Annotated in this window: 116 protein-coding genes and 1 other RNA gene; 50 read left to right on the forward strand and 67 right to left on the reverse strand. The window is 63.9% G+C overall.

The window, feature by feature from the left end; genetic code table 11:
• Positions 1-42 precede the first annotated feature (42 nt).
• The 7 genes from ubiG to AC1RMD_RS17685 all read left to right on the forward strand — a co-directional run bounded on the left by ubiG (position 43) and on the right by AC1RMD_RS17685 (position 6,346).
• Positions 43-738 (forward strand): bifunctional 2-polyprenyl-6-hydroxyphenol methylase/3-demethylubiquinol 3-O-methyltransferase UbiG, encoded by a 696-nt coding sequence (ubiG, locus tag AC1RMD_RS17655; protein ID WP_492927992.1) that lies wholly within the window; start codon positions 43-45, stop codon positions 736-738.
• A gap of 10 nt (positions 739-748) precedes the next feature.
• On the forward strand, positions 749-1,441 hold the full coding sequence (locus tag AC1RMD_RS17660) for an HAD-IA family hydrolase (RefSeq protein ID WP_492927993.1): 693 nt from the start codon (positions 749-751) through the stop codon (positions 1,439-1,441).
• A gap of 277 nt (positions 1,442-1,718) precedes the next feature.
• On the forward strand, positions 1,719-2,696 hold the full coding sequence (locus tag AC1RMD_RS17665) for a hypothetical protein (RefSeq protein WP_492927994.1): 978 nt from the start codon (positions 1,719-1,721) through the stop codon (positions 2,694-2,696).
• 148 nt (positions 2,697-2,844) lie between these two features.
• A complete protein-coding gene (locus tag AC1RMD_RS17670) occupies positions 2,845-3,954 on the forward strand; it encodes a hypothetical protein (protein ID WP_492927995.1) in 1,110 nt (369 codons plus the stop codon).
• A gap of 185 nt (positions 3,955-4,139) precedes the next feature.
• On the forward strand, positions 4,140-4,757 hold the full coding sequence (locus AC1RMD_RS17675) for a PEPxxWA-CTERM sorting domain-containing protein (protein ID WP_492927996.1): 618 nt from the start codon (positions 4,140-4,142) through the stop codon (positions 4,755-4,757).
• A gap of 138 nt (positions 4,758-4,895) precedes the next feature.
• Positions 4,896-5,783, forward strand: coding sequence for an RNA polymerase sigma-70 factor (locus AC1RMD_RS17680; RefSeq protein WP_492927997.1), 888 nt, complete (start codon positions 4,896-4,898; stop codon positions 5,781-5,783).
• Between the two features lie 98 nt (positions 5,784-5,881).
• Positions 5,882-6,346 (forward strand): carboxymuconolactone decarboxylase family protein, encoded by a 465-nt coding sequence (locus AC1RMD_RS17685; RefSeq protein ID WP_492927998.1) that lies wholly within the window; start codon positions 5,882-5,884, stop codon positions 6,344-6,346.
• A 2-nt stretch (positions 6,347-6,348) separates the two neighbouring features.
• On the opposite strand, the gene AC1RMD_RS17690 is transcribed toward AC1RMD_RS17685, so the two are convergent.
• Positions 6,349-7,458: a DegT/DnrJ/EryC1/StrS family aminotransferase gene (locus tag AC1RMD_RS17690; protein WP_492927999.1), complete on the reverse strand. Its 1,110-nt coding sequence runs from the start codon at positions 7,456-7,458 to the stop codon at positions 6,349-6,351.
• A gap of 9 nt (positions 7,459-7,467) precedes the next feature.
• Between AC1RMD_RS17690 and AC1RMD_RS17695 the strand changes: the two genes are divergently transcribed.
• The 3 genes from AC1RMD_RS17695 to arsA all read left to right on the forward strand — a co-directional run bounded on the left by AC1RMD_RS17695 (position 7,468) and on the right by arsA (position 12,084).
• Positions 7,468-8,601, forward strand: coding sequence for a sensor domain-containing diguanylate cyclase (locus AC1RMD_RS17695; protein WP_492928000.1), 1,134 nt, complete (start codon positions 7,468-7,470; stop codon positions 8,599-8,601).
• Between the two features lie 66 nt (positions 8,602-8,667).
• Positions 8,668-9,465: a substrate-binding periplasmic protein gene (locus AC1RMD_RS17700; RefSeq protein WP_492928001.1), complete on the forward strand. Its 798-nt coding sequence runs from the start codon at positions 8,668-8,670 to the stop codon at positions 9,463-9,465.
• A 603-nt stretch (positions 9,466-10,068) separates the two neighbouring features.
• Positions 10,069-12,084, forward strand: coding sequence for an arsenical pump-driving ATPase (gene arsA, locus AC1RMD_RS17705; RefSeq protein WP_492928002.1), 2,016 nt, complete (start codon positions 10,069-10,071; stop codon positions 12,082-12,084).
• 768 nt (positions 12,085-12,852) lie between these two features.
• Here arsA and AC1RMD_RS17710 read toward each other — a convergent pair.
• From AC1RMD_RS17710 to AC1RMD_RS17755, 10 genes are all read right to left on the reverse strand, one after another.
• Entirely contained in the window at positions 12,853-13,590 is a 738-nt protein-coding gene (locus tag AC1RMD_RS17710) for a hypothetical protein (RefSeq protein ID WP_492928003.1), read from the reverse strand.
• An 88-nt stretch (positions 13,591-13,678) separates the two neighbouring features.
• Complete coding sequence (locus tag AC1RMD_RS17715; protein ID WP_492928004.1) at positions 13,679-14,158, reverse strand: hypothetical protein; 480 nt, start codon at positions 14,156-14,158, stop codon at positions 13,679-13,681.
• A 93-nt stretch (positions 14,159-14,251) separates the two neighbouring features.
• The gene (locus AC1RMD_RS17720) at positions 14,252-14,617 is read right to left on the reverse strand and encodes a hypothetical protein (protein ID WP_492928005.1); all 366 of its coding nucleotides are present in this window, start codon (positions 14,615-14,617) and stop codon (positions 14,252-14,254) included.
• A 136-nt stretch (positions 14,618-14,753) separates the two neighbouring features.
• Positions 14,754-15,035 carry a hypothetical protein gene (locus AC1RMD_RS17725; protein WP_492928006.1) on the reverse strand — a complete coding sequence of 94 codons (282 nt, stop codon included), beginning with the start codon at positions 15,033-15,035 and terminating at the stop codon, positions 14,754-14,756.
• 51 nt (positions 15,036-15,086) lie between these two features.
• The gene (locus AC1RMD_RS17730) at positions 15,087-15,398 is read right to left on the reverse strand and encodes a hypothetical protein (RefSeq protein WP_492928007.1); all 312 of its coding nucleotides are present in this window, start codon (positions 15,396-15,398) and stop codon (positions 15,087-15,089) included.
• Between the two features lie 124 nt (positions 15,399-15,522).
• Positions 15,523-16,161 carry a HEAT repeat domain-containing protein gene (locus AC1RMD_RS17735; protein WP_492928008.1) on the reverse strand — a complete coding sequence of 213 codons (639 nt, stop codon included), beginning with the start codon at positions 16,159-16,161 and terminating at the stop codon, positions 15,523-15,525.
• Positions 16,162-16,234: 73 nt separating this feature from the next.
• The gene (locus tag AC1RMD_RS17740; protein WP_492928009.1) at positions 16,235-16,543 is read right to left on the reverse strand and encodes a hypothetical protein; all 309 of its coding nucleotides are present in this window, start codon (positions 16,541-16,543) and stop codon (positions 16,235-16,237) included.
• Between the two features lie 58 nt (positions 16,544-16,601).
• A complete protein-coding gene (locus tag AC1RMD_RS17745; protein WP_492928010.1) occupies positions 16,602-16,988 on the reverse strand; it encodes a hypothetical protein in 387 nt (128 codons plus the stop codon).
• Positions 16,989-17,032: 44 nt separating this feature from the next.
• Entirely contained in the window at positions 17,033-17,476 is a 444-nt protein-coding gene (locus AC1RMD_RS17750) for a hypothetical protein (RefSeq protein WP_492928011.1), read from the reverse strand.
• Positions 17,477-17,684: 208 nt separating this feature from the next.
• Entirely contained in the window at positions 17,685-18,551 is an 867-nt protein-coding gene (locus tag AC1RMD_RS17755; RefSeq protein WP_492928012.1) for a phage integrase N-terminal domain-containing protein, read from the reverse strand.
• Between the two features lie 862 nt (positions 18,552-19,413).
• Between AC1RMD_RS17755 and AC1RMD_RS17760 the strand changes: the two genes are divergently transcribed.
• A complete protein-coding gene (locus AC1RMD_RS17760; RefSeq protein WP_229212120.1) occupies positions 19,414-19,599 on the forward strand; it encodes a helix-turn-helix transcriptional regulator in 186 nt (61 codons plus the stop codon).
• On the opposite strand, the gene AC1RMD_RS17765 is transcribed toward AC1RMD_RS17760, so the two are convergent.
• From AC1RMD_RS17765 to AC1RMD_RS17775, 3 genes are all read right to left on the reverse strand, one after another.
• Positions 19,596-20,858 carry a tyrosine-type recombinase/integrase gene (locus tag AC1RMD_RS17765; RefSeq protein WP_492928013.1) on the reverse strand — a complete coding sequence of 421 codons (1,263 nt, stop codon included), beginning with the start codon at positions 20,856-20,858 and terminating at the stop codon, positions 19,596-19,598. The genes AC1RMD_RS17760 and AC1RMD_RS17765 overlap by 4 nt on opposite strands.
• Before the next feature lie 161 nt (positions 20,859-21,019).
• Positions 21,020-21,380: a transfer-messenger RNA gene (gene ssrA / locus AC1RMD_RS17770) on the reverse strand.
• 190 nt (positions 21,381-21,570) lie between these two features.
• Positions 21,571-22,164, reverse strand: a complete 594-nt coding sequence (locus tag AC1RMD_RS17775) for a hypothetical protein (RefSeq protein ID WP_492928014.1) — start codon at positions 22,162-22,164, stop codon at positions 21,571-21,573.
• A 188-nt stretch (positions 22,165-22,352) separates the two neighbouring features.
• On the opposite strand from AC1RMD_RS17775, the gene AC1RMD_RS17780 reads away from it, so the two are divergent.
• Genes AC1RMD_RS17780 through AC1RMD_RS17790 form a run of 3 tightly spaced genes read left to right on the forward strand, consistent with a single transcriptional unit; the run spans position 22,353 to position 23,664 of the window.
• Positions 22,353-22,997 carry a TetR/AcrR family transcriptional regulator gene (locus AC1RMD_RS17780; RefSeq protein ID WP_492928194.1) on the forward strand — a complete coding sequence of 215 codons (645 nt, stop codon included), beginning with the start codon at positions 22,353-22,355 and terminating at the stop codon, positions 22,995-22,997.
• Positions 22,998-23,022: 25 nt separating this feature from the next.
• On the forward strand, positions 23,023-23,322 hold the full coding sequence (locus AC1RMD_RS17785) for an antibiotic biosynthesis monooxygenase family protein (protein WP_217940797.1): 300 nt from the start codon (positions 23,023-23,025) through the stop codon (positions 23,320-23,322).
• Between the two features lie 39 nt (positions 23,323-23,361).
• A complete protein-coding gene (locus AC1RMD_RS17790; protein ID WP_492928015.1) occupies positions 23,362-23,664 on the forward strand; it encodes a hypothetical protein in 303 nt (100 codons plus the stop codon).
• Between the two features lie 16 nt (positions 23,665-23,680).
• Here the strand turns inward: AC1RMD_RS17790 and AC1RMD_RS17795 are convergent, their stop codons facing one another.
• From AC1RMD_RS17795 to AC1RMD_RS17810, 4 genes are all read right to left on the reverse strand, one after another.
• Positions 23,681-25,966 carry a putative bifunctional diguanylate cyclase/phosphodiesterase gene (locus AC1RMD_RS17795; RefSeq protein ID WP_492928016.1) on the reverse strand — a complete coding sequence of 762 codons (2,286 nt, stop codon included), beginning with the start codon at positions 25,964-25,966 and terminating at the stop codon, positions 23,681-23,683.
• 1 nt (position 25,967) lies between these two features.
• Positions 25,968-27,161 (reverse strand): nicotinate phosphoribosyltransferase, encoded by a 1,194-nt coding sequence (pncB, locus tag AC1RMD_RS17800; RefSeq protein ID WP_492928017.1) that lies wholly within the window; start codon positions 27,159-27,161, stop codon positions 25,968-25,970.
• Positions 27,158-28,045 carry a cysteine hydrolase family protein gene (locus tag AC1RMD_RS17805; protein ID WP_492928018.1) on the reverse strand — a complete coding sequence of 296 codons (888 nt, stop codon included), beginning with the start codon at positions 28,043-28,045 and terminating at the stop codon, positions 27,158-27,160. The genes pncB and AC1RMD_RS17805 overlap by 4 nt, the downstream gene beginning before the upstream one ends.
• Before the next feature lie 191 nt (positions 28,046-28,236).
• Entirely contained in the window at positions 28,237-28,848 is a 612-nt protein-coding gene (locus AC1RMD_RS17810; protein WP_492928019.1) for an FMN-dependent NADH-azoreductase, read from the reverse strand.
• 140 nt (positions 28,849-28,988) lie between these two features.
• Between AC1RMD_RS17810 and AC1RMD_RS17815 the strand changes: the two genes are divergently transcribed.
• Positions 28,989-29,957: a LysR family transcriptional regulator gene (locus tag AC1RMD_RS17815; protein WP_492928020.1), complete on the forward strand. Its 969-nt coding sequence runs from the start codon at positions 28,989-28,991 to the stop codon at positions 29,955-29,957.
• Here the strand turns inward: AC1RMD_RS17815 and AC1RMD_RS17820 are convergent.
• From AC1RMD_RS17820 to AC1RMD_RS17830, 3 genes are all read right to left on the reverse strand, one after another.
• Entirely contained in the window at positions 29,935-30,243 is a 309-nt protein-coding gene (locus AC1RMD_RS17820) for a chaperone modulator CbpM (protein WP_492928021.1), read from the reverse strand. The genes AC1RMD_RS17815 and AC1RMD_RS17820 overlap by 23 nt on opposite strands.
• 3 nt (positions 30,244-30,246) lie before the next feature.
• Positions 30,247-31,191: a DnaJ C-terminal domain-containing protein gene (locus AC1RMD_RS17825; protein WP_492928195.1), complete on the reverse strand. Its 945-nt coding sequence runs from the start codon at positions 31,189-31,191 to the stop codon at positions 30,247-30,249.
• A gap of 235 nt (positions 31,192-31,426) precedes the next feature.
• Complete coding sequence (locus AC1RMD_RS17830; RefSeq protein WP_492928022.1) at positions 31,427-32,113, reverse strand: beta/gamma crystallin family protein; 687 nt, start codon at positions 32,111-32,113, stop codon at positions 31,427-31,429.
• A 184-nt stretch (positions 32,114-32,297) separates the two neighbouring features.
• On the opposite strand from AC1RMD_RS17830, the gene AC1RMD_RS17835 reads away from it, so the two are divergent.
• Together AC1RMD_RS17835 and AC1RMD_RS17840 are read left to right on the forward strand one after the other, a co-directional pair.
• Positions 32,298-33,692, forward strand: coding sequence for an MATE family efflux transporter (locus AC1RMD_RS17835; RefSeq protein WP_492928023.1), 1,395 nt, complete (start codon positions 32,298-32,300; stop codon positions 33,690-33,692).
• A 146-nt stretch (positions 33,693-33,838) separates the two neighbouring features.
• Entirely contained in the window at positions 33,839-36,052 is a 2,214-nt protein-coding gene (locus AC1RMD_RS17840; RefSeq protein WP_492928024.1) for a S9 family peptidase, read from the forward strand.
• Between the two features lie 74 nt (positions 36,053-36,126).
• On the opposite strand, the gene AC1RMD_RS17845 is transcribed toward AC1RMD_RS17840, so the two are convergent.
• The 3 genes from AC1RMD_RS17845 to AC1RMD_RS17855 form a co-directional block, all read right to left on the reverse strand.
• A complete protein-coding gene (locus AC1RMD_RS17845) occupies positions 36,127-36,318 on the reverse strand; it encodes a CsbD family protein (RefSeq protein ID WP_492928025.1) in 192 nt (63 codons plus the stop codon).
• Positions 36,319-36,437: 119 nt separating this feature from the next.
• The gene (locus AC1RMD_RS17850; protein WP_492928026.1) at positions 36,438-37,058 is read right to left on the reverse strand and encodes a class I SAM-dependent methyltransferase; all 621 of its coding nucleotides are present in this window, start codon (positions 37,056-37,058) and stop codon (positions 36,438-36,440) included.
• A 50-nt stretch (positions 37,059-37,108) separates the two neighbouring features.
• Entirely contained in the window at positions 37,109-37,516 is a 408-nt protein-coding gene (locus AC1RMD_RS17855) for a hypothetical protein (protein ID WP_492928027.1), read from the reverse strand.
• Positions 37,517-37,574: 58 nt separating this feature from the next.
• On the opposite strand from AC1RMD_RS17855, the gene AC1RMD_RS17860 reads away from it, so the two are divergent.
• Together AC1RMD_RS17860 and AC1RMD_RS17865 are read left to right on the forward strand one after the other, a co-directional pair.
• The gene (locus AC1RMD_RS17860) at positions 37,575-38,402 is read left to right on the forward strand and encodes an HDOD domain-containing protein (RefSeq protein ID WP_492928028.1); all 828 of its coding nucleotides are present in this window, start codon (positions 37,575-37,577) and stop codon (positions 38,400-38,402) included.
• A 150-nt stretch (positions 38,403-38,552) separates the two neighbouring features.
• Positions 38,553-38,831 (forward strand): flagellar protein FliT, encoded by a 279-nt coding sequence (locus AC1RMD_RS17865; protein ID WP_492928029.1) that lies wholly within the window; start codon positions 38,553-38,555, stop codon positions 38,829-38,831.
• 54 nt (positions 38,832-38,885) lie between these two features.
• On the opposite strand, the gene AC1RMD_RS17870 is transcribed toward AC1RMD_RS17865, so the two are convergent.
• Both AC1RMD_RS17870 and AC1RMD_RS17875 read right to left on the reverse strand, forming a co-directional pair.
• Complete coding sequence (locus AC1RMD_RS17870) at positions 38,886-40,091, reverse strand: aspartate aminotransferase type Ic (protein ID WP_492928030.1); 1,206 nt, start codon at positions 40,089-40,091, stop codon at positions 38,886-38,888.
• A 91-nt stretch (positions 40,092-40,182) separates the two neighbouring features.
• Complete coding sequence (locus AC1RMD_RS17875; RefSeq protein ID WP_492928031.1) at positions 40,183-41,481, reverse strand: type IV pilus assembly protein FimV; 1,299 nt, start codon at positions 41,479-41,481, stop codon at positions 40,183-40,185.
• Positions 41,482-41,635: 154 nt separating this feature from the next.
• On the opposite strand from AC1RMD_RS17875, the gene fumC reads away from it, so the two are divergent.
• A complete protein-coding gene (fumC, locus tag AC1RMD_RS17880; RefSeq protein WP_492928032.1) occupies positions 41,636-43,033 on the forward strand; it encodes a class II fumarate hydratase in 1,398 nt (465 codons plus the stop codon).
• 18 nt (positions 43,034-43,051) lie between these two features.
• Here fumC and AC1RMD_RS17885 read toward each other — a convergent pair whose 3' ends face one another.
• Complete coding sequence (locus tag AC1RMD_RS17885; RefSeq protein ID WP_492928033.1) at positions 43,052-43,972, reverse strand: hypothetical protein; 921 nt, start codon at positions 43,970-43,972, stop codon at positions 43,052-43,054.
• Positions 43,973-44,164: 192 nt separating this feature from the next.
• Here AC1RMD_RS17885 and AC1RMD_RS17890 point away from each other — a divergent pair, with 192 nt between their 5' ends.
• Positions 44,165-44,383 carry an RNA-binding S4 domain-containing protein gene (locus AC1RMD_RS17890; RefSeq protein ID WP_492928034.1) on the forward strand — a complete coding sequence of 73 codons (219 nt, stop codon included), beginning with the start codon at positions 44,165-44,167 and terminating at the stop codon, positions 44,381-44,383.
• Positions 44,384-44,539: 156 nt separating this feature from the next.
• Positions 44,540-44,830 carry a hypothetical protein gene (locus AC1RMD_RS17895; protein WP_492928035.1) on the forward strand — a complete coding sequence of 97 codons (291 nt, stop codon included), beginning with the start codon at positions 44,540-44,542 and terminating at the stop codon, positions 44,828-44,830.
• Here AC1RMD_RS17895 and AC1RMD_RS17900 read toward each other — a convergent pair.
• From AC1RMD_RS17900 to AC1RMD_RS17945, 10 genes are all read right to left on the reverse strand, one after another.
• Complete coding sequence (locus AC1RMD_RS17900; protein ID WP_492928036.1) at positions 44,827-45,291, reverse strand: DoxX family protein; 465 nt, start codon at positions 45,289-45,291, stop codon at positions 44,827-44,829. The two genes, AC1RMD_RS17895 and AC1RMD_RS17900, sit on opposite strands and share 4 nt — an antisense overlap.
• 30 nt (positions 45,292-45,321) lie before the next feature.
• The gene (gene bufB / locus AC1RMD_RS17905) at positions 45,322-46,980 is read right to left on the reverse strand and encodes an MNIO family bufferin maturase (RefSeq protein WP_492928037.1); all 1,659 of its coding nucleotides are present in this window, start codon (positions 46,978-46,980) and stop codon (positions 45,322-45,324) included.
• Positions 46,981-47,003: 23 nt separating this feature from the next.
• Entirely contained in the window at positions 47,004-47,276 is a 273-nt protein-coding gene (locus AC1RMD_RS17910) for a BufA1 family periplasmic bufferin-type metallophore (RefSeq protein WP_492928038.1), read from the reverse strand.
• Between the two features lie 285 nt (positions 47,277-47,561).
• Positions 47,562-47,762 (reverse strand): YjfB family protein, encoded by a 201-nt coding sequence (locus tag AC1RMD_RS17915; RefSeq protein ID WP_008446074.1) that lies wholly within the window; start codon positions 47,760-47,762, stop codon positions 47,562-47,564.
• 53 nt (positions 47,763-47,815) lie between these two features.
• Positions 47,816-48,352, reverse strand: coding sequence for a molybdopterin-guanine dinucleotide biosynthesis protein B (mobB, locus tag AC1RMD_RS17920; RefSeq protein WP_492928039.1), 537 nt, complete (start codon positions 48,350-48,352; stop codon positions 47,816-47,818).
• Positions 48,353-48,419: 67 nt separating this feature from the next.
• Positions 48,420-48,614 carry a hypothetical protein gene (locus AC1RMD_RS17925; protein ID WP_492928040.1) on the reverse strand — a complete coding sequence of 65 codons (195 nt, stop codon included), beginning with the start codon at positions 48,612-48,614 and terminating at the stop codon, positions 48,420-48,422.
• A 69-nt stretch (positions 48,615-48,683) separates the two neighbouring features.
• The gene (locus AC1RMD_RS17930) at positions 48,684-49,376 is read right to left on the reverse strand and encodes a general secretion pathway protein GspB (protein WP_492928041.1); all 693 of its coding nucleotides are present in this window, start codon (positions 49,374-49,376) and stop codon (positions 48,684-48,686) included.
• Between the two features lies 1 nt (position 49,377).
• Positions 49,378-51,066 (reverse strand): AAA family ATPase, encoded by a 1,689-nt coding sequence (locus AC1RMD_RS17935; RefSeq protein WP_492928042.1) that lies wholly within the window; start codon positions 51,064-51,066, stop codon positions 49,378-49,380.
• Between the two features lie 18 nt (positions 51,067-51,084).
• Entirely contained in the window at positions 51,085-51,600 is a 516-nt protein-coding gene (locus AC1RMD_RS17940; protein ID WP_492928043.1) for a hypothetical protein, read from the reverse strand.
• A complete protein-coding gene (locus AC1RMD_RS17945; RefSeq protein ID WP_492928044.1) occupies positions 51,600-51,785 on the reverse strand; it encodes a hypothetical protein in 186 nt (61 codons plus the stop codon). Before AC1RMD_RS17945 ends, AC1RMD_RS17940 begins: the two co-directional genes overlap by 1 nt.
• Before the next feature lie 215 nt (positions 51,786-52,000).
• On the opposite strand from AC1RMD_RS17945, the gene AC1RMD_RS17950 reads away from it, so the two are divergent.
• A complete protein-coding gene (locus tag AC1RMD_RS17950) occupies positions 52,001-53,326 on the forward strand; it encodes a GIN domain-containing protein (protein ID WP_492928045.1) in 1,326 nt (441 codons plus the stop codon).
• 97 nt (positions 53,327-53,423) lie between these two features.
• Here AC1RMD_RS17950 and AC1RMD_RS17955 read toward each other — a convergent pair whose 3' ends face one another.
• On the reverse strand, positions 53,424-53,693 hold the full coding sequence (locus tag AC1RMD_RS17955) for a hypothetical protein (protein WP_492928046.1): 270 nt from the start codon (positions 53,691-53,693) through the stop codon (positions 53,424-53,426).
• Positions 53,694-53,968: 275 nt separating this feature from the next.
• On the opposite strand from AC1RMD_RS17955, the gene AC1RMD_RS17960 reads away from it, so the two are divergent.
• The 11 genes from AC1RMD_RS17960 to AC1RMD_RS18010 all read left to right on the forward strand — a co-directional run bounded on the left by AC1RMD_RS17960 (position 53,969) and on the right by AC1RMD_RS18010 (position 65,996).
• Positions 53,969-54,838: a glucosamine kinase nucleotide-binding domain-containing protein gene (locus AC1RMD_RS17960; protein ID WP_492928047.1), complete on the forward strand. Its 870-nt coding sequence runs from the start codon at positions 53,969-53,971 to the stop codon at positions 54,836-54,838.
• A 4-nt stretch (positions 54,839-54,842) separates the two neighbouring features.
• Positions 54,843-55,577, forward strand: a complete 735-nt coding sequence (locus tag AC1RMD_RS17965) for a GntR family transcriptional regulator (RefSeq protein WP_492928048.1) — start codon at positions 54,843-54,845, stop codon at positions 55,575-55,577.
• A complete protein-coding gene (nagA, locus tag AC1RMD_RS17970) occupies positions 55,574-56,671 on the forward strand; it encodes an N-acetylglucosamine-6-phosphate deacetylase (protein WP_492928049.1) in 1,098 nt (365 codons plus the stop codon). The genes AC1RMD_RS17965 and nagA overlap by 4 nt, the downstream gene beginning before the upstream one ends.
• Positions 56,672-56,676: 5 nt before the next feature.
• Positions 56,677-57,690 carry an SIS domain-containing protein gene (locus tag AC1RMD_RS17975; RefSeq protein ID WP_492928196.1) on the forward strand — a complete coding sequence of 338 codons (1,014 nt, stop codon included), beginning with the start codon at positions 56,677-56,679 and terminating at the stop codon, positions 57,688-57,690.
• 15 nt (positions 57,691-57,705) lie between these two features.
• On the forward strand, positions 57,706-58,980 hold the full coding sequence (locus AC1RMD_RS17980) for an ABC transporter substrate-binding protein (RefSeq protein WP_492928050.1): 1,275 nt from the start codon (positions 57,706-57,708) through the stop codon (positions 58,978-58,980).
• A gap of 1 nt (position 58,981) precedes the next feature.
• Positions 58,982-59,842: a carbohydrate ABC transporter permease gene (locus tag AC1RMD_RS17985; RefSeq protein WP_492928051.1), complete on the forward strand. Its 861-nt coding sequence runs from the start codon at positions 58,982-58,984 to the stop codon at positions 59,840-59,842.
• Positions 59,839-60,645 carry a carbohydrate ABC transporter permease gene (locus tag AC1RMD_RS17990; protein WP_492928052.1) on the forward strand — a complete coding sequence of 269 codons (807 nt, stop codon included), beginning with the start codon at positions 59,839-59,841 and terminating at the stop codon, positions 60,643-60,645. The genes AC1RMD_RS17985 and AC1RMD_RS17990 overlap by 4 nt, the downstream gene beginning before the upstream one ends.
• Positions 60,642-62,135 carry a beta-N-acetylhexosaminidase gene (gene nagZ / locus AC1RMD_RS17995; protein WP_492928053.1) on the forward strand — a complete coding sequence of 498 codons (1,494 nt, stop codon included), beginning with the start codon at positions 60,642-60,644 and terminating at the stop codon, positions 62,133-62,135. The genes AC1RMD_RS17990 and nagZ overlap by 4 nt, the downstream gene beginning before the upstream one ends.
• Before the next feature lie 25 nt (positions 62,136-62,160).
• The gene (locus AC1RMD_RS18000) at positions 62,161-63,462 is read left to right on the forward strand and encodes an MFS transporter (RefSeq protein WP_492928054.1); all 1,302 of its coding nucleotides are present in this window, start codon (positions 62,161-62,163) and stop codon (positions 63,460-63,462) included.
• Positions 63,463-63,466: 4 nt separating this feature from the next.
• Positions 63,467-64,582: an ABC transporter ATP-binding protein gene (locus AC1RMD_RS18005; RefSeq protein ID WP_492928055.1), complete on the forward strand. Its 1,116-nt coding sequence runs from the start codon at positions 63,467-63,469 to the stop codon at positions 64,580-64,582.
• A 109-nt stretch (positions 64,583-64,691) separates the two neighbouring features.
• On the forward strand, positions 64,692-65,996 hold the full coding sequence (locus AC1RMD_RS18010; protein ID WP_492928056.1) for a hypothetical protein: 1,305 nt from the start codon (positions 64,692-64,694) through the stop codon (positions 65,994-65,996).
• 31 nt (positions 65,997-66,027) lie between these two features.
• Here AC1RMD_RS18010 and AC1RMD_RS18015 read toward each other — a convergent pair whose 3' ends face one another.
• Both AC1RMD_RS18015 and AC1RMD_RS18020 read right to left on the reverse strand, forming a co-directional pair.
• Positions 66,028-67,344, reverse strand: a complete 1,317-nt coding sequence (locus AC1RMD_RS18015; RefSeq protein WP_492928057.1) for a glycoside hydrolase family 18 protein — start codon at positions 67,342-67,344, stop codon at positions 66,028-66,030.
• A gap of 14 nt (positions 67,345-67,358) precedes the next feature.
• Positions 67,359-68,099 (reverse strand): GntR family transcriptional regulator, encoded by a 741-nt coding sequence (locus AC1RMD_RS18020; protein ID WP_492928058.1) that lies wholly within the window; start codon positions 68,097-68,099, stop codon positions 67,359-67,361.
• 420 nt (positions 68,100-68,519) lie between these two features.
• On the opposite strand from AC1RMD_RS18020, the gene AC1RMD_RS18025 reads away from it, so the two are divergent.
• Both AC1RMD_RS18025 and AC1RMD_RS18030 read left to right on the forward strand, forming a co-directional pair.
• Positions 68,520-71,261: a TonB-dependent receptor gene (locus AC1RMD_RS18025; RefSeq protein WP_492928059.1), complete on the forward strand. Its 2,742-nt coding sequence runs from the start codon at positions 68,520-68,522 to the stop codon at positions 71,259-71,261.
• 83 nt (positions 71,262-71,344) lie between these two features.
• Positions 71,345-72,319 carry a cupin-like domain-containing protein gene (locus AC1RMD_RS18030; protein ID WP_492928060.1) on the forward strand — a complete coding sequence of 325 codons (975 nt, stop codon included), beginning with the start codon at positions 71,345-71,347 and terminating at the stop codon, positions 72,317-72,319.
• An 11-nt stretch (positions 72,320-72,330) separates the two neighbouring features.
• Here AC1RMD_RS18030 and AC1RMD_RS18035 read toward each other — a convergent pair whose 3' ends face one another.
• Genes AC1RMD_RS18035 through AC1RMD_RS18045 form a run of 3 tightly spaced genes read right to left on the reverse strand, consistent with a single transcriptional unit; the run spans position 72,331 to position 74,016 of the window.
• Entirely contained in the window at positions 72,331-73,251 is a 921-nt protein-coding gene (locus AC1RMD_RS18035) for an NAD(P)/FAD-dependent oxidoreductase (RefSeq protein WP_492928061.1), read from the reverse strand.
• Positions 73,220-73,690: an Rrf2 family transcriptional regulator gene (locus tag AC1RMD_RS18040; protein ID WP_492928062.1), complete on the reverse strand. Its 471-nt coding sequence runs from the start codon at positions 73,688-73,690 to the stop codon at positions 73,220-73,222. The genes AC1RMD_RS18035 and AC1RMD_RS18040 overlap by 32 nt, the downstream gene beginning before the upstream one ends.
• Before the next feature lie 50 nt (positions 73,691-73,740).
• Entirely contained in the window at positions 73,741-74,016 is a 276-nt protein-coding gene (locus AC1RMD_RS18045; RefSeq protein WP_492928063.1) for an acylphosphatase, read from the reverse strand.
• Positions 74,017-74,199: 183 nt separating this feature from the next.
• Here AC1RMD_RS18045 and AC1RMD_RS18050 point away from each other — a divergent pair, with 183 nt between their 5' ends.
• Positions 74,200-74,799 carry a hypothetical protein gene (locus AC1RMD_RS18050; protein ID WP_492928064.1) on the forward strand — a complete coding sequence of 200 codons (600 nt, stop codon included), beginning with the start codon at positions 74,200-74,202 and terminating at the stop codon, positions 74,797-74,799.
• Positions 74,800-74,938: 139 nt separating this feature from the next.
• Entirely contained in the window at positions 74,939-75,289 is a 351-nt protein-coding gene (locus AC1RMD_RS18055) for an addiction module antidote protein (RefSeq protein WP_492928065.1), read from the forward strand.
• A 76-nt stretch (positions 75,290-75,365) separates the two neighbouring features.
• On the opposite strand, the gene AC1RMD_RS18060 is transcribed toward AC1RMD_RS18055, so the two are convergent.
• From AC1RMD_RS18060 to rpsP, 8 genes are all read right to left on the reverse strand, one after another.
• Positions 75,366-78,116 carry a M16 family metallopeptidase gene (locus tag AC1RMD_RS18060; RefSeq protein WP_492928066.1) on the reverse strand — a complete coding sequence of 917 codons (2,751 nt, stop codon included), beginning with the start codon at positions 78,114-78,116 and terminating at the stop codon, positions 75,366-75,368.
• A gap of 94 nt (positions 78,117-78,210) precedes the next feature.
• Positions 78,211-78,546: a DUF3579 domain-containing protein gene (locus AC1RMD_RS18065; RefSeq protein WP_026335135.1), complete on the reverse strand. Its 336-nt coding sequence runs from the start codon at positions 78,544-78,546 to the stop codon at positions 78,211-78,213.
• 224 nt (positions 78,547-78,770) lie between these two features.
• Positions 78,771-79,739: a CobD/CbiB family protein gene (locus tag AC1RMD_RS18070; protein ID WP_492928067.1), complete on the reverse strand. Its 969-nt coding sequence runs from the start codon at positions 79,737-79,739 to the stop codon at positions 78,771-78,773.
• A 55-nt stretch (positions 79,740-79,794) separates the two neighbouring features.
• Positions 79,795-80,463, reverse strand: coding sequence for a CoA pyrophosphatase (locus AC1RMD_RS18075; protein WP_492928068.1), 669 nt, complete (start codon positions 80,461-80,463; stop codon positions 79,795-79,797).
• A 69-nt stretch (positions 80,464-80,532) separates the two neighbouring features.
• Positions 80,533-80,919, reverse strand: coding sequence for a 50S ribosomal protein L19 (gene rplS / locus AC1RMD_RS18080; protein WP_008446022.1), 387 nt, complete (start codon positions 80,917-80,919; stop codon positions 80,533-80,535).
• A 118-nt stretch (positions 80,920-81,037) separates the two neighbouring features.
• Entirely contained in the window at positions 81,038-81,784 is a 747-nt protein-coding gene (trmD, locus tag AC1RMD_RS18085; RefSeq protein ID WP_492928069.1) for a tRNA (guanosine(37)-N1)-methyltransferase TrmD, read from the reverse strand.
• 21 nt (positions 81,785-81,805) lie between these two features.
• A complete protein-coding gene (rimM, locus tag AC1RMD_RS18090; protein ID WP_492928070.1) occupies positions 81,806-82,366 on the reverse strand; it encodes a ribosome maturation factor RimM in 561 nt (186 codons plus the stop codon).
• Positions 82,367-82,380: 14 nt separating this feature from the next.
• Positions 82,381-82,626, reverse strand: coding sequence for a 30S ribosomal protein S16 (gene rpsP, locus AC1RMD_RS18095; RefSeq protein ID WP_008446017.1), 246 nt, complete (start codon positions 82,624-82,626; stop codon positions 82,381-82,383).
• 218 nt (positions 82,627-82,844) lie between these two features.
• Here rpsP and AC1RMD_RS18100 point away from each other — a divergent pair, with 218 nt between their 5' ends.
• From AC1RMD_RS18100 to AC1RMD_RS18110, 3 genes are read left to right on the forward strand one after another with little or no spacing between them, the layout of a single operon-like run.
• Positions 82,845-83,273, forward strand: a complete 429-nt coding sequence (locus AC1RMD_RS18100; RefSeq protein WP_492928071.1) for a TM2 domain-containing protein — start codon at positions 82,845-82,847, stop codon at positions 83,271-83,273.
• Positions 83,274-83,288: 15 nt separating this feature from the next.
• Positions 83,289-83,876, forward strand: coding sequence for an outer membrane lipoprotein (locus AC1RMD_RS18105; protein WP_492928072.1), 588 nt, complete (start codon positions 83,289-83,291; stop codon positions 83,874-83,876).
• Between the two features lie 58 nt (positions 83,877-83,934).
• Positions 83,935-84,933 (forward strand): proline dehydrogenase family protein, encoded by a 999-nt coding sequence (locus AC1RMD_RS18110; RefSeq protein WP_492928073.1) that lies wholly within the window; start codon positions 83,935-83,937, stop codon positions 84,931-84,933.
• Here the strand turns inward: AC1RMD_RS18110 and AC1RMD_RS18115 are convergent.
• The 8 genes from AC1RMD_RS18115 to ugpQ form a co-directional block, all read right to left on the reverse strand.
• Positions 84,912-85,133: a type II toxin-antitoxin system HicB family antitoxin gene (locus AC1RMD_RS18115; protein ID WP_492928074.1), complete on the reverse strand. Its 222-nt coding sequence runs from the start codon at positions 85,131-85,133 to the stop codon at positions 84,912-84,914. The two genes, AC1RMD_RS18110 and AC1RMD_RS18115, sit on opposite strands and share 22 nt — an antisense overlap.
• Positions 85,134-85,252: 119 nt before the next feature.
• Positions 85,253-85,468 carry a type II toxin-antitoxin system HicB family antitoxin gene (locus tag AC1RMD_RS18120; RefSeq protein WP_492928075.1) on the reverse strand — a complete coding sequence of 72 codons (216 nt, stop codon included), beginning with the start codon at positions 85,466-85,468 and terminating at the stop codon, positions 85,253-85,255.
• Between the two features lie 124 nt (positions 85,469-85,592).
• On the reverse strand, positions 85,593-87,383 hold the full coding sequence (locus AC1RMD_RS18125) for an acyl-CoA dehydrogenase (RefSeq protein ID WP_492928076.1): 1,791 nt from the start codon (positions 87,381-87,383) through the stop codon (positions 85,593-85,595).
• Positions 87,384-87,458: 75 nt separating this feature from the next.
• Positions 87,459-88,391 (reverse strand): electron transfer flavoprotein subunit alpha/FixB family protein, encoded by a 933-nt coding sequence (locus AC1RMD_RS18130; RefSeq protein ID WP_492928077.1) that lies wholly within the window; start codon positions 88,389-88,391, stop codon positions 87,459-87,461.
• A 57-nt stretch (positions 88,392-88,448) separates the two neighbouring features.
• On the reverse strand, positions 88,449-89,198 hold the full coding sequence (locus AC1RMD_RS18135; RefSeq protein WP_020705405.1) for an electron transfer flavoprotein subunit beta/FixA family protein: 750 nt from the start codon (positions 89,196-89,198) through the stop codon (positions 88,449-88,451).
• Positions 89,199-89,373: 175 nt separating this feature from the next.
• Positions 89,374-89,631: a sulfurtransferase TusA family protein gene (locus AC1RMD_RS18140; RefSeq protein WP_008445984.1), complete on the reverse strand. Its 258-nt coding sequence runs from the start codon at positions 89,629-89,631 to the stop codon at positions 89,374-89,376.
• Between the two features lie 201 nt (positions 89,632-89,832).
• Positions 89,833-92,442 carry an alanine--tRNA ligase gene (alaS, locus tag AC1RMD_RS18145; RefSeq protein ID WP_492928078.1) on the reverse strand — a complete coding sequence of 870 codons (2,610 nt, stop codon included), beginning with the start codon at positions 92,440-92,442 and terminating at the stop codon, positions 89,833-89,835.
• A 67-nt stretch (positions 92,443-92,509) separates the two neighbouring features.
• The gene (gene ugpQ / locus AC1RMD_RS18150; RefSeq protein ID WP_492928079.1) at positions 92,510-93,262 is read right to left on the reverse strand and encodes a glycerophosphodiester phosphodiesterase; all 753 of its coding nucleotides are present in this window, start codon (positions 93,260-93,262) and stop codon (positions 92,510-92,512) included.
• 49 nt (positions 93,263-93,311) lie between these two features.
• Here ugpQ and AC1RMD_RS18155 point away from each other — a divergent pair, with 49 nt between their 5' ends.
• Genes AC1RMD_RS18155 through AC1RMD_RS18165 form a run of 3 tightly spaced genes read left to right on the forward strand, consistent with a single transcriptional unit; the run spans position 93,312 to position 96,139 of the window.
• Complete coding sequence (locus tag AC1RMD_RS18155) at positions 93,312-94,097, forward strand: M48 family metalloprotease (RefSeq protein WP_492928080.1); 786 nt, start codon at positions 93,312-93,314, stop codon at positions 94,095-94,097.
• Between the two features lie 36 nt (positions 94,098-94,133).
• Positions 94,134-95,363: a CaiB/BaiF CoA transferase family protein gene (locus AC1RMD_RS18160; RefSeq protein ID WP_492928081.1), complete on the forward strand. Its 1,230-nt coding sequence runs from the start codon at positions 94,134-94,136 to the stop codon at positions 95,361-95,363.
• Complete coding sequence (locus tag AC1RMD_RS18165) at positions 95,363-96,139, forward strand: hypothetical protein (protein ID WP_492928082.1); 777 nt, start codon at positions 95,363-95,365, stop codon at positions 96,137-96,139. The genes AC1RMD_RS18160 and AC1RMD_RS18165 overlap by 1 nt, the downstream gene beginning before the upstream one ends.
• 34 nt (positions 96,140-96,173) lie before the next feature.
• Here the strand turns inward: AC1RMD_RS18165 and AC1RMD_RS18170 are convergent, their stop codons facing one another.
• The gene (locus tag AC1RMD_RS18170; RefSeq protein WP_492928083.1) at positions 96,174-96,509 is read right to left on the reverse strand and encodes a hypothetical protein; all 336 of its coding nucleotides are present in this window, start codon (positions 96,507-96,509) and stop codon (positions 96,174-96,176) included.
• A gap of 129 nt (positions 96,510-96,638) precedes the next feature.
• Positions 96,639-97,397, reverse strand: a complete 759-nt coding sequence (locus AC1RMD_RS18175) for a DUF1223 domain-containing protein (protein ID WP_492928084.1) — start codon at positions 97,395-97,397, stop codon at positions 96,639-96,641.
• A 118-nt stretch (positions 97,398-97,515) separates the two neighbouring features.
• Here AC1RMD_RS18175 and AC1RMD_RS18180 point away from each other — a divergent pair, with 118 nt between their 5' ends.
• The gene (locus AC1RMD_RS18180; RefSeq protein WP_492928085.1) at positions 97,516-98,169 is read left to right on the forward strand and encodes a hypothetical protein; all 654 of its coding nucleotides are present in this window, start codon (positions 97,516-97,518) and stop codon (positions 98,167-98,169) included.
• Here the strand turns inward: AC1RMD_RS18180 and AC1RMD_RS18185 are convergent, their stop codons facing one another.
• Positions 98,170-99,420, reverse strand: a complete 1,251-nt coding sequence (locus AC1RMD_RS18185; RefSeq protein WP_492928086.1) for an MFS transporter — start codon at positions 99,418-99,420, stop codon at positions 98,170-98,172.
• A 105-nt stretch (positions 99,421-99,525) separates the two neighbouring features.
• Here AC1RMD_RS18185 and AC1RMD_RS18190 point away from each other — a divergent pair, with 105 nt between their 5' ends.
• Entirely contained in the window at positions 99,526-100,419 is an 894-nt protein-coding gene (locus AC1RMD_RS18190) for a LysR family transcriptional regulator (RefSeq protein WP_492928087.1), read from the forward strand.
• Between the two features lie 8 nt (positions 100,420-100,427).
• Here the strand turns inward: AC1RMD_RS18190 and AC1RMD_RS18195 are convergent, their stop codons facing one another.
• The 4 genes from AC1RMD_RS18195 to AC1RMD_RS18210 are packed head-to-tail and all read right to left on the reverse strand — an operon-like array spanning position 100,428 to position 102,919.
• Entirely contained in the window at positions 100,428-101,300 is an 873-nt protein-coding gene (locus AC1RMD_RS18195) for a hypothetical protein (RefSeq protein ID WP_492928088.1), read from the reverse strand.
• Positions 101,301-101,314: 14 nt separating this feature from the next.
• Positions 101,315-102,091: a hypothetical protein gene (locus AC1RMD_RS18200; protein WP_492928089.1), complete on the reverse strand. Its 777-nt coding sequence runs from the start codon at positions 102,089-102,091 to the stop codon at positions 101,315-101,317.
• 2 nt (positions 102,092-102,093) lie between these two features.
• Positions 102,094-102,597 carry a hypothetical protein gene (locus tag AC1RMD_RS18205; protein WP_492928090.1) on the reverse strand — a complete coding sequence of 168 codons (504 nt, stop codon included), beginning with the start codon at positions 102,595-102,597 and terminating at the stop codon, positions 102,094-102,096.
• A 28-nt stretch (positions 102,598-102,625) separates the two neighbouring features.
• A complete protein-coding gene (locus AC1RMD_RS18210) occupies positions 102,626-102,919 on the reverse strand; it encodes a DnaJ domain-containing protein (RefSeq protein WP_492928091.1) in 294 nt (97 codons plus the stop codon).
• A 265-nt stretch (positions 102,920-103,184) separates the two neighbouring features.
• Between AC1RMD_RS18210 and AC1RMD_RS18215 the strand changes: the two genes are divergently transcribed.
• The 4 genes from AC1RMD_RS18215 to AC1RMD_RS18230 all read left to right on the forward strand — a co-directional run bounded on the left by AC1RMD_RS18215 (position 103,185) and on the right by AC1RMD_RS18230 (position 108,240).
• On the forward strand, positions 103,185-104,951 hold the full coding sequence (locus AC1RMD_RS18215; protein ID WP_492928092.1) for a glutamine--tRNA ligase/YqeY domain fusion protein: 1,767 nt from the start codon (positions 103,185-103,187) through the stop codon (positions 104,949-104,951).
• Between the two features lie 192 nt (positions 104,952-105,143).
• A complete protein-coding gene (locus tag AC1RMD_RS18220; RefSeq protein WP_492928093.1) occupies positions 105,144-106,982 on the forward strand; it encodes a CHASE domain-containing protein in 1,839 nt (612 codons plus the stop codon).
• 148 nt (positions 106,983-107,130) lie between these two features.
• On the forward strand, positions 107,131-107,943 hold the full coding sequence (locus AC1RMD_RS18225; protein WP_492928094.1) for a glycine-rich domain-containing protein: 813 nt from the start codon (positions 107,131-107,133) through the stop codon (positions 107,941-107,943).
• 96 nt (positions 107,944-108,039) lie between these two features.
• The gene (locus tag AC1RMD_RS18230) at positions 108,040-108,240 is read left to right on the forward strand and encodes a hypothetical protein (RefSeq protein ID WP_492928095.1); all 201 of its coding nucleotides are present in this window, start codon (positions 108,040-108,042) and stop codon (positions 108,238-108,240) included.
• Positions 108,241-108,332: 92 nt separating this feature from the next.
• Here the strand turns inward: AC1RMD_RS18230 and AC1RMD_RS18235 are convergent, their stop codons facing one another.
• Positions 108,333-108,572, reverse strand: a complete 240-nt coding sequence (locus AC1RMD_RS18235) for a hypothetical protein (RefSeq protein WP_008445950.1) — start codon at positions 108,570-108,572, stop codon at positions 108,333-108,335.
• Between the last annotated feature and the right edge of the window lie 12 nt (positions 108,573-108,584).

Consider the following 108,584-nt stretch of genomic DNA (forward strand, 5'->3'; position numbering starts at 1 on the left):
GCTGCTTTAGAATAGCGGGATTAGTCCCTATGAGCTGAACCGATGAACGCCGATCCCTTAGAACTGCAGAAATTCTCCGACCTCGCCCATCGCTGGTGGGACCCGACCTCCGAGTTCCGTCCGCTGCACGAAATCAACCCGCTGCGCCTGGAATGGATCAACGCGCGCGCGCCGCTGGCCGGCAAGAACGTGATCGACATCGGTTGCGGCGGCGGCATCCTGAGCGAATCGATGGCGCGCAAGGGCGCCAAGGTGACCGGCATCGACCTGTCGGAAAAAGCGCTCAAGGTGGCCGACCTGCACAGCCTGGAATCGGGCGTGGCGGTGCGCTACAGGCTGATCGCCGCCGAAGAGATGGCGGCCCAGGAGGCGGGCCAGTACGACGTCGTCACCTGCATGGAAATGCTGGAGCACGTGCCGGACCCGAGCGCCATCGTGCGCGCCGCCGCCACCCTGGTCAAGCCGGGCGGCCAGGTGTTCTTCTCTACGCTCAACCGCAACCCCAAGGCCTATCTGTTCGCCATCCTGGGCGCCGAATACCTGTTGCGCATGCTGCCCAAGGGCACCCACGACTACGACAAGTTCATCACGCCGTCCGAGCTGTCGCAATACATCCGCAGCGCCGGTCTCGACGTGCAGGGGTTCAAGGGCATGGGCTACAACCCGCTGACCAAGATCTATTCCCTGAACGAGGACACCAGCGTCAACTATCTGGTCGCCACCACCCGTCCGCTGTAAAGTACCGTTTATGAACCAGATCAATCCTCCGCGCGCCATCCTGTTCGACCTCGACGGCACGCTGGCCGACACCGCACCCGACCTGGCGGCCGCCGTCAACCTGCTGCGCACCGAGCGCGGCCTGGAACCGACCGCCTACGAATTGCTGCGCCCGACCGCCTCGGCCGGCGCGCGCGGCATGATAGGCGCGGCCTTCGGCCTGAAGCCGGAGGACGACGGCTTCGTCCCGCTGCGCGACGGCTTCTTCGCCAACTACCAGGCGGCGATGGCGGTGCACAGCGCGCTGTTCCCCGGCATCGTCGAACTGCTGGCCGGCATCGAGCAGGCCGGACTGCGATGGGGCATCGTCACCAACAAGCCGGCCCGCTTCACCGATCCGCTGCTGCCGCAGATCGGCCTGGCGCACGCGGCCTGCGTGGTCTCGGGCGACACCACGGCGCACGCCAAGCCGCACCCGGCGCCGCTGTTCGAAGCGGCCGCCCGCCTCGGCCTGGCGCCGGAGCAATGCTGGTACGTGGGCGACGACCTGCGCGACATCCAGGCCGGCAAGGCCGCCGCCATGCCGACCATCGCCTGCGGCTGGGGCTACTGCGGCCCGCTCGAACCGCAGGGCTGGCAGGCCGACTACCTGTTGGATAGTCCTTCACAACTATTGGTACTCCTGCAAGAATCGTTGTCCGGAAGATCCGAACTGGCGGCATAAGATTGGCGCTTTTGCATTTGATAACGCTAACCGTTGTATAGACGAGTCAGTGGTATCGCTGCCATTTGAACAAGCACACTAATCAGTTGTTCAAGCAGTTTAACTACGCAATAATCGGCACCGACTGCGTAGTATTACTTATTTCCTGCAAGCCACTACCTCGCTGAACGGGAAGGGAGACAGTCACCACTATCTCAACTTTCCAATCAGGAGTTTTATGACTTTTCCTGAGCTGGCTGCCACGACCTCGCAGCCTCACTCTGAGCAATTCGCTGTCTTGGCCTCTCCCTCGTCCGCGGCGGGCGCGCCGCAAAGCTGGATGGTCAGCGTGGCCAACGCCAAATTCCACTGGTACGACCTGGTGGCCGGCTTCCAGCAAGCCCCGGACATCCGCGACCCGATCGGCCGCTACCAGCGCCGCATGCAGTTCGAGCTGGAGGCGGCCGCGGCCCAGCCCCACCTGTTCTTCGCCGTCGTCCGCCCGCGCGTGCGCTTCGACATCAAGGGCACGATCCAGTGGGGCTTCTTCTCGCTCAAGCTGACCTTGCCGCTGCTGCTGGGCGCGGACGAGGCCAGGGAAAGCATCACCATCGAGCTCAAGGTGCCGTTCGCGGCCACCATGAAGAAGCCGACCGTGACGCTGACGCCGAACTTCGTCACCCTGAACTGGGGCGGCCTGATCGAAGCGCTGTCGATCCACGACATCCTGCAAACCTACGCCCATACGCTGAAGATCCCGAGCAAGGTGGTGTATGTAGGCCAGACCCGCGACGACGAGGCCCGCCTCAGCAAGGGCCGCCTGCCGGCGCTGCAAAAGCTGCACGCCCAGCACAGCGAGCATTTCGACACGCTGCTGCTGGTGCAGCAGCTCGACGTGCAGGTCAGCTGCGCCGACGGCGATCCGGCCGCCGCGCCGCACAACGCCCATCCGCTGGCGGCCGACACCTTGCTGGGCGAACGCATGGACGTCATCGAAGCGGCGCTGTCGGGCTACTTCGAGGGCGCCAACCCGCGCACCCGCAACCAGGAGCAGCGCCTGCTGCGCAGCGCCCGCCTGACCGAAATCCAGGCCGAGCACAACCTTGTCCAGTTCACCATCGACCTGCAGTGCGAGGACACCGGCCGCTACAAATACCTGTGCTCCGAGCATGCGGCCAGCGCCAAGCGCCACCTGCTGAGCTGCCACATCGCCAACGGCCAGGCCGTGGCCACGCCCATGCCGCTGCCGCCGGCGGCGAAAAGCGCCAGGGCCTGAGTTCCGCATGCCGGCACGCGTGCGTGCCGGCCTCCGCAGTGTTACATTGTGGTGAGAATTCACATCGTGCCAACTTGCAATATAGAAATATCCGCAGGGACGTACTATACTGTGGGCAACCAATACTTGAGACCCTGGAGCGCACGCCATGACGAGCGATTACAAAGCCATAATCGCTGATGACGACTATCCCGATCCGTCGCCGGAGGAATTGGGCGTGGGGGCATTGTTCGCCGAAGCGCCGGAGCCGTTCCATGACTTGACGGCCGCGCCGGCCGAGCAGATCGACGAGCTGCTGCCGTTGATGCCACAGCGCACCAACGCGCCGCAAACCTGGGCGGTGACCGTGGCCGACGCCAAGTTCCACTGGTACGACCTGGTGGCCGGCTTCCCCGAGATACCCGACATCCGCGACCCGGTCGGCCGCCACCTGCGCCGCATGCAGTTCGACCTGGAAGCGACGATGGAAAAACGGCTGATCTTCTTCGCCATCAACCGTCCGCGCGTGCGCTTCGACACCAGCCGCAGCACCAGCTGGGGCTTCTTCTCGCTCAAGCTGACGGTACCGATCCTGATCGGCGCCGAGGAAAAGCGCGACAGCATCACGCTGGAGCTGGAAGTGCCGTTCGCCGCCACGCTGAAGAAGCCGAGCGTGGTGCTCACCGACCGCTTCATCACCCTGAACTGGGGCGGCCTGATCGAGGCGCTGTCGATCCACGATGTGCTGCAAAAATACGAGAATACGCTGACCTTCCAGAGCAAGGTGCAATACGTCGGCCAGACCAAGGACCCGCTCGGCCGCCTGGCGCGCGCGCGCCTGCCGGCGGTGCAGCGCATCCACCAGCAGAACAACGAGGACAACGACATGCTGCTGCTGATCCAGCGCATGAACGTGGAAGTGATCTCCGACGACGGCGACCCGGCCGAGCTGCCCGCCAACGACAACCCGGTGGCGGCCGACATGCTGCTGAAGGACCGCATCGACGTCATCGAATGCGCGCTGATACGCTATTTCGAAGGCCCGGAGATGCACGGCCGCAGCGACAAGGAAGCCGAGATCCGCAAGCAGCGCGTGCGCCAGGTCAAGGAAACCAATAAGCTGGATATCTTCCGCATCGACCTGCGGCTGGACGATCCGGGCAAGTACCACGACCTGTTTTCCAAGCACGCAGCGGTGTCGCGCAATCACATCATCGACTGCACCATCGTCGACGGCGAGGTGCTGGTCACGCGGGTGCAGGAACAGCTCAAGCCCTAGCCCCCGGCGGCGCGGAAAACGTTTCGGTCACACCACAGCACCTTGATTTCCGGCGCGTTCGATAGGCTTTCCGGTTGACATAGACCGCGCCAGCTCTACACTGAAGATGCAGTCAAAAGAACAATTCTGCTGCGCCGAGCCTTCGGAAATCCTGCCATGCCGGCGCCCTTACTACGGAGAAAAACATGAAATTCGTGCGTCTGTGCGCCGCGCTTGCGGTTTGCTGTGCCTCCACCGTGGCCGCCGCGGCCACTCCCGTGGCGAACTCCTACGATATGCTCAACGGCAATTCCGGCAGCTACCATTACTGGGATGACACTTATTCGGGTGCCGGCTGCGTTACCTGCGACAACGCCAGCCTGAGCGGCGGCCTGGGCCAGCTGACCGACGGCATCGTCGCCAGCGACAACTGGTATGTCACCGAAGCGCCGGGCAATGGTCCGTATGTCGGCTGGGTGCTCGACCCCACCATCAAGTTCCACTTCAACGCGTCCACCAGTGTCGATACCGTCAAGATCCATTTTGACGACGCCGATGGCGCTGGCGGTGTCAGCGCACCGTCCGCCGTCATCATCAACGGCAACACCTATACCGTCGCCGACCCTGCCGGCGGTGCGCCCTTCTGGTTCACCGCCAGCGGCGTCGGCTTCACCGGCAACGACCTGAACGTCACCTTCGTGCGTCAGAACGCCTGGGTGTTCGCCAGCGAAGTGCAGTTCGCCAACGCCGTGCCAGAACCGGAAACCTATGCCCTGATGCTGGCCGGCCTGGCCCTGATCGGCGTCGCTGCCCGCCGCCGTTAAGCAAGAACAGGTCGCCCTGCGCAGGCGCGGCGCCATCGCCGCCGCGCCTGCGCTTGCGCATTGACGATGTTTGCCAACATCTGTCACAAAACCGGAGGCCGGCGCGTCTAAGCTCGACGACCACTACTTTTACTTGCGATGACCGAGACCACCTCCCCCGCCGAACTGGCCACCTTCGCCGCGCTGCGCCCACGACTGTTCTCCATCGCCTACCGCATGCTTGGCACCCGCGCCGACGCCGAAGACGTGGTGCAGGATGCCTGGCTGCGCTGGCACGGCAGCGAACAACAGTCGCTGCAATCGGCCGAGGCCTGGCTGGTGACCATCACCACCCGCCTCGCCATCGACCGCCTGCGTTCGCGCATGGCGGAGCGCGAGTCCTATGTCGGCTGGTGGCTGCCGGAGCCCATCGTCGAACTGGACGAGCGCACGCCGGAGAGCAGCGCGGAGCTGGCGAGCGAGGTGTCGATGGCCTTCCTGTGGGTGCTGGAGCGGCTGTCGCCGGAGGAGCGTGCGGCGTTCCTGATGCGGCAGGTGTTCGACCACGATTACGCCGATATCGCGGGCATGCTGGGCAAGAGCGAATCGGCCTGCCGGCAGATGGTGCATCGGGCGCAGGAGCGGGTGCAGCAGCAGAAGCCGCGCTTCGACGTGCCGAAGGAGCAGCATCGCGATTTGCTGCTCAAGTTCATGGAGGCGGCCAGGGTCGGCGACCGCGCGGCCATGAAGGCGATGATGGCCGGCGACGTGCAGCTGGTGGCCGATGGCGGCGGCAAGGTCAACTCCTTCCTGCACATCCTGCACGGCGCCGGACGCGTGGCCGGCGTGTACTGGTCGCTGGAACACCAGAATCCGAACCGGGTCGCCTACCGGCAGGCGCGCGTCAACGGTGTGCCGGGACTGGTGCGCTATGTGGACGGCAAGCTGGAATCGGCGCAGTCCTTCCAGGTGGAGGATGGGCGCATCGCGGCGATCTTCATCGTGCGCAATCCGGACAAGCTGACCGGGGTGGCGCAATTTATTTGAGATTTTTTTTGAAGAAACTGTCACAGAGCGCGAAGCCGGGGCGTCTTACAGGTATGCAGGGCGCAATGGTGTGCCCTCACTGACTGAAAGGCGTCATCATGAACCACTCCGCACGCATCCCATTCTTCCAACTGGCACAACCCCAGCTGCACGCGATGATCGCGCTGTCCGGCACCGTCAAGAAAAGTTCGCTGGGCGCGCGCCTGGTGGAGCTGATCAATCTGCGCGTGTCGCAGATCAACGGCTGCGGCGTGTGCATCGACATGCACTGGCGTGACCTGATCAAGCAGGACGCCAATCCGCGCCACCTGAACGCCATCGCCGGCTGGCGCGAGGCGCCGTTCTTCAGCGAGCGCGAACGGGCGGCGCTGAACTGGGCCGAGGCGGTCAACGCGATCCCGCAGCAGCATCCGAGCGACGGCGATTTCGCCCTTCTCCAGCAGCATTTCACCGATAGCGAAATCGCCGAGATCAGCTACACCATCGCCGTCATCAAGGGTTGGAACACCATCAACGCCAGCCTGCGCAACCAGATCCCGGAAGTGCCGGCGCCCGGCATGTAAGGTCAGCGCTGGAGGACTTGCGCGACCACGGCGCAGACGTGGTCGACATCCTCGAACGACATCGCCGCGTGCAGCGGCAGGGTGACGGTTTCGCGCGCGATGCGTTCGGCGTTGGGGAACCGGCCGTCGGTGTAGCCGTAGCCGCGGCCGACGGTGGTCAGGTGGCAGGCCTCATACGACATGCCGGTGCCGACGCCCTGCTGCTGCAAGGCGGCGCGGAAGCTCTGGCGCGTGTGGCCGAACTGCTGGTACGGGATCAGCACATTGAACATGTTCCAGCTCTGGCGCGGCACGCCTTGCGGCGGCAGCACCACCCCCGGCACCGGCGGGAATTTTTCGAAGTAGCGTTCGACCAGCGCGGCGCGCTGCGCCAGGAAGCGCGGCAGCTGCCGCAGTTGATGGACGCCGATCACCGCCGACACATCGGACATATTGAATTTGCCGGCGGCGACGGCGACGTCGCGCGTGTCGTCCGGCAGGCGCTTGATGCCGTGGAAGCGCAGCAGGTCCACCAGCTTGGCTTCGTCCTCGCTGGCGACGACGATGGCGCCGCCTTCGATGGTGGTCATGTTTTTATTCGGGTGGAAGCTGAACACGGCGATGTCGCCGAAACCGCCCACCGCTTGGTCTTTCCAGTACGAGCCTTGCACCAGCGCGGCGTCTTCGATCACGCGCAGCTGGTGGCGTTTGGCCAGCGCGTACAAGGCGTCGAGGTCGCCCAGCGCGCCGGGGAAGTGGGTCGGCATGATGGCCTTGGTGCGCGGCGTGATGGCCGCCTCCACTTGCGCCAGGTCGATGGCGCGGGTGTGCAGCTCGCAATCGACAAACACCGGCGTGGCGCCGACCTTGACGATCATGTTCATGGCGGAGAAGAAGGTTTGCGCGGAGGTGATCACCTCGTCGCCGGGACCGATGCCGCACACTTGCAGCGCGATCTCCATCGCCCCCGTCGCCGAGGTCAGTACCCGCGTCGGACGCGCGCCGAAACTCGCCGATAGCGCGCGCTCCAGTTCCGCGACATTGGGGCCGGTGGCTATCCAATTGGAACGCAGCACGGCGGCGACGGCCTGTATGGTGTCTTCATCGAGTTGGGGTTGGGCGAATTTGAGCATGGATGTGGTATGGATGGCGAAACCGGGGAGGATGATTCTACCAGCGCGGCGGCGCCCGGTGATACCATAAAACTGCGACAAATTTCAAACGTCAGTTCTCAACTTGTAGCGGCTCAAAATATGACACAGCAACCGGCGTACGACAACATCTCGCAACTCAGCACGGTCGAGTTGGTCGAAGCGATGCAGTGCATGCCCGTGGGCGTGACGATTATCGATCGCAGTTTGAAGATGCGATTCTGGAACGAGGCGTTCTGCCGCCTGCTGGATTTCCCGCACGAGATTATGCGTGCGGGCGTGACCTTGCACGAATTATTCCTCTTCAACGCCAGGCGCGGCGACTATGGTCCCGGGGACCCGGACGACCAGGCCAGGGAGCGTATCCGGCTGAGCATGATGTTTCAACCGCATCAGTTCACCCGCACCCGCGCCGACGGCACCGTCCTCGACATCACCGGCCGGGTGATCCATGACGCCGATGGACAGGCAATCGGTTTCGTCACCATCTATCAGGATGTCACGCGCGAGCATCAGCATGCGCAGCATCTGCTCGCCGCCAACAAGGAACTTCAGGTTGCCTATGACGACCTGCGGCTGGCCCAGATCAGCTACGCCGCGATGGAAGAGGATAGGCGCCGCTACTATCAACTGGCGGTGCGCGATCCACTGACCGGCTTGTTCAGCCGCTACTACATGGAAGACGCCGCGGCGCGCCTGATTGAACTGCATGAGCGCGATGAATCCTCGCGCCTGGCCCTGCTGGTGTTCGATATCGATCGCTTCAAGGACATAAACGATGCTCACGGGCATCTCGGCGGCGATACGGTGCTGCGCCACATCGCGCTCTTGCTCAAGCAGCACTCGCGCCGGGCCGACGTCGCCGTGCGTTTCGGCGGCGACGAGTTTGCCGTTTTCCAGTCGGGTGTGGGCGACAAGGAATGCATGGCGTTCGCCGAGCGCTTTCGCGAGGCGGTGTGCGCCACGCGGCTGGACGGCGAGCTGGCCGGGCTGACGCTGTCGATCAGCGTCGGCGTGGCCGAGCATCGGATCGGCGAATCGATGACCGATCTGCTGTCGCGCGCCGATGCGGCGCTGTATGCCGCCAAGCGGGCCGGCCGCAATCGCGTGCAAAAGGCGGCTTGAGGTCGCCAGCCGGGATTGACCCAGACTTGCCGTTGGGCTACTGTGGCATGAACTTCGGGAGGTTCCATGTTCATGCGGATGCTGGCTTGCGGGCTACTGTTGTGCCTGGGTGGAGCGACGTGGGCCGGCCCCGGCGAATGCCGGGACATCAAGCTGGCCTTCCATCACGTCGGCGCTTTGTACTATCGCGCCCCGGACGGCGGCTGGACCGGCATCGACAAGGACGTCATCGAGGAGCTGGGCAAGCGCACCGGTTGCCATTTCCACACCTCGCTGGAATCGCGGGTGCGCATCTGGACCATGCTGGCGGGCGGCAAGCTGGACATGTCGGTATCCGGCATCACGACCCCGGAGCGGGAAAAATTCGCCCGCTTCATCCCCTACTTCGCCACCCGTAACTTTGCGCTGCTGGACCCGAGCGTGCCGGCGTCCGCCAGTACGGCGGAGGGTTTCCTGGCCGCTCAGGAGTACAAGGTCGCGGTGGTCAAGAGTTACAAACATGGCGCCGCGTACGACCTCTGGCTCGACAAGTTGCGGGCGCAGGGACGGGTTTATGAAGCCGCCGATTTCCCCGCAGTGGTGCGGCTGTTGAAGATAGGCCGGGTGCAGGCGATCCTGGCCTTGCCCGTCAGCTGGGTGCCCATCCTGAAGCAGGAGGGATTGAGCGAGTCGGTCCGCGTGCTGGACTGGGCTCCCAAGGACAATGTGGTCCACGGGCTGATCGTGTCGCGCGCACGTATTCCGGCCGCAACCGCCGAACGCCTGTCCAAGGCGATCGAATCCATGCGCAACGACGGCACGCTGTTGATGATCTTCAGACGCCACCTAGGCGATGGAATGGCGAGCGGCTTGCTCAATTACTGAGGCATCCGCGTTGAATGGAAAAACCGCCCCGTATCCAGCGCTCGGGCAGCTCATTTCGGGCGCCACCTAACGAGGCGATTGACGCCGTTCGTATGGCACGTTCGGCGGCAAAGTCGAGCGACGCAAACGAACGCCCTTCGTTTCGATGCCGGCCAAAAGCCCCCAGGCGGCGGCCCAACGCGACGCCCGAACTTTCTGAGGTATCGATTGCGTGGCAATAGCGCGGCCAAGCGCGATGATCATTCTATTCATCGCGTAAGACTTTTTTTTCGGACATAAAGTGGCAATGCTCGGCATAGAAGTCCCATTCGTTCTGGATCGACTTCATGCATCATCCCCCGCTCAGGAGGAACGCACCGTGCGCCAATTCACTTATATTCGTCTAGGCCAGCCCGAACGGACGCTGAATTTGAGCGGACGACCGACCTCAACGACCGTAACTGTGCCAGCGCCAAAAAATGTAATGGCGCATATTCGTCCCCCTGGTTTTGATCCACGTCATTTTTTTTATTGCCGCCCCCCGTTAGAATTGACTTCGCGCAAGTTGCTTTGGCACACATGAGTTGTTCATCCCGTCCGAAATCTCACAACAAGATAGCGCATATGGAAATCAAAGTATTAGGACCAGGCTGCAACAAGTGCGCCTACACTGTCGCCTTGATTGAAAAGATCGCTCAAGGCGCGGGGGTGGCGGTCAGCATCACCAAGATCACCAACCCCGATGAAATCGAGCGCCTTGGCGCGACTGCCACGCCGACCGTCAGCATCGACGGCACCATCGTGCATAGCGGCGGCATCCCGTCACACGATCAGGTGGCTGGATGGATAAAAGCCAAGGCGCCAAGCTTCCTGACGCGCCCCACGCGTCACCTTTTCTTCACCGGCAAAGGCGGAGTGGGCAAGACATCACTGTCGACCGCCACGGCGCTGAGCCTCGCCGATGCGGGCAAGAACGTGCTTCTGGTCAGTACCGACGCCGCATCGAACCTCGACGAGATGTTGGGAATAGTGCTGCAGAATATCGCCACCCCCGTTCCCGGCGCACCAGGTTTGTCGGTCTTGAACATTGACCCCGACACGGCGGCAGAGTCCTATCGGCAGCGCGTGCTGGCGCAGATGGGCGCCGACACCAGCGAGACCGCGCGCGCGACTGTACGCGAACAATTGTCCGGCGCCTGCACCACGGAGATCGCCTCATTCGACGAATTTGCATCGCTACTGTCCGACGATACCGATCGTTATGATCATATCGTCTTTGACACGGCGCCGACCGGGCATACTTTACGCCTACTCAGCTTGCCGCAAGCGTGGAGCGGATTTCTTGCTCACAATGACCGCGGCGCGTCCTGCCTCGGACCTCACTCCGGATTGCAGATGCAGGAAGTGCGCTTCAAAGCTGCGCTGGCCGCCTTGAGTGATCTCGGCCAGACCACCATCATCCTGGTGACACGCGCGGACAAGGGTGGGATTTCCGAGGCGGCGCGCACCTCTGACGAACTGCGCACGCTAGGCTTGAATAACCAGCGTCTCGTTATCAACGGGGTGTTTCACGCCAGCGATCCCAGCGATGCAGTCGCTTGCGCCATTGAGTCCCTCGAGCGGCAGGCACTGGATGCGATGCCAAGATCACTGCTGGCTTTACCGCAGGATCAAGTGCCATTGCGGCCGTTCGACACAGTGGGTCTGCCCGCCTTGCGCTCCTTGCTCGCAGCCCACGTCGCGCCGATCGCCCCCGGCGCGGCGCCAGCTGCAAGGCCCCAGGGCCAGGACCAGCCGAGCCTGGATGCATTGGCCGATGCCTTGGCGTCGGCCGACCACGGCTTAATCATGGTCATGGGCAAAGGCGGTGTCGGCAAGACCACCATCGCTGCCGCCTTGGCCCTCGGCTTGATTCAACGGGGGAAAACCGTTCACCTGAGCACCACGGATCCGGCCGCCCACCTTGTCGCAACGTTAGCCGGCGAGGTGCCGGGGCTGCGGGTCGATCGCATCGACCCCAAGGTGGAAACGCAGCGCTACATCGACAAGATGATGGCGGCCAAGTCCCCTGGTCGCACGCCCCAGGAACTAGCCCTGTTGCTGGAGGACTTGCGCTCGCCGTGCACGGAGGAAGTTGCGGTCTTCCATGCCTTCTCGAAGATTGTAGGCGAAGGACGTAGCGCCTTTGTGGTGCTGGACACTGCGCCGACCGGGCACTCCCTGCTGCTGATGGACGCAACCGGCGCCTATCATCGGCAAACGCTGCGCGAGTTTGAAGGCCAAGGCCGTGGTCGAGTGACGACGCCATTGATGCGGCTGCAGGATGCCGCATACTGCAGAATCGTTTTGGTGACGCTGCCCGAAGTGACCCCGGTTTCGCAAGCGACGGCGCTGCAAGACGACTTGCGCCGCGCCGGCATCGAGCCTTTCGCGTGGGTGATCAACAAGAGCATATTGGCGGCCGGCACGCATGATCCGTTGCTGGCGGCGCGTGTGGCGTGCGAACGCAAGCAAATGACGCGCATCGCAAGCGGACTGGCGACGCGCGCATTTGTCGTGCCTTGGCGTACCAATCCGCCGATAGGATTTGTCGAACTGTCCAAGCTGGTAAGACAACAGGCGGACCAGGAAATCGCCTAGCCAGAGGCGCCGCCCTGGGCGTTGGAGTCGCCCTTCCAAGCAACAGTTCCTGTGCAAGGTTGATGCAGATCACATCGGCAGAGATCGCCTTGGCAGGGACGCGGCCCTGCCGCTGGATGCCGGCGGTCGTCCACGCACGTCGGCGGACGGCCGCGCATAGTAAAAAACCCGCTCGGAGGCGGGTTTTTGGTGCTTCATGAGGCTGTTTAAAACGTATTAGTGGTGGTCGGCGTCAATCGAACTCAGTAAATAAATCTATTTAAAATCAGCGCGTTAGAGAAAAAATGTAAGGTTCGCGAATATAAATATCCCCATCAATACCCCTTTAGCAATAGGAAGGGATGGCGTCGGCTTGGTTTCAGATAAAAAACTGCGGATCGGCTCTCGTCGCAGAACCTAAAACAACATGCCTATCGCTGCCAAAACAATACTCAACCGACGATCAGCAGGCGTATCGCAGCTAAGTGGATGGAAATAGTTCGATTCCGCAATTTATTAAAATACTCCCGACGGAGCGTCACTTGAGTTCGGATGCAGCGGTTTCAATAATATCTCCCTATGAAAAATACATGAATTTTTCATTTACCCAGCTTTGCACCAACCTGCCTCAAGAAAATATAATTTAATTAAAAAGCTAAATAAGTTTAATTTGCAACTAATGGAAACCCGGCTTCCGCTTACGCCCCATTGCAGACCTTCGCATTAGTTACGAAACGCAACTCGTTGCGGAAAATCGTTGCTAAGAAATTGAGCCAACCACTGTTTAAGTCAGATTTCTTTTCCAACGTTACTTTCCTTATAGGTTTTTATGATTGCGTCAACCATCTTCCGACCAATCCCAGCGAGGTTTCCTGTGGTTTTTGTGAAGTAACTTCCTTCTTTAGGTATTAGGGAATCACCGATTTTGTGGGTCGAGGTGAGACCGACATCAGCTATTTTACGCAAATAAGTTTCGTTGCATTTCCAATTATTATGAATACCAACATCTCTTCGTGCTTTTGCCTCTACAAAAGTTGGCCAAAGTGGTCTTATACATTCGGATTCGATGGATAAAGTTTTGCAAATTTCGTCAAGATACTCAGAAGGCTTTTTATACATCAGTTTATTCAAAAACATGTCAGTTGCTTGTTCTATCAAAACGTCTTTCGAATCGGCATCGAGAATTTGCGACAGCGAAAACTGAACTGAACTAAGCTTTTTGGGATAGGCACGCAATACGGCGGACAGGCATGACTGAAAGAAAAACTCGAGACCGGAAATTTGAGTAAAGAATAAGTGACATTCGATGTACTCCGTCGCGGTCATCTCCATCGCGGAAGCAAAACACCCAAGCTGGTCATAAGTGGCACGAAATCCTCCGTGAATTGGTGAATCGAGTTCAACGTCCATTTGTGCTGCTCTGGCCGCACGGAGGATGAAAATCGTTGCTTGCAAAAATGTATCTTGGTTATTTATAAGAGTGGCAAGTGCTTCTTCCACTTCTTCGCAAACGTTTTTGTTGCTCACTGTCTATCCTTATTATGGGTCTTCGCAAGGCGGAAGGCGACCGGCAGCTTGTGGCCGGACGCGGTCGCTCCTGCAAGCATACCGCCTCTTATGCGCCCTTTTCAAAGATGCGCGTGTAGTTTTCAAACTCAGTGCCGGTCAAGTCTCGTTCAATAACTGCCTTCGCAACTTCAAAATCTACAACAATTGAGCAAACCTCCATTGAGCCACTGCCGATACTGCCTCCGTCGCAGGCGCCCAGACCAGTCCAACCTAGCGCTTCATTCATCCGCTCCTCGAGACGATGGCGCTTCTCAACATCTCTCGCATCCCCCATACCATCGACCGCGTACTCGATGAGCAATGTGCGGTGTTCATCATTATCGATTGGACGGAAACCTTGCTCGTATAAGTTCTTAACTTCGCTCTGCAGAATCTTCTCGGCCTTAGAGAACAAGCTTGACTTCACTCTTTTGGATTCGCCCCGTGTACCGAGTTCGCCCCAGTGGACGGTATGACTCCCATCACCATTTTCCCAGGTCTCCCAATACTCTTTTTTCTCATCTACGAAGCGATAAAGCTTTAACAAAAGAACTCCTTTACAGTTGAAGATAGATGAGAAAAACACTTCCTATTTGCCTGACTTATTGAGCGACGGCTCTTGGCCGAATTCGGCGTACCGCTAATTCCACTTTATCCATGCGGGAACTGCTCCCCGGTTCACATAAAAATAAGCGATAGCCTTGTAGCATTGCTCGACCTCGATGCACCAAGAAAGCGGATACTCATCCACCTGCCCATTCGCCAATCTAAAACTACAAACACCGTCTCCGGCGTACTCGCCGATTGAGTGAACCGAATCGTCTTCACTCTGCATATGCATAAGCCAAGCATGCTCTCCATTTCGGAGCATGCACATTGAGGGGAACGACTCCGTTGCTACCCACAGCTCAAATTCTGGTACACGGTCACACTCGTTTAACAGCTCTCCGAGCTGTTCAAGTGAAGTAATTGAAACAGTAGAGCTATTGAACTGCACTTTCATCATCGTCAATCATCTAAAGTCGCGAACGGCGGCTTGTGGCCGTTTGCAGAAGTGCGCAGCAGACTATCTTTCAGGCGCCGACTCTGCAGGAACCGGCTTACTTTTATTCGCTGCTGGCCGGTGCCGGACTTTGTCGTTTTCATCTTACGCGCTGTTTGGCGCTGAAAAATGCTTCCGCGAGTTGTCCGTCGAAATACTCAGAGTCGTCTCGCTCCATACTCTTCAACCGGCTTTCGGCTTCCTCGCACATTTCGGCTGTGGCGATTCCCTGATTAAGGTATGTCGCCACCATCAAATCCGTCAACTCATTTAGCGGTATATTCCAGCTATCGCGGCATCGCTCCATCAATCCCGTCGTCGCATTGCTTTGCCATGGTCCTCGGAGTGCAGCTACTGAAAATTTTTTTCCCATAATATTCATGTTATCCCGAAGGGCAGCTCCTGGCCGACTTCAGCCAGCGTTCATCCTTTGTTAGCTAAGGACCTCAGTGCCATCGATGGACATGATTATGTGGCGAGGCATCCAGCAGTCATATTTTGCAGTGGCGACTTCAGATTTACATGTCTCGCAAACTAAATTTGGACCATCGCATCCATCTAAGTCACAGCAACCATTTAATCTTTTAGGGTTGTCAATAATCCCCATGGACAAGGCATCCTTAGAATTAATAATCCATTGACAGCTTGACCAATCATCGTCCTGAGTCGTAAATCCTTCAGGAATCAGGTCTTTTCCGTCTTCTTCGCATAGCTTGACAGGAATATTTTCCAGCTCTTTCGTCAATACGGTTCCGCATTTGCGGCACTTAAATTTCATTGTTTACCTACCATAGGTGCGCAACGGTACATGAAGCTGCGTATATACGAATGTCTGGAAGTGGCCGCTTGCGGCACTCACCGAGGTGACGTCATACGTTATGCGTGACCGCGCCTTGTTCAATTTCTAATGCGTTACTTATTACAAAATTTCTGCCGTCAGCCTTGGCCATGGACAAATATTCATTCAGTTTCAGCGACTTGATATCGTTGAGCACCCACAGTGCCATAATTCGCTGATATTCATGACTTGTCTTCCAGGCGCGCTCGCATAGAGTTTCTACATGAGTGGAGCCTATACGGCCTAACGCCTGCAACGCCATGCGACTGACATATTCATGCTCGTCCTGAACGAGCTTCAGCAACGCCGACTCCGCCGCAACAAATGGGAATGCACCAAGACCCAGTTGTACCGCGAACTGCCAACGAACGTCTGCGTCATCCACCAGAAGTGCATATGGAAGCAGGAACAAGAACCAGTCGCTCCTACCTGCTAACGTAGCGACTAGGTCTTCCATCTCGTTGTCGCGTCCAACTGCATACAGAAGGTCCGAGATTTCCGACGCAGTCGCATCTTTTGGTGAGTGAGACTCCAAATTGTCCAAAAATGACTGGTTCAGTGGTGCCCACTGTTCATAGTCACACTCCCATTCTCCTGTTCGGCGTTCGATAGGATACTCTGATGCCCAAGCCCTAAATCGGGCGACCTCAGTGCTCAATAACCCGTCCATCACTTCCTTCGCACAATGTATTAGCCGCGTGTTCCTCAGGTGGTCTGCTTTTGGCCGATATGCAACCAACGCGTCACCCTTGAAGAACACCGCCCCGAATAGCCCGATTCTTCAATTCGAGAACCCAAGGATTGCCGGTATCAGTAAGGCAGGCTTCTATCGGCCAGCCAGGTGCTGTTTCAATAAGATGCATGAGCGATGAAGCGAACCCGAAGCATCCATCTTCCCCAAAAAGTCCGAGAAGCGCAATGGCCTCTTCGTCGGTGATTGGCCGCATGATTCCTCGATACTCGATTTCATATTTTCGAAGCGTCTCGACATCGCCGTCGTCTTCGCTTGGCAGCTCACCTAGCTCGACGAGCCTCCGAATTTCTGCTCGCATATGTATTCCTCGCTAAATGCCATGGTCTGCTGTTGGCCGAATTCAGTCTGTGCCAGAGCTACGCTGCCACAATCAGTGGGTTAGCCAGCTCATATGAAGACTCAGCAATCACCTGACCAGAAAATACGCCAAGCACAGCGTGCTCTAATCGTTCCGAAAAAACAAGAAGCTCATCAGGTGACAGATTATTTATCTGAAAAACGTCGTTCACGTTGTAGTGTGCCGAAATCAAATTCGTAATTTTTGCGAAAAGCGTTGTGACAGCCAGTGCCAGTTCTCTGCTCACCCCTACAGATAAATCTTCAGACCGTGCCACCCCGACTAATTCAAAGTGCAGTTTCCAGAACTCGACAATGCTCCAGTCGCCATGTTCGGTCAGCCGTTCATAGAAGGAGCCTTCCCAGCCAGGATTACCGGGTAGGTTTTTAAATATTTGCATATGCATAGTCGAGTTGCCGCTCCTTGGAATTCAATGACGGTTTGTGGCCGTTAGTGTCGGCTACCAAATTTCCACCATTTTTTTGGTGGCTCCGTCGCAACAGCCTCGATAGTTGGCAAATCCTTTCGGGTGCCAGGCCAAATGCTGATGATGGGGCCGGGCTCAATCCCCTCCGGCATAGGTTCTATATTGCACGCACCGTAGGTTACGTCTATCCAACTCAAGCAGCCACGGTCATCAGTAAACAATAGCAGGTCAATTTCTTCCGAAAAATTAGAACTTACTACCACTTCATAAAATACCCCAGCACCCGTCTGCAGTGGCAAGAAGTTGGCATCAGCAGGCACTTCAAATGCGAATCCTTGGCATCCACAAGCGCAAAGCTCACCAATCATGCCAATTGCGACTTGGCTACTCAAAGCCTTAGAAAACGGTAAGTCTTGCGCGAGCAAAAATTTCAACCAATCCGTTGCGTGCTGTTTAGAGTTCGCCATGACGCTTTCTTAAAACAGGTCTGGAATTCCGAAATGAGATCATCACTTATTACTTCCTATGGCAGTAGCTATGTCTGCTGCTGGCCGAACTCGGCCCATCGAATCAATATCGCTTCTGCAGCCAGCATAACATTCTTGCCACCAAGGAAAATTCACAATTTGTCACAATGATCTGACTAACGCAAACCTGAGAACACCGCGCCGTGTTCTAACGGCCCAAGTACACCGCCGTGATTTGCTCTCTGCCGTGCCCCATTTCGTCCGATAGTAGCAAACGCGCCGAGAGATCACGCTGCCTTTGCTCCGGCCCTAACTGAGATGATCGGGGGCCGCCTCGCGCCGGGCATTGCCAGCCGGTGAGCTGGCGGTAGCGTTCTTGCGCGTAGTTGTGGCGCAGCCCATGAACACCGTGGATTCCCGCCTTATCACACTGAGCTCGAAAGCGCTGAAGCTGATCGCGATAACTGAGGTTAGACGGAATGAGACTACCTCCAGCGGCAAGCCGCTTGGTCTCATTGAGCACGGTGCGTTGTTCCGGCGTGCGGATGGCGATTTCTCGATACTTGCCGCCCTTGGTCCACGTATCCTTGAGCTTCAGTCGATCGCCGCCGTCGGCCCACGCCGGCACGATCTTGATGCTCTCCTCGCGCCTCAAGCCAAACGCGGATTGCAACCGCAGAGACATGGCCGTATAGGCATCCGTGATCTTCGCTAGGCGCGCATCGTCAAGCACCTTGGCCTTGGAGATATTGGTGACGAAGGTGCGCTTGTCGATGTCATAGCTGCCGTTGTCGCGCGCGATGATGTTGTCCTTGCCGATCTTCTGCGCCCACCATCGCATCGCGCTCATTCGGTTCTTCATCGTGCCGACGCTGACGCCATCGGCCTTCCACTGCTGCACCAGCGCGTCCACATGCTTGGGACGTAGACTGTCAGCATTCATATGGCGATATCCGAGATCGTGCAACTGGTTCGCCACGTGCGAAAGTATCCGCGCGCGGTCGGACTGCGTGGCATAGCTGCCATCGCGATTGCGGTCGCACAGCTGCTTGAGTTGATAGTTCAAGTCGCGCATCGCATGCTCCTAAAATCAAATTTGGTGTGATCGAGTCAGGTAAGTGTTTCTGGCCACCGTGCTTGCCGCAGCAAGGACGGTTTGTAAAGGCCCCGGGACACCACTCCCGTGTATGCGGTATGTTCACTGCTTGCCCGCGCCGCATGCGCGTATGGCGCCGCGATCCGCTCCTTGTAGAAGCCTGATCGCGGTGGGACCAGTTACCCAGGGTCCATGGGGTGTGCCTCGCACACGTTGTCGGCCCACGAGGGGCAAGGTTGGCAAGCAGCGTTCTGCTGCGCTGATGGCGGTAGATCCGCTGTCACTGGCCGCAGTCACTGAGAAATCCGTGGCGGAGCCCATATAGCGCTTGATTGCTAGCGCGTCGTCACTGGCAGCAGGCCGCCAGTAACGACGCGCGGTTTGCGCCGCGGACTAGGGCGGCGCATAGGACATGCACGCGGCGGCAGATCGCCGCGTGAGGTGGGGACGGTGCGTGAATGCGCACGATGTGACGCGCAGCTCCCTCGAGGGAAGGATGCGCAATATGGATGCAGCCTATCCAGGCTGATCGCGGGCTAGCTCAAAGGCGAAGCCAATCTAAAAACGAATGTGGAGACTAAGGGCGCGTGACGAGCGCTACGCCTGGCGTGATGCCAAGTTGCGCGAAGGGCGATCCCTTCGCGTCGAAAAGCATATTGTCCTCCACCTGGCACCGTGCCGGCATCACCGGCATAAAATTTTCGCCGATTGATTTGTCGAACGCTGATGGGAAAAGGCCCACGATAAACCCGCTCATTTCGACTGGCACTTGCACGGACAACGGCGCATCGTATCGTATCCAAACAAACAAACGAAGGAGGTAATCATGGGACCTACGAATATGCACCTGATACGCTTACCCGAAGTGCTAGCGATCTGCGGACTTTCGCGCAGCACGGTCTACGCTTACGCGAAGCGCGGACAATTCCCGAGCCAGATCAAGATCACACCCAATGCAGCGGGATGGGTGAAAGAGGAAGTGCAGGCATGGGTCGAGAGCCGTGTTCGCGCAAATCGTGGGCCCTAGTGGCGTGCGGCGTCGAGCGGGATAATCCGAGCACCACTTTGCGCGGCGTGCAGCATATCGCCCCACCAACGATAGAGCAGAACCCGCTGCGCGAAACGTTCGCCCCGGTCGTAGGCGCGTACAACTTCGTTGTCGTGGGCGTGATCCAGCGCCAGCTCCACTACATCGCGTTCAAAACCGTTGTCGCGCGCCAGTGTAGAGAAGGCGCTGCGCCAGCCATGCGGTGAATGCTTGCCAGCCAGGCCAAGTGTCACACGGTAGACCTTCTCGACGGATTCACGGCCTATGTGACTTGCTCCCGTTGGTGACGGGAACACGTAGAGGTTTTTCCGCAAGTGCGTCATGGTCTGCCACTGGCGCATCTCTTCAGCGATCTGCGTGCACAGCGGGATGCGATGATCGATCGCCCTGCTGACTACCTTCATTTTAGAACGCGGGATTATCCAGGTCGGCTGTTCATCGTCGAGATGAAATTCGCTCCACTCTGCCTCAACGATATTCCCGATGCGCGCGGCAGTGAAGGCGCATAGCCTATGGGCCAGCCGCACGGCGTTCGACAGCCGGGCCAGTTCTGCACGACGCAGGACATCCCCAAGCGATGGCCAATCAAGCAAGGCAGCCATATGGCTGCCGTTCTTCTTGCGCGGCAGGATCTCTTTGACCGGTGCGGCCGGGTTGTCGCGGCATAGCCCTTTTGCCTGCGCGTAGCGAAATACGCCGTTGAGATGCTGCAGGATACGAGAGGCTGTTTCCAACACGTCCCGATTCTGGATCGTCTGAATGGTCGTCGCAACCATGGCCGGGGTGACGGCGCTAATCGGCAGTTTGCCCAGCAAGGGAAAAACGTCGCGCTCGAACGCCCGAGCGGACTTGACGTGGTGCGTCTCGCTCCACTCCGTCCGTTTCATGTTCAGCCAATCTCCGGCCACCACTTCGACGGTATGGCCGGCGGCAGTGGCGCGGGATACGCGCGCCAGGCGACGGCTATCAACAGGATCTTTTCCTGCCAAAATTTTTGCCTTGACCTCGCCCCATTCCAACCGGGCAGCGGCAAGCGATATCAGCGGGTACGGGCCTATGGAATAAACCTTCTCCTTGCCGTCCAGCCGATACTTGATGCGCCAGGTTGGGTTGCCGGCTTGCGTGATGAACAGGTACAGGCCGCCGCCGTCGGCTAGCTTCCTGCCAATTTCAGCTTTGGCAACAAAAGCTTTTATCGCCTTGTCAGTCAATTTACCTGTCGCAATACCCCCGCGCATGGTATTACCCTCCATCTGTTTTTGGAGAATACCCCCACAAAGCCCCCCGCAGTATTGAGCTGGCACAGGAAAACTATGGCTGCCTGGAGACGCCTCCCAGAGGGAGACCCAAAGAAAAACGCCGTCACGAGGACGGCGTTGGAAGGTCTTGCATTGTTCAGTGGTGGAGTCGGCGGGAATCGAACCCGCGTCCGCAAGCACTCTACAGACAGTTCTACATACTTAGCACTATCATTTAATTTAACCTGTACAGCACGGATGTGCACGTTCTGGACAAGCGATTCACCTTAGATTTAGCGCGGATTGAAGTGACCCCTCACAGCGCGAGTCCCTGTAAATGACTCCACAGCTTTTAACGGCCCACCCCAGGGACGAGGTGTTGTGGAGCTAACAGCAATTAAGCTGCCAGTGCGTACGAGTTATCGTTTGCAGTTAAGTTTTTTCAGGTTGTATTTACGAGGTAGCCCGCCCTCGGTATGCCCTGCGCTGCTTTGCAACCCACGTCGAAACCAGGTCGACCCCACAGAACTCCATTCTACCGCACTTTACCCACCTTCGCACCCTCCCCTGAAGAGCACGTCAAACGCCCGTCATATTTGCCCGTTATGATGGGCGCAGTTCTCACACAGAACGACCTTTTAGCGCCTCCCGGAGGCGGCTACTACCGGCGCCGGCGGTCGGGAAATATACCGGCACCAACACTCTCGGCTCCTTACAGCAGCTGTCCAGCCTTGGCCAGCAAGCCCATGATCCCGAGAAAGCCCGAGGCCATCAACGCGACCAACCAGCGAAACTGGGCGTCGCCGCGATCCATACGTTTCTGGCTTTCATGTATCACTGTGTCGATGCGGACGGTGGTTTCACGGTGCATATTGTCGATACGACTACTGATTTCCCTGTGCATGCCGTCCAGGCGACCTGACGTGTCTCTTTGCAATTGGTAATTTTGAGTATTCATCGCCAAGAAATGGGCAGCAGTCTCCTGCCGAACTTGCTCTATCTTGGTAACGACCGCCTTGGAGTTGTCCGCAGTCTCCCGCCGAACCTGCTCTATCTTGGCATCGACCGCTTTGGAGTTGTCTGCGGTTTCCTTACGCAAATCATCTCTCCGCGCGGTGACTTCGCGACGCGTCTCATCTATCCGCGCCGTGGCCTCTTGGCGCAGTGCATCGATCCGGGCGTTGACTTCCTTGAAGCCGGCACCCATCTCCTGCCTTAGTGTTTCCATCTCCTGGCTCATATCCTCATCCTCGGCACCATCGGGGCCGTTGTCAAGCTGAGCTAACGCGTTATTTTTCGCATGCATGGAACGACCCCTCCCCCAGGGATCCAGCTTAATCCCGGCGCCACGCCACACCTCCGATCTGCCTCAAGCCCATCCTTGCGCAGCGTTGTTGCGACGCAGCAAAAAAATAGGATTTCCGCATGCTTTTTCGGGCGCAAGCGGCGCTCTGCATTAAAATGAAAGCCACACTTCCCGCGCCTGCCCACGCCATGCCCGATGCCGCCGTCCTCGCCGCTCCCAGCCCCAAGAAACGCGGGCGACCCCACAAGGGGGAAGGCGGCGGCCTGCGCGCCGAATTGCTGGAGAAGTCGGCCCAGCTGTTCCGCACCAAGGGCTACGACAACACCACCGTGCGCGAAATCGCCGCCGCCGCCGGCATCCAGGCCGGCAGCTGGTTCTACCATTTCAAAAGCAAGCAGGACATCCTGGCCGCCATCATGGAGCAAGGCCTGGCCCGCTCGCTGGCCGAGATCGAAGCCATCGCCCGCCGGCCGCTGCCGCCCCGCGACCTGCTGCGCCAGCTGGTCGAGGCCCATCTGCAGACGCTGCTGGCGCCCGACCACCATTTCATCGCCGTACTGCTGTACGAATGGCGCTCGCTGGACGAGTCGTCGCGCGCCCGCATCGTCGCCCTCAAGGACCGCTACGAGGCGGTGTGGGACCAGGCCATCGCCGCGCTGCACCGCTCCGGCGACTGGGCCATGCCCTCGCAATTCGACCGCCTGCTGATCTTCGGCGCGCTGAACTGGACGGTGCAATGGTACAAACCCGGCAGCGGCGTCGACGTCCAGCAACTGGCCCAGCAGGCAATGCTGTTCATCTTGCGCACGCCGGCCGCGCTTGAGGCACAATAGAGGCGTATCTTAAAAGGAATGCCCTATGATCTATGAAATCGCCGAGTTGTACATCAAACCCGAGTCCCACGCCGCCTTCCAGGCCGCGGTGGCCGAGGCGGTGCCGGTGTTCCGCGCCGCCATCGGCTGCCTGTCGATGCGCCTGGACCGCGACATCGAGGTGCCGGACACGTATCATCTGGTGGTGGGCTGGGAAACGCTGGACAACCATCTGGTCGATTTTCGCGCCAGCCAGGGTTTCCTGGTCTGGCGTGGGCTGGTGGGCAGCCATTTCGCCCTGCCGCCGAAAGTGGAACATTTCGAAACCGTGGTCCCCGGCTTTTAAGCCGCCCATCGCTGTCCAGTCTCAAGACGGAGGCTCATCATGACACGTACCATCCATCGCAATTTCGACCAGGTGACGGACGCCGAAAGCGCCCGCAGCGCGCTGCTGTCGAGCGGCTTCCCGCCGTCCTGCGTCAAGCTGACCAAGCATACGACGCTGCCGCCCAGCGTCTCGACCAGCATGGTCGGCAACCTGCTCGATTCGCTGACGCCGGGCGGTCCGGCCGCCGCCGCGCACGCGCGCCAGCGCAGCGGCGCCATGCTGACCATCGATATCTACGACGAGGACGAGGGCGCCAAGGCGGACGCCATCATGGGCGGCTTCGGCCCCACCCCGGCCTAGCGGTCCGCTCCGGCCATCAGGTGGCCAGCAGGCCGGCCGCTTCGGCTTGCTGGCGCCGCATCCATTCGCCGGCGTCGGCCACGGTCAGCGCCCGCGCGTAGAAGAAGCCCTGCAAGGCGTGGCAGCCGGCGTCGCGCGCGGCCACCGCTTGCTCCAGCGTTTCGATGCCTTCGGCCACCACTTGCAGGTCGAGCGCGGCGGCCAGCTGGCAGATCGCCTTGACCACCGCCACCGCGTCCGGCGCCGGCAACGGGTCGATCAGGCCGCGGTCGATCTTCACCGTGCTCAACGGTAGCTGGCGCAGCATGCTCAGCGACGAGAAGCCGGTGCCGAAATCGTCCATCGCGACGTCGATCCCCAGGGTGCTCAGATGTTGCAGTTGCAGCCGGGTGTCGTCGAGGTTGTCGACCGCGGCGCTTTCGGTGATCTCCAGGGTCAGGCAGCGCGGCGGAATCGCGGTGTCGATCAGCGTCTGCTCGACGATCTGCAGGAAGCCGCGGTTGAGCAGCTGCATCGGCGAGACGTTGACCGCCACCGGCACGCAGTCGCCCAGCTCGGCGCACCAGACGGCGATCTGGCGGCACGCCTGTCCCAGCAGCATGGCGCCCAGTTCCGGGATCAGCCCGGTGCGCTCGGCGATGGCGATGAACTCCACCGGACTGACCCAGCCGATGCCCGGCCGCACCCAGCGCGCCAGCGCCTCGAACCCCAGCAGCTTGCCGCTCACGGCGTCGATCTTGGGCTGGTAGTCCAGGTAGATCTCGTTGTTCTTGATGCCTTTGCGCAGCGCCTGCTCGTTGTCCAGGGTCTGGCTCGACATCTGCTCGAAGCGCTGCTCGGCCATGGCCAGCGCGGTGCCGGGCGTGCGCTTGGCCTGGTACATGGCGGCGTTGGCGGCGCGCAGCAGCGCTTCGGCGTTGCCGGCGTTGTCGGGGAACACCGCCATGCCCATCGAGGCGTCGATGAAGTACTCGCCGCCCGGCACCTTGAGCGCCTGCACGCAGGCGTTTTTCAGACGCTCGGCGATATCGCGCGCGTTGCCTTCGTCGGGGTCGACGATGGCGAATTCGTCGCCGCCCAGCCGTATCAGTTCGGCGCGCGCGCCGAGCGCGTCCTTGAGCTTGGCGGCGAAGGCCTTCAGCACGTGATCGCCCGTCACATGGCCCTGGCTCTGGTTGAACAATTTAAAACGGTCGATATTCAGCACCACCAGGGTACAGTGCAGCGAGCCGTCGGCCAGGTAGCAGTACTCCCGCAGGCGCTGCATCAGCACGGCGCGGTTGGGCAGGCCGGTCAGCTTGTCGTGCGTGGCCTGGTGCACCAGCGCGCGGGCGCTGGCGTTGCGTTCGGTGTCGTCGGTGATCAGGATCTGGGTGGCGCCGACGCCGTCCCATTCGACCCGCCACGCTTCGAAGCGCAGCTCGAGCTCGCGGCCGCCGGCCACTTCGCGCCGGCCTTCCCAGCTGGCGATGTCGAGCTTGCCTTGCTGCAGCAGGCGGTGCTGGCGCTGCAATTGCTCGTCGCTGAAGCTCTCCGGCGGCAGGTCGGCGAACACCGTGTAGTTGCCCTGCCCCAGCGGCATGCCGTAGATGGCGCGCACCGCCGGATTGGCGTACAGGATGCGCAGGCCGTCGGTCACCACCACGCCCTGCACCGAGTGCTCGGTCAGCAACTGGAAGCGGGCCGCCAGCTTGCCGGCGTCGCGCAGCGCGCCGTCCAGCGCGCTGAGCACGAAGACGGTGCCGATCGCGGCCCGCAGCACGGTGGCGATGACGATGTGGGCGGCGATGCCCTGCTCGCCGTACAGCACCAGCAGCAGCTGGTCCAGGCCCAGCAGGATCAGCAGGGGGCCGACCAGGCGCTCCAGCGCATGGGTGGCCCACAGCCAGCGGCTGGCCAGCGCGCCCAGTCCGCACAGCACCAGCATATTGCATAGCGGCCAGTAGAACAGCTTGTCGGCCACGGTCGGCGCCGCCAGCGCGGCGGCGGCGGCCAGGCCGATGGCGATGGCGACACCGCGCGGCAGGCGGCGCCCGGCCAGCCGCAGCACGCCGGAGCCGAGAAACAGCAGGTTGGGGATGGCGCCGACCAGCACCAGCGGCACGCCCAGGCCGCTGAACGGCGCCGGCGCCGTGGTGTGGATCAGGTAGGCCAGCGGGATCAGCGCGGCGAACAGCGTCGAGCAGCCCATGTGGTGGGCGAAGGTCTGGTTGCGATGGCGTCGCCATACCAGCAACAGCGCCGTACCGATGACGGCGTACATGGCGGCGTTGATCAGGTACAGGTAGCTCATGCTGTCCATGTCAGGCCGCCGGGTGGTTGAACACTTGCCGCAGATAGGCCAGGAAGGTTTCGTCCTTGCACAGCGTCTTGCCGGGCGAGTCGGACAGCTTGGCCACCGACTGGCCGTTGCAGCACACCAGCTTCATGACGATGTTCAGCGGCGTCAGGCCGACGTCGTTGGTCAGGTGGGTGCCGATGCCGAAGCCGGTCATGATGCGGTCGGCGAAGTGGCGGTACAGCGCGAACGCGCTGTCGAGGTTCAGGCCGTCCGAGAACACCAGCCGCTTGGTGTTGGCGTCGACCCGCAGCGCGGCGTAGTGGGCCAGCGCTTTTTCGCCCCACGCCAGCGGGTCGCCGGAGTCGTGGCGCAGGCCGTCGAACAGCTTGGCGAAGTACAGGTCGAAGTCGTCGAGGAAGGCGTCCATGCCGACCACGTCGGTCAGGGCGACGCCGAGGTCGCCCCGGTATTCCTGCACCCACGCTTCCAGCGAGGCTTTCTGGAAATCGCGCAGGCGCACGCCGAAGGCCTGGAACGATTGCATGTATTCGTGCGCCATGGTGCCGATCGGCACCAGGCCGAACTTCATCGCCTGGTAGACGTTGGAGGTGCCCTTGAAGAATTGCGGCACTTCGCGCGCCAGCCGCTGCACCACTTCGTCGTGCCAGGCGCTGGAGTAGCGGCGGCGGGTGCCGAAGTCGGAGAATTCGAAGGGGTGGCGCCTGGCCGGCTCGGCGCCGAAGGCCTTCAGCGCGGCGATCTTGGCGGCCAGGCGCGCGCGGCCCTGCTCGAGCGCGGCGGCGCCGTCGAAGCGGCGGAAGTACAGCTCGTTGACGATGTACAGCACGTAGATCTCGAAGCCCATCACGTGCACCTGCGGGCCGCTGGCGTGGATCACCAGCGTGGCGCCGTCGGCGCGCACGTCGATGAACTTGCGCTGGAAACGGAACACGGTGAGGAAGTCGACGAAGTCGCTCTTGATGTAGCGCAGCGAGCGCAGGTAGTTCAGCTCCTGGTCGCGAAAGCTCATCGAGCACAGGTGGTCGAGCTCGCGTTCGATGTCGGGCAGCAGCTCGGTCAGCGGATAGGCGGTGGCGTTGCGGCAGACGAATTCGTACTCGGTGTGCGAGTTCGGATGGCCGTGCAACAGCGCCTGCCACATGGTGAACTTGTATAAATCGGTCTCCAGCAGACTGCGGACGATGGGCTCGCTCATGCGGGGTCCGCTCCCAGTGCGCGGCTGGCGTTGGCCAGCAGTTCGGGCAGCACGTCGGCGCTCTGCAGCAGTTGCACGCCGCGCGCCTGCATCGCCTGCAGGAAGGCCTGGTAGTTCGGCTCGAAGCCCGCGACCGGGCTGATGCAGTCGGTCAGCAGCACCAGCTTGGACAGCGGCTGGCCCAGGTGCTCGGCGATGTGCTCGACGGTGGCCTTGACGCAGTGGCTGCCGGCCTCGCCGGCGATGTAGACCTGGTCGGCCTCGGCCAGGGTGGCGATGAATTTGCTGTTGAGCTGGGTGTCCGAGTCGTCGGCGTCCGGCACTTCGGCCATGACGGCGGAATAGTGCTCGGTCCACGGGTTGGAGCCCTTGGCCAGCTTGGCGACGATGCCCAGCGCGGCTTCCTCCCAGGCGCCGTAGGCGGCGCGCACGTCTTCGTGGACGTTGTTGCCCCAGGTGCCGATCTCGCAGTGCACCGGCCACACCATCAGCCGGTAGCGGCCGGCCGCTTCCAGTTTGTCGAGGTAGTTCAGCGCCAGCGGCAGGGCGGCCGGATGGCGCGGCTGGAATTTCCCGGCGCGCACCTCGGCCGCGCCGATCTGCGTGAACGGCGCCACCGGCGCGCCGTCGCGGGCGATCCAGAAGGTGGGGTGGGCGATGTCGAAGCGGTGGTGCGAGTCGAGCGTGATGCTGATGGCGGTCAGGCCGGCGCGGCCGCGGTTGATCAGGCCGGCCAGGCGCAGCATGTCCTGGTGGGCGCCGGGCACCGGCAGCGCCGGCGCGTGCGGCGCGCGGGTGGCCGGGTTGAGCGGCAGGTAGCTGGCCGGCAGATCGCAAAAATCGTTTTGCGGATCGATGACCAGCAAATGCAGGTTCCGTTTCATGGGGGCTCCGATGCTTGCTTAACTGTATATGATTTTGCCCGATCGCGCGGGCCGACAGTGATGATTATCTGCCAAGCCACACAAATTGGCATACAAGCGCCCCACAGAAAGCGGCCGGCAGCCGCGGCCGACGCAAAAAAACTCCCTGCCGGCGGCCGCCGTCAGGGAGTTTTTGATGGCCGGAGCAGGAATTAAGCGGCGATCGCGTCGATCTTCGAGCGGCCCTTGGCGACGGCGGCGGCCACCGCTTCCTCGCCCATGGCCACGCCTTCGGCCACCACGAAGGTGACGTCGGTCATGCCGAGGAAGCCCAGCACCGAACGCAGGTAGGTGGTGACGTGGTCGTAGGCGGCGGCCGGGCCTTCGCTGTAGACGCCGCCGCTGGCGACGAACACGATGACTTTCTTGCCGTGCACCAGGCCCTCAGGGCCGTTGGCGCCGTACTTGAAGGTGCGGCCGGCGCGCGCCACGTGGTCGATCCAGGCCTTCAGGCCGGAGGTCACCGAGAAGTTGTACATCGGCGCGCCGATGACGATGGTGTCGGCGGCCAGCAGTTCGTCGACCAGCGTGTCCGAGGTCTTGATGGTGTGGGCCTGGTCGGCGTTGCGCTGCTCGGCCGGGGTGAAGTAGGCGCCCATCATCTGTTCGGTCAGGTGCGGCACCGGGCTGCTGGCCAGGTCGCGCGTGACCACGGTGCCGTCCGGGTTGGCCGCCTGCCATTTGGCGACGAATTCGCCGCCCAGCTGGCGCGACAGGGAGCCGGTTTGACGAACACTGCTATTGATGTGGAGTACGGTTGCCATGATGCTGTTTCCTTTCGGGTGGGAGGGATTGCATTCATCATAGAACGAGTTTAATATCGATGAAACTGGGTAAATTTAAATCTTACCTATCGATATATTAGATCAACGCGGTCGATATCAATCTCTCAACAAGGTACTGCATGCGCGATCCCGGCCTCCCCTCCCTCGACCAGCTGCGGGTGTTCATCGCCGTCATCGACCATGGCGGTTTCGCCCACGCGGCGCGGGCGCTGCACCGCACGCAGTCGGTGATCAGCTACACCATCGCCAACCTGGAGGAGCAGCTCAACATCGAGCTGCTGGACCGCAGCAAGCGCAAGCCGGTGCTGACCGAGGCCGGCAAGGCGCTGCTGGCCGACGCCCGCGCGGTGTCGCTCAAGGTAGACGGCATGCGGGCCCGCGCCAAGGCGCTGTCGGCCGGGCTGGAGGCCGAGGTGTCGGTGGTGGTCGACGTGATGTTCTCGACCTGCAAGCTGGTGCGCATCCTGCACGCCTTCCAGAAGGAGTTCCCGACCGTGGCGATGCGGCTGCGCACCGAGGCGCTGGGCGCCGTCACCCAGCTGGTACTGGAGCAGCAGTGCCACATCGGCATCAGCGGCTGGATGCCGGGCACGCCGAACATCATCGAGCGCCAGAGCTGCGGCTTCGTGACCATGGTGCCGGTGGCCGCGCCCGAGCATCCGCTGGCGCAGATCGCAGGCATCATTCCCAGCACGGTGCTGCGCGAGCACACCCAGCTGGTGCTGACCGACCGCAGCACCTTGACCAAGGGCCAGGACTTCGGCGTGCTGGCGCTGCGCGACTGGCGCCTGGGCGACCTCAGCTCCAAGCACGCGCTGCTGCGCAGCGGCATCGGCTGGGGCAATATGCCGGTCGAGTTCGTGCAGTGGGATCTGGATGCGGGACGGCTGGTGCAGCTGCACATCAGCGAAGGCAGCGCGTTCAGCTTCCCGTTGTATGTGATACGGCGCGGCGACGAGGAGCCGGGGCCGGCCACGCGCTGGCTGATGCAGCAATTCCTCGAGCTGGAGCAGGCCGGCGCGCCGCCGATGGGCGATGCGCCGCCCGGCTTGACGGCGCCCTCGCCTATTTCACTCCGGCGGCGCTGAGCTTGCCGCGCAGGCGGCGGATTTCCTCCGACAGATCGACCACCAGCGCGGCGACGTCGTCGTTGGCGTCGAAGTCGCGCTCGACCTGGCACAGCCGGCGCGCGCGCACCAGGTCGGCGCTGGTGAAGCGCCAGGCGACGTAGTCGCCGTCGGCGCAGTCGAGCAGGATGCCGGTGCGCACCCGCTGCACCACCCAGTCCGGCTCCACGGCGCAGGCTTGCGCCAGTTCTTCCACGGTCAGCGCGGCCTCATCGACCAGCACCGGGTTCAAGATTGCCTGTCCCATCGTTCATCCTCCCGCGCGCGGGTTGAAAGCCAGTTCGCGCGCCATGGTTTGATACAGTTCGCGGGCCTTGTCGCTGGTGGCCGGCGGCAGCACCACCTCCAGCAGCAGGTACAGGTCGCCGGTTTCCTTGCCGGGGATGCCGCGCCCGCGCAGGCGCAGCTTGCGGCCGGTCTGCGAGGCGGCCGGCACCGTCACGGTGACCTTGCCGGACGGCGTGGCGACGTCGATCTCGCCGCCCAGCGCCAACTCCCACGGCGCCACCGGCACCGTTTCGTAGACGTCGCGGCCGTCGATGCGGTAGCGGGCGTTGGGGCGGAACTGGATTTCCAGGTACAGGTCGCCCGGCCCGGCCGCGCCCGGCTGGCCCTGGCCCGACAGCCGCAGTTGCTGGCCGGCCGTCACGCCCTTCGGTATGTTGACGCTGAGGTTGCGCTCGCGCGTGACGATGCGGTCCTGGGCGTCGCGCTCGGCCACGGTCAGGCCGATGGCGCGGGTGGCGCCGTGGTAGCTGTCGGCCAGGTCGATGGTAATGCTGGCGTGGCTGTCCTCGCCGCGCCGCGGCGGCGCCTGACGGCGGCGGCCGCCGCCGCCCAGGTTGGCGAACAGGTCGGCGAAGAAGTCGCTGCCCATGGCGTCGCCGCCGAAGCCGCCGGCGCCGGGGCCGGCGCCGCCGTTGCCGAAGCCGCGGCCCCAGTCCGGCGGCGGACGGAATTCCTGGCCGGCGCGGTATTGGTGGCCGCGTCCCAGTTCGTCGTAGGCGGCGCGCTTTTCGGCGTCGCCCAGCACGCCGTAGGCCTCGTTCAACTCCTGGGTCTTGTGCTGGGCGTCGGCCTCCTTGCTGACGTCCGGATGGTATTTCCGGACCAGCTTGCGGTAGGCTTTCTTGATTTCATCCTCGCTGGCCGTCTTGGCCACGCCCAGGGTCTGATAGTAATCCTTGTATTCCACGTTGCGCGCTCCCGTCATGCATGTGCCACAGTCTAGCGCCTATCGGGCGCCAGTGCCGTCCGTCTTGTCATTTTTGCGCGCGCTTGTCGCCGGCGGCCGGCCTGGCGTCGATTTCGCGCAGCGACGACATCCTGTTGAAACGTTTCAGTTCGGCGCCGTGCGGTCGCCCGCCTGCGCCGCGGCGGCGCCTGGCAGGGTGGCGCACGCCGGCAGCTTGATGGCCGGGCCTTGCATGTCAGCGCACCCGGCGCAGCGAAGAGACCTGGTTGTTCATCTCGTCCAGGCGCTCGTAGCGGCCCGGCTCCAGCACGATGCAACGGCCGCCGAAGTCGGCGTGCTCGCACAGTTCCCAGCGGCCGTCGTTGACGATGACGGACCCGGCCTGGTCGTTGAAGTCGTAGCGGTCCAGCGTGCGCACCTCGTGGTTGCGCAGCTCCAGCCGGGCGCCGTTGAAGCGCGACTTGGAGAACAGCACGATGGGGTCGCGCCGGTGGCCGTAGCCGCGGTCGTCGTCGCGGTCGCGGTCGCCACGGTGGTCGCCGCGGTCGTCGCGCTCGTCACGGCCGCGGCCGCCACCGCCACCGCCACCGCCGCCGCCGTTGACTTCGCGCACCGAGGAGACGGCGTCGTTGAAGCCGTCCAGCGCCCGGTACTCGCCGCGCTCGACCGTCATGCAGCGGCCCTGGAAGTTGGCGTGCTCGCACAGCTGCCAGGTGCCGGAGCGCACGATCAGCGACGAGGTGCGGTCGTTGAAGCCGAGCGGCGCCAGGTCGGGCGTGGTGCCGCGCAAGGTCAGCGGCGGGCCGGCGAAGTTGGAGTCGGTGTACAGCGTCAGTTCGCCCGCGTGGGCGGCGCTGGCGGCCAGCAGGGGCGCGGCCAGCAGGATGGCGGCGCGGGTCAGACGGTGCAGGAATGGTTTCATGATGAAGCTCGCTCAGGTTCAGGTAAAAAGTTAAACAGCCAGTGCCATGCACCAACAACGCCTATGCTAGCGCCACGGCCGACAAGTCAATATGGCTAAATTGCAAGAAAATGTAATGATACAGCGCGGCGGGCCCGGCCGGACCGGGGTAGAATTGTCGCCCGCCCTATTTCGACCGCCGCGCATGCCCCACGCCTTCACCCTGCCCAATCTCCGCCGTGAAACCGCCGCCCTGTGGCGCCTGGCCTGGCCGATGCTGATCGGCCAGCTGGCCACGGTCGGCATGGGCGTGGCCGACGTGGCGATGACCGGCCACGCCAGCGCCGACGAGCTGGCCGCGGTGTCGCTGGGGGCGTCGATCTGGTCGATCATCCTGGTCACCGTCAGCGGCACCATGATGGCGATCAACAGCGTGGTGGCGCACGACGTCGGCGCCGGCGAGCTGGGGCGCATTCCGCACGCGGTGCGGCAAGCGCTGTGGAAGGCGCTGGGGGTGGGGGTGGCGGCGATGCTGCTGGCCAACCTGGCGACGCTGCTGTTCGAGCATCTGTACCTGAGCCCGCATGTACAGCGGCAGGCCGAGTTGTTCGTGCACGTGATCAGCATCGGCCTGCCGCCGTTCGCCGCCTACCGCGCGCTGTACGGCTACAGCACCAGCATCAATGAGACCAAGCCGGTGATGCTGATCGCGCTGCTGGGCCTGGGCTTCAATGTGCTGGTCAACTGGCTGCTGATCTTCGGCCACTGGGGCTTGCCCAAGCTGGGCGGGGTCGGCTGCGCGGTGGCCACCGGCCTGTGCATGTGGCTGATGCTGGCCGCCATGCTGGGCTGGATGCGGGTCGCGCCGGCCTACCGCGCCACCTATCCGTTCACCCACTGGGAGTGGCCGCACTGGCCGGAGATCCGTTCGATGCTGCGTCTGGGGCTGCCGATCGGCGTCACCTATTTCGCCGAGGTCAGCGCGTTCGGCGCGGTCAGCCTGCTGATCGCGCGCTACGGTGTGGTGCAGATATCCGCGCACCAGATCGCACTGAACTTTTCCTCGCTGGTGTTCATGGTGCCGCTCAGCTTCGGCATCGCGCTGATCACCCGCGTCGGCCACGCGGTGGGCGAAGGCAATCCGGTGCGGGCGCGCTTCGTGGCCTGGACCGGGGTGTGGCTGTCGCTGGCGTTCGCGGTGCTGTCGGCGCTGTTCATCGTGCTGTTGCGCCGGCAGATCGCCGAAGCCTACACCTCCGACCCGGCGGTGCAGGCGCTGTGCGTGCAGCTGCTGCTGTTCGCCGCGCTGTTCCAGTTGTCGGACGCCACCCAGGTGGCGACCTCGTGCGCGATCCGCGGCTACAAGGTCACGCGCCAGCCGATGCAGATCCAGCTGCTGGCGTTCTGGGGCTTCGCGCTGCCGCTGGGCTGCTGGCTGGGGCTGGCGCCGCAATGGCTGCCGTGGGCGCCGGCGCAGCCGATGGCGGCGGCCGGCTTCTGGATCGGTCTGGTGCTGGGGCTGACGGTGGCGGCGGTGTTGCTGAGCTGGTCGTTGCAGCGGCTGTCGCTGGCACGGGTGGCGGCGGCGCGGGCCGGCTGAGGGGCGGACCGGCCGGCCGTTACAAGGCGATACATGCGCCGAAGGAAAAACGGTTTTCCCGCGCGGATTCAGAACATTGCCGTCTCGCCACAACCCGGCCGGTCTGGTATCGTCTTGGGTTCTGATAAACAAGAGACACTCACCCCATGCGCTTCATCCTCTGCTTCCTCGCCCTGCTGGCCGGCGCCAACGCCGCCGCCGAAAAACTGACACTGGACCGTCTGCATTCCGACCCGTCGCTGAGCGGCCCCGGCGTGCGCAGCCTGAAGGTGTCGCCGGACGGCGCCCGCGTGACCTTCCTGCGCGGCCGCGACGACAACCAGTTCCAGCTCGACCTGTGGGAATACAATCTGAAGGACAAGACCACGCACCGCCTGGTCGACTCCAAGATCCTGGTGCCGGAAGAGAACCTGTCGGACGCCGAGAAGGCCCGCCGCGAGCGCGAGCGCACCGCCAGCTTGAAGGGCATCCTCAGCTACAGCTGGTCGCCGGACGGCAAGCAGCTGCTGGTGCCGATCGCCGGCAATCTGTACCTGATCGACGCCAGCAAGCCGGACGCCGCGCGCATGGTGGCCTCGGGCAATGTGCTCGATCCCAAGATTTCGCCCAAGGGCCGCTACGTGTCCTTCGTGCGCGACCAGAACCTGTACGTGATCGAGCTCTCCACCGGCAAGGAACAGCAGCTGACCAGCGACGGCAAGGGCAGCATCCACAACGCCGAGGCCGAGTTCGTGGCGCAGGAAGAAATGGGCCAGACCAGCGGCTACTACTGGGCGCCGGACGACTCCGCCATCGCCTACAAGCGCTACGACGAGGCGCCGGTGCCGGTGGTGCGCCGTTTTGAAATCTTCGCCGACCGCACCGACGTGGTCGAGCAGCGCTACCCGGCCGCCGGCGATCCGAACGTGCTGGTGCAGCTGAAGATCGTCTCGATCGGCAGCGGCGAGATCCGCAACGTCGAGCTGGGCGCCAACCCGGACATCTACCTGGTGCGCGCCGACTGGAGCGGCAACGCCAAGGCCTTGCTGTTCCAGCGCCAGAGCCGCGACCAGAAGACGCTGGAACTGGTGTCGGTCGATGCCGCCACCTTGGCGCAGAAGGTGCTGATCACCGAAAGCTCGCCGACCTGGGTCAGCATCTTCGACGACCTGCGCTTCCTCGGCAACGACAAGGGCTTCATCTGGTCGTCCGAGCGCAGCGGCCGCAAGCACCTGTACCAGTACGACATGCAGGGCAAGCTGCAACACGCCATTTCCAGCGGCGAATGGGGCATCGACCGCGTGCTGGCGCTGGATGAAAAAGGCGGCCGCGTGTTCGTGCAATCGAACCGCGACGCGGTGGTCGACAGCCAGACCTACGCATTGAAGCTGGACGGCAGCAGCGCCGCCAAGCCGGTGCGCATCACCCAGGGCGACGGCTGGCACGATTCCTCGTTCGCCCGCAACGGCGAAGTGTTCGTCGACACCTACTCCGATCCGGACACCCCGCCGCAGGTCAGCATCCGCCGTCCGGACGGCGCGATGATCAGCTGGCTGGAGCGCAACGAGCTGAACGCGTCCCACCCGTACGGCAAGTACCTGGACGCCCACCTGCGCACCGAGTACGGCAGCCTGAAGGCCAAGGACGGCCAGACCCTGTACTACTCGATGATCAAGCCGAGCGGCTTCGACGCCGCCAAGAAATACCCGGTCTACCTGTCGACCTACGGCGGCCCGCACTCGCAGCACGTGGCTCGCCGCTGGGGCAATTTCTTCGACCAGTACATGGCGCAGCAAGGCTTCGTGGTGTGGCGCCTGGATAACCGCGGTTCGTCGCGGCGCGAGCGCGTGTTCACCGACGCCAACTACCACAACCTGGGCAAGGTCGAGGTCGAAGACCAGCTGACCGGCATCGAGTGGCTGGGCAAGCAGAGCTTCGTCGACGCCAAGCGGGTGGGCGTGTTCGGCTGGAGCTACGGCGGCTTCATGACCTTGCGCCTGCTGGCGCAGGCGTCGGACCAGATCGCGATGGGCGTGTCGGTGGCGCCGGTGACCGACTGGTCGCTGTACGACACCCACTACACCGAGCAGTTCATGGGCACGCCGAAAGAGAACGCGGCCGGCTATGCATCGGGCGGCGTGTACTCGCACCTGGACGGGCTGAAGTCGCCGCTGCTGCTGATGCACGGCATGGCCGATGACAACGTGCTGTTCACCAACACCACGCGCATGATCGACGCGCTGGTCAAACGCAATGTGCACTTCGAACTGATGACCTATCCGGGCGCCAAGCACGGCATCTCGGGGCGCGGTCCGCAGCGCCATGTGTACGGCAACATCGAGGCCTTCTTCAAGAAGAATTTGATGCCGGAAACGAAGTAAGCAAAAAAAAGCCGCGTGGCTTGGGACGGCCTTGGCCGTCTTAAGCGCACGTGGCTTTTTTTTTGCGGCAACGATTAGTTGCGGTTGCCTTTGGCGATATCTTTGACCGCTTCCTTGGCGTCGCCCAGGCCTTTTTGCAGCTTGCCTTCGGCTTGCTTGTTCAGGCCCTTGGCTTGCTGCTCCGAGCTGCCGACCAGCTTGCCGGCCTCTTCCTGGATTTTGCCGCCGATGTCTTTCGCCGTACCTTTAACTTGATCCTTGTTCATGGTGAACTCCTTGGTGGGTGATGAAGTTACAGGACACACAGCGCTGTGCTGCGTGCAAGGCCCCCACTATAGGCAGACGCTGGTTGGCCTTCTGTGCGATTGCGCACCCATTCCGGCAATCAGATTGTGCGCCAGACGCTGGCCAGCCACGGTTGCTGATCGCGCGGCAAGCCTGCGGGACGATAGTAATGTTGGACTGCGATAAATCCTGCTGCCAGCAGGTAACGCTCCCAGGTGTCGTAGTCGTAGTAGCTGCCGTAGCGCGGGCCGTTCCAGCCTTCGCGGTTGTCGCCGCGCGGATTGGAGCTGAACAGCACGCCGCCGGTTTTCAGCGCGGCGTGCAGGTCCAGCAGCACCTGCGGCAGCGCGGCGCTGGGCAGGTGGAACAGCGAGGCGTTGGCGTAGACGCCGTCGAAAAAACCGGCGGGCAGATCGAGTTTGACGAAGTCCTGCTGCCACGCCGCGCAGCCGCTGTAGGCGCGCGCCATCTCGACGAATCGCGCCGAGCCGTCGATGCCGATCGCTTCGTGGCCCAGGCTCTTGAAGGTCTTCAGGTCGCGGCCGGGGCCGCAGCCCAGGTCCAGCAGGTGGTATGGCGCGGGGCCGTGTATCGCCGCCAGCAAGGCGGCGATGTTTTGGCTGACATCGTGGTCGATGGTGCCGGCGAAAAACTGCTCGGCATTGCGCTCGTAATGCTGCAGCGTGGTTTGAGTGATCTGCTCGATAGGGTCGGGTTCCATGCCGCCAGTATATACGGCGGGCGCGAAATTCAACCCTTCGACAGACTGCCCTATTTCGGCCTTCTGAAACTCTCTATTTTGTATGGATCCATACTTTGTGCAGCGCACAAGCCGTGTCGAGAGAAGATAAAACAAAAATAGAGAGTTTCCGAGGGCCGAAATAGGATCGTCCGGCGAAGGATGTGCGAACGGGTCCCCCATCGCACATCCTTCCTGCCCAGCTTGCCAGATCGGCCAGGTTCGCGCTCGGGCATGGCCGCATTGACGGCGGCCAGGCTGCGCTTCCAGCGCACCGATTGCTCAGGCGTGCCGTTCAGCGTGCGGCCGGAATAATCGAAGTGCCGGTCGGCCAGCGCGCTTGTCGCCGATGGCGGCGACGGTCGATGGGTCGGCGACGCAATAGATCGTAGCGACACGGCAGAAAAGAGACGCCAGACCAGCAAAATTGTTTCATTCATTGGGCGAATCGCTATATAGTTAGCCTATAGCAACGCGCTAACAACCCAGGAGATAAATATGAAACTTGATGCCCTGTTCCAGAATCCAACTGCGTTGCCCACCGCGCCTAAAGTCGTGGAAGAGCTGATCAGCAGTTTCGACAAGGCCAGCGTTTCGACCGAAGAGATCGCGAAGAAACTGTCGACAGATCCGGTGCTGAGCGCCAAGCTGCTGCGCCTGGCCAACTCGGCCTACTACCATGTGTCGCGCAGCATCGGCACGGTGGAAGACGCGGTGCTGATGCTCGGCTTCGTGACGGTGCGCACGCTGGTCATCAGTTCCGGCCTGGTCAGCGGCTTCAAGACCGTGCCCGGTCTCGACCTCAAGCAATTCTGGCGCTACAGCCTGCACACCGCGGTGTCGGCCAAGTGGATCGCCAAGAAGACCAAGGAAAACACCGACCTCGCCTTCACCATCGGCATGATGCACGCCATCGGCCAGCTGGTGATCCATTCGGCGATGGCCGAGCAGGCGATGGCGCTCGACAAGGTGGCCGGCCCGCTGGACTCGCGCCGCCTGGACGCCGAGCAAACCTCGTTCGGCTTCACCTTCGCCGACGTCGGCGCCGAACTGGCCAAGCGCTGGAAGTTCCCGCTGACCTTCTCGGAAACCATCCTGGCCTTCCCCGAGCCGCACCACAACGGCGAACTGAACCGCCTGGCCGCCGTGGTCTCGCTGGCCGCCTGGCGCGCCCGCGTCGAGCAGGCCGGCCTGAACGAAGAGGAAATCGCCGCCTGCTATCCGGCCGACCTGGCCGAGGAACTGGGCCTGGACGACAACGCGCTGATCGACGACATGCCGTCGCCGGACGAGCTGAGCGCCGGCCTGGAGGAGCTGGTCAAATAAACCAGCTTGTTTTTTGCGCCACGAAAAGCCCCGCATGGGGCTTTTTTTCGATCTTTTTCAAATATTTTTTCAAAACACCCTAAAGTTCCCATTTATGGCGACGTTAATCAGGACATGTGGTAATCCGTTATAACTAGCCAGGGTGAGAACATGACCTCCACCGAAGTCCTCTCGATGTACGAAAACATTGCCGGTTTGACCAATCAAATGGCCGCCGCCGCACGCCTGGGTGATTTCGACGGCCTGAGCCGCCTGGAAGCGCAATGCGCCAATGTAGCCCGCGCAGTAAGTAGCGGCGCGCCGGCCCTGAGCGGCGCCCCGCGCCTGCGCAAGATCGACCTGCTGAAACAGATCCTGGCCAACGACCGCGCCATCCGCGACGTCACCGAGCCTTGGGCCGACAACGTGCCCGGCATGTCGCGTCAATAAAACGCCCTGCCCAATAAAAAAAGCGCCCACGGGCGCTTTTTGCATTCAGGGCGATCAGCCCGCCAGCGCCACCTTCAGCGACAACGCGATGCCCTGCGCCGCCTGGGTGATTTCGTCCAGCGACGGGAAGCTCGGCGCGATGCGGATATGGCTATCCTTCGGATCGTTACCGTAAGGGAAAGCCGCACCGGCCGGCGTCAGCGTGATGCCCGCCTCCTTGGCCAGCGCCACGGTGCGCTTGGCCGAACCGTCCGGCGTCACCAGATCGATGAAGTAGCCGCCCTGCGGACGCGTCCACGACACGCCCGGCACGTCGGCCAGATGGTGCTCGAACTGCGCCAGCACCGCGTCGAACTTCGGCTTCAACAGCAAACGATGCTGTTCCATCAACGCTTCCACCGTCGGCAGGTCCTTCAGCAGACGCACATGGCGCAGCTGGTTGATCTTGTCCGGGCCGATGCTGCGGATGCCCGCGTGCTTGGTCCACCAGGCGATATTGGCCGGCGAAGCGGCCAGCGCGGCGATGCCCGAACCGGCCCAGCTCACCTTCGACGACGACGCGAACACGATCGCGCGGTCGGGGTTGCCGGCCTTGGCGCAGGCGTCCAGGATATTGGCCACTTCCAGCTTCCGCTCGCCCAGATGATGGAAGCGGTAAGCGTCGTCCCACATCAGGCGGAAGTCCGGCGCCGCCGTCTTCATCGCCGCCAGGCGGGCCACCACGGCGTCCGAAAACACCACGCCGCCCGGATTGCTGTACTTCGGCACGCACCACATGCCCTTGATGCTGGCGTCCTCGGCCACCAGTTTCTCCACCAGGTCCATGTCCGGACCGGCTTCGGTCATCGGAATGTTGATCATCTTGATGCCGCGCGCTTCGCAGATGGCGAAATGGCGGTCATAGCCCGGCACCGGGCACAGGAAGGTCACCGGCTCGCGCACCCACGGCGCATTGCCGGGCGTGCCGTTGAGCAGGCTGTAGATGATGACGTCATGCATCAGCGACAGGCTGGCGCTGCTGTCGACCACCACCTGCGCGGCCGGCACATCCAGCAGCTTGCCGAACAGTTCGCGCGCTTCCGGCAGGCCGATGGTGCCGCCGTAGTTGCGGCCATCGGTGCCGTCGGCGGCCTGGTAGCCGTCCAGCGGGGCCATCAGGCCATTCGACAGATCCAGTTGCTCGGGCGCAGGCTTGCCGCGGGACATGTCCAGCTTCAGGCCGAGTTGTTTGAAAGCTTGATATTGCTCTACTGCGGTCATAGCGCTCTTTCAGGTATGGGGAAGACGGAGGGGGTCGAATACTATACCCCAGATTGTCCGACCCCGATCAGAGCGTGCAGTTATATACTTATTACTGCTGCATCATTGATTCCGGCGTGACTTCGTGCAGCGGCGGCGCCTCCACCGGTTGGCCGCCCTCGCCGGCCGCCGTTTTCTTGCGGAATCCCTGCCAGATCTTCAGCGGCCCGCCGCCGCGTTTCTTGCGCAGGTAGAGATAGCCGCCGGCGCCCAGCAACAAGACCAGCACGCCGGCGCCGGCGGCGATCAGCGGCGTATTGCTGCTGGCCGGTTCCGGCGGTTTTTCCTTTTTATACTTCAGCTTGGGCAACACGCGCACCGTCTTGACCGGCGCCGACGCCGCCTCGGATGCCGACGCCGATGCCGACGCCGACGCTGCATGCGCAGCGGCTGGCGCCGCCGCCGTTGCCTTAACCGACGCCGCATGCGCCGACGAAGTGGCCGCGGCACTCGCGCCGTGCGCAGCGGCCGCCCCGCCCTTGGCCGCCAAAGCCCCCTGCAGCAGCTTCAGCTTGCCCTCCAGCTCGACCAGCTTGCTGGACAACTCGACGCTGTGGGTATCGAGCGCCGCGCATTCCTTGGCGCTCATGCCGGACGGGGTGCAGGCGGCCGCAGCCGCAGGCCGCGTCACGCCCCTGGGCAGCGGCAACGGCGCCAACGGCAACAAAGCCTGCGCCACGCCCAACGGCACGCCGCCGTCGGCCGGCGCCGGCCGCCGCGACGGCGCCGTTCGCAAACCACCCGGCCCGCCCACCTCGGATTCATGCGCCGACGGCATCGGCGCTGGCCGCGTCCGGTCCCGTAGCGGCGCCACGGCCGGCGTCACGGCCGGCGCCACGGCCACCGCGACCGGCGCCGGCGCCGCAGCCGCCTCCCTGGCCGCCCGCTCCGCCCTTGCCAACGCGGCCGCCTGCGCCGCCGTCATGGCCGGCGGCGGCGGCGGCGCCGGATTCGGATCCGCCTGCAGCCACACGGTCGCCGCGCGCACATCCTGGCGCCCGGCCGCGCTCAGCTCCAGGAACAGATGCACATAGTCGGCATCGATAGCCCGGATGGTAGTGATATGCAGGAACTGCCGGCCATCGCGCCGCACCACCGACAGGTGCAGCGAGGCCAGCGCCGGATGCATGCTGATGTTCGCGCCGCGAAACACATCCTGCTGCGCCAGCCGGACCTGCAGGCCCGCCACCTCGTCCGGCGCCAGCTGCACCAGCTCGATATCGGCCGCCAGCGGCTGGCCGACGTAGGAACGCACGGCGATATCGCCCAGTTCCGCCGCCGGCGCGGCGGCCGCCAGCAGCAACGCGCCGGCGCAAGCAAAGATCGTGGTCAGGAATGGTGTGCGCTGCATGTCGGGGTCGCTTGGACGCGAATTCTGAAAGTGTATCAGCTATAACGGCTGATTTTCCCGGTTTTGTAGCCCTAGGTTAATTTTTCAGGACTGCGCTACACTGGACGCCACTTGGCAAACACACATGATTGCCTCCCCGTCCAAAGGAAAACCCATGAACACCAGAAGTGAACGTGACAGTTTTGGCCCGATCGACGTCCCCGCCCACCAGTTGTGGGGCGCGCAAACCCAGCGCTCGCTGGAGCACTTCCACATCTCCACCGAGCGCATGCCGCTGGAGCTGATCCACGCGCTGGCCAGCGTCAAGCGCGCCGCCGCCCGCGTCAACCTGGACCTGGGCCTGCTCGAAGGCGCCAAGGCCATCGCCATCACCCAGGCCGCCGACGAAGTGCTGGCCGACCGGCACCCGACCGAGTTCCCGCTGGCCGTGTGGCAGACCGGCTCCGGCACCCAGTCCAATATGAACATGAACGAAGTGCTGGCCAACCGCGGCTCCGAGCTGATGGGCGGCGAGCGCGGCGAAGACCGCAAGCTGCACCCCAACGACGACGTCAACCAGGGACAATCGTCGAACGACATCTTCCCCACCGCCATCCACGTGGCCGCCGCCCAGGCGCTGGCCGGCAAGCTGCTGCCGGCGCTGCGCGCGCTGCGCGACAGCCTGCACGCCAAGGCCGAGGCGTTCGCCGACATCGTCAAGATCGGCCGCACCCATTTGCAGGACGCCACGCCGCTGACGCTGGGCCAGGAATTTTCCGGCTACGTGGCCCACCTCGACTTCGCCGAGCGCGCCATCAGCACCGCCCTGCCCGGCGTGCTGCAGCTGGCGGCCGGCGGCACCGCGGTCGGCACCGGCCTCAACGCGCACCCCGAATACGCGCACCGCATCGCCGCCGAGCTGGAGCACACGCTGGCCCTGCCCTTCCGCAGCGCCGACAACAAATTCGCCGCGCTGGCCGGCCACGACGCCCTGCTGTCGGCGCACGGCGCGCTGAAAACCCTGGCCGCCGCGCTGATGAAGATCGCCAACGACGTGCGCTGGATGGCGTCCGGCCCGCGCTCCGGCCTGGGCGAAATCAGCATCCCGGAAAACGAGCCGGGCAGCTCCATCATGCCGGGCAAGGTCAACCCCACCCAGTGCGAAGCGCTCACCATGCTGTGCTGCCAGGTGTTCGGCAACGACGTCGCCATCACCATCGGCGGCGCCTCCGGCAACTTCGAGTTGAATGTCTACAAGCCGCTGATCGCCCACAACTTCCTGCAGAGCGCGCGCCTGCTGGCCGACGGCATGCGCAGCTTCGAAGAACATTGCGTGCACGGGATAGAACCCAACCGCGGCCGCATCGCCGAGCTGATGGAACGTTCGCTGATGCTGGTCACCGCGCTGGCGCCGCACATCGGCTACGACAGGGCCGCCGCCATCGCCAAGCAGGCCCAGCACGAGGGAACGACGTTGAAAGAAGCCGCGCTGGCGCTGGGCTACGTCAGCGCCGAACAGTTCGAGCAATGGATCGTGCCGCTGGACATGACCCGTCCCGGCGCCAAGGGCTAGCTTGAAGAAGGCGCCATATCAAAAGCCGTAGGAGTAGCGCACCCCGGTCAGCCAATCCGGCCGGGCGCTGGCGTCGTGGCCGGGATTGACCCGCAACATCACCGCGCCGGTCAGCTTGCCCCCGCGGCCATCGCGGCCGAACGAGGTGGTGTAGCCGAACTCCAGGTCGCGCTCGGTGGCGGTCGGCCGCAGGTTCAGCGTCGGCGCGCCGAAGGCCGGCGCGCCCGGATCGCCGGACAGCGGCGCCGAGCCGCTGTATTGCAGTGTGCCGGACCGCACCTTGGCCGGAATCGACAACGTCACCGCAAGGCGGTCATGGCTGTTGAACACCTGGCGGGTCGACAAGCCCACGCTGAACGCCATGGTGCGCACCGACGACACTTGCGAGATCAGGCTGTCGGGGTTGCCGATGCCCTCGGTCTTGCCGTAGGACGCCATCAACATCAGCGCGCTGCGCGAACTGAGCGCATAGCCCAGCGACAGCGAGGTGAAGGTGGTGGTCGGCCGGGTGTTCATCGCCAGCGCCGGCGTCTGCTGCGAGCCCAGCGCCGAACCGGTCTCGCGCAAAATACCGATGGTCAGGATGCCGACCGCGCGGCCCATTTTCTTTTCAAAATCCGCGCTGGTGAGGAAACGCTTGCTGTGCTCGTTGAGCATGGGGCCCAGCGGATCGAGCAGCGCCAGGTTGTCCGGCAACGCGCCGACATGCAGGCGCGGCCCGCCGTGGTAGGCGGCGCCATAGCGCGGCGCGGCGTCGTTCTGCACCTGCTCGCTGAGCGCAAACTGCCGGTCCGCCGCCTCGAACAGCAAGGACGAATTCGACCGTTTTTCAAACGCGGGGGGCGGTTTCTGCAGGGTGAAGGGATCAGATGCGGCGGCGCCCGCCAAGCCGGAAAGCGGACAAATCAGGACTGCGACTGGCCAGAAGAACTTATTCATGATGCAACTCGCTGAGAGCAAAACCATGCTGCACAAATATTCAGCAGTTAACTCAGGATAGCAACTTTTTTTCCAGACGGCAACCTCAACCGTGCGGTATTCGTGAGGTAAACTGCGGCCCTGTCGGAATGCCGCTACACTACTGAAAGTAAGCGGCGACGCCGATTTCACATCATAGCAACAGAGGATAAAATGCAGAAAGTAAGTTTTGAATTGAGCGGGGAGTTTGTTGAGCTGAATCAGCTGCTCAAGCTGGTAGGCCTGTGCGACAGCGGCGGCGCCGGCAAGATGATGGTCGCCGACGGCGGCGTCAAGGTCGACGGCAAGCAGGAATTGCGCAAGACCGCCAAGATCCGCGCCGGCCAGCAGGTGACCGTGGGCGACATCCGCATCAGCGTCGATGGCGCGTGAATTGGTCTTGCATTCGGGCAATAACGACCTAAGCTGAAGGTCAGGACGGGTGGGCGCGTTTGACCCAGCGCAAACCGGCGGAGCGCTCCGCCGATATATTGGGATGGCCTGCTACCCGGCTTGTTCAACCAGTTTTCTTATCATCAGGGGAACGTCATGGACGATCCTGCACACAATCTGCAAACGCAGGAACGCCTGCTCGACGACCTGCGGCAAGTGATCGAAAACGCCGAGGAGTTGCTCAAGAACACAGACCAGTACAACGGCAGCTTGTACCAGGCGGCCCGCGCCAAACTGGCGCAGGCGCTGCTGACCGCCACCGAAGAACTGGCGCGCTTCGAAGACAGCCAGCTCAACCGCATGATCGAGCTGACCGCCGCCGCCAACCGCCTGCACCGGGACTTGACCGGCGAAGCCAAAGTCCTGCGCGCCTTCCGCCCGACCTAGGCCGCCCGGCGGCCGGCCAGCCACGCATCGAGCGAAAATTTGCCCGGGCCAAAGGCCACCAGCGCCAGCAGCAGCACGCCCCAGTAGAAATGGTCGTTGATCGCGGCCGGGCATTCAAAGCTCAACAGCTGCGGGTAGGAAATCACCGCCATCGCATTCACCAGCAACAGCGCCAGCGCCGCCGGCCGCGACACCAGGCCCACGCACAGCAGCAGCGGCAGCGCCAGCTCGCCGGCCGCGCCGAACCAGGCCGCCAGCTCGGACGGCAGCAGCGGCACCATGTACTCGTCACGGAACAGCGCCAGCGTGGCGCTCCAGTCGCCCACCTTGACCAGGCCGGCCTTGAAGAATTGCCAGCCCACGTACCAGCGCAGCGCCAGACTCATCAGTGAACCGCCCCACGCGGTCAGCGCCGCGTCGTAGCGGGATAATTGTTGGTGCAGGCCGAGGATAGTTTTCATGTTTGCGCTTTCAAAATTGGTTAGTCGCCGCTAGACGTCTATCCTGACAATCAAGGCGAAATCTATCCACTGCCGCAAATTGGCGGCGAAGTCGTAGTCGCCGTCGCGCTCGAACGCCGCATCCAGCGCCGCGCCCAGCTCGCCGCCGGCGGCCAGCACCGACAGCGCCGCGTGGCTGGCCGCGCCCAGCGGCAGGACCCGGGTTTTCCAGTGCGGCCGCGTGACCAGTCCATAGGACGGCGCCGCCAGCTCGGCCGGGAACGGCACGCCGCTGTCGGGCTGGTGCGCCTGCCACAGCGCCACCGTCGCCCAGTCCGACGCCAGCAGCGTGCAGGCCGGATGCAGTCGCAGCCGCGCCGTCTCGATCTGCTGCGGCGTCAGCGCCGCCATTTCCGGCGCCGTCACGCCGTCGGCCGAGGGCGCGTAGTGGGCGCGGTGCAAGGTCCACTCCAGCGTCGCCATGTCCGGCAGGTACGGGTAGTCGGCCACATGGGGGAAACTGCGCAGGAAGGCGCCGAAGTGCGCACCGAAGCGGTTCAGGTCGCCGCTGTCGGACGGATGCGCATGGCCATAAGCCTGCGCCAGGCCGCCGAAGAATTCTTCGCCCACCAGCATCTGGATCACCGGATAGGCCGCGCCCAGGGTCTTGCTCCAGGTGGCGCCGAGGTTGCCGCGATACAGCGCGTAGCGGTGCTCGTTATGTTCGCCCTTGAACAGCGCCAGCGCCGCCGGCGTCAGGCGCGCGTCGAACAGCGCGCCGGCGAACACTTGCTGGCTGGCGGCCAGCGCCGGCGCCTGCGGGTCCGCTTGCCGGTCGGCCGGCACCGCCGCGCGCGGCGCAGCGGCCACGGCGGGCGCGGCATGGCGGCGATGCAGCGCCTCGGCCTTGTCCGCCTCGCCCAGCAGCACGCCCAGTTCGGGAATATCGGTGTCCCACTCGATCAGGGTCGGCACCGCGCCGAAGCGCTGCAAGGCCGCCTCGTACAGACGCCAGACCGGCTCGGCCACCGTGTCGCCGTGATGGTCGATCACCGCCTGCGGCGTCACCAGATGGCCGGCCAGATGCATCTCGCCCACCATGCCGGGCCGGATCGCGGCCAGCGCGGCCAGCGCGTCCTCGCCGTGGTTGCATTGATTGACGTACAGGTTGTTAATGTCCAGCAGCAGCCCGCAGCCGGTGCGCGCCGCCAGGGCCGCCATGAATTCCGCCTCGCTCATGGCGTCCCGGTGGAAGCGCACATAGGTCGACACATTTTCCAGCAGCAGTTGGCGCTTGAGCGTGTCCTGCACGCGGCTCACGCGCGCGCACAGCAGGTCGAGCGCGGCCTGGTCCAGCGTCAGCGGCAGCAGATCGTTGAGTTGCCGGTCGCCGACGGCGCCCCAGCACAGATGTTCGGACACCAGCATCGGCTGCACCCGCTCCGCCAGGCTGCGCACGCGTTCCAGATGCTGCTCGGAGTAGCCGCGCGCCGAGCCCAGCGCCAGCCCGACGCCATGCAGGCTGATCGGATAATCGCGTCGCAGTTGCTGCAACACGTGCCAGTCCCAGCCGGCTTGATCGAGATAATTTTCGGTATGGACTTCGAGCCAGGCGGCACGCGGCCGCTGCTCGATAAACTGGCGGTAATGCGGAGCCCTCAGCCCCACGCCCACGCCCGGCAATGACTGGACTGGACCGGGCAGGGACATGGCTCCGCGACCGCTGATGGCGATTACTTGGCGGGCGCTGCGGTTTTGCCGCCGGCTTTTTCGCACGTGCCCTTGGCCACGTATTTCCACTCGGCGGCGCCGTTGTCGGCCTTCGACTGGCCGGCGCACGAGTGCGTGCCGTTGGCCGAGGCGCAATCGTTCTGGCCGGCCTTGGCGATGCCATAGCACTTCTCTTTTTCAGCGGAAGCCGACGCGGTGGCGGCGGCAGCGGTGCCGGCCGAAGCGGCGCATACGGTGGCCAGGGCGGCGGCGATCAGGGCTTGACGTTTATTCATGGTAAGTCTCCTCAATGATGGAAGTTAAGTTCAACGTGCAACGAAAATCGTCTGCAACTGTACGGTAGTCGGCAAACAGCGCTCCTGCCTTACACTTTTTTTAGATTTTTTTCGCAGGCTATTCAAGCAGAAGCAGCGTACCAGCAATAACGCCGCGACGCATCATTCTGTTGACAGGATTCAATGGGGAGGGAAACCGCCGGGCGCAAGCACACGCCGGCACGCCGCGCACCGGGCGGCGCGCAGGGCGGTCACGCGGCGCCGGGCGGGCCGCGCCGTTGCCGTTCAGGCAGTCGTGTTGATGGTGTTGCCGAGATGCGAAGGCAGATTCGGCGCCGACGGCACCGGAGGAATCGCCTCGATCAGGGCAGCCGCGCTCGACGCCTGGATATCCTGGGCTTTTTTCAATACCGCGATGCCGACCGCCTGCTTGGTGCCGGTGTCTGCAATCGTGGTTGCTACTTGAGCAATTCCTGAAACGTCCATGTGATTCTCCAGTAAGGCGTATCACTTCTTTTACGGACGTTTCGGGCGTAACTTTAGCCGTTTGCCGAAACTTTTTTCAGATGGCCGCCCAACCAGGCCAGCACGGCCTGCGGCTGGTTCAGATCCAGCCAGGCCACGCCCGGCCGCAAGTCGGCCGGCGCCGGCTGGTCGGAGGCGACCGCGATCACGCGCGCATCGTTGGGATACAGCGGCGGCTTGCCGGTCGCGGCGCGATACACCTCCAGCTTGTCCACCGGATAGGACTTGAAGCCTTCGAGCAGGGTCAGGTCGGCCGGGGCGAGACGGCCCAGCTGCTCGTCCAGCGACGGCTCGGGGGCGCCGCGCAATTCGCGCACGATCGCCACCCGGAACGGCGACGCCACCATCACCTCGGCCGCGCCGGCCCGGCGCAGGCGCGCACTGTCCTTGTGCGGCGGCTCCAGCTCCAGGTCGTGGTGGCTGTGCTTGACGACATTGACTGTCAAGCCCTGCCCGGCCAGTCCGGCGATCAGCAACTCCAGCAGCGTGGTCTTGCCGCTGCCCGACGTCCCGGTGACCGCCAGCACGGTGCGCTCGATTTCTCTCTGCATTACCTACATCTCCGCTGCATCATGTTGCCGCCATTATACGCAGCAACATCGGCGCGGGGATGGCGGCTTACTCTTCGTTCAAGGACTTGAAGCGTTCGCTGCGGGCGCCGCCCGCACCCAGCAGCAGCAATCCGATGCTGATGATGGCGGCGACAGGGGAGCCGGTAGCCTGTTGCGCTTGCGGGGTCTGGTCGGCGGCGTGGGCGCGCGGAACGGCGAAGGCCGCGGCTATCAACAGCGGCAACAATTTCAGGTGTTTCATCGAGTTTCCCGTGCATGAATGTCAATGATGAGAAAATATCACTCCCACATGACGGGCGGATGACAGCTTTCAATACGGAACGCGGTAGCGATAGCCTTTGAAATTGAATACCGCCTCGCGCGGTTGCAGTTTGTCCAGGATCAGGCCGGGGGCGACCTCCTCGCCCTCGTGGCGCAGTATCTTGTCGATCAACAGCAGGCGGTCGGCAGGATTCTTGGAATAAATGTAGCCGCCGACGGCGATGTGCGGGATCGAGCGCTGTATCGGTTCCGGCAAATCACGCAGGTTCTGGACCGGCTCCTCCTGCGCGACAGCCGGCCTGGCGGTTTTTTCCGCCGCCGGCGCCGCCGCGACCGGTTCCGGCGCCGGATGCGGGCGCGGCGCCGGCGTCACCGTCGCCACCGGCGGCGGCAAGGCGGCCGCCAGCGGCGGGTTGTCCGCTGACGCGACAGTTGGCACAGCCGCAGGCGCGGCTGCGGCGGGCGTGGGTGCGGCGGGCGTGGCTGCGGCCGGCATGGGTGCGGCCGCAGCTGCGGCCGGCGCGGCTGGCGCCACTGCCTGCTGCGCGGGGCGCAGCACCAGCGCCAGCAACACAGCGATCGCCACGCCCATCGCCAGCAGCGCCAGCACCACCGGCCGCTTCAAGGCGCTACCTGGCGACTTGCCGTCCGCCGCATGCAGCGTCGGTGCATGCAGCGTCGGCGCACTGCCCAGTTGACGTTCCGCCTGCGCCTTCTTCAACGCTTCCAAAATATAAGACATATTATTTCCCTGCCCCGCTGCCGGCGCCGGCGACCGCGCTGGCCAGCAAGCGCGGCTCCTGCACGCCGCCCAGCTGATACAGCCGGATGAAAGTTTTCGGACCGGCCACGCCGTCCGCCTTGAGATGTTGCTCAGTCTGGAACTCGGTCAGGCGCGCGCGCAGGCCGGAGCTCAGCGGCTGATCGTCCTGCGGCTTCTTCAGGCCGTAGATCTGCGCTAGCCGCCGCGCCAGCCAATCCACATCGGGACCGTGATCGCCGCCGTGGACCTCGTCGCGCCAGCTGCGCGGGGCGCGCCAGAAGGTCGTGAACTCGCCGTCGAAGCGGGCCTCCAGCGCGTCCAGGCCGATGGTTTGCGACTTGCCGCCGGGCGCGACGATGGTCGCGCCGTGCTCGTCCATCGCCGTCAGCAGCACGTAGTTGGGCGCGGTCGGGTCGTCGTGCAGGGTCAGCATCGCCGGGCGGTCCAGCAAGCGCAGTTCCGCGACGCCGCCCTTGACCTGCAAGCAACGCAGGTTCAAGCGCGCCGCCGTCGGACACGGTTCGCCGTCCGGCAGCGCCAGCCCCCAGATCGCCGCAAGCTGGCGCAAGGCCGCCGCGCTGCCGCTTGCCGCCGCTGATGCAGGCCCAGGCACAGACGTCGGCCCTGCCGCTGCCGCCGGCACGGGCGCAGGCAGCGCCGCCGTCGCGGCCTTGCCAGGCGTCAGCCGCGCCGCCGCCGAAGCCGCCTGCGCGCCCTGCAAGACCGGTTTCGCCTCATGCGCAGCCAGCTGCCACGCCGCCACGCTCAACACCACGCCACCCAGCACCCCGGCCGCCACCAAAGGCCAGCGCGCCGCGCCAGCGCGCGCGGCGCCGATCGCCGCGTCGGGCCGGGCAAACACCTCGGCCGCCGCCTTGCGCAAAATGGTGCGGGTCACCTGCGGCTGATTCTCGACATACGCCCCCAGCAACGCCCGGTCGCACAGCAGATTGATACGGCGTGGCACGCCCTTGGCCAGCTTGTGCACCAGCCCCATCAACCCGCGCGGAAACGGCGCGATCGCCGCCGCGCCCGCCACCGTCAGACGGTGTTCGATATACGCCCCGGTCTCCGCCTCGCTCAACGAGCCCAGGTGGTAGCGCGCGATCACCCGCTGCGCCAACTGCTCCAGCTCCGGCCGCGCCACCATCGCGCGCAGCTCCGGCTGGCCGATCAGGATGATCTGCAACAGCTTGCGCTCGCTGGTCTCCAGATTGGTCAGCAGGCGCAGCTGTTCCAGCACCTCGGCCGACAGGTTCTGCGCCTCATCGATGATCAGCACATTGTTGCGCCCCTGCGCATGGCTGGCCAGCAGATAGGCATTGATCGCATCCACATAGCCCTTGACGCTGACCGCGCCCGCGCCCGGCGGCGCCAGCGCGATGCCGAACTCGTCGCAGATCGACAACAGCAGCTCCTCCACCGACAGCTTGGGGTTGAAGATATAGGCCAGCTTGCAGTTGTCGGGAATCTGCTCCATGAAGCAGCGGCACACGGTGGTCTTGCCGGCGCCGATCTCGCCGGTCAGCAGCACGAAGCCGCCGCCGCTGCCGACGCCATACAGCAGATGCGCCAGCGCCTCGCGATGGCGTTCGCTCATGAACAGGTAGCGGGGATCGGGCGCGATGGAAAACGGCGATTGCTTCAGATTGAAAAAATGCGTGTACATGAAGACCCTGGCGATGCGCTACTTCAAGCGCTGGCGCACCGGCGGCGGCTGCACCGGCGGCAAGGGCTTGAACTTGGCGCAGTAAATCTTGGATTTGGTATCGAAATAGACGATGCGGCTGGCCGGCTTGGCCTCGCGCACCGGATAGGCCGAGCTGTCGATTCTCGCATAATGCAGGCCGACCTGGCTGATGATGGCCTGTTCCAGCTCCTCCGGCGTGGCCTCGGCCACGGCGCCGACGAAGATATAGGTGCTGGTATCGTCGCTGACCATGACCTCGGAAATCGGCTTGCCCCACAGATTGGCGCCGTCGGTCTTGAACCAGTAGGCGCCGCCGTCGTGCTTGTACGCCGGGCCGAACGCCTTGCGCAGATAGTCGTAGAAATACAGGTTGTCGGTCTGGTCGCGACACAGCAGGCCGTTGCCGACGATGGTGCCGAAGGTGGTCGGCACCGCTTGCGCGCCGGCGGCGCAGCAAAACGCCACCGGCACGGCGGACAGGGCGCCGCGCAGCACGCGCATGAAGGGCGGCATTATAATTTTTGCAACCAGGACCGGTTGGCGCTGATGCGCGCCTTGGCGGTGGCAGGCAGGGCTTCGTAACAGCCAGGATATTGTTTCAAGGCGCTTTCCCGAACTTCCTTCTGCAAGCCGTTAATCAAAAAAATATACAGCACCGAGCCGTCATCCGTATTTTTGGTCCCCATGTACCTGATCATGTGCACTCCTTTGACCTGCGCAGGTGTTCCCCGGCAATACACTCTTACGTCCATTATGACATTAACGGTCGTGCCGCACTGAAGTTGAATGACGGTTCATCACCGTTTTTTTGCAGCTGATCCCCCCATTCCGCGCGTCCGTCCCATTCCGCGCGCCGGCCGGCGGCGTTTGCCTTATCGTTCAATCCTCGCCACTTCCCATAATCGAGATAAAAATGAAGCAGACGATCAAACACACCGCGCTGGTTAGCGCCCTGATGCTGGCAAGCTTCGCCGCCCAGGCCGACACCAAACAGGACGACAGCATCGGCAGCGAAACCCGCACCGTGGCGGCCTTCAGCAACATCGCCATCAGCGGCCCGTTCCGGGTGATCGTCACCGCGCAGCCGGGCAACGCGATCGAGCTGTCCGGCCTGCGCCGCCAGTTCGCCGACATCGAAACCTCGGTCAGCGGCGACACCCTCACCGTGCGCCAGCCGCGCCGGAACAAGGACAAGGGCTGGGTCTTCAACTTCGGCTGGGGCAAGAAGGACGGCAAGCCGCCGATGACCATCCGCATCAGCGCGGCCGGCCTGAAGAGCCTACGCAACTCCGGCGGCGGTGATGTTGATCTACAACAATTCCAGGGCCAGCAACTGAGCCTGACCTCGGAAGGCCCGGGCGACGTGCACGCCAGCGGCGCCGTGCGCGAGCTCACCGTCACCGCCTCCGGCAGCGGCGACATCAACCTGCGCACGCTGAAGGCGGCCAGCCTGAACCTGATGATGAGCGGCCCCGGCGACGTCACCGCCGGCGGCATGACGCAGGATGTCAACCTGACCGTCAACGGCTCGGGCGACCTCGACCTCAGCGACCTGCACGCGAACAAGATCAACGCCTCGATGCACGGGCCGGGCTCGGTGTCGCTGCAGGGCACGACCAAGGAAATCCGCGCCGAGATCGCCGGTTCGGGCGACCTGGACGCCTGCTCGCTGAACACCGAAGCGGCCAGCGCCATGCTGCACGGTCCGGGCGAAGCCTGCCTGGCCGGCGTGATCAAGAAATTCGAAGCGGAAGTGCACGGCTCGGGCGACCTGACGGTGCGCGGCCTGCAAGCGCCGAGCGTGCGCGCCCTGCTCAGCGGACCGGGCGGCATGCACCTGTCGGGCAGCGTTGGCGTGCTCAGCGCGGAAGTCAGCGGTTCGGGCGATCTGGAGGGGCAAGCCTTGCAGGTGGCGCGCGCGGTCACGCGCAGCCGCGGCCCGGGCAACATCATCTTGAGCAAGGTCAGCGACGCGCTCGACGCCGAACTGAGCGGCTCGGGCGACCTGAGCGCCACGGCCGCCTGCAAGAACGTCAAGCTGAGCATGCACGGCCCGGGCGAAGTCAAGCTCGAAGGCAAGACCGACAGCCTGGTCGCGCAGCTGAGCGGTTCCGGCAGCCTGCACGCCCGCCAGCTGTGGACCAGCCAGGCCGACGTCAAGGTGAGCGGCCCCGGCAACGCAGTGGTGAACGTCGCCGACAAAGCCGTCACCTACGACCGCAAAGGCATGAACCGCTAAAAACCCGGGGGTCAAGTCTGACATTCGGACACGAGCTCTGCCGTAAGCGTTGCTACGGCAGAGCTCGTGTCCGAATGTCAGACTTGACCCCGGTGTATTAATCGAAACAGAGACGCTTCTTGGTGGCGGCGATCAGTTTGTCGTCGTAGGGATAGAGGTTCTCCACAAACAACAGCTCGGTCTCGTCCGGCTCTTCCAGACACATCGCCAGCATCATCGGACCATCTTCCATGCGCCCCAGGAAATGCTTGGGCCAGCGATTCTTGCGGTTCGCCTTCATCACTTCCATCCCCAGCTTGGCCAGCGGCGCCTTCACGCCGGCCGCCAACGCCTCCTTCTGCCAGTCATCCCAGTAATCGTTCATCATCTTGCTTTCAAAGTGCACTAAAGCCGTAGTGTACTCCCTCCACCCGCCCCCTACCAAAAGCAGACCAAAGTGGCATGCAAATACGACACCCGACCACTTGCCGAAAAATCCAGCAATAACCAGTAAAAACAAGCACTTACAAATACATTCAAAGTCGACAACGCAAGTCCACTTCAATATTTTCTAATACCAGTTAAATACCTGTTGACAAGCTGGTTTGCCAAACATATAGTGCCCTCACACGGGGGATCCCGGCACAGCATTCTCGGATAATCATGATCGAATTTCTCATCGGCGTAGACGGCGGCGGCACCGGCACCAGGGTGCGACTGGCGCGCGTCGACGGCATTGAACTGGCCGAAGGCGTCAGCGGCCCGTCCGGCCTGATGCACGGCATCGCCAACGCCTGGGCCGCCGTCGACGACGCGGCCGCCATGGCCTTCGGCGCCGCCGAACTGCCCATCCCCGCCAAGGCACAGGTCGCCATCGGCCTCGGCCTGGCCGGCGTGCACAACCGCGCCTGGGCGGCCGAATTCGTCGCCGCCAATCCCGGCTACGCCCGCGTGGCGCTGGAAACCGACGGCCACACCACCGTGCTGGGCGCCCACCGCGGCCAGCCGGGCTCGATCATCGCGCTGGGCACCGGCAGCGTCGGCGAGATCAAGCGCGCCGACGGCGTCCACGTCGAAGTCGGCGGCTGGGGCTTCCCGGCCGGCGACGAAGCCAGCGGCGCCTGGATCGGCCTGCGCGCCGTCAACCACGCGCAGCAGGTGCTGGACGGCCGCATGCCGGCCGACGCCTTCAGCACCGACCTGGCGCAAGCCTGCGGCGGCGGCCGCGACGCGCTGCAGAACTGGCTCGCCAAGGCCAACCAGACCAGCTACGCGCAACTGGCGCGCATCGTGCTGCAGCACGGCGAATCGAACGCCATCGCGCGCGCCATCCTGCTCGAGGCGGGACGCCAGGTGGAATTGATGGGCAACGCGCTCGACGCCGGCGGCAAGCTGCCGATCGCGCTGTGCGGCGGACTGGCGGCGCCGCTGCGCCCCTACCTGCCGGTCTCGCTGTTGAAACGGATCGTCGCGCCGCAAGGCGATTCCGCTGCAGGCGCCTTGCGGCTGATCCAACAACGTCTGAAGGAGTAAGCCCGTGCTAGCCCAGTTGAGCGATTTCAAGCCCGATGCCGAGAGCGACACCCCCCTCTACATGCAGCTTGCGAACAAGCTGTCCGACGGGATCGCGGCCGGCGAATGGCGCGCCAACGAGGCCCTGCCGTCCGAGCGCGTGCTGTCGGACATGCTCAACATCTCGCGCGTGACGGCGCGCAAGGCGATCGACATGCTGTGCGAGCGCGGCATGCTGACCCGCAAGCGCGGCTCCGGCACCTACATCACGCCGAAACTGGAGCAGCCCTTGTCCCGCCTGACCAGCTTTTCCGAAGAGCTGCGCGAGCGCGGCTTCACCGCCGGCTCGCGCTGGCTGCAGCGCGACATCGGCATCGCCTCGCCGGTGGAACTGCTGTCGCTCGGCCTGTCGCCCAATATGCCGGTGGCGCGCCTGAAACGGCTGCGCACCGCCGACGACGTGGTGATGGCGATCGAGACCACCACCATCCCGGCCCAGTACATGCCCAACCCGCACAGCGTGACCGATTCGCTGTACGGCTACCTGGAAGCCAACGGCACCATTCCGATGCGCGCGCTGCAGCATATCCGCGCCGTCAACGCCAGCGCCGAGCAAGCGCGCCTGGCCAATATACCTGCGGGTGCCGCGATGCTGCACATCACCCGCGTCAGCTATCTCGACAACGGCGCAGCGGTGGAACTGACCCACTCGTATTGCCGCAGTGATTACTATGAATTCGTAGCGGAGTCGCGCAGATGAGCAGTGCAATCCAAGGCAATATCCTGACCTCGGCGGGCTGGGTCCGCGGTGAGATCAGCTTCAGCGACCGTATCGCCGCCATCCACGGCAGCAGCACCGACCCGTCGAACAACCAAGACGCCTATATCCTGCCTGGCTTTATCGACCTGCACGTGCACGGCGGCGGCGGCAAGGACGTGATGGAGGGCGGCGACGCCGTCCACACCATCGCCGCCATCCACGCGAAGCACGGCACCACCAGCCTGCTGGCCACCACGATGACGGCGCCGCCGGAAGACATCGAGCTGGCGCTCAAAGCCATTGGCGCCGCCGCCGCCCGGCGCGGCCAAGGCGAGGCGCGCGTGCTCGGCGTCCACCTGGAAGGCCCGTACATCAACTCCGGCAAACTGGGAGCGCAGCCGCCGTACGCGCGCTCCGCCAAGCTGGCCGACGTCGAACGCCTGGAGACCATGGCGCCGATCAAGCTGATCACCGTGGCGCCGGAAATCGCCGGCCACCTGGAGCTGGTACGCGAGCTGTCCGACGCCGGCATGCGGGTGCAGATCGGCCATACCCTCGGCACCTACGAGGACGGCGTGGCCGCGCTGGAACACGGCGCGCACGGCTTCACCCACCTGTTCAACGCCATGACCGGCCTGCACCACCGCGAACCGGGCATGGTCGGCGCCGCGCTGGCCCATGCGCAGTACGCCGAATTCATCCCCGACCTGCTGCACGTGCACCCCGGCGCCATCCGCACCGCGCTGCGCTGCATCCCGCGGCTGTACTGCGTGACCGATTCGACCGCCGCCACCGGCATGCCGGACGGCGAGTACATGCTGGGCCGCCACACCGTCATGAAATGCATGGGCGGCGTGCGCCTGCCCGACGGCACGCTGGCCGGCAGCACCCTCACCATGGACCAGGCGCTGCGCAACCTGGTCGGACTCGGCCTCGATCTGGCGGACGCCTCGGCACGGGTCTCAACCTATGCGGCCGATTATCTCGGCCTGCAAGAGCGGGGCCGCCTGGCCCCCGGCGCCTACGCCGACTTTGTAGTGCTCGACCGTGACCTGAATCTCAAAGCCGTCTATATCGAAGGAGAATTGTTGTGACCTCAATGATGTTGAAAGAAGCCCTGTCCGCAGCCGATTGCGTAGCGCTCCAGCTGGCCAGCGATGGTGACCGTTACGCGGAGCTGGGCCGCAAATTGAGGAGCACGTCCTTCTCGACCGCGCTGACCATCGCGCGCGGCAGCTCCGACCACGCCTGCGCCTACGCCGCCTACCTGATCATGGCCCGCCTGGGCCGCGTGGTGGCCTCGCTGCCGATGTCGCTGGTGACCCTGAACAAATCGCCGCTGATCACCCGCGACACGCTGGCGATCTCGATCTCGCAATCGGGCCAGAGCCCGGACGTGGTCGAGCCGATCCGCTACTTCCGCGACGGCGGCGCCACCACCATCGCGCTGGTCAACGACATCGATTCGCCGCTGGCGCACGCCGCCGAATGGGCGATCCCGCTGCGCGCCGGCAAAGAGCAGAGCGTGGCCGCCACCAAGAGCTTCATCACCAGCCTGGTGGCCGGCGCCCGCCTGGTCGCCGCCTGGCAGAACGATCCCGAGCTGCTGGCCGGCCTGGAAGCCCTGCCCGAATCGCTGCGTGCAGCCGCCAAGGAAGACTGGAGCTCGGCCATCGAAGTGCTGGCGCCGGCCCGCAACATCATGGTGGTCGGCCGCGGCATCAGCTTCCCGGTGGCGCTGGAAGCGTCGTTGAAGTTCAAGGAAACCTCGGCCCTGCAAGCGGAAGCCTTCAGCGGCGCGGAAATCAAGCACGGCCCGATGGCGCTGATCGAAGAAGGCTACCCGCTGGTGATCTTCGCCACCCGTGGCCCGACGCAGGCGGGCCTGCTGCAACTGGCGACCGAGATGCGCGGCCGTGGCGCGCGCGTGCTGCTGGCCGCACCGGCCGACGTGGCCGAACGCGACCTGACCCTGCCGGTGGCGGCGACGCCGGATCTGGATCCTATCGTGGCGATCCAGGCCTTCTACGTGATGGCGGCCCAGCTGTCGGCCGCACGCGGCATGGATCCGGACGCCCCGCGCCACCTGAGCAAAGTCACCAAGACCAACTAAGCAGCGGCACCATCAATGAAGAAACGCATATTGCTGACGGCATTGATGGTGCAGGCCTTGCTGAGCGGCGCCGCCCTGGCGGCGCCCGACAAAATCGAATTCTGGACCTTCAGCATGAAGCCCAAGTTCACTCCCTATTTCGAGACGCTGGTGAAGAACTACGAAGCCGGCAATCCGGGAGTGAAAGTGGAATGGGTCGACTTCCCGTGGGACGTGATCCAGACCAAGCTGGTGACGCGCATCGTCGCCGGCACCCCGCCCGCACTGGTCAACCTGAACGTGCCCTGGGCCGACGAATTCGCCCGCGACGGCTTGCTGACGCCGGTCGACGCCCTGCTCGGCGACGCCCGCCAGCGCTACCTGCCCAGCACACTGGAAGACCTGACCTTCGGCGGCAAGCTCAGTCGCCACATCTACGGCTTCCCGATGTACAGCAACGTCGCCGTCATCGCCTACAACACCCGGATTTTCAAGGCCGCCGGCATCGCACGCGCGCCGCGCGATCTCGACGAGCAGCTGCTGTTCGCGCGCCAGATCGCCGCCCGCACCGGCAAGGCCGGCCTGTGCCCGGCGCTGTCCAAGATCGACGGCCTGATGATGCAGCAAGGCCTGGCCGTGATCCAGGACGGCAAGGCGGTGTTCAACTCGCCCGCCCACGTCGCGCTGATCAAGAAGCTGGCCGAGACCTACCAGGCCGGCGGCCTGCTGAAGGACGCGCTGTTCGCCGAGGATAACTTCCCCGCCGCGATCGACGCCTACAAGGGCGGCCGCCTCGGCATGCTGCTGGCGCCGCCGACGGCCGTCAAACGCATCCAGAGCGACGCCAGGGACATCTACGCCATCACCGACGTCGCCCCCGCGCCGCTGGGCCCCACCGGCATCGCCGACGGCGGTTGGCTGATCCATTTCGCCGTGCCGAAAAACGTCGACGCCAGGCTGCTGCCGGCGGTCGGCAAGTTCGCCCGCTACCTGACCAACGACGCCAACCAGCTGGCCTTCGCCAAGCAGGCCAGCGTCTATCCGGCGATGGCGCAGGCGGCCAACGATCCCTTCTTCATGACCGTGCCGCCGGGCGCCGGCGCGGCCGAAAAGGCCGTATCGGCGGGCGCCGTGTCGATGCCGCATTCGCACACGCTGTACGTGGCCGGCATCACCGACTACGATGAACTGCGCCGCTACCTGGTCAAGGCCGTCGAAGCCGGCGTCACCGGCAAGCAGGACGTGAAGCAGGCGCTGGACCAGGCGGTGGCGATCTGGAACAAAAAACTCACTGCGCAGCGGAGCCGTTGAGATGAGCCGCACAACCCTGACCGCCTGGCTGTTCCTCGCCCCCGCGCTGGCGCTGCTGGCCGTGTTCTCGTTCTGGCCGGTGGCCTTCGGCTCCCTGCTGGCCTTCACCGACTACAGCCTGATACGCGACACCCACTGGGTCGGCCTGGACAACTTCCGCTACATCTTCGACAACGAGATGTTCGTCACCGGCCTGAAAAACTCGCTGGTCTTCCTGCTGATGGTGCCCTTCGTGCAGATCGGCGCGCTCACGCTCGCGGTACTGGTCAACAACCAGCTGCCCGGCATCCGCTACTTCCGCGCCGCCTTCTACGTGCCGGTGGTGACCACGGTGTCGGTGGTCGGCATCATGTGGGGCTTCATGTTCCACGAACAGGGCGCGCTCAATTACGTGCTGATGACGCTGCGGCTGGTCGGCGCGCCGGTCGGCTGGCTGTCCAACGACAGCCTGGCGCTGTTCGCCATCATGTTCGTCACCTTGTGGCGCGGCCTGGGCTGGTACATGGTGATGTACCTCGCCGCGCTGCAAGCCGTCCCCGCCGACATGCAGGAAGCCGCCATCCTCGACGGCGCCAACCGCTGGCAGCGTTTCTGGCGGATCACCGTGCCGATGCTGCGCCCCACCATCATGGTCTGCACCATCCTGTCGGTGCTGGCCGCGTTGAAGGCCTACCAGGAAGTGGACGTGCTGACCCAGGGCGGCCCGATGAACTCCACCTTCACCGGCTTGTACTACGCCTACGACCAGGGCCTCAAGCACCTGAAGCTGCCGCGCGCGCTGGCCGCCAGCTTCGTCATGTCCATCTTCTGCATCGGCATCGCCCTGCTCTGCCTGCGCTACATCAAGCCCAAACACCGATGATGAAAACGCTCGCTCATTACCTGCTACTCTGCGCGATCGCGGTGGTCTGCGTGTTCCCGTTCTGGTGGACGCTGGTGACCGCCATCTCCACCGAGGGCAACATCTTCGCCTTCCCGCCGACCTTCTGGCCGAACCAGCCGTCGTTCGAGAACTTCATCGAAGTGTTCAAGGCGATTCCGATCTGGTCCTTCTTCCGCAACTCGGTCCTGATCGCCGCCTGCACCGTGTTCTGGAAGCTGGCGCTGTGCTCCGCCGCCGCCTACCCGCTGGCGCGCATGCGCTTCAAGGGCCGCAAGCTGGTGTTCGGCCTGATCCTCGCCACGCTGGTGCTGCCGTCGGAGGTGAACTTCCTGGTCAACTTCATCACCGTGACGAAACTGAGCCTGGTCGACACCTACACCGGCGTGATCCTGCCCAACGTCGTCACGGCGGTCGCCATCCTGCTGCTCAAGCAAGCCTTCGAGGAAGTGCCGCAGGATTTGATCGACGCCGCCCGCGTCGACGGCGCCTCCGAATGGACCATCTTCAGTAAAATCATGCTGCCGCTGATCGCGCCGTGGCTGGCCACGGTCGGCATCCTGACGGCGGTCGAGGCATGGAACGAATACATCTGGCCCTCCATCGTGATGAGCAAGCCGGACGAATTCCCGCTGTCGGTCGGCGTGCTGTACTTGCGCGGCACCTTCGGCAGCAGCACGCGCGTGATCGCCGCCGGCACCATCTTGACCATCCTGCCCACGCTGGCAGCCTTCCTCTTTACTCAACGATTCTTCATGCGTGGCATGGACGGAGCTGTGAAATGACCCAAACCCAAAACGACCTGAGAAAACTCGCCGGCCAGCTGATCATGATCCGCTTTCCCGGCACCGCGCTCGACGCCGCCACCGCGGAATTCATCCGGGCCAACGGCATCCGCGCCGTCTGCCTGTTCCGCGGCAACATGACCGACTCCGAACAGCTGGCCAAGCTGACCGCCGACCTGCGCGCCGTCATGGGCCCCGAGTCGCTGATCGGCATCGACCAGGAAGGCGGCGCCGTGGTGCGCTCGACCTGGGTGCCGGCGCCGCCGGCCGCGATGGGCCTGGGCGCGGCCGACGACACCGACCTGTCGCAACGCACCGGCGCCGCCGTGGCGCGCGCGGTCAAGGCGCTGGGCTTCAACTGGAACTTCGCGCCGGTGCTGGACCTGAACAACAACCCGCACAATCCGGTGATCGCCGAGCGCTCCTTCGGCGCCGAGCCGAAACGCGCCACCGAACTGGCGATGGCGTGGATGGCCGGCAGCCACGCGGAAGGCGTGGCCTGCTGCGTCAAGCACTTCCCCGGCCACGGCGACACCAACGTCGATTCGCACCGCGCCCTGCCGACCGTGAACAAACCGCTGGAAGAACTGGCGCAGTTCGAGTTCGCGCCGTTCCGCATGGCCTCCGGCCAGGCGCCCGCCATGATGACGGCCCACATCGTCTATCCGACGCTGGACCCCGACAACCCGGCCTCGCTGTCGCGCCGCATCCTGCACGACCTGCTGCGCGACGAGTGGCAGTACAAGGGCGTGCTGATCACCGACGGCATGGACATGCACGCCATCGCCGGCCGCTACGGCGTGGGCAACGCCGCCGTGCGCGCGCTGGCCGCCGGCGCCGACATGGTGATGGCGCTGGGCACCACCGAAACCCAGAACGAAACGCTGGACGCCATCGCCGCCGCCATCGCCTCGGGCGAACTGGCGATGGACGAGATCAAGCTACGCCTGGACCGCCTGGCATCGCTGGCGCTGGCCTATCCATGCAAGCCGCGCTCCTACAAGGAGGACGCGGCCGACCGCGAGCTGATGGCCGAAGGCTGGCGCCGCAGCCTGACCGCCTACCGCGCCCCCACCCGTCCGCCCGAGGGCGCGCGGGTGCGGCTGGTGGTGCGCCAGGACGTGGTCAGCGACGGCGTGTCCGAAGCCGGCGTGCCGGCCGAAGGCGTGGCCGCCTCGCTGCGCCGGTTGTACGACGTCGAGCTGACCACCTTCGCCGACGCCGACACCTTCGACTGGAGCGCGCTGCCGCAGGACGGCCGCTACACGATCCTGGCCTCGACCTCGCGCCTGCGCTACGGCGAGCACGCGCGCGCCACCTGGAAGCCGGACCTGCACCTGGCCTTGTGGAATCCGTACCAGGCGCTGGACATCCAGTCGCCGTCGCTGATGACCTACGGCTTCGCCCAGCCGGCGCTGGACGCGGTCAACGGCTGGCTGCGCGGCGAGCTGGAAGCCACCGGCAACGCACCGGTGCCCGGCTTCGCATAACCAATCAATCAGGGGAGGAGGCAATATGGACAACAAAAAAATACGCAACCCGAAGTTCTGGGTACCCAGCCTGTACCTGGCGCAGGGCCTGCCGTTCTTCGCGGTGGCGATCGTCGCCAACCAGATGTTGAAGAGCATGGGCGTGCCCAACGACGAGCTCAATCACTGGACCGGCTTGATCGGCTTCGCCTGGGTGTTCAAGCCGCTGTGGAGTCCCTTCCTGGAACTGGCCAGCAGCAAGAAGCTGGTGGTGGTCGGCTTCCAGATCTTCGGCGGCCTGTGCCTGGGCGGCGTGGCGCTGGCGCTGCACGCGCCGTTCTGGTTCGCCGCCTGCATGGCCATGCTGGCGCTAGTCGGTATCGCCTCGGCCACGCACGACATCTCCTGCGACGGCCTGTACATCTCCAGCCTCGATGAAAAAGGCCAGGCCAAGTACGCCGGCTGGACCGGCACCTTCTTCAACGCCGGCAAGTTCTTCACCACCGGCGGCCTGCTGCTGCTGGCCGGCCACTTCGAGAAGACGCTGGGCGTGGTGCCGGCATGGACCATCAGCTTCTGCATCCTGGCCGTCATCATGGTGGCGCTGGGCCTGTACAACAGCTGGGCGCTGCCGACCGCCAGGAACGAAGTCACGGCCGACACCAACGCCGGCGCCATCGCCCGCACCTTGTGGGAAGTGATCGTCGAATTCTTCAGGAAGCCCGGCATCTGGATCTCGATCCTGTTCATCATCCTGTTCCGCGCCGGCGAGGCGCAGGTGCAGTCGATCGGCCCCTTGTTCCTGCGCGAGGCGCGCAACCTCGGCGGCCTCGGACTGAGCACCGCCGAAGTGGGCGCCGTGTACGGCACGGTCGGCACCGTGGCCTTCGTGGTCGGCAGCATCGCCGGCGGCTACTTCACCTCCTGGCTCAGCCTCAAGCGCGCCATCCTGTGGCTGATCCTCGCGGTCAACCTGCCCAACCTCGCGTTCTACCTGCTGTCGGTGTTCCAGCCCACCGAGCTGTCGGTGATCGGCGTCGCGCTCAGCGTCGAGATGTTCGGCTACGGCTTCGGCTTCGTCGGCCTGATCCTGTACATGATGCAGGTGGTCGCGCCGGGCAAATACCAGACCGCGCACTACGCCTTCTCGACCGGCATCATGCAGCTCGGCTTCGTGCTGTTCAAACTGTTCAGCGGCGACATCCAGCTGTCGCTGGGCTACCAGCATTTCTTCATCTGGGTGATGCTGTGCGCGATCCCGGTGGCGATCCTGTCGCAGCTGATCCCGATGACCGCGCGCCCGCAGGCCGAGCAAGAGCCGGCGCCGCAAGCCGTGCGCGCGGGTTAAACGGATGGCCAGCGTCAGCCTCAAACAGATCGTCAAGCGCTACGACCAGACCCCGGTGGTGCACGGCGTCGACCTGGATATCGCCGACGGCGAATTCATGGTCTTCGTCGGTCCCTCCGGTTGCGGCAAGTCGACCCTGCTGCGCATGATCGCCGGCCTGGAAGACATCAGCGGCGGCACGCTGCACATCGGCGGCGTGCTGGCCAACCACATCGCCCCGGCCCAGCGCAAGCTGGCCATGGTGTTCCAGTCCTATGCGCTGTACCCGCACATGACGGTGTACGAGAACATGGCCTTCGCGCTCAAGCTGGCCGGCCGCAAGCCGGCCGAAGTGGCGGCGGCGGTGGAGCGCGCCGCCGCCATCCTGCAGATCGTCCCGCTGCTCAAGCGCCGGCCCAGGGAGCTGTCCGGCGGCCAGCGCCAGCGCGTCGCCATCGGCCGCGCCATCGTGCGCACGCCGGAGGTGTTCCTGTTCGACGAGCCGCTGTCCAACCTGGACGCCAGCCTGCGGGTGCAGATGCGGGTCGAGATCAGCCGCCTGCACCAGGAGCTCAAGACCACCATGATCTACGTCACCCACGACCAGGTCGAGGCGATGACGCTGGGCCAGCGCATCGCGGTGTTCAACGCCGGCCGCATCGAGCAGGTCGGCACGCCGCATCAGCTGTACAACCATCCGGCCAACCTGTTCGTGGCCGGCTTCCTCGGCACGCCCAAGATGAACTTCATCGCCGGCGAAATCGTCGCCGTCTCCGCCGACCACGCCAGCGTGCTGCTGCCCGGCGGCGCCATCATCGAGGTGGCGGCAGCCCCCGGACCGCGGCGCGGCGAGCGCGTCACGCTGGGCGTGCGCGCCGAGCACCTGTCCATCGCCGGCGCCGCCGCCGGGGGCGGCGCCAACACCATCGACGTCGGCATCGGCCATGTGGAATACCTGGGCGACCTGTCGATCGTCTACACCACACTGGCCGGCGCCGGCGAAATGATCGCCGTCAAGCGGGCGGCCGAAGCGCCGCCGCTGCACGCCGGCTACCTCACCCGCATCCACCTGCCGCCGGCGCGTTGCCTGCTGTTCGACGCCGACGGCCGGGCGCTGGCGCGCGGGCCGGCACACGCTTGAATTCGTAATTCGAAGCGGTTTTATGTAACAATACGCGGGTTTGTACTGTCGCGATGGCATGGCCCACCCGCCGGCCCTCTAATTTGTTTGATAGAAAGAAGGATAATTCATGTCCCACATTCGTCTCGCCCGTATTAGCCTGATCCTGGCCGCCATTGGCCTGAACGCCGCACCGGCCATGCTGGGCATGTCCCCGGCCTACGCCGCCGAAGCCGCCAAGCCGGCCGAGGCGCCGAAGGATGCCGTGCGTCCCGAGATCTACAAACTGATCGACCCGGCCCAGACCAAAGATCTGCTGGCGAACAAGAACTACACCGAATTCAAGACCCGCATCGACACCGCGGCCGCGATGCCGAACGTGACGCCGTACGAAGCCTTCGTGCTGAACCAGATGCGGGTGCAACTGGGCCAGGCCTCCGGCGACCATCCAGCCACCGTCAAGGCGCTGGCCGAGATGATCGATTCCGGCCGCCTCAAGCCTGAGGACAAGCTGCGCTTCATCGACGCCGTCGGCGGCATCTATTACAGCAACATCAAGGACTACGACCAGGCCATCGCCTGGTTCACCCGCTACGGCGTCGAGTCGGGCGACACGCTCAAGCAGCGCCAGTTCATCGTGCGTTCCTACTTCTTCAAGGACGATTTCGCCACCGCCAAGGCGGAAGCGCTGAAGGACGTCGCCGCCGCCAAGAAAACCGGCGCCACGCCGCCGAAGGACGAGCTCAACCTGCTGGGCAACGTCGGCATCAAGACCAAGGACACCGAGCTGTATCTGCAGGCGGTGGAAGAGCTGACCCGCTACTACCCGAGCGAAGACTACTGGTTCGACCTGCTCAACCGCACCCGCGGCAAGAAGGCCTACGCGCCGCGCCTGGACCTGGACATCGCCCGCCTGAAAGCGCTGGCCGCGCCGTCGAAGATGGAGCCTGAGGACTACGCCGAGATCGCCGAACTGGCGGTGCTGGGCGGCTTCTTCACCGAAGCCAAGATCGCCATGGACAAGGGCTACCCGGGCGCGATCCCGGCCGACAAGAACAAGGCCGCGCTGCAGAAAATCCGCGACGGCGCCAACAAGGGCGCCGCCGACGATGCGAAAAACATCGACAAGGGCATCGAATCGGCGCAGAAGTCGAAGGACGGCGTCGGCATGGTCAACCTGGGCTACAACTACGTGACCCTGGGCCAGGCCGACAAGGGCATCGAGCTGATGAAGCAAGGCATCGCCAAGGGCGTGGCCAAGAATCCCGAGGACGCCAAGCTGCGCCTGGCCTACGCGCTGGCGATCGCCGGCAAGAAGGACGAGTCGATCAAGCTGCTGGAAACCATCAGCGGCAACGACGGCCGCGGCGACCTGGCGCGCTACTGGATCATGTACCAGAACCCGCCAAAAGCAGCACCGGCGGAAGCCAAGTAATCCCACGGAAACCGGCCTCGCGCCGGTTTTTTTATCGCCGCAGCGCGCCCGCCAGGGCATCGAGCAGCTGATGCTGGGCGTCGTTGCTCAACTCCCAGAACATCGCCCCGCGCAGGCCCTGCGCCTTGATGTAGCGGGCTTTCTCCTTGAGCGAGGCCGGATCTTCGTAGCTGATCCAGACCTTGTCCGCCGCGTGGTACAGGTACGGCGCCTTGGCCGCCTCATTCCAGTAGCGCCGGTAACCCTTGCCGCCCTGATAGCCCGCCGTCAGGTAGCCCTGCTTGAGCAGATGGCCGTATCCATACGAGTTGCCGCCGTCCACTCCGCCCGTGGCGCCGCCGTCGCACGGCTGGTACTGGCCGTCGCCGTTGGCGCCGGGCGCGCAACCTTTCCAGCCGTAGCCGTAGAACGGCACCCCCAGCACCAGCTTGTCCGCCGCCACGCCCGCCCGCAGGTAGCGCTGCACCGCACCCGCCGCGTGGAAGGCGCCGGCCGCCACCGGATCGCCGGCGTCGGCCGCCAGCGCCGCATGGTGGCCGCTGCTTTTCTCCCACGGCATGTGGAAGTCGTAGGCCATGATGTTGATCCAGTCCAGGCTCTGCGACAGCTGCCCGATCCAGCCGCCGCCGGCCGCGCCGTCGTTGACGTAGTTGGCGTTGCCGCCGGCCGCGATGGTGATGCTGTAGTGCCTGCGATCCTGCCGGCCGGCGGCGTCGAAGGCCGCACGCAGCTCGCGCGCCAGCAGGATGAAGTTCTGCTTGTCGGCCGGCCGCGCGCACACCGCCCCCGCCACGCAAGGCACGCCGGCCTCGGTCGGATATTCCCAGTCGATGTCGACGCCATCCAGGCCGAAGCGCCGCATCAGCTTCACCGACGAGGCGACGAAGCTGGCGCGCGCCTCGACGCTGTCGGCCACGTTGGAAAACTGGTTCGACCAGTCCCAGCCGCCGACCGACACCACCACCTTGAAGTGCGGATGCCGCTGTTTCAACGCCACCAGCGCGCGCAGGTTGGCGCCGTCCCTGGCGGCGTCGCGGAACACCAGCGCGCCGTTGGCCGAGGCGGCGTCGCCGGCCGCGTCCTGGCAGGCGGCCACGTAGTTGACCGAGGGTTCGGGGTTGCCATGCCGGCCGTTCCAGCAGACATCGAGGAAGGCGTACAAGGCCATCGTCAGCTTGCCTGCGCCGACGTTGGCGGCCGTGACCGGGAAGGCGTCCGACTTCCAGCCGGGATAGTAGCCGACGATTTCCGGCGCGGCGGCGGTGGCGGCGGCGGCGGCGACGGTGACAGGCAGCGCGGCGGCCAGCGCCGCCGCCATGGTCCAGCGTTTCAGGTGGTGCGTGTGCATAGATCCTTGCAAGGTTAGCCGGCGTTCAATTCCGCCACGAAGTCATACATATCGCCACGGAAGTAGGAGCGGCAGAATTCCACCGCACGGCCATCGCGCAAGAAGCCGAGCCGCTCGACCGAGAGGCCGGCGTCGCCCTCCTTGGCCTGCAGCAGCGTGGCCTGCTCCGCGTTGAGCAGCAGCGCCGACAGCCGCTGCAGGGCGCGCACCGGCCGGTTGCCGGCCTTTTCCAGCGCGTCGTACATCGACACGTCGACCGCCTCCAGCGACGGCAGACAGGACGCCACGATGGTCGCGTACTCCAGGCACATCGGCACGTCGTCGGCGTAGCGCATGCGGTGGAAGCGGTAGACCGCCGCGCCGGGACTGAGCCGCAGCCGCATCGCCTCGTCCGGCGTGACCGTGCCCTCCGAGCGCTTGAGCCAGACGCTGCGCGGCGTGCGCCCGCGCGCCCGCATGTCCTCGGAAAAGGAAGTCAGCTTGGCGAAGTTTTTCTCGATGCGGGTGTTGATGAAATTGCCGGAGCCGGGACGGCGCACCAGCACGCCCTCGCCGACCAGGCCGTCGATCGCCTTGCGCACCGTGATGCGCGACACCGCCAGGTCCGCCGCCAGTTGGCGCTCGGCCGGCAGGGCGTCCTCCGGCTTGAGCAGATGCTGCTCGATGGCCGAGCGCAAAGCCCGCTGCAGGCGCTGGTACAGCGGCAGGTTACTGGTCTCATTGAGGTGCGCCCGGATGTGTACCAGTGGGGTCATAGCATCGCTGTCCATAACGTTGCAGGCATCCTGTTTGTAGTTGTCAATTGATAATACCAAAAAAAGACCAGCGCGCAGCCGCCGACACCTTCCGGATCCGCAAATATTTTTCACAATACCCGCCAAACCCGCATGGATGCTGGCTTTCAGGCTGTTGCATATCGTCACAACAGCGGTCCATACCAGCGCCACAGCGGTATTACATAGTTGCCGAAGACACACTCTGTATGCTGCATACAACATTACGAAAAAGAATTTCAAAGTGGTAGTGATCTGGTATTAAAAGACGGGTATATTGGCGTTGGATTGGTTTTGTAAGTGGTTTGTAAGAAGTAACAAGAACGGCATCAACAATCAGTGGGCTCGGCGGAGCCTTCATCAACGGGAGGGAATATGTACCACAATTCAAATAACACGAAAATGTCCAAACTGACGCCTATCGCGACCGCAGCCGCCATCCTGGCGCTGAGCGTCTCGATGACGGCCCAGGCGCAACAGGCCGCAACGGAAAAAGAGCCTGAAGTGGTCGTCGTCAGCGGCATCCGCGGCTCGCTGCAGCAATCGCTGTCGGTCAAGCGCAACGCGTCGAGCAACGTCGACGTGATCACCGCCGAAGACGTCGGCAAGATGCCCGACAAGAACGTCGCCGACTCGCTGCAACGCGTCCCTGGCGTGAACATCTCCACCTCGGGCGCCGGTTCGGGCGGCTTCGACGAAAACGACCGCGTCTCGATGCGCGGCACCGCCCCGTCGCTGACCCAGACCCTGATCAACGGCCACGCCGTCGCCTCCGGCGACTGGTTCGTGCTGGACCAGGTGGGCGGCGCCGTCGGCCGTTCCGCTTCGTACTCGCTGCTGCCGTCGGAAATCGTCGGCCAGGTGGTGGTCCACAAATCGCCGACCGCCGACCAGATCGAAGGCGGCTCGAGCGGCTCGATCGACATCCGCACCCGTCATCCGCTGGACTTCAAGCAGCCGATCTCGATGGAGGCGACGGTGCAGGCGGTGTACGCCACCTTGCCGGAAAAAACCGATCCGCAAGTGAGCGCGCTGTTCAACTGGAAAAACGACGCCGGCACGCTCGGCCTGATGGTGCAGGGCTTCTCGGAAAAGCGCAGCCTGCGCCGCGACGGCCAGGAACTGCTGCAGTGGACCCAGGTCGCGCCGACCAACGCCGCCGTCAAGACCAATCCCGACCTGGCCAACGTCTGGTTCCCGCGCCTGATCGGCTCCTCGCTGTTCCAGCAGGAGCGCAAGCGCAAGGGCGGCCTGATCGACGTGCAATTCAAGCCTAGCCGCGACCTGAGCCTGGAAGCGACCTACTTCCGTTCGAAGATGGACGCGTCCAACTTCAACACCAACTACATGACCGACATGAACGGTTCCGGCATGCTGGGCGCGGGCGTCGCGCCCGATCCGGGCTACGTGATCCGCAACGGCACCCTGGTGTCGGCCTCGTTCGCCAACAAGGGCACGGCCGCCAAGCCGCTGCGCTACGGCATCGTCGACGACATCGTCCGCGAAGGCGCCTACGCCCAGACCGAGTTCTTCGACCTGGACGGCAAATGGCGCGCCACCGACCGGCTGGTGTTGACCGCCAAGGCCGGCGCCACCAAGGGCAAGGGCGTGACCCCGAGCCAGGGCGTGTTCGAGGGCGACGTCAACAACTCCGGCGCCAGCTACCAGCTGAACGGCCTGGGCAGCCCGGCCACCGTCAAGTTCCCCAACATCGACGTCTCCAAGTTCACCGGCACCCCGCTGGACTGGGTGTTCGGCGTCTCGCCGGCCACCACCGACGACAAGGAGACTTATGGCCAGATCGACGCCGCCTTCGCGCTCGACAGCGGCGTGTTCCGCGAGATCAAGTTCGGCGTGCGCGGCTCGCACCACACCCGCGCCAACTTCGAAGTGGCGCAAGGTCCCAACTGGTCCAACACCGACGTCGGCGGCAGCAGCACCAACCCGGCCTGGAACGGCACCACCTATCCCGGCAACTTCGGCAAGGACCTGGGCGGCGACTTCCCTAGAAACGTCTGGATCCTGGACCCGGCGATCCTGAACGCCTGGGGCGACCTGCACTCGAACCGCGATGTCTCGCGCACCTACTACCAGGACATGTTCGACCTGAAGGAAAACACCAAGGCGGTCTACGTCCAGGGCGAAATGGAAGGCGAAGGGTGGAGCGGCAACGTCGGCCTGCGCATCGTGCGCACCGAAGGCACCTCGAACGGCTACCAGATCCTGCAGAACCAGCCGGTCGGCGGCACGCTGCCGGCCTATCCATGGGGCGGTTTCGTGCAGAAGACGGCGATCGACAACAACAGCACCATCCCGCTGCCTAGCCTGAACCTGAAGTTCGACCTGCGCTCCGACCTGGTGGCGCGCGTCGGCCTGTCGCGCACCATGACCCGTCCCGACTACGGCGCCCTGGGCGGCGCGGTGCTGCTGACCGACGAGACCCACACCGGCAACGGCGGCAACGCGGCGCTCAAGGCGGTCAAGTCGAACAACCTGGACGCCAGCCTGCAATGGTACTTCGCGCCGCGCGCCCTGCTGTCGGCCGGCCTGTTCTACATGGACCTGCACGACTACGTCGGCTATGGCGTCAGCACCGGCACCTTCATCGACAGCCGCGCTTCGCAGGAACAGCGCAAGCCGGTGTTCGCGACCTACAGCATCACCTCGCCGATCAACGTCGGCGCCAAGGTCAAGGGCATCGAACTGGCGGCGCAGGTACCGGTCGGCATGGGCTACGGCTTCGACGCCAACGCCACCTTCGCCGACTCGCACCTGGACTTCGGCGCCTGCCCGGCGATGCAGACCGCCACCTCCGGCGATCCGTGCGACATGCTGGGTGCTTCGAAGACCACGGCCAACGCCGGCGTGTACTTCGAAAACGACAAGTTCAACGTCCGTCTGAGCTACGCATGGCGCTCGGCCTTCCTGGCGGCCCAGGACCGCGGCACCCCGCTGTACCAGGACGCGTCGGGCACCCTGTCGGCCTCGTTCAACTACAACATCAGCAAGAACATCGTGCTGACGCTGAGCGGCCAGAACCTGAACAACCCGATCCTGAAGAACTACATCTTCAACAAGGATCAACCGGCACGCTTCTATGCCAACGGCGCGCAGTACTACGCCGGCGTGCATATCAAGTACTGATCGGTCACCGTTTCATTGTGTAGTCTGTTCCCGCCACGGCCGCTCCCGGCCCTGGCGGGTTTTTTTATGCCATCATACGATTCATGAACCAGATCATCGAATACCAGGACCTCGACCCGGCGCGCTTTGACGACGAGATCGTCGGCAGCTACCGGCCCGCCGTGCTGCGCGGCTTCGTGCGCCACTGGCCGGCCGTGCAGCAGGCGCGGCAAGCGCCGGAGGCGCTGTGCCAGTACCTGATGGGGTTCGACAGCGGCCACCAGGTCGACGCCGTCATGACGCCGCCGGACCAGCGCGGGCGGCTGTTCTACCAGCCGGACATGGAGGGCTTCAACTTCGTCCGCAACCAGGTGCCGGTATCGAAGGTGATCGAGCAGCTGGCGCGCTACTCGCAGTTCGAGGCGCCGCCGTCGGTGGCGATCCAGAGCGCGCTGATCGACGACTGCCTGCCGCGCTTCGCGCAGCACAACGTGGCGCCTGCGCTGCCGCCGTCGGTGCGGCCGCGCATCTGGCTGGGCAACACCATCACCACGCCGGCGCACTTCGACGAATCGTACAACCTGGCCTGCGTGGTCAGCGGCGAGCGGCGCTTCACGCTGTTCCCGCCCGAGCAGGTAGCCAATCTGTATATCGGCCCGCTGGATTTCGCGCCGACGCCGACGCCGATCAGCATGGTCGATTTCCGCGCTCCGGATTACGCGCGGCACCCGCGCTTCCGGCAGGCGCTGGACGCGGCGCTGGTGGCCGAGCTGCTGCCGGGCGACGCGCTGTTCATCCCGCCGCTGTGGTGGCACCACGTGCAGTCGAACGGCATCCTGAACATGATGGTCAATTACTGGTGGAAGAACGAGCAGCCGGCGCCGGACGCCGGCACCACGTTCGAAGCGCTGGTGGCCACGCTGCAAAGCATGAAGCACCAGCCGCCGGCACTGCGCGCCGCCTGGGGCGCGATCTTCCAGCACTACGTGTTCGATCCGGCGCAGGACCCGTCCGCGCACATCGCGCAGCACAAACAGGGCGTGCTGCAAAACGCCCGCCCGCCGTTGCCCGAACGCTGATACCGCGAAACTCAGGCGGCGGCGAGCGCGCCGAAGATCAGCGACTGGTGCGCGGCGGAGCCGGCCATCACGCCGTCGGCCACGGCCAGCGCCACATTGCCGAACATGCGCGCGGCGTCGCCGCACACAAACACGCCGGCCACGCTGGACGCCTTCATCGCGTCGGTGCGCACGTGCGAGCCGGTCGCTCCCTGCTCCAGCGCGCAACCCAGCTGCTCGGCCAGCGGACTGCCGCTGTGGGTGCGGGTCAGCACGAACAACCCCGCCATCTCCAGCTTGCGGCCGTCCGCCAGCTCGACGGCGGCGTGGCCGCCGATGGCCAGCACCGGCGTGCGCTCCACCGTCACACCGCGCTGTTTCAGCGACGCCAGCTGCGCCTGGTCCGGCTCGAAGGCGCCATTGAGGAAGAACGTCACTTGCCCCCAATCGGGCAGCATCAGCGCGTGGTGTATCGACAGCGGGCCGGTCGCCAGTACGCCGATTGCGCCCTCCATCAATTCATAGCCGTGACAGTACGGGCAGTGGAAAGCGCGGCTGCCCCAGCGCTCGGCCAGGCCGGGCACCGGCGGCAGCTCGTCGACCACGCCGGTGGCCAGCACCAGCCGCAGCGCCTGGAAAACGCTGCCGTCGTTCAGCGTGACGCGAAAACCGTGCTCCGTCTGCGCCGCCTGTGCCGCCGCGCCGTCCAGCCAGCGCACCGTCGGGTACTTCAGCAACTGCGCACGGCCGTCGGCGGCGATGGCCGCCGCTTCGCGCCCGTCCTGGCCAAGAAAGCCATGTGAATGCTGGGCGTATCGGTTGCGGCGCTGGCCGGCATCGATCACCAGCACACGGCGGCGGGCGCGCGCCAGTTGCATGGCGGCCGATAAACCGGCGTAGCTGCCGCCGATGACGATGACGTCAAACTCGGTCGTCGGATGGGGGATGTGCATGGGAAGCTCCTTGGTGATGGGCGTAGCCGTCGTTAAAGCGGGCCGACAGGTCGGCCAGCGTCACGTCCTTGAAACGTTCGATCAGCAAAGCCTCGGCTTCATCGAAGGCGCTGGCCAGCGCGTCGTTGACGGCGCGCTCCACCAGGCATTGCGGATGCTCGTCGCGGTTGCCCATGGCGAACACCGTGGGCGAACCGACCGCCTCGTAGATGTCGCGCAACGTCACCTTGCCCAGGTCGCAGGTGATGCTCCAGCCGCCGCCGTGGCCCTTGCCGGAACCGACGTAGCCGCGTTCGCGCAGCCCGGCCAGCACGCGCCGCACCAGCACCGGATTGGTGCCGAGGAAGCCCGCCAGCTCGTCGGAGGTAAAGGGATGCCCGGCGTGCGCCATGTGCAGCAGCACGTGCAGGATGGAAGATAGTTTGCTGTCTCGTCTCATGTAACTAATGATAGTACATAATCAGAAAGCCTGCTTGCTGCATCACTTTTTTACAGCGTGGGCAGAATCTTGAAGTCGCCGCCAGCCGATTCCAGCGATGGGACAATTTCGGCAATGACGCTGGAAACCCGCGAGGCGGGCGGGCCGCGCCTGGCCCAGGCAGTGATGGCCTCGATCGCGTGCGGCTCGCCCTCCACGGCGGCTTCCACCGAGCCATCGCGCCGATTGCGCACCCAGCCGGCCAGCCCCAGCGCCCGCGCCTGCTCGGCAAACGAAGCGCGGTAACCGACACCCTGCACCCGTCCCGCTATCGTCAATCGCACCATGATCGCTCCCAATTTTCCGCCAGAATACAGGGTGGGGGTGTCTCCGCGCGCCCCTTCGCCGGACGATGCTGATTTGGCCTTCTGCTTTGATCTATTTTCGTCATTTCCGAACTCTTTTTTTTGGCGCTGGTCCAACAGAGAGAAATAGAAGACGCCCGCACAAACCAGACAGGAGAATCAGCAATGAATACCCCAAGGTCTCAAAAAACGTCCCCCAAGGTCCCTCCCGCCGCCTATGACGAGCTCTGCGATTTTTTGCGCCAGAGCGGCAGCGCGCTGACGCCGTCCGAAGCCATCGCCAGCGCGATCAAACTCTGGATAGCGAAGAGCCGCGAAGACGCGGCCCCGTTGCGCGGCTACCAATGGAAGCAGCTGTTCCTGCCCGAAGGCACACGCCTGCGCGTGCACAGCGGCGACAACTGGCACGGCGCCGAAGTGGCCGGAGACGACCTCATCTTCCGCGGCGAGGCGGTCTCGCCGAATCAGATGGTACAACAAACTTGCGGCGACGCCCGCAACGCCTGGCTCGAACTGTGGATACGCTTTCCGGGTGAAAAAAACTGGACCAAAGCCGCGCTGTTGCGCGCCCGCCAGAACCAGCTTGCCGCCAAGCCGCCCTTGTCGCCGGCCGACGCGATGGCCGCCGCCGCCAAAGCCATGAGCGCCGCGCTGAGCACGGCGCTCACGCTGGTCGAACACGCGAACCACCAATCGCAAAACACCCTGGAACGCCGCCTGCCCCGCTACCGCCGCACGCACGACCAGCTAGATGATATCCACTAACACCGTCAGGCCGCGACTCTCAGCCGACTCATATTGTTACTCGCGGGCGGCACAAAGCGCACGCAAAAGACTGACATCAAACGAGCAATAAAAATGGTCAAGGAAATGCGCGAGCGCTCCAGGGCCGGCGGAGAGAAACATGAGTGAACATGGCATATCAATCGATGATATTGGGAGTCTGGGACTGGAAGATTTCGACGCAGCCGAGCACTTGACGAGTGATGAAGCGGTGGCCGCCTACCTTACCGACATCCTGGATGCGAACGACGCTGGGTTGCTGGCTGTAGCAATCGGAAATATCGCTCGAGCCCGTGGCATGACGGAAATCGCTAAGGCCGCCGGAATGTCCCGCGAAGGCTTATATAAAGCACTACGCCCCAACAGCCAACCGAGACTTGAAACCATTACACGGGTACTGACTGCCTTGGGTATCAGGCTTGTCGCCGCACCGCTTTCAGCGGAAGACACAACGACGCTCCAAGAGACCTAGTGGGCAGTTGGGCAGTTGGGGGCAGTTCCGGCAACGTGCCATTTGGCGAGATGCCGTAACTACCCCATCTAGCTGATTATTTTGCACTCGCAGCCGATGCCGCGCCTTTCGCCTTGGCCTCATCGCCCGCAGTCACCACCGTCAGCCTGGCCGGATCGATGGCCTTGCGGAAGGCGGCGTTGACCTGCGCCAGCGTGGCCGCCTTGAGTTTGTCCTCGTATTCCTTGCTCCAGCTGTAGGTGCGGTTCATGTACAGATTGCGCGTCCAACCTGCGGCCAGCACGCTGTCCTTGGAACGGTTCTGCACCCGCTGCTGCAACAGGCCCGATTTGGCGCCCGCCAGTTCGGCCGCCGTGAAGCCATCCTTCACCGCGCGTTCCAACTCCTGCCGGATCGCCGCCTCCAGCTTCTTCAGGTTTTGCGGCGCGGCGATGGCGTCGATGCCGAAGCTGCCGGCGCGGTCGATCTCGCCCGGTTGCAGCCCCGAGCCGCCGCCGTAGGACAAGCCATCCTTCTGGCGGATGCGGTCCATCAGGCGCGATTTCAAACCGCCTTCGCCGAAGATGTAGTTGGCCAGGTCCAGCAACGGATAATCAGGATCGTCGACGTTCAAATCAAGATTCAAGCGCGCGGTGTAGAAGCCGTTCTCCTTGTCCGGCGCATTGATGGTCTTGTGCAGCGGCGCCTTGTCTTCGTTGGTCGACGTGACGGCCGCATAAGCCACCTTGCTGTCCCAGCCGCCAAAACTGTCGGCGATGGTCTTGCCGATCGCCGCCTTGTCGAAATCGCCGACGATCGCCAGCTCGCCATGATTGGCGCCGTAGTAATCGCGATGGAAGGCGATCACGTCTTCCAGCTTCAGCGCCTTCACCGCCGCCAGCTGCTCGTCGACCGTCATCGGCGCGCGCACGTCGCCCTTCGGATAGTGGTTGAAATACAGATCCACCTCCGTGCGTGCCAGCGCTTGCGGCTCATTGCGCGAGGCCTCGATCCCCACCAGCCATTGCTGGCGCAACTGCTCGAATTCCGCCGCCGGGAAGCTGGCCTCCTTCAGCACATGCGCGACCAGCCGCAGCGCCGCGTCCAGGTTCGGCCCCGTGGTATCGAAGCGATACAGGCTGCCGGAGAACTTCAGCTTGGCGAAGGCGTCGGCCAGCTGCTCGCGGCTGTACTTGCTGGTGCCGCGCATCAGCATCTCGCTCGCCGCGTTCGAGACGATGGCGGTGTTGAACAGGTTCTTCTCGTCGCCCCAATGCAGCTGCAAGTCCACCGACACCGCCTCGCCCCGGTTCTTCTTGTTCAGCAGCGCGACCTTCAAGCCGCCGATGGTCTTGACCTCGGTGCGCGCGTTGATATTGGCCTGGCTCGGATCGAACACCTCCGACGTCAGCACGCTGTCCTTGCCCTTGAAGTCCTTCATCACCTGCGCCACCGGCGGCGCGGCCGGGATCTCGGCGCGCAGCGGCGCATCCTCCGGCACGAAGCTGCCGACCACGCGGTTGTCGCGCTTCAGATAACGCCCCGCCGCCGCCGCCACCTGCTCCGGCGTGATGGTGGGCAGCTTGTCGCGGCCCTCGAACAGCAAGCGCCAGTCGCCCAGCGCGATCTCCTCGGACAAGCTCACGCCCACCCGCTGCGGATCGTTGAGCGCCTTCTCGATACCGTTGGCGAAGTTGCGCCGCGCGCGTTCCATCTCTTCCGCCGTCGGCGGCGTCGCCGCGAAGCCCTCCACCGTCGCGATCAGCGCATCGCGCACCGGCTCCAGCGGCTCGCCCGCCTTGACCACCGCGCCGATGACCTGCAAGCCCGGCGCATAGCCGGTCTGGCCGAAGCTGAACACCTGCGCCGCCTTGCCGCTCTCCACCAGCGCCTTGTGCAGACGGCCGCTCGGCGTATCGCCCAAAATCTCGGACATGAAACTCAGCGCATCGCTATCCTGCTGCAAGGCCGACGGAATCTTGTAGCCCAGCGCGATCACCTGCATATCGCCCTTGCGCCGCACCACGAAGCTGCGCTCGCCGTCCTGCGTCGGCTCGACCGTCCAGAACGGCGGCAGGCTGCGCCTGGGTTTCGGGATCACGCCGAACGATTTGCTGATCCAGGCCAGCGTCTGCGCCGGCTCGAACTTGCCGGCCACCAGCAGCACCGCGTTGTCCGGCTGGTAGTAGGTGCGATAGAAGGCCTGCAGATTCTCGATCCGCACATTCTCGATGTCGCTGCGATTGCCGATGGTCGAACGGCCGTACGAATGCCAGTCGTACGCCACGCTCTGCATGCGCTTGAGCAGCACCGAGAACGGATCGTTCTCGCCGCTCTCGTACTCGTTGCGCACCACCGTCATTTCCGAATCGAGGTCCTTGCGGGCGATGAAGGAGTGCACCATGCGGTCGGCCTCCATGTCCAGCGCCCACTTCAGGTTGTCCTGGCTGGCCTGGAACACCTCGTAGTAGTTGGTGCGGTCGTAGGAAGTGGTGCCGTTGAACTCCATGCCGCGATTGGCGAATTCCTGCGGGATGCTGCGGTTCTTCGGCGCGCCCTTGAACATCAGGTGCTCCAGCAGGTGGGCCATGCCGGTCTCGCCGTAGTTCTCGTGCCGCGAGCCGACCAGGTAGGTGACGTTGACCGTCACCGTCGGCTTGGACGCGTCGGGAAACAGCAGCACCTTCAAACCGTTCGGCAGGCGATACTCGCTGATACCCTCGACCGATGGCCCCTTGACCACGCCGGCCGGCAAGGCCTGCGCCCACGCGCTGCCGGTGGCGACAAAGGACAAACCGCACAGCATCAAACTGGCGGCGGCGGCGTGCTTCAAACGGCTGTTGTGCATGGTCTCTCGCGAAAAAAACTGAAGAACAGGCAGCATACGCCCTACCCCGCCCTGCTGGGTAGACGCTTAAGCAAATTTTAAAAGACGGAGAGGGTCAGGCTTTTTCAGGCAGGATGCAGGCGTCGACCATTTGCAGGTCGTTGTCCTTGGCGAAGGAGATGACGAAGTGATAGGCCAGCGGTTCGAGCTGGCGCAGCTTGCCGTTGACCACCACCGACTTGACGCCATTGAGGACGGTCGGTGTGACATACGGCGAGAACTGCAGATGGGAATCGCGGCCGCCGCCATAGCCTTCCGGCTTGAAGCAGGACATCACGCCGCACAGGCGCTCGGCCCAGTCGCTGGGGCGGAACTGCCTGCCATTGCTGGTCTGGCCGAGGATGAAGAACGAATCCTGCTGTTCTGACGGTTTTTGAGCTGACTCTGCCATAGGCGGCTGCTTATGAGTAGATACTTGTTGGTAACAAGAATGCGTGGAAGATCCCGACGGGTGGCTCGGGCGGATATCATTCTGTAAGATTCTTACGTATTATATCTTATAGAAGACCTGAATACGTAAGCCATTGATTTCAATCCGGTTTCCAGCGCGATTAACCACTTTGGTGCAGAATAATCATCATTCTGCACCACAGCAATGCCGCTATTGTACCGCGCTTAGGGAGTGGCCCCGAGCCACACAGCGCCCGACAACAGCAATAACAACATCATCCACAGCAGCAAGGCGCGCCACACCAGGCCCACCGTGCTTTGCAGCGCGCGCACGCTCGGCTCCTCGCCCGGCAGCATCTCCGGTTCCTCGTCGCCGAGGTCGACGGTGGCGGCATCGGCCGGCAACACCTTGGCGGCGTTCTCCGCCGGCGAGCCCAGGCGCACGCCCATGGCGCCGCCGCCGGCCGACAGGATGATGCCGATCGCCTCGTCCGTCCAGCGGTGGGCGAAGTTGCGCCAGGCGTAGATCGCGTCCTCGAAGTTGCCGACCACGGCGAAGGCCACCGCCGTCAGGCGCACCGGGATCCAGTCGATCCAGTAGAAGGCGCGCGCGGCGAACTGGCCGAAGGCCTCGTTGCGCATGTGCTCGGGCTCGTTCCAGGCGCGCGCCAGGTGCTCGGACACGCGGTACATGACGGCGCAGGCCGGGCCCAGCGGCATCAGGAACCAGAAGAACACGCCGAACACATTGCGGTGCGTGGTGATCAGCGATTTCTCGACGGCCAGGCGGGCGATCTCGGCCGCCTCCATGCCGACCGTGTCCTGCCGGGTCCATTCGGCCAGCAGCGCGCGCGCGGCGGCTTCGTCGCCGGCGTTCAGCGCCAGCTGGATCGAGGTGAAATAGTGGCTGTAGTGGCGGAAGCCCAAAGTCAGGTAGACGATCAGCACGTTCCAGGCGAAGGCCGCCAGGAACCAGTTGTAGTGCTTCAGCACCCAGTAGATCAGCGCCGTCGGCACCATCAGGATGGCCATCATCAGGAACCAGCCCATGCGGCCGTGGGTCGAGTCGCCGGCGTTAAACCAGGTCTCCATCCGCAACGCCAGGCGCTTGATCTCGGCGTAGATCGGATTGTCTGCGCGCAGCGGCTTCATTTGTTCGATCAGTAGCGCGCATAGAATGGAAAGAAATGTCATTAAACGTCCTTTGAGTCGGCAATGCCTTGATGCCCGCTACGATAGCGTAGTGTGACTATGCGCGCAAGAAATGGAACAGATTGCGCAGCATGCCGGCCGTCGCGCCCCAGATGTAGTAGTCGCCGTAGGGCATGGCGTAGAAGCTGCGCCGCCCGCCCGGCAACTGCACCGACAGCCGCTGGTGGTTCAGGCCATCCATCAGGAAGGCCAGCGGCACCTCGAAGATCTCCGCCACCTCGGACGGATCGGCGGTCAGCTCGAACGGCGGCGCGATCAGGCCGACCACGGGCGTGACGCAATAACCGGTGCCGGTCAGATAGTTGGGCAAGGTGCCCAGCACGTCGACATGGCGGCGCGCCAGGCCGATCTCCTCCTCCGACTCGCGCAGCGCCGTGTCGACCACATCGCTGTCGTAGTCTTCGGCGCGGCCGCCGGGAAAGCTGATCTGCCCGCCGTGGTCGGTCAAGTGCGCGGTGCGCTGGGTCAGCAGGATGGTCAGGCCGCTCTCGCGCAGCACCAGCGGGATCAGCACCGAGGCCGGCGTCGGCGTCGGCCGCTTGGACAGGCTGCCCAGCGATTCCTCGGCGCCCTCGGGCGTCCAGAGCGGCCGCTCGACGAAGCGGCCGCGCAGCCACGCGGGCGTCAGGCGCTCCGGCGCGACGGCGGGTTCGCCGGCGATGGCGTCGACAGCTAATTGCTGGGGATCGAACAAAGGTTGGGCCAAGCGCTACCTCCAATGTGAAAAAAAAGGGGCACCGATGGCGCCCCTTCTATCCAAACACAAACGCAGCTATTAAGCGGCGGTTGCTTTCGCCACTGGGCGACGGTTTGGCAGTTTTTCCTTGATACGTGCCGATTTACCGGAACGATCACGCAGGTAGTACAGTTTAGCGCGACGTACGTCACCGCGGCGTTTCACTTCGATCGAAGCGATCAGCGGGGAGTACAGCTGGAAGGTACGCTCGACGCCTTCGCCGGACGAGATCTTACGAACGATGAAGTTCGAGTTCAGGCCACGGTTGCGACGGGAGATGACCACGCCTTCGTATGCCTGGGCGCGCTTGCGGGTGCCTTCGACTACGTTAACGTTGACGATCACGGTATCGCCAGGTGCAAAGTCAGGGATGCTTTTGCCCAGGCGAGCGATTTCTTCTTGCTCGAGTTGTTGAATCAGATTCATTTAATGACTCCATAAACCATCGTGCTGGCGCGCTATGAGTCGAAACTCGATGCCCAGTAGAGGATGGGGTTAAACAACCATGCGGACGACATGTCCGCCGGCTTCTACGACAACAGGTTTACAAACCTGCCAAAAACTTTTCGTCAAGCTTGCTGAGCTGCCCCGCCTCGCGCGCCTTGACCAGCAAATCCGGGCGCTTGCGCGCGGTCGCCTCCAGCATGCGCTGGCGGCGCCATTTCTCGATCTCGGCGTGGTTGCCGCCCATCAGCACCGGCGGCACGCCCACCCCTTCGTACGTTTCCGGCCGCGTGTAGTGCGGCGAATCGAGCAGGCCGTTGACGAAGCTGTCCTCGATCGCCGACGCGTCCGTGTTCAACACGCCGGGAATCTGGCGGATCACGGCATCCATCAAGGCCATCGCCGGCAACTCGCCGCCGGACAGCACGAAATCGCCGAGGCTGATTTCCTCGTCGATGCAACGGTCCAGCAAACGCTGGTCCACCGCTTCGTAGCGGCCGCACAGGATCACCAGACCGGGCTCCTGCTTCAGCTGCATCACGCGCTCGTGCGTCAACTGCTTGCCCTGGGGCGACATGAACACCACGCGGGGCGTCGGCAGACCGGCATCGGTCTGGCGCTGCTTCGCCGCGTTGAGCGTCGCTTCCAGGGGTTTGGCCAGCATCACCATGCCGGGGCCGCCGCCATAGGGGCGGTCATCCACGGTACGGTGATTGTCGGTCGTGAAATCGCGCGGATTCCACAACGACAAGCCACATCTATTCTGTTCAAACGCGCGCCGGGTCACACCCGACTGCGTCAGTGCGGCGAACATTTCAGGGAACAGGGTCACGACATCGAATTGCATGGCGGGCCGCCCTTATGTTCTTTAATAATCAAGTCCCCAGTCGACCGTGATCTTCTTTGCGGCCTTGTCTACCTTGATGACAAACGCGTCCACAAATGGAATCAGGCGCTCTTGCGCCACAGCCTCTGGATCGGCATCCGGCGTCGCGGCTGGCTGTATGCGCAAGATCGACTGCGGACCATTGCTCATCATGTCAGTCACCGTACCGAGGTGCTCACCTTGCAAATTCTCTACATCCAGACCAATCAACTCGGTCCAGTAAAACTCATCGTCGGACAAGGCCGGGAAACGACTGCGCGGAACCGAAACAGCTGCGCCCTTGAGCGCTTCTGCCATGTCCCGATCGGTCACTCCCGCCAGCTGTGCGACCACGTCGCCGCCATGCAGTTTGCACTGCTTGACTTCGACATCGCGCAAGCCAGGCTTGTCGATCCACCAGTTTTTTACCGACAGGAGTGCATCCGCATCTTCCGAGAAAGGGCGTACCCTTACCCAGCCAGCGACGCCATAGGCACCAAAGACAAAGCCTACCTGTGCCAGATCGTCGGGGACTTGCACCCCGGATGCATTCTTATCGGTCAAACCAGCAACCAGACTTAAGCAGCTTTGTTCGAAGCTACCAGGCGAGCCACGGTAGGCGACAATTGTGCGCCTACCGATTGCCAGTGAGCCAGACGGTCAGCGGTGATGCGCAGTGGCACTTCGCCACCGGATGCCATCGGGTTGTAGAAACCGATGCGCTCGATGAAACGGCCATCGCGGCGATTGCGCGAGTCGGTTGCAACGATGTTGAAGAACGGACGCTTCTTGGCGCCTCCACGAGCTAAACGAATAACGACCATAATATTTCCAAAAAGTGTGCTAGGACGGAAAAAGCCGCAAATTATAGCGCGCTTTGCCGCGAAGCAGCAAGCGTTAATGAAATAATCGGGCAGATTGGGGTAATCGAAGATTATCCCCCGAACCGGCGTGCGGGGCAATAGCCTTGTCCATAAAAAAGGTCCGCCGGGGGCCGTATTATGACCGATACTGCATGTTTTCCGTCCACCGCTGAACAAACATGACTGTTTCGCACCACACATCGCACAAAAACAAGACCTTCGCCACCCTGCTGGCCTTCCTGGTTGGCGGCCTCGGCCTGCAACGGCTGTACCTGCGCGGCCCGCGCGACCCCTGGCTGTGGGCGCACCTGGCCGCGCTGCCGGCATCGGCCGCCATCTCCACCACCTGGCCGGACGCCGACGGCTTCTACCAGCTGCTGCCCATCATGCTGTCCGGCCTGGTCGGCTTCCTGGAGGCGCTGGTGCTGGGCCTGATGTCCGACGAAAAATGGGACGCCCGCTTCAACCCCGGCTCCGGCCGGCAATCGGACACCCACTGGCCGCTGGCCGTGGTGCTGGTGGCCAGCATGATGGTGGGCGCCGGCAGCCTGATCGCCACCATTTCCCGGCTATTTGACTTGCTGTACACTGGCGGTTCCTACGGTTAATAAGGAGAAAAAAGCATGAACCGTTCTATTCTGGCAGCACTGATGCTGGCCGGCCTGGCCTCCTCGGCCCTGGCGCAAACACCCAAAGAGCAATTCAACGCGGAATCCAAGCGCCTCGCCACCCGCTACGCGGACGACAAGAAGCTGTGCTCGGAAGAAAGCAACTCGGCATCCCGCATGCAATGCACGCGCGACGCCAAATCCGAATACGATAAGTCGCTGGCGCTGGCCAAGGCCCAGCTCAAAGCCAGTCCGGCCAAGCCGGGCAGCTGCATGGAATGCGGCAAGGTCACCTCGGTGGTGGTCAGCGAGAAGGCCGGCGAAGGCAGCGCCCTGGGCGTGATCGCCGGCGGCGTCGCGGGCGCCCTGCTGGGCAATCAGGTCGGTAGCGGCCACGGCCGCGAACTGGCCACCGTGGCCGGCGCGGCAGGCGGCGCCTACGCGGGCAAGAAGATCGAAGAAAAGGCCAAGTCCAGCAAGCAGTGGACCGTGCACGTGCAATATGACGACGGCAAGCAGGTCAGCTTCAACTTCGACCACGATCCGCGCATGATGAGCGGCGACCGGGTCCGCAACAACAACGGCAACCTGGTCCGCAACTAGGTCAAATCAAAACAGCCTCCGGGCTGTTTTTTTTCATTCACCCATTACTGGAGACGCCGTGCACCCTCCCGCCTTCCCCGCCCAATGGCAGCCACTGGTAGACCAGGCCGCCACCACCCTGCGCACGCTGGCGCTCGACGAGAGCGCCAAGGAGAAATTCTGCAACGATCCGCTGCTGCGTCCTTATATGCACAAGGTGTCGCAGCGCTACGTGGCCGGCCGCACCGTGGCCGAGGCGCTGCAGCGGGTCGAGCACATCATCGCCCAGGGCCATGCGGCCTCGGCCGAGTACATGGGCGAGAGCGTGCGCGACGAAGGCTTCGCGCTGGCCGAGACGGACGTGTTCATGGAACTGACCCAGGCCATCGGCCAGCGCAACCTGAACTGCTCGGTCTCGCTCGACCTGTCGCACGTGGGCATGACGGTGGATACGGAACTGGGCTTCCGCAACGCCCGCCGCATCGCGCTGGCGGCCGCCGAAATCAACCGCGAAGTGATGATCTCGATGGAAGCGGCCGACCGCGCCGACGACATCTACGCCATCTACGCGCGCCTGCACAAGGAGGAAGGCTTGCACAACGTCGGCATCACGGTGCCGGCCAAGCGCCACCGCACCGCGCGGGACTTGCCGGCGTTGATGAAGATCCCCGGCCGCATCCGCCTGGTGAAAGGCGCCTTCCTGGAAGCGGAGGACGTCTCATACCACCGCAACAGCCCGGAGCTGGCCGCCGCCTACCGCCGCTACGCGCAGGAACTGCTGCTGAGCGGCCACAAGTGTTCGATCGCCACCCACGACCGCGGCATCCAGCAAGACCTCAGCGCGCTGATCCTGAAAGAACGCATCGACCCGCGCTGGTTTGAATTCGAATCGCTGATCGGCCTGGGCACCGAGCAGATCGCCGAGCTGCACGCGCGCGGCTTCCCCACCCGCGAATACGCAGTGTTCGGCGACGAGCACTTCCTCTACGTGCTGAACCGCATCGCCGAGGAACCGGTGCGCGTCTACCAGGCGATCATCGACGTGATGGGTCCGGGTCAGGCCGCGATGTCCACGTAAGCGACCATGCTGGCCGGCGCGGGGATGGGCAAGCCATCCTCGCGCATGCCATCGAGATGGAAAACGATAGCCTCCCTGAGCGAGGACTCCGCTTCAGCCACGGTAGTGCCGGTGGCCACACAACCCGGCAAGTCCGGCACATAAGCCGAATAGTTGCCCTTGGCCTTTTCAATAACGATGACGTAACGAACCGTGTTCATTTTTTTCAACTCCGCTTGTAACAACGGGGTCAAGTCTGACATTCGGACACGGGCTCTACCTTAAGCGGGAGCCTAAGGTAGAGCCCGTGTCCGAATGTCAGACTTGACCCCGGGTTGTGTTATGCAATCGCTACTTCGACCAACATCGCCGACGAATTGGGGTGCGGCATCGGCTTGCCATCCGCCTTCATTTCTTCGAGATGAAACTCGATGGCTTCCCGGATAAGCATCACGACCTCATCCCGCGTAGCCCCTACCGCCACGCATCCAGGCAAATCCGGCACGTATGCGCCAAAGGATTTCGGCGCCTCCTCAACGATGACCAGGAATTTCATTTTCACTCCCTATCGGTTTCCGAGTTTTCATCTTAGCGCATCAGGCCAATCGACCTGCGAAATGCTTGAGCTTCGACGAAAAAAGCGGCCCGAAGGCCGCTTTTGCTGGAGACGAAAACGCTGCTTAGAACTGGTCTTCGCTCAAGGCCAGCACGCCGGCGCTGCCGTCGATGATGGCGATACGCAGGCTAGCCGCTTGCGACAGGATGTGGTCGGCGAAGAAGCGCGCGGTGGCGATCTTGGCTTTGTAGAAGCTGGCGTCGCCTTCGTTGGCATCCAGTTTCTGCTGCGCCACCAGCGCCGCGCGCGCCATCTGCCAGCCGCCCAGCACCAGGCCGGCCAACTTCAGGTACAGCACGCTGCCGGCGAACACGCCCTTGATGTCGCTCTTCATGTTGGCGACCACGTAGTTCACCACCGCTTCCAGGTCCTTGCTGCCGGACGACAGCTGCGCCAGGATCGCCTTGAAGTCGGCATGGTCCACTGCGGCCAGCTGCGCCTCGGTCGCGCGCACCTGGGCGATGATGCCCTTGGCCACGGCGCCGCCGTCACGCACGGTCTTGCGGCCGACCAGGTCGTTGGCCTGAATCGCGGTCGTGCCTTCGTAGATCGTCAGGATCTTGGCATCGCGATAGTGCTGCGCCGCGCCGGTCTCTTCGATGAAGCCCATGCCGCCATGCACCTGCACGCCGTCGCGGGTGACGTCCTGCGACATCTCGGTCGACCAGCCCTTGATCACCGGCACCAGATACTCGTACACCGCCAGGTTGGCCTTGCGCACCTCGGCATCGGCGTGGCTGTGCGCCACGTCGCTGATGCCGGCGCCGACGTAGGCCAGCGCGCGCGCCGCTTCCGTCTGCGAACGCATAGCCATCAACATGCGGCGCACGTCCGGATGATGAATGATCGCCACCGGACCGGCCGAACCGGCCAGGTCGCGCGACTGCACGCGGTCCTTGGCGAACGCCACGGCCTTCTGGTAAGCGCGCTCGGCCAGGCCGATGCCCTGCAGGCCGACGCCGAAGCGGGCCGCGTTCATCATGATGAACATGTATTCCAGGCCGCGGTTCTCTTCGCCCACCAGCGTGCCGATGGCGCCGCCGTGGTCGCCGAATTGCAGCACGGCGGTCGGGCTGGCCTTGATGCCCAGCTTGTGTTCGATCGACACGCAATGCGCATCGTTGCGCGCGCCCAGCGAGCCGTCGGCGTTGACCAGGAACTTGGGCACGATGAACAGCGAAATACCCTTCACGCCCGGAGGCGCGTCCGGCGTGCGCGCCAGCACCAGGTGGACGATGTTTTCGGTGAAGTCGTGCTCGCCGTAGGTGATGAAGATCTTGGTGCCGAACACCTTGTAGCTGCCGTCGTCCTGCGGCACGGCGCGGGTGCGCACGGCGGCCAGGTCGGAGCCGGCCTGCGGCTCGGTCAGGTTCATGGTGCCGGTCCATTTGCCCGACACCAGGTTTTCCAGGTAGATGGCTTTTTGCGCATCGCTGCCGGCCGTCAGCAGCGCTTCGATCGCGCCGTCCGACAGCAGCGCGCACAGCGCGAACGAGATGCTGCCGGCGTTGAGCATTTCAATGCACGGCGTCGCCAGCAACTTGGGCAAGCCCTGGCCGCCGAACTCCACCGGATGCTGCACACCCTGCCAGCCAGCCTCGGCAAACGCCTTGAAGGCGTCCTTGAAGCCCTTGGAGGTCGTGACCTGGCCGTCGTGCCAGAAGCTCGGATCTTTATCGCTAGGATTGTTCAGCGGTGCGACCACGTTGGCGACGAACTTCGCGTTCTCTTCCAGCACGGCTTCGGCCGTGTCCGGGGTCGCGTCCTCGTTGCCCGGCAGCGCGTTGACGCCGGCCAGGTCGGCCAGTTCGTTCATCACGAACAGCATGTCTTTCAGGGGTGCTTGATATGGCATCTTATGTCTCCAAGAAAAAGGCCACGGCGATCCGGTCATCCGGATCAGCGTGGCCCTGTAGTCATCACGGCTTGATTAGCCCAGTTCTGCAACCAGTTGCGGCACGATGTCGAACAGATCGCCCACGATGCCGTAGTCGGCAACGGAGAAGATCGGCGCTTCAGGATCTTTGTTGATCGCGACGATCACTTTGGAATCCTTCATGCCGGCCAAGTGCTGGATCGCGCCGGAAATGCCGACCGCGATGTACAGCGACGGCGCGACGATCTTGCCGGTCTGGCCGACTTGCCAGTCGTTCGGCACATAGCCGGCGTCGACTGCGGCGCGCGATGCGCCCATGGCGGCGTTGAGCTTGTCCGCCAGCGGTTCCAGGATCTTGAACGCTTCGCCCGAGCCCATGCCGCGGCCGCCGGAAACGATGATCTTGGCGGCGGTCAGCTCTGGACGGTCCGACTTGGCCAGCTCGCGGCCGACGAAGGCCGATTTGCCGTGGTCGGCAACCGCGGCGACGGTCTCGGTCGCAGCCGAACCGCCGCTGGCGGCAGCGGCGTCGAAGCCGGTCGAACGCACGGTGATGACCTTGATCTTGTCCGACGATTGCACGTAGGCGATCGCGTTACCGGCGTAGATAGGACGCTCGAAGGTGTCCGGCGAGTCGACCTTGGTGATTTCCGAAATCTGTGCAACGTCCAGCTTGGCGGCCACGCGCGGCAGGATGTTCTTGCCATAGGCGGTGGCCGGAGCCAGGATGTGGCTGTACGAAGCTGCCAGCGCCAGCACTTGCTCGGCGATGTTCTCGGCCAGGCCGTCGGCGAAGTAAGCGGCGTCGGCCACGATGACTTTCGACACGCCGGCGATTTGCGCGGCGGCGGCGGCGGCGGCGCCGGCGTTCGAGCCAGCGACCAGGACGTGCACGTCGCCACCGCATTGGGCTGCGGCGGTCACGGTGTGGAGGGTGCTGCCTTTCAGGCTAGCGTTGTCGTGTTCTGCAATAACTAATGCGACCATGATTTTTCCTTTGATTATTCCCGTCCCCGGCTGCGCCCGGGACAGGAATTAAATTCTTTAGATGACTTTGGCTTCGGTGCGCAGTTTTGCGACCAGGGTGGCGACGTCCGGAACCTTGATGCCGGCCGAGCGTTTTGCCGGCTCGACGACTTTCAGGGTTTTCAGACGCGGGGTCACGTCGACGCCCAGGTCTTCTGGCTTGGTCACATCCAGCGGTTTCTTCTTGGCCTTCATGATGTTCGGCAGCGTCACATAGCGTGGCTCGTTCAAACGCAGGTCGGTGGTGATGATCGCAGGCAAGGTCAGCGCCAGGGTTTCCAGGCCGCCGTCCACTTCGCGGGTCACGGTGACTTTGCCGTCTTCCAGCACCACTTTCGACGCGAACGTCGCCTGCGGCCAACCCAGCAGGGCCGCCAGCATCTGGCCGGTCTGGTTCGAGTCGTCGTCGATCGCCTGCTTGCCCAGGATGATCAGCTGCGGCTGCTCCTTGTCGGCCAGCGCCTTGAGCAGCTTGGCGACCGCCAGCGGCTCCAGCTCGACCGCGGTTTCCACCAGGATGCCGCGGTCGGCGCCGATCGCCATACCGGTGCGCAGGGTTTCCTGGCACTGGGTCACGCCGCACGACACGGCGACCACTTCGGTGACTTTGCCGGCTTCTTTGAGGCGCATCGCTTCTTCCAGCGCGATCTCATCGAATGGGTTCATCGACATTTTGACGTTGGCGATATCGACGCCAGTGCCGTCGGACTTGACGCGCACTTTGACGTTGTAGTCGACCACGCGTTTGACGGGTACCAAGACTTTCATAGCTGTGCCTTTGGAAAAATTAAAGAATTCGGGACTAAATTATGTGGGCTAGATTATATGAGAAATTCAGCCCGCACAAGAAAATAAAGCACGATCGTGCGTTTTTTAGCTAGTAGAAATCGTCTAAAAAATAAATCTCTCAGACGATGTTTCTACGGAAAAAGACGCAGCAGGCTTATTTGCGCTGCATCAAAAAGACGAATTCACGACCGGTTTGGACATGGGACAACAGGGCGTTGCCGGTTTGCTTGGCAAAGGCCTGGAAATCGCGCACCGAACCCGGGTCCGTCGCCATGATGCGCAGGACTTCGCCACTTTGCAACTCGGACAAGGCTTTCTTGGCCTTGAGAATCGGCAACGGGCAGTTCAGGCCGCGTGCGTCGAGTTCTTTGTGGAATTCCATGATTTCGTTTTCAAGTATCGTGTCGCTCATCAAAAACCCGCGTGTTTTGTTAGGACTGACGTCATACTACTCCAAAACAGATCGAATGACGCGCTGCACCAAAATAGTTCATAGTACGTTGCAAGTTTGCAACGGGAACTGGCAAGTATACAACAGCTCCTTACAGACAACAACGGCCTGCGTATGCTACGCAGGCCGCATAATTACTGCATCGCAAGGCTTTCAGGCAACTTAGGCGCGCTCGCCCACCCAGCCCGGAACAGCTGCCAGAGCTGCAGCCAGACCGCTAGGATCGGTACCGCCGGCCTGCGCCATATCGGGGCGTCCACCGCCTTTTCCGCCCACTTGTTGTGCAACGAAGTTCACCAGTTCGCCCGCCTTGACCTTGGACGTGGCGTCCGCCGTCACGCCCGCGATCAGGCTGACTTTGCCGTCGGCCACGCTGGCCAGCACGATGGCGGCGGTCTTCAGCTTGTCCTTCAGCTTGTCCATGGTTTCGCGCAGGCGGGCCACGTCGGCGCCTTCCAGCACCGCCGCCAGCACCTTGATGCCGTTGACGTCCACCGCTTGCGTGACCAGCTCATCGCCCTGACCCGAAGCCAGTTTCGATTTCAGCGCGGCCAGTTCCTTCTCCAGCGCCTTGACGTGGTCCTGCACCTGGCCGATACGCGCGGTCAATTCTTCCGGCGTCGACTTCAGCGCGGCCGCAGCGTCCAGCAGGCGACGGTTCATCGCTTGCACCAGCGCCAGCGCGCCCTCGCCGGTCACCGCCTCGACGCGACGGATACCCGCGGCGACGCCGCCTTCACCGATGATCTTGAACAGGCCGATGTCGCCGGTGCGATGCACGTGCACGCCGCCGCACAGCTCTTTCGACGAACCGATGTCCAGCACCCGCACTTCGTCGCCGTACTTCTCGCCGAACAAGGCCATCGCGCCATGCTTGACCGCGTCGTCGAACGACATGTTCTGCGCCTTGGTCGCGTGGTTTTCCAGGATCTCTTTGTTGACCTTGGCTTCCACTTCGGCGATCTGCTCGGCCGTCAGCGGCGCGTTGTGGCTGAAGTCGAAACGGGTCTTGTCGGGATCGACCAGCGAGCCCTTCTGCGCCACGTGCGAACCCAGCACTTCGCGCAGGGCTTTGTGCATCAGGTGGGTGGCCGAGTGGTTGCGGATGGTGCGCGCGCGCTTGGCCTCGTCCACGTTGGCGCTGACCGCGTCGCCCACCTTCAGCGAGCCGCTATCGAGCACGCCGTGGTGGCCGAACACGTCGGCCTGGATCTTCAGCGTATCGCTGACGCTGAACTGCGCCGCGCCGGTGCCGATCACGCCCTGGTCGCCGACCTGGCCGCCGGATTCGGCGTAGAACGGTGTGGTGTCCAGCACCACGATGCCGGCCTGGCCAGCCTTCAGTTCCTGCACCGGCGTGCCGGCCGCGTACAGGGCGACGATCTTGCTGCTGTGGCTCAGGTTGTCGTAGCCGACGAATTTGTTTTTCTCGCCGGTGTACTCGACCTTGGCGTCCTTGGTGGTCTTGCCGCCTTTGCGCGACAGTTCCTGGCTTTCCTTGAGCGCGGCGTCGTAGCCGACCTGGTCGAACTCGATATCGCGTTCACGGCAGATGTCGGCGGTCAGGTCCGGCGGGAAGCCGTAGGTTTCGTACAGGGTGAAGGCGGTGGCGCCGTCGATGCCCTTGCCGTCCTTGGCCAGCTGGGCTTCCAGCACTTTCATGCCGGTTTCCAGGGTCTCGCCGAAGCGCTCTTCCTCGGCCTTCAACATCTGGGCCACGCGCTCCTTGGCTTCTTCCAGCTCGGGATAGGCGGCGCCCATCTCGATCGCCAGGTCGGCCACCAGCTTGAAGAAGAACGGCTTGGTCTGGCCCAGCTTGTGGCCATGACGCAGCGCGCGGCGGATGATGCGGCGCAGGACGTAGGCGCGGCCTTCGCTGCCGGGAATCACGCCGTCGACGATCATGAACGCGGCGGCACGGATGTGGTCGGCGATCACGCGCAGCGATTTGTTTTCCAGGTCGGTGGCGCCGGTTTCGCGCGCGGCGGCCTTGATCAGGGCCTGGAACAGGTCGATCTCGTAGTTCGAGTGCACGTGTTGCAGCACGGCGGCCAGGCGTTCCATGCCCATGCCGGTGTCGACGCACTGCTTCGGCAGCTTGTGCATCACGCCCGCTTCGTCGCGGTTGAACTGCATGAACACCAGGTTCCAGATTTCGATGAAGCGGTCGCCGTCTTCGTCGGGCGAGCCTGGCGGGCCGCCTGGAATGTCGGCGCCGTGGTCGTAGAAGATCTCGGTGCACGGACCGCATGGGCCGGTGTCGGCCATCTGCCAGAAGTTGTCCGACGCGTAGCGCGCACCCTTGTTGTCGCCGATGCGGATGATGCGCTCTTTCGGCACGCCCACTTCGTTGGCCCAGATGTCGTAGGCTTCGTCGTCTTCCATGTAGACGGTGACGGTCAGCTTGTCGACCGGCAGGCCGTAGACCTTGGTCAGCAGTTCCCACGCGTAGTTGATGGCGTCGCGCTTGAAATAGTCGCCGAAGCTGAAGTTGCCCAGCATTTCGAAGAAGGTGTGGTGACGCGCGGTGTAGCCGACGTTTTCCAGATCGTTGTGCTTGCCGCCGGCGCGCACGCAGCGCTGCACCGAGGTGGCGCGGGTGTACGGACGGCTGTCGGTACCGGTGAACACGTCCTTGAACTGCACCATGCCGCTGTTGGTCAACAGCAGGGTCGGGTCGTTGCCAGGCACCAGAGAGCTGGAACGGACAATCGAATGACCCTTGGATTCAAAAAACTTGAGGAATTTGTCGCGGATTTCAGATGATTTCATGTCGTAAGCAGTGGTAGCTGGCAAATGCAAAGGGTTGATTATATATGACCGTGGCGGCCACAGGGTCTTAGGCGAAGCTGGGGCCGATCAAATCGATCCGGTCGGTGCAGAAGCCGTCCACGCCCCAGGACAGGATCTCCCTGCCCCGCTCGGGATCGTTGACCGTGTAGCAAAACAGCCCGTAGCCGGCCGCCTTGATCTGCGCCGCCAGCTCCCGCGTCAGGTGCTTCTGGTTGGTGTGGATGGCCACGGCGCCCAGTTCGCGCGCCTGCGCGTGCCAGTCGGCGGGAACGCGGTCCAGCAGGTAGCCGCGCGCCAGGTAGGGCGCCGCGTCGCGGGCGGCGGCCAGGGCGTCGAAACTGAATGAGGACAGCAGCGGCACGGCGGCCGGGTCCCCCGCCGCGATCTCGGTCGCATAGTGCTCGCGTATTATTTTTGCAACCCAACTGCCGGTCTCGCGCTCGAAACCGTCGGCCGGCTTGATCTCCACGTTCATCCAGATGCGTTGCTGCTTGCAATAATCGATGAACTGGGTGAAGAATGGCACCGGCTCGTCGCGGAATTGCGGCCCGAACCAGCTGCCCGCGTCCATGCCGGACAACTCGATGGCGTCGGTCCCGGCCACGCTGCCCCGCCCCGCCACCGTGCGGCCGAACTCGGGATCATGTATCACCATGCCGATGCCGTCGCGCGACAGCATGACGTCGAACTCGACCGCGTGAAAGCCGTAGGCCAGGCCGGCGCGCAGGCCGGCCACGGTGTTTTCCGGCGCCAGCGTGCCGCCGCCGCGGTGTGCAACGATTTTTGGGTAAGGCCACATGGTGGATGCCTCGGAAGCAGTGATGGACACGATGTCAACATTATCACGAATGCGGGATGCGGCAAATAGGCGGCGCTGGGCGGGCCGGCTGCTGCTGCCCGCGCTGCTGGCACTGCTGGCCGGCGCGCCCGCCGCCGTGGCCGCGCCGGACCCCGCCTTGACCCAGCAACTGCTCATCGCCCGCGCCGCCCAGGTGTACGCCGCCCGCCTGGACGAGCACGTGCTGGACGCCGACGCCCGCTTCACCGCCCGCGTCGACACCATCGCAGCGACGCTGATCGCGCGCGCCAGGCGCGACTATCCCGACACGGCAAGCTGGGCCTGGGAAGTCCACACCACCAACGATCCAGACCAGAACGCCGACTGCATGGCGGGCGGCAAGATCCTGGTCAGCCGGGCCTACGTGCAGCGGCTGGAGCTGAGCGACGCCGAGCTGGCCATGCTGCTGGCCCACGAAATCGAGCACGCCGCCCTGCACCACAACCTGAAGGAATACCAGCAGGCGCTGCGGCTGGCGCCGCGCTGGGCCGAACGCCCCTTCCTGGAACTGGAACACGCGGTCGACCACGACAGCGAGCTGATCGACCAGCTGGCGCCCACCAACTATGCGCAGGAAGTCGAAGCCGACCGCGAAGGCATGCTGCTGGCCTGGCGCGCCGGTTGGCCGGCGGCGCAACTGGCGGGCTATTTCAAGAAAATGTTCCGTGGCAGCGTGCATCCGCGCCGCAGCAAGCCCGACTATCCATCGCCGCAGCTGCGCTGGCAGGCCGCGCGCGAACTGGCCGCCACCTTGCAAAAAAATTATGTGCAAGCGCCGACTGAGCCACTACACTAGCGGCCTGATCGGATTACTCAAAAGGTTACACTCATCATGACAGCTCCCAAAGCGCTAGGCCACATCCGCGTCCTCGACCTCAGCCGCGTGTTGGCCGGACCGTGGTGCTCGCAGAATCTGGCCGACCTCGGCGCCGACGTCATCAAGATCGAACGGCCCGGCAGCGGCGACGACACCCGCGCCTGGGGCCCGCCGTACGCCAGGGACGCCGAAGGCCAGGACACCACCGAAGCGGCCTACTACCTGGCCGCCAACCGCGGCAAGCGCTCGGTCACGATCGACATCGCCAGCGCCGACGGCCAGGCCCTGATACGCGAACTGGCCAGCCACTGCGACGTGGTGCTGGAAAACTTCAAGGTCGGCCAGCTCAAGCGCTACGGCCTCGACTATGAATCGCTGAAAGCCATCAAGCCCGACCTGGTCTACTGCTCGGTGACCGGCTTCGGCCAGGACGGCCCGTACGCGCACCGCGCCGGCTACGACTTCCTGATCCAGGGCATGGGCGGCCTGATGTCCGTCACCGGCGAGCGCGACGACCTGCCCGGCGGCGGTCCGCAAAAAGCCGGCGTGGCGCTGACCGACCTGATGACCGGCATGTACGCCACCATCGCCATCCTCGCCGCGCTGACCCACCGCGACCGCAGCGGCGAAGGCCAGTACATCGACATGGCGCTGCTGGACGTGCAGGTGGCGATGCTGGCCAACATGGGCAGCAACTACCTCAACAGCGGCAAGCCGCCCAAGCGCTGGGGCAATGCGCATCCGAACATCGTGCCGTACCAGACCTTCCAGTGCGCAGACGGCTACATCATCGTCGCCACCGGCAACGACGGCCAGTACCAGAAGTTTGTCGAAACGGGCGGCCGCGCCGACCTGGCCACGCACGAACGCTACGCCACCAACCCGCTGCGCGTGCAGCATCGCGACGAACTGGTGCCGCTGCTGGCCGAGATGGTGCTGGCGCAGCCGCGCGATTTCTGGATCGACCAGCTGGAAGCGGTCGGCGTGCCGTGCGGTCCGATCAACAACCTCGACGACGTCTACAAGAACCCGCAAGTGCTGGCGCGCGAACTGGTGATGGAGGTGCCGCATCCGACCGCCGGCAGCACCAGGCTGGTGCGCAGCCCGATGAAGATGTCGCTCACGCCGACCGGCAACGCGGTCGCGCCGCCGCTGCTGGGCCAGCACACCGACGAGATCCTGCGCGGCCTGCTGGGCCAGAGCGACGACGACATCGCCGCCTTGCGCGCACAGGGAGTGCTGTGATGGACAAGCTGATCGCGGAATTGCAGCGGCTGTACCTGCTCGACGACCAGGAATGCTTCCCCGCCGGCGCGCTGACGCCGGCGATGCTGGCGCAACATCTGGGCGGCGAGAAGACCACCGCCCTCAACCTGGTCTCCGACAACGGCCTGGTGCGCGCGTTGATCGTCGACTTCAACCGCATGGGCGACGCGCCGGCCTTGCAGCATTGGGATCGTCTGTGCGGCGTGGCGAACGCGCTGCAAGACCGGCTGGCGCTGCCCGCGCCGGCGGTCAGCATCAACGGCGGCAATGGTTATTCCTTGTGGCTGTCGCTGGAGACGCCGGTGCCGCTTAACCAGGCGCAGCACTTCTTGCACTTGCTGCGCAAGACCTACTTCCCCGACATACCGAACGAAGAGATCGGCCTGCGTCCCGACACGCTGACCAGCACGACGGCGGAGCTGCCGCCGTGCCTGCACGTGGCCAGCGGCACCTGGGCCGCGTTCATCAATCCCGGCATGGGCGCCTCGTTTGCCGACGAATCGGGACTGGAAATGATGCCGCCCTACGCCGCGCAAGCCGCGTTCCTGGACGGACTGCAAAGCATCAGCGACAAGCAGTTCACGCACGCCATCGCCACCATGCACCCGCCGCAAGGCAAGGAACGTCCGCACAAGCCGGCGGCGCATGTCGCCCCAACCGGCCTGCTATTGAAAGACGCGACACTGGAAGACATCATCCAGCACCTGCACGCCAAAAACATCGAACCGACCTTCAGGCATGTGATTCCCAACTAAGCAACAGGCCGTCCGCAGACGGCCTGTGTTTCGTCTACGAATTGATACGCATATCCCGCTTGAGCTCCATGACTTGTCCGTGCATATAGTTCACCGCGCCGCGCATCTGCGGCGACAGTTGCGGGACGTTGATGCAGACCTGCCGGGCGCGCTCCGAGAGCCTCTCCATTTCGCGCATCAGCTTGTGGATACGCAGCTGATCCTGGGACAGCAGCACTTCCTTCGCCGTATCGGATTGCCGGTCCAATCGCCGGATGCTGTCGCGCAGTTCGCCGGGCACCAGGCGCTCAGCCGAGCAGGCTTGCGAAGCCTGGCCTATCGCTTGCTCTAACAAATGAAACCGATGTTGGATGTCGTTCGCTTGCAGCATGATGTATCCCTCCTCTGTTTTCTCCGGCACAGACGTGCCAATGAAGTTCGACAGTGGAGGCCGCCGCCGGTTTCGGCAGACGGAACGCTAACCTGTGGCGCGCTGACGCAGATCAGTGCGCGGTCATATTTAGCCGCCGCAAACCGGCAGCGACATTGCCTGCAACACTTCACCCTTGTCCGTCTGCACGAAAGCGCTGATGCCCAGCCGGTTGGCCGCCGCGCCGGCCGGCAGCGCCAGCGTCCGGCTGACGACCGCGCCGCCCGACGTCAGCGGCACCGGCGCCAGCCACTCGCGCACCACGAAATCATGACGCAGCAAGCGGCCGCGGTTCTCGCCCGCCTTGACCTGGCTGGCCACACCGTTCTCGACCAACGCGACAAACAATTTGCCTTCGTGCGCCGACTTGGCCGTCACGCTGACCGCCAGCCCGCCCGCACCGGCCGCGTCCAGCGTGATGCCGATGTCGGCCTGCGCCGCCATGCCATTGATGCGCTTGACCGTGTCGGCCACACCGCGCGGCCAGCCGCGCTGCTCCTTGCCGCCGACAAAAATCTCCGGCGTGTAGATGGTGCGCGAGCCGGCCAGGTCGCTCAGCCAGCGCTGGCGGTCGGTGAAGGTCTTGCTGGAAAACGGATCCTTCCAGCCGATGTAATTCCAGTAGTCGACATGCTCGGACAACAGCACCGCCTGCCGCGCCGTCACGCCGTCCGCGCGCAGGCCGCTGACATAGCGGTCGGCCGGCGGACAGCTGCTGCATCCCTCGGAGGTGTACAACTCCAGCAAGGCAATGCGGTAGGCCGGGCTCTGCGCGCTGCAAGCGGCGGCCAACGCCGGCGGAATATTCAGCACGGCGGCGGCGGCCAGGCTCAGGATTAGATGTTTCACGGCGTCTCCAAGGCGATCAATGATGCACCTTGGTCGCGCCGCCGCCGACAAACTTACAGGCTTTGTAAGAACTTGTGACAAAATCAACAAATATCCTATTTGCAAGTTATCCTGCGGAATGATCAGACATCGACCACGCCACCTGCCCGGATTGCTCATCACCGGATTGCTGCACATAGCGATCATCTACGCATTCATGCAGCGCCAGCACGCCGCCGACACGCCACGCGCGCCGCGCGACGCGATGCAATGGCTGCTGCCGATGGCCCGCCCCGCAGCCAAGAGTCCGTCCAAGCCGCAGGTCCAGCCCGCGCCCCAGGCCAGGGTCGCGCCAGCGCCGAAAACCATCACCTTCCCGACAGCCGACGACATCCTGCCCCCGCCCCCGCCCACCACCGCGCCAACGCCCGCCGGCCTCCCCGACGATCCCTTCGCCCAGGCGCCGGCCGCGCAACGTCCGCCCAGCGCCGGCGACATGCTGAGCCAGGCCAGGCTGGACGTGAGAAAAATCGACAAGGAATTGCGCGCCGCCTATCCCGAACGCGCGCCGGTGCCGCCGCCGGACAGCAAGCAAGCCCGCCTGGAACGCGGCATCAACGCCGCGCACGAAGCGGTGCCGCCGAAGTGGTACCAGCCCGCCAGGATCATCGAGCTGAGCACACCAGGCGGCGAGAACAAAACACGCACCTACAAGATCGTCACCGCTGTCGTCACCTACTGCATCAACATCCACCCGGACGGCAGAAGGTCCTATACCAACTGCCCGCGCTGACTAGCGCTCGGCCGGCGCCAGCGGCGCCAGGCTGCGCAGGCGCAGCGCCACCATGAACGCCAGGCCCAGGAAGCCGCTCAGCACCAGCACCACGCCGGGCCAGCCGTTGCGCCCCCACATGATGCCGGTGGCCGAACCGACCACGCTGGAACCGAGGTAATAGAAAAACAGATACAGCGCCGACGCCAGCGCCTTGTTGCTGGTGGCGCGCCGCCCCACCCAGCTGCTGGCGATCGAATGCGAGGCGAAGAAGCCGTAAGTGAACAGCGCCACGCCAAACACCATCAGCGGCAACCAGTTCGACAAGGTCAGCAACAAGCCGGCGATCATGATGGTCATCACCGCCCACAGCACATGGCGGCGGCCGTAGCGGTCCGCCAGGCGGCCGGCCCACACCGAGCCATAAATCCCCAGCAAATACATGAACGACACCGCGCCGACCAGGCTCTGGCTCAGATGGAAGGGCGCGGCCAGCAGCCGATAAGCGATGTAGTTGTACAGGCTGATAAAACTCCCCATCAGCAGGAAGGACAGCGAAAACAACCACGGCAAGCCGGCATCGGACAGGTGCAGCTTGAAGCCGGCCGGGAAGCTACGCCAGCCGCTGCGCACCGCGACGAAATGCCGCGACGCCGGCAGCGAACGCCAGAACTCCCAGGCCGCCAGCAGCCCGGCCACGCCCACCGCCGCCAACGCCATCCGCCATGAAAAATGATCGCTCAGCACCGACGCGATCACCCGCCCCGACATGCCGCCAAACGCGCTGCCGCTGATGTACAGCCCCATCGACAAGCCCAGCGAAGTCGGCTCCATCTCCTCGCCCAGGTAGGCCATGGCGATCGCCGGCATGCCGCCCAGCGCCACGCCCAGCGCGGCGCGCATCAGCAGCAACTGGCTGTAGCTCTGCGCAAACGCGCACAGGATCGTCAGCAGCGCCGAGATCACCATCGCCGCCACCATCAGCGGCTTGCGCCCCAGCCGCTCCGACACCGCGCTCGACGCCACCAGCGACACCGCCAGCGCCCCGGTCGAGACCGACAGCACCATGCTGCTCTGGGCCGCGCTTAATGCGAACTCATGCGACAGCACCGGCATCAGCGGCTGCACGCTGTACAACAGCGCAAACGCCGAAAAGCCGCCGAAGAACAGCGCGCGGCTGCTGCGTTTGAATTCGGGACTGCCGACGGTGATGTGCGGCACGGGCAGGGACGGCGCGGAACAAACAGGTAGTGCGGCGGCGCTCAACGACATGATGACTCTCTCTTGGGAGGTACGATGTCTTCATCTTAGGATTGCATCGAATCACTGTCCAATATATATTTAAGCCGTTACTCATACTTTAAAAAGATAACAGAAATGGAACTCCGCCACCTGCGCTACTTCGTCGCCGTCGCCGAAGAGCTCAGCTTTACCCGCGCCGCCGAGCGCCTGCACATCGGCCAGCCGCCGCTGAGCCACCAGATCCAGATGCTGGAAGCCGAAGTGGGCGCGCAGCTGCTGGAGCGCAGCAAGCGCTGGGTGCGCCTGACGGAAGCGGGCAAGCTGTTCCTGGACGACGCCCGCCGCGTGCTGTCGCTGTCCGAGCAGGCGGTGCGGACCGCGCGCCGGGCCGAGCGCGGCGAAGCCGGCGAACTGCGCGTCGGCTTCACCTTCTCCACCCCGCTGACGCCGCTGTTCGCGACCGTGGTCAACCGCTACCGCCAGCGCTATCCGGGCGTGACGCTGACCCTGCGCGAAATGTCGACGGTGCCGCAAATCGACGCCATCGCCGCGCGGGAACTGGATCTGGGCTTGGTGCGTCCGCCGGAAGTGGCGGTGACCGATGCGGTCGAGATGTCGGTGCTGCGGCACGACCCGCTGACGCTGGTGCTGCCGCTGGGTCATCCGCTGGCGCAGCAGACGGCGGTCGCCATCAGCGAGCTGCAAGGCCTGCCGTTCGTGATGTATCCGAAGACGGCCGGCACCGGGATTTACCATCAAATTTTCCGGCTGTGCCGGGCCGCCGGCTTCATGCCGACGATCGCGATGGAGGCCAACGAAGCGTCGACCATCATCGGCCTGGTGGCGGCCGGTTGCGGCATCTCGGTGCTGCCGCGCTCGTTCGACATCATCCACATGGGCGGCGTCTGCTACCGTCCGCTGGCCGATCCCGAGGCCAACACCACGCTGCTGCTGGCGCAGCGCAAGGATGAAACCTCGCCGCTGGTGGCGGCCTTCGTCGCGGTGGCGACCGAGGCCGCCGCGGCTTAGCTTAGTTGCTAGTTATAGTCGGCGTCCAGCTCGGAGCCGGCGTAGTTCTCCAGTTCCGCGAACAGCGTTTTCATCGCCGTGCGGCCTTTGATGTTCTGGATCACCGTGCAGCCGCTGCGATAGCTGGCGATACGGTCCAGCAGCACCGGGTGATGCTGGACCGGCACCTTGGCCAGCAGCGCCGCCCAGCCCTCTTCGTAGTCCGGCTTGGACTTGCGCACCGATTTGACGAAGCGTTCGAACTCCTTCTGTCCGGTGCGCGCCACCACGCGGCCGCCGCCTTCGATGGCGAAGATGATGGCCAGCGCGATCACGCCCTCGGCATTGAGGTCGGTATCGCTGACCGGGCCTTCGCTGTGATGACGGCGCAGCCAGCCGGCCAGGCGCACCACGGCCTGCACTTCCTTGCGCTGCCTGAGCAGCACTTCGTAGCGCTCCATGCCGTTCCAGTTCTGGTTCGGATCGGTCTGGCACAGGTCGATGAACAGGTCGCGCAGGCGGCGCGCCGAATACACCGGATCGGTATCGTACTCGCCGACCAGGGAATCCTCCGGCAGCGCCGACAACTCCTTGATCAGGCGGAAGCCGATCTGGAACGCGTGCTCGGCGCCGTGCTCGATCAGGAAGTCCAGCGCCGCCAGGTCGCCCTCGTGCATCAGCGCGTGGTCCAGCCCCAGCGACACGCCGCCCACCGTCAGCTGCAAGGCTTTCTGGATGCCGTCGGCGGTGCGGTCGTTGGTGAACTTCTCGGCCACCATGGCGGTGATGCCGGTCAGTTCATCGGCCAGCGAGTAGGCGGCCTCGTCGTCCGGATGGGCCGCCAGTTGCTGGATGGCGCGCGTCAGGCGCGGTAAATTTTCTACGACAATTGCTGGCAGCATGTATCAGTTATCCATCACGAGAAAATGCCGGTGCCCAGGCTGCGGCGCGAACCAGGCTTGGCGGCGCTGCGGGTGGACGGTACCTGCTTGCGCAAGCGGTACAGCAATTCCTTGGTGGAGCGCTGCAGGAAGTTCGGCTCGTCGTCCGGGTCGTCGCTGAATTCGGCGTCGGCCAGGTCGGCGCTGTGGCGGAACTCCGGGAACAGCTCGAACAGCGCGCGGTCCCAGCCGTCTTCCGAGGCTTGCGCCAGCAAAATCGCCAGCGGAACCACGTCGTTGTCGGACGAGGTCTGGCCGGTCAGGTACGGGCCCTTGGAGATGATCTCGCCGGCCACTTCCAGGATTTCCTTCGGCGCCATCGAGAACAGGATCGCGAACGCGGTCGAACCGTGGTCGGTGGCCGAGGCGGCCGCCAGCAGTTCCTTGCGGCGCTCTTCGTCGTCGGTGGAAAACACGATGCCGTGGATGTGGGCGAACAGCGACTCGGCGATGCGCTCCGGATCGTCCTCGATCTGATCGTCCGACCAGGTCGCGGCGAAGAAGGCCAGGCTGTCGGCCCAGGCCTTGGCCGGCACCAGCAGGGTCGCCAGCGACATCTTGCCGCCGTCGAAGCCGGCCAGGTGCAGCGCCGTGACCTGCGGCGGGATGTTGTTGAGTACTTCCACCACCGCCAGGTCGCCGAACTGGTCGGCGGCGTCGGCGAAGGCTTGCTCGGCATGGCCCAGCGAACCGGCCAGCACCAGCTCGGTCACTTGCTTGCTCAGCGCCGGCAGATTACTTTTTTCGGTCATGGTTAATCTCCATCCTGATCGAACATCTGGGCGAAGTCGTCGGTCGCCTGGTCTTCGTCGTTGACATCGTCGCCGTCGTCGTTGGCCGACAGCTGGTCCAGCGACTGGTCGTCGTCGTCCCACTTGCGCGGATTCTTGAACAGGAAGGCGGTGATGATGGCCTGGCGGCCCAGGTCCGGCAGGTTCTCTTCCAGCGCCGCGTACATGCGCGCCGCTTCCTCGCCCTTGCACGAGGCCATCGCGAACACGCGGCCGGCGTCGCCGAACTCGTAGTCTTCCGCCTCGGCCAGCAAGCCTTTCGGGTTATTGAACTCGATGTGGTCGACCAGCGCGAACGCCAGCATGTTGACGTCCTCGATGCCGCCGCCGCTGGCGTACTCGGACACCAGCGCGTCTATCATGCGCTGGTAATTCTTGCGGTCCGGCGGGTCGCCCAGGATCCCGTCGATCTGGCCTTCGAGCTCGCGCGATTGATAGGCGAACTCAGGGTGTACTTTTCTAGACATTGCTTGCTTTCTGATGAATGTGGCCGGCTCAGGCCGGTGGCAGCACGGTGCCATGCAGGTTGAACACCGCACGCCACAACTGGTACGCTTCCGCTTCCGGGTCGATGATGATGCGATGGTTCACGCGCTGGTTGTATTCCTCGCGCTTGACCGGATCGGACAGGATTTCATAGGCCTTGGTGATGGCCTTGAAACGCGCTTCCGCGCCCGGCGCCTGGTTGCGGTCCGGGTGGAAGCGCATCGCCAGCGAGCGGTAAATCTTCTTGATCTCGTCGTCGGTGGCGTTAGGCGCGATACCCAGCGTGTTGTAGTAATTTTCCATTTTGGAAACTCCGGGCCGTGTGAGGCTGATTAAAAATGAGCGCAGCTAGGCGTAGCGACGAAGGCAGTGCAAATGCACGGCGAGGAGCTACAACGACGCTGCGGTCTTTTTTAAACGGCCTCCGAAACAATTAAAGACGAATTATACCCGTGTGGCCGCCCCCTAATCCGCCTCAGGCCGCCGCAACGCGGCATTTCCGCCGCTGTCATAGAGGGGATACGGTAAAATGCCCTTCACTCGAACTTTTGCAAAGCCAACTTTTCAGATGAGCAACGACAAAAACAGCCCAACGCCCGTCCTGACCTCCAATTTCCTGCGCGCCATCGTCGAATCCGACCTGGCGGCCGGCACCCACGTGCGCCCTGGGATGCCGAGCGTGATCACCCGCTTCCCGCCCGAGCCGAACGGCTACCTGCACATCGGCCACGCCAAATCGATCTGCCTGAACTTCGGCCTGGCGCGCGACTACCAGGGCCGCTGCAACCTGCGCTTCGACGACACCAACCCGGCCAAGGAAGAGCAGGAATACGTCGACACCATCATCGACAGCGTCAAATGGCTGGGCTTTGACTACGACTACCCTAGCGCCAACGGCGGCGTCGAGCACCATCTGCACTACGCCTCCGACTACTTCGAGCAGCTGTACGCGATGGCCGAGTACCTGATCGAAAAGGGCCATGCCTACGTCGACAGCCAGTCGGCCGACGAGATGGCGGCCAACCGCGGCAATTTCAACACCCCGGGCAAGAATTCGCCGTTCCGCGACCGGCCGGCCGCCGAATCGCTGCAGATCTTGCGCGACATGAAGGCCGGCAAATACGCCGACGGCGAGCACATCCTGCGCGCCAAGACCAGCGCCGACGCCATGGCCTCGCCCAATATGAACCTGCGCGACCCGGCCATCTACCGCATCCGCCACGCCCACCACGTGCGCACCGGCGACGCCTGGTGCATCTACCCGATGTACGACTACACGCACCCGATCTCGGACGCGCTGGAAAACATCACCCATTCGATCTGCACGCTGGAGTTCCAGGACCACCGCCCGTTCTACGACTGGCTGCTGGAAACCCTGTCGGCGGGCGGCTTCTTCAAGCTGCCGGTGCCGCGCCAGTACGAATTCTCGCGCCTGAACCTGACCTACGTCGTCACCAGCAAGCGCAAGCTGCGCCAGCTGGTCGAAGAAAACATCGTCGACGGCTGGGACGACCCGCGCATGCCGACCATCGTCGGCCTGCGCCGCCGCGGCTACACGCCGGAAGCGATCAAGCTGTTCTGCGAGCGCATCGGCGTGACCAAGGCCGACGGCTGGATCGACATGAGCACGCTCGAAGGCTGCATCCGCGAAGACCTGGACCCGAAGGCGCCGCGCGCCACCGCCGTGCTGCGTCCGCTCAAGCTGATCATCGACAACTACCCTGAAGGCCTGAGCGAGGAATGCAGCTCGCCGGTCCACCCGCACCACCCGGAAATGGGCGTGCGCAGCTTCCCGATCACGCGCGAGCTGTGGATCGAGGAAGAGGACTTCATGGAAGTGCCGAGCAAGGGCTATTTCCGCTATGCGCCGCCGGTCGACGACAAGCCGGGCAGCCGCGTGCGCCTGCGCCACGGCTACGTGACCGAATGCACCGGCTACGACAAGGACGAGAACGGCAAAGTGGTGGCGGTGCACGTCAACTACTTCCCGGATTCGAAATCGGGCACGCCGGGTTCGGACAACTACAAGGTCAAGGGCAATATCCACTGGATTTCCGCCGCCACCGCGCTGGAGGCCGAAGTGCGCCTGTACGACCGCCTGTTCACCGACGCCAACCCGGACGCCGGCGGCAAGGACTTCATCTCGCTGCTGAACCCGAACGCCAAGGAAGTCATCACCGCCTGGCTGGAGCCGGGCATGAGCGCGGCCCAGCCGGACCAGCGCTTCCAGTTCGAGCGCCACGGCTACTTCGTCGCCGACCGCGTCGACTCCACGCCAGGCAAACCGGTATTCAACCGCATCGTCACGCTGAAAGACAGCTGGGTCGCCAAGTAAGCGCCGCAGCCAGCACCCGCCGCACACGCCGAGGCCGGCGTCTTCCCGTGGAAGGCGCCGGCTTTTTGCATAAGTGGTCTTGGCACATCGTCCAGGACAAATAGCAAATTTACAAATTTACTTGACTAGCATCGCCAAAGTTTCCTATATTCAGCCTACATCCGGTCCCAGGAGTTGCTTCAAGCATTCGATATGGTAGCGTTACTTGCGCAAAAACAATTGTTTTCTCCGACCAAGCCGGTGTGGTGGGCTGGCGTCTTGCTATCCCTGGGGGTCAGTGCGCTGTTCTATGTGATGGTCTACAAGACCATCGAACACGATGCCGCCGGGCGCTTCACGCAGCAGGCCCGCAACGCCCAATACAACATCACCTCGCGCATCAACGCCTACACCGATGTGCTGCGCGGCACCGCCAGCTTCTTCGACGCCAGCGACCGCGTCGACCGCGACAGCTTCCACCGCTACGTCAGCGGGCTGGACCTGGGACAGCAATTTCCCGCGCTCGACAACATCAACTACACGCAACACGTGACCGACGCCCAGCGCGACGCCTTCGAGCGCGCCGCCGCCCGCAGCGGCGACGGCCAGCCGGACGGCTACCCTGACTTCACCATCAAACCCGCCGGCCGGCGCGCCGAGTATTCGGTGTTGACCATGATCGAGCCGGTCGCCCCCTACCGCCACCGGCTCGGGGTCGACATCGGAGCCAGGGAGCAGGCGGCGCGCGCCATCGCGCTGGCGCGCGACACGGGCAAGCTGATCACCTCGGGCATGCCGATCGAAAACACCCGCAATGCCCAGGGCTGGGCGCTGGCGATGCGCCTGCCGCTCTACCGCAAGGACTTGCCGCTGAACGACGTCGAGCAGCGCCGCGCGGCCTACCTCGGCTCGGTGGGCATAGGCTTCAGCGTGCCGCGCCTGGTGCGCGCGGCCATGGACCAGATGCAGGTGCGCGAAGTGCACCTGATGTTGTACGACGATGGCAAGAACGCCGACGGCAGCGTCTCGCCGCTCACCCTGCTGTACGACAACAGCACCAGCACCCGGCACGCGGCGCGCCGGGACGACCAGTTCGCCATCGTGCTGCCGCTGGACTTCAACGGCCGCCAATGGTCGGCCCATTTCAACGCCCCCAAGGCGGTCTGGTACAGCCGCTTCGACGCCTTCCTGCCGTGGCTGGCCATGGCCAGCGGCTTCGTCGGCTCGCTGCTGTTCTTCCTGCTGTTCCATACGCTGTCGTCGTCGCGCATCCGCGCCATCAAAATGGCCAAGGCCATGACCAAGGAGCTGCGCGACAGCCAGGCCAAGCTGCAACAGTCGCACCACAAGCTGCGCCAGCTGGCGGCCCACGCCGACCAGATCAAGGAGCAGGAACGCAAGCGCATCGCCCGCGAAATCCACGACGACCTGGGCCAGAACCTGCTGGTGCTGCGCATCGAGGCCGACCTGCTGGCCTCGCGCACCCGGCAGAACCACCCGCGCCTGCATGCGCGCGCGCGCAGCACGCTGACCCAGATCGACAGCACCATCAAGAGCGTGCGCCACATCATCAACGACCTGCGGCCGACGGTGCTGGACCTGGGACTGAACGCGGCGGTGGAATGGCAGATCGCCCAGTTCCGCCAGCGCTCCGGCATGGTCTGCGAACTGATCGAGCACCAGAGCGACATCCGCATCGACGACCGCTGCGCCACCGCCTTCTTCCGCGTGCTGCAGGAATCGCTGAGCAACATCTTGCAGCACGCGCGCGCCAGCCTGGTGCGGGTCGAGCTGTGCCAGGCCGGCGGCATGCTCAGCATGACCATCAGCGACAACGGCGTCGGCATGCGCGAGAGCAGCCGCAACAAGGTCGGCTCCTTCGGCCTGGTCGGCATCGAGGAGCGCATCAGCCTGCTCGGCGGCCATTGCGCCATCACCGGCGGCCACAACGCCGGCACCACGGTATCGATCTCGGTGCCGGTCGACTACGTGCCGCCGGCGGCCGACGACCACCAGTTCCCGGCCCGCCTGGCGGCCGACGCGCCAGCGTAAATGGCGGCGCCTGCGTCAGCGTATTCCCAATACCGTAGGACGTTCCTGATAAAGCTTGAGAAAAATCAAAGGCGCTTCGCTTTCGCTGGGCAAGAATTGCAATTGTTTTATTTTTTTCAACCCGCCTCATCAACGCAAAGGAAATGCCATGAACGTCATCAATGCCCTGGACCTGGAACCGATCAAAGTCAAGCTGATGCACAAAGAATCTGGCGAAGGCTGGTCGCTGGAACGCGCCAACGCCATCGAAACCGAGTATCGCCGTTTCCTGTTCCTGATGAAGCAGTTCCCGCATGAGCAGACCGCGCCGCTGGTCGACGTGGATACCTTCTGGCACTACCACATCCTGGACACGATGAAATACGCGGTCGACTGCGACGCCGTGTTCGGCCATTTCCTGCACCACTTCCCATACATCGGCCTGCGCGGCGAGGACGACCTGGTGGCGCACGAGCGCCTCGGCCATCGCATGCAGGAATTGTATGAGGCGACTTTCGGCGAGCCCTACCTGCGCGGCGCCGCGCATCAGGACGTGGCCTACTCGGCCGCGCCTGGCGCAACCGCTTACTCGGCCGCACCGGGCATGACGGCCTACTCGGCAGCGCCTGGCGTTGCCGCCAACACCGCCTACTCCGCCGCCCCAGGCGTCGCCGCCAAGACCGCCTACTCCGCCGCCCCAGGTGTCGCCGCCAACACCGCCTACTCGGCCGCCCCCGGCGTCGCCGCCAACACCGCTTACTCGGCTGCTCCCGGCGTTGCCGCCAACACCGCCTACTCGGCAGCCCCTGGCGTGAGCGCCAAGACTGCGTACTCGGCCGCTCCAGGCGTGACCGCCTACTCGGCGGCCCCAGGCAAGGTGGCGGAAGGCCTTCAAACGGCGGCCGACGCCGGCGCGATCATCGAGCAAGCCCGCATCGCCAGCTTCTACAGCGACCGCCCGCGCCTGACGCCGTCGGCCTGAGTACTGGCGTTTGCGCCACACACGGCAACGCGAACAGGCGGACTGCTCAAATAAGTGGCATACTCTGGGGATATTTATGGATGATGGGAGTTCATCATGGCTGTCAATACCGTAGCCTCCAGTACCGCCGCCGTACCAGCGACACCGCCCCGCCAGCCTGAGCCGGTGAAAGCGGTGGACCAACCCGCCGAACGCGTCACGCCGCCGGCCCCGCCGGCGCCGCCGCAAGTGGCAGCCGCGCCGACCGTCAACACCAGCGGCCAGCGCATAGGCACCACCATCAGCACGTCGGCCTGAGCACCAGGCCAACGGCACGACCAACCAAGCCGCATAAGACAACGGCGCGTGACCGAGAGGTCCGCGCCGTTTTCTTTGAGGCTATGCCGTCATCAGGCCGCCATCAATTCGCGCAGTTCGCGAATGCTAAAATCGCTGATCTCGTGCATGCGGATCAGGATGGTCGCGCCGATAGGCAGCGTGTTGTGACGGATTTTGCTGATGACCGGCGGCGCTACTTCCAGCGCGCGCGACAGGGCCGCATCGTTTTTCAGTTGCAGCTTCTCGATGATGGCATCCAGGACGCGGTTAGGATTGTAGGTCGGCGATGCGGTGATTTCTTTGATAGACATAATGTTTTTAAG

It is taken from the genome of Duganella sp. GW822-FHT06D06 (genome assembly GCF_058799615.1).

What these genes read in the sequence shown, in the direction of transcription:
- AC1RMD_RS18210 (WP_492928091.1), bottom strand. Translation starts at nt 102,919, where the DNA reads ATGGAAAATTACTACAACACGCTGGGTATCGCGCCTAACGCCACCGAC.
- AC1RMD_RS17855 (WP_492928027.1), bottom strand. Translation starts at nt 37,516, where the DNA reads ATGAATGAAACAATTTTGCTGGTCTGGCGTCTCTTTTCTGCCGTGTCG.
- AC1RMD_RS17830 (WP_492928022.1), bottom strand. Translation starts at nt 32,113, where the DNA reads ATGAAACCATTCCTGCACCGTCTGACCCGCGCCGCCATCCTGCTGGCC.
- AC1RMD_RS17760 (WP_229212120.1), top strand. Translation starts at nt 19,414, where the DNA reads ATGCACCTGATACGCTTACCCGAAGTGCTAGCGATCTGCGGACTTTCG.
- AC1RMD_RS17955 (WP_492928046.1), bottom strand. Translation starts at nt 53,693, where the DNA reads ATGATGAACGATTACTGGGATGACTGGCAGAAGGAGGCGTTGGCGGCC.
- AC1RMD_RS18230 (WP_492928095.1), top strand. Translation starts at nt 108,040, where the DNA reads ATGGCTGTCAATACCGTAGCCTCCAGTACCGCCGCCGTACCAGCGACA.
- AC1RMD_RS17765 (WP_492928013.1), bottom strand. Translation starts at nt 20,858, where the DNA reads ATGCGCGGGGGTATTGCGACAGGTAAATTGACTGACAAGGCGATAAAA.
- AC1RMD_RS17810 (WP_492928019.1), bottom strand. Translation starts at nt 28,848, where the DNA reads ATGGCAACCGTACTCCACATCAATAGCAGTGTTCGTCAAACCGGCTCC.
- AC1RMD_RS17865 (WP_492928029.1), top strand. Translation starts at nt 38,553, where the DNA reads ATGACCTCCACCGAAGTCCTCTCGATGTACGAAAACATTGCCGGTTTG.
- AC1RMD_RS17795 (WP_492928016.1), bottom strand. Translation starts at nt 25,966, where the DNA reads ATGGACAGCATGAGCTACCTGTACCTGATCAACGCCGCCATGTACGCC.
- AC1RMD_RS17780 (WP_492928194.1), top strand. Translation starts at nt 22,353, where the DNA reads ATGCCCGATGCCGCCGTCCTCGCCGCTCCCAGCCCCAAGAAACGCGGG.
- AC1RMD_RS18215 (WP_492928092.1), top strand. Translation starts at nt 103,185, where the DNA reads ATGAGCAACGACAAAAACAGCCCAACGCCCGTCCTGACCTCCAATTTC.
- AC1RMD_RS18115 (WP_492928074.1), bottom strand. Translation starts at nt 85,133, where the DNA reads ATGAACACGGTTCGTTACGTCATCGTTATTGAAAAGGCCAAGGGCAAC.
- AC1RMD_RS17845 (WP_492928025.1), bottom strand. Translation starts at nt 36,318, where the DNA reads ATGAACAAGGATCAAGTTAAAGGTACGGCGAAAGACATCGGCGGCAAA.
- AC1RMD_RS18045 (WP_492928063.1), bottom strand. Translation starts at nt 74,016, where the DNA reads ATGGTGCGATTGACGATAGCGGGACGGGTGCAGGGTGTCGGTTACCGC.
- AC1RMD_RS18000 (WP_492928054.1), top strand. Translation starts at nt 62,161, where the DNA reads ATGGACAACAAAAAAATACGCAACCCGAAGTTCTGGGTACCCAGCCTG.
- AC1RMD_RS18220 (WP_492928093.1), top strand. Translation starts at nt 105,144, where the DNA reads ATGGTAGCGTTACTTGCGCAAAAACAATTGTTTTCTCCGACCAAGCCG.
- AC1RMD_RS17750 (WP_492928011.1), bottom strand. Translation starts at nt 17,476, where the DNA reads ATGGCGAACTCTAAACAGCACGCAACGGATTGGTTGAAATTTTTGCTC.
- AC1RMD_RS17775 (WP_492928014.1), bottom strand. Translation starts at nt 22,164, where the DNA reads ATGCATGCGAAAAATAACGCGTTAGCTCAGCTTGACAACGGCCCCGAT.
- AC1RMD_RS18185 (WP_492928086.1), bottom strand. Translation starts at nt 99,420, where the DNA reads ATGTCGTTGAGCGCCGCCGCACTACCTGTTTGTTCCGCGCCGTCCCTG.
- AC1RMD_RS18160 (WP_492928081.1), top strand. Translation starts at nt 94,134, where the DNA reads ATGACAGCTCCCAAAGCGCTAGGCCACATCCGCGTCCTCGACCTCAGC.
- rpsP (WP_008446017.1), bottom strand. Translation starts at nt 82,626, where the DNA reads ATGGTCGTTATTCGTTTAGCTCGTGGAGGCGCCAAGAAGCGTCCGTTC.
- AC1RMD_RS17960 (WP_492928047.1), top strand. Translation starts at nt 53,969, where the DNA reads ATGATCGAATTTCTCATCGGCGTAGACGGCGGCGGCACCGGCACCAGG.
- AC1RMD_RS17835 (WP_492928023.1), top strand. Translation starts at nt 32,298, where the DNA reads ATGCCCCACGCCTTCACCCTGCCCAATCTCCGCCGTGAAACCGCCGCC.
- AC1RMD_RS17785 (WP_217940797.1), top strand. Translation starts at nt 23,023, where the DNA reads ATGATCTATGAAATCGCCGAGTTGTACATCAAACCCGAGTCCCACGCC.
- nagA (WP_492928049.1), top strand. Translation starts at nt 55,574, where the DNA reads ATGAGCAGTGCAATCCAAGGCAATATCCTGACCTCGGCGGGCTGGGTC.
- AC1RMD_RS17820 (WP_492928021.1), bottom strand. Translation starts at nt 30,243, where the DNA reads ATGGGACAGGCAATCTTGAACCCGGTGCTGGTCGATGAGGCCGCGCTG.
- AC1RMD_RS18060 (WP_492928066.1), bottom strand. Translation starts at nt 78,116, where the DNA reads ATGCACAACAGCCGTTTGAAGCACGCCGCCGCCGCCAGTTTGATGCTG.
- AC1RMD_RS18200 (WP_492928089.1), bottom strand. Translation starts at nt 102,091, where the DNA reads ATGACCGAAAAAAGTAATCTGCCGGCGCTGAGCAAGCAAGTGACCGAG.
- AC1RMD_RS17790 (WP_492928015.1), top strand. Translation starts at nt 23,362, where the DNA reads ATGACACGTACCATCCATCGCAATTTCGACCAGGTGACGGACGCCGAA.
- AC1RMD_RS17915 (WP_008446074.1), bottom strand. Translation starts at nt 47,762, where the DNA reads ATGGACGTTTCAGGAATTGCTCAAGTAGCAACCACGATTGCAGACACC.
- AC1RMD_RS18070 (WP_492928067.1), bottom strand. Translation starts at nt 79,739, where the DNA reads ATGACATTTCTTTCCATTCTATGCGCGCTACTGATCGAACAAATGAAG.
- alaS (WP_492928078.1), bottom strand. Translation starts at nt 92,442, where the DNA reads ATGAAATCATCTGAAATCCGCGACAAATTCCTCAAGTTTTTTGAATCC.
- AC1RMD_RS18010 (WP_492928056.1), top strand. Translation starts at nt 64,692, where the DNA reads ATGTCCCACATTCGTCTCGCCCGTATTAGCCTGATCCTGGCCGCCATT.
- AC1RMD_RS18065 (WP_026335135.1), bottom strand. Translation starts at nt 78,546, where the DNA reads ATGGCAGAGTCAGCTCAAAAACCGTCAGAACAGCAGGATTCGTTCTTC.
- AC1RMD_RS18130 (WP_492928077.1), bottom strand. Translation starts at nt 88,391, where the DNA reads ATGGTCGCATTAGTTATTGCAGAACACGACAACGCTAGCCTGAAAGGC.
- AC1RMD_RS17720 (WP_492928005.1), bottom strand. Translation starts at nt 14,617, where the DNA reads ATGATGAAAGTGCAGTTCAATAGCTCTACTGTTTCAATTACTTCACTT.
- AC1RMD_RS18170 (WP_492928083.1), bottom strand. Translation starts at nt 96,509, where the DNA reads ATGCTGCAAGCGAACGACATCCAACATCGGTTTCATTTGTTAGAGCAA.
- AC1RMD_RS18020 (WP_492928058.1), bottom strand. Translation starts at nt 68,099, where the DNA reads ATGACCCCACTGGTACACATCCGGGCGCACCTCAATGAGACCAGTAAC.
- AC1RMD_RS17745 (WP_492928010.1), bottom strand. Translation starts at nt 16,988, where the DNA reads ATGCATATGCAAATATTTAAAAACCTACCCGGTAATCCTGGCTGGGAA.
- AC1RMD_RS18100 (WP_492928071.1), top strand. Translation starts at nt 82,845, where the DNA reads ATGACTGTTTCGCACCACACATCGCACAAAAACAAGACCTTCGCCACC.
- AC1RMD_RS18025 (WP_492928059.1), top strand. Translation starts at nt 68,520, where the DNA reads ATGTCCAAACTGACGCCTATCGCGACCGCAGCCGCCATCCTGGCGCTG.
- AC1RMD_RS18155 (WP_492928080.1), top strand. Translation starts at nt 93,312, where the DNA reads ATGCGGGATGCGGCAAATAGGCGGCGCTGGGCGGGCCGGCTGCTGCTG.
- AC1RMD_RS17870 (WP_492928030.1), bottom strand. Translation starts at nt 40,091, where the DNA reads ATGACCGCAGTAGAGCAATATCAAGCTTTCAAACAACTCGGCCTGAAG.
- AC1RMD_RS18030 (WP_492928060.1), top strand. Translation starts at nt 71,345, where the DNA reads ATGAACCAGATCATCGAATACCAGGACCTCGACCCGGCGCGCTTTGAC.
- AC1RMD_RS18235 (WP_008445950.1), bottom strand. Translation starts at nt 108,572, where the DNA reads ATGTCTATCAAAGAAATCACCGCATCGCCGACCTACAATCCTAACCGC.
- AC1RMD_RS17850 (WP_492928026.1), bottom strand. Translation starts at nt 37,058, where the DNA reads ATGGAACCCGACCCTATCGAGCAGATCACTCAAACCACGCTGCAGCAT.
- AC1RMD_RS17885 (WP_492928033.1), bottom strand. Translation starts at nt 43,972, where the DNA reads ATGAATAAGTTCTTCTGGCCAGTCGCAGTCCTGATTTGTCCGCTTTCC.
- AC1RMD_RS17695 (WP_492928000.1), top strand. Translation starts at nt 7,468, where the DNA reads ATGGATGGCGAAACCGGGGAGGATGATTCTACCAGCGCGGCGGCGCCC.
- AC1RMD_RS17680 (WP_492927997.1), top strand. Translation starts at nt 4,896, where the DNA reads ATGACCGAGACCACCTCCCCCGCCGAACTGGCCACCTTCGCCGCGCTG.
- mobB (WP_492928039.1), bottom strand. Translation starts at nt 48,352, where the DNA reads ATGCAGAGAGAAATCGAGCGCACCGTGCTGGCGGTCACCGGGACGTCG.
- AC1RMD_RS18105 (WP_492928072.1), top strand. Translation starts at nt 83,289, where the DNA reads ATGAACCGTTCTATTCTGGCAGCACTGATGCTGGCCGGCCTGGCCTCC.
- AC1RMD_RS18180 (WP_492928085.1), top strand. Translation starts at nt 97,516, where the DNA reads ATGATCAGACATCGACCACGCCACCTGCCCGGATTGCTCATCACCGGA.
- pncB (WP_492928017.1), bottom strand. Translation starts at nt 27,161, where the DNA reads ATGAGCGAGCCCATCGTCCGCAGTCTGCTGGAGACCGATTTATACAAG.
- AC1RMD_RS17890 (WP_492928034.1), top strand. Translation starts at nt 44,165, where the DNA reads ATGCAGAAAGTAAGTTTTGAATTGAGCGGGGAGTTTGTTGAGCTGAAT.
- bufB (WP_492928037.1), bottom strand. Translation starts at nt 46,980, where the DNA reads ATGTCCCTGCCCGGTCCAGTCCAGTCATTGCCGGGCGTGGGCGTGGGG.
- AC1RMD_RS17840 (WP_492928024.1), top strand. Translation starts at nt 33,839, where the DNA reads ATGCGCTTCATCCTCTGCTTCCTCGCCCTGCTGGCCGGCGCCAACGCC.
- AC1RMD_RS17985 (WP_492928051.1), top strand. Translation starts at nt 58,982, where the DNA reads ATGAGCCGCACAACCCTGACCGCCTGGCTGTTCCTCGCCCCCGCGCTG.
- AC1RMD_RS18050 (WP_492928064.1), top strand. Translation starts at nt 74,200, where the DNA reads ATGAATACCCCAAGGTCTCAAAAAACGTCCCCCAAGGTCCCTCCCGCC.
- AC1RMD_RS18120 (WP_492928075.1), bottom strand. Translation starts at nt 85,468, where the DNA reads ATGAAATTCCTGGTCATCGTTGAGGAGGCGCCGAAATCCTTTGGCGCA.
- AC1RMD_RS18195 (WP_492928088.1), bottom strand. Translation starts at nt 101,300, where the DNA reads ATGCTGCCAGCAATTGTCGTAGAAAATTTACCGCGCCTGACGCGCGCC.
- AC1RMD_RS17930 (WP_492928041.1), bottom strand. Translation starts at nt 49,376, where the DNA reads ATGTCTTATATTTTGGAAGCGTTGAAGAAGGCGCAGGCGGAACGTCAA.
- AC1RMD_RS17755 (WP_492928012.1), bottom strand. Translation starts at nt 18,551, where the DNA reads ATGCGCGACTTGAACTATCAACTCAAGCAGCTGTGCGACCGCAATCGC.
- AC1RMD_RS17670 (WP_492927995.1), top strand. Translation starts at nt 2,845, where the DNA reads ATGACGAGCGATTACAAAGCCATAATCGCTGATGACGACTATCCCGAT.
- AC1RMD_RS17990 (WP_492928052.1), top strand. Translation starts at nt 59,839, where the DNA reads ATGATGAAAACGCTCGCTCATTACCTGCTACTCTGCGCGATCGCGGTG.
- ubiG (WP_492927992.1), top strand. Translation starts at nt 43, where the DNA reads ATGAACGCCGATCCCTTAGAACTGCAGAAATTCTCCGACCTCGCCCAT.
- fumC (WP_492928032.1), top strand. Translation starts at nt 41,636, where the DNA reads ATGAACACCAGAAGTGAACGTGACAGTTTTGGCCCGATCGACGTCCCC.
- arsA (WP_492928002.1), top strand. Translation starts at nt 10,069, where the DNA reads ATGGAAATCAAAGTATTAGGACCAGGCTGCAACAAGTGCGCCTACACT.
- AC1RMD_RS18125 (WP_492928076.1), bottom strand. Translation starts at nt 87,383, where the DNA reads ATGCCATATCAAGCACCCCTGAAAGACATGCTGTTCGTGATGAACGAA.
- AC1RMD_RS18205 (WP_492928090.1), bottom strand. Translation starts at nt 102,597, where the DNA reads ATGTCTAGAAAAGTACACCCTGAGTTCGCCTATCAATCGCGCGAGCTC.
- AC1RMD_RS18165 (WP_492928082.1), top strand. Translation starts at nt 95,363, where the DNA reads ATGGACAAGCTGATCGCGGAATTGCAGCGGCTGTACCTGCTCGACGAC.
- rplS (WP_008446022.1), bottom strand. Translation starts at nt 80,919, where the DNA reads ATGAATCTGATTCAACAACTCGAGCAAGAAGAAATCGCTCGCCTGGGC.
- AC1RMD_RS18035 (WP_492928061.1), bottom strand. Translation starts at nt 73,251, where the DNA reads ATGCACATCCCCCATCCGACGACCGAGTTTGACGTCATCGTCATCGGC.
- AC1RMD_RS17675 (WP_492927996.1), top strand. Translation starts at nt 4,140, where the DNA reads ATGAAATTCGTGCGTCTGTGCGCCGCGCTTGCGGTTTGCTGTGCCTCC.
- AC1RMD_RS17805 (WP_492928018.1), bottom strand. Translation starts at nt 28,045, where the DNA reads ATGAAACGGAACCTGCATTTGCTGGTCATCGATCCGCAAAACGATTTT.
- AC1RMD_RS18225 (WP_492928094.1), top strand. Translation starts at nt 107,131, where the DNA reads ATGAACGTCATCAATGCCCTGGACCTGGAACCGATCAAAGTCAAGCTG.
- AC1RMD_RS17900 (WP_492928036.1), bottom strand. Translation starts at nt 45,291, where the DNA reads ATGAAAACTATCCTCGGCCTGCACCAACAATTATCCCGCTACGACGCG.
- AC1RMD_RS17725 (WP_492928006.1), bottom strand. Translation starts at nt 15,035, where the DNA reads ATGAATATTATGGGAAAAAAATTTTCAGTAGCTGCACTCCGAGGACCA.
- AC1RMD_RS18140 (WP_008445984.1), bottom strand. Translation starts at nt 89,631, where the DNA reads ATGAGCGACACGATACTTGAAAACGAAATCATGGAATTCCACAAAGAA.
- AC1RMD_RS17660 (WP_492927993.1), top strand. Translation starts at nt 749, where the DNA reads ATGAACCAGATCAATCCTCCGCGCGCCATCCTGTTCGACCTCGACGGC.
- AC1RMD_RS17935 (WP_492928042.1), bottom strand. Translation starts at nt 51,066, where the DNA reads ATGTACACGCATTTTTTCAATCTGAAGCAATCGCCGTTTTCCATCGCG.
- AC1RMD_RS17860 (WP_492928028.1), top strand. Translation starts at nt 37,575, where the DNA reads ATGAAACTTGATGCCCTGTTCCAGAATCCAACTGCGTTGCCCACCGCG.
- trmD (WP_492928069.1), bottom strand. Translation starts at nt 81,784, where the DNA reads ATGCAATTCGATGTCGTGACCCTGTTCCCTGAAATGTTCGCCGCACTG.
- AC1RMD_RS17980 (WP_492928050.1), top strand. Translation starts at nt 57,706, where the DNA reads ATGAAGAAACGCATATTGCTGACGGCATTGATGGTGCAGGCCTTGCTG.
- AC1RMD_RS18055 (WP_492928065.1), top strand. Translation starts at nt 74,939, where the DNA reads ATGAGTGAACATGGCATATCAATCGATGATATTGGGAGTCTGGGACTG.
- AC1RMD_RS17815 (WP_492928020.1), top strand. Translation starts at nt 28,989, where the DNA reads ATGCGCGATCCCGGCCTCCCCTCCCTCGACCAGCTGCGGGTGTTCATC.
- AC1RMD_RS17700 (WP_492928001.1), top strand. Translation starts at nt 8,668, where the DNA reads ATGTTCATGCGGATGCTGGCTTGCGGGCTACTGTTGTGCCTGGGTGGA.
- AC1RMD_RS17895 (WP_492928035.1), top strand. Translation starts at nt 44,540, where the DNA reads ATGGACGATCCTGCACACAATCTGCAAACGCAGGAACGCCTGCTCGAC.
- AC1RMD_RS17925 (WP_492928040.1), bottom strand. Translation starts at nt 48,614, where the DNA reads ATGAAACACCTGAAATTGTTGCCGCTGTTGATAGCCGCGGCCTTCGCC.
- AC1RMD_RS17735 (WP_492928008.1), bottom strand. Translation starts at nt 16,161, where the DNA reads ATGGACGGGTTATTGAGCACTGAGGTCGCCCGATTTAGGGCTTGGGCA.
- AC1RMD_RS17940 (WP_492928043.1), bottom strand. Translation starts at nt 51,600, where the DNA reads ATGCCGCCCTTCATGCGCGTGCTGCGCGGCGCCCTGTCCGCCGTGCCG.
- AC1RMD_RS17685 (WP_492927998.1), top strand. Translation starts at nt 5,882, where the DNA reads ATGAACCACTCCGCACGCATCCCATTCTTCCAACTGGCACAACCCCAG.
- AC1RMD_RS18190 (WP_492928087.1), top strand. Translation starts at nt 99,526, where the DNA reads ATGGAACTCCGCCACCTGCGCTACTTCGTCGCCGTCGCCGAAGAGCTC.
- AC1RMD_RS18015 (WP_492928057.1), bottom strand. Translation starts at nt 67,344, where the DNA reads ATGCACACGCACCACCTGAAACGCTGGACCATGGCGGCGGCGCTGGCC.
- AC1RMD_RS18040 (WP_492928062.1), bottom strand. Translation starts at nt 73,690, where the DNA reads ATGAGACGAGACAGCAAACTATCTTCCATCCTGCACGTGCTGCTGCAC.
- AC1RMD_RS17690 (WP_492927999.1), bottom strand. Translation starts at nt 7,458, where the DNA reads ATGCTCAAATTCGCCCAACCCCAACTCGATGAAGACACCATACAGGCC.
- AC1RMD_RS17910 (WP_492928038.1), bottom strand. Translation starts at nt 47,276, where the DNA reads ATGAATAAACGTCAAGCCCTGATCGCCGCCGCCCTGGCCACCGTATGC.
- AC1RMD_RS17740 (WP_492928009.1), bottom strand. Translation starts at nt 16,543, where the DNA reads ATGCGAGCAGAAATTCGGAGGCTCGTCGAGCTAGGTGAGCTGCCAAGC.
- AC1RMD_RS17950 (WP_492928045.1), top strand. Translation starts at nt 52,001, where the DNA reads ATGAAGCAGACGATCAAACACACCGCGCTGGTTAGCGCCCTGATGCTG.
- ugpQ (WP_492928079.1), bottom strand. Translation starts at nt 93,262, where the DNA reads ATGTGGCCTTACCCAAAAATCGTTGCACACCGCGGCGGCGGCACGCTG.
- nagZ (WP_492928053.1), top strand. Translation starts at nt 60,642, where the DNA reads ATGACCCAAACCCAAAACGACCTGAGAAAACTCGCCGGCCAGCTGATC.
- AC1RMD_RS17945 (WP_492928044.1), bottom strand. Translation starts at nt 51,785, where the DNA reads ATGATCAGGTACATGGGGACCAAAAATACGGATGACGGCTCGGTGCTG.
- AC1RMD_RS18135 (WP_020705405.1), bottom strand. Translation starts at nt 89,198, where the DNA reads ATGAAAGTCTTGGTACCCGTCAAACGCGTGGTCGACTACAACGTCAAA.
- AC1RMD_RS17875 (WP_492928031.1), bottom strand. Translation starts at nt 41,481, where the DNA reads ATGCAGCGCACACCATTCCTGACCACGATCTTTGCTTGCGCCGGCGCG.
- AC1RMD_RS18005 (WP_492928055.1), top strand. Translation starts at nt 63,467, where the DNA reads ATGGCCAGCGTCAGCCTCAAACAGATCGTCAAGCGCTACGACCAGACC.
- AC1RMD_RS17975 (WP_492928196.1), top strand. Translation starts at nt 56,677, where the DNA reads ATGATGTTGAAAGAAGCCCTGTCCGCAGCCGATTGCGTAGCGCTCCAG.